Genomic DNA, 115,343 nt, shown 5'->3' with positions numbered 1-115,343 from the left:
ATGCGCCACATCGCCCGCCTGTCCGGCTAGGACGGCCAGAGCAGGTTCTCCAGCTCGGCGTCGATGTCGATGAACTCGGTCTCTTCCCCCGCCGGCACCGCCTGGTACGTCCGGTGGAGGAAATCCGCCAGCGGCGACAACGGCACCTCGAACAACGCGTCGCCGAACGGCGACGACAGCGCGATGTTGAGCGAACCCTCGTCATCGGCCGGCCAGACCTCGACGTCCCCGTCCCCGACCTTGCGCACGATGCCGACCGTGAGGAGCTCCCGGGCGAAGATCCACTCCACCGGCTCGTCGTCGCCCACGTAGAAGGCCATGCGGATCGCGTACGGGTCGTCGGCCGCGTACTCCAGCCCCGCGAGCAGAGGAACGGTCGTGCGGTCGGGGACGACGAGACGAAGGCCCAGCTCTGCTGAGACGGTCGTACTGCTGTTCATGGCCATTCCCTCTTACGTCGGTCCCGCGGACTCGCGGGTACGCCGATGAGTGGTTCTCCCTCTCACGGACATCCCCGCGATCTATGACGCCTAACTGCCTGATCTCAGCCGAACATTCCGGCGTCCCCGGCGTTTGTGATCCATCTCACCGTAGCAAAACCCGCGTCTGACCTGGGCAAAAGCGGATCTTTCGCACACGCCCCCCGCCCCCCGACGCCCGTCCCGCACGCGCTTTGGGGCTCCCCACGCCCCCTTCGGCTCCCGTAAGGTAAAGCCGTGGCAATAGATCATGAAATGGAGGCCCCGCCGGAGGAGCCGGGCCTGTTCCACCGCTTCCGGGAGCGCGTCCGGCGCAACCCGCTCCTGAACACCGCCTGGCGCGCCGGCGTCTTCGCCGTCGGCGCCGCCGTCCTCGCCGGCGGCCTGGTGATGATGGTCACCCCCGGCCCCGGCCTCCTCGGCATCGTCATCGGCCTCGCCATCCTCGCCACCGAGTTCGCGTGGGCCCAGCGCGCCCTCCACCGCGCCAAGACCGCCGCGGACCGCGCCAAGGAAAAGGCCCTCGACCCCCGCACCCGCCGCCGCAACACCATCCTCGGCGCCCTGGGCGCCGCCCTGGCCGCCGGCGCCCTGGCCGCCTACCTGGTCGTCTACGGCCTGACCCTCCCCTGGAACATCGAAGACCCCACCTTCTGGACCTGACCCCCCACCAAACCGATGCGCATCCGCTCCCCAACATGCGCTAGAGTTTTCGACGTCGGCCCGCCGCGGCCGCCAGGGCGATTAGCTCAGTGGGAGAGCGCTTCGTTCACACCGAAGAGGCCACTGGTTCGAACCCAGTATCGCCCACCCTTCCTACACAGGCCCTCCCGCACATCAGCGGCAGGGCCTGAGTGATCAACTGGCAGGACTGTGGGAGATCAGCACCCTCCCACACAAACGGGACCACAAGAACGCCCCACTCTTGCTCACTCTTCGTAGTCATGCAGCGGGGGCGGGACGCCGCCTCATCCCACCCCCCTGACATGACGGGCCGCCAGGCGCTCAAGATCGAGACCGGGACTGAACCCGCCTCTGAGCGCCCTCCAGGAGTCCATTGAGTATGGGAACCGGCGAGTTCCCACTGAGTCGGAGCCGTTCCTGCAGCGAGGTTTCCCAGCGCTTCTGGAGTTTGGCCTTGAGTTCGTCTCGCATGGTGTCCGAGACGTGGGAGTACACGCCGCGGATGCCGGGCACGGTGTGCCCCAGCCGTTCGGCCTGGAGCACCTCCGGAATGGCATCCTCCAGCATCCAGGTCTTGTGACTATGCCGCAGCCCGTGCGGAGTGAGCCCCTCGATGAGCGGCAACCACACCGTCTTCAGTCACCACCCGGATCCCCCCAGGCAGCTGGAACGGCTGCCCGGGGACGGCATCGGGCCATGGTGGAAACGGCATCCCCGGCCATACCGTCGTGTCCGCTGGACGCGCTTTCCGGTTTGCCGAGTGCTTTTGGGTATCGGCCGTCGGCTGCCGGTTGGAAGACCCGCCGGGCGTAGTGGGAACGGCGGTGATGCGCGCCCTCCGAGCTGAGGAACAGGTACTGTCCGCGCCCACCGCACGCAGGCGTCCGTCCTGGGCAGGCGCACCGGCCGCGCGTGGTCGGGCGTCGGCGTCAGCGCGTTGAAGCGTTGAGTGTTGCCGCGACGGCCTCGTTAAAGGTCGAGGAGCCCACGAGCCCCTGCCCGCCGTCCACGACGACGTGGGCGCCGGTGACGAAGCCGCCGAGCGGTGACGCGAGCACCGAGGCCATCACGCCGATCTCCTCGGCACCGTAGCGGCCGAGGGGGATCATCTTGAGCCAGGTGTCCTTGTCGGCGGCCTGTTCGAGGCGGCGCATCCCCTCGGTGCCAGCGATCGGCCCAGGGGCGATGGAGTTGCAGCGGATGCCGTAGCGGCTCCACTCGAGGGCGAGGTTTCGCATCAGGTGGTCGACACCGGCCTTCGCGGCGCCGACATGCGCCTGGTACGCGAAGGGCACGGACGCCTGCGCTTCGAGTACTCGCCGACATTGGTCTTGGGGATTTCTTCGACGAAGACGATGCGGTCCGGGATCTTCCATCTGGGCAGCGACGCGCCGAGGAAATTGCTCAGCTCGGCGGCGTCCGCGGTGGCCCCGGGCTTGAGCACGACACACGCCAGCGGCCGCTCCGACCATTTGGCCGACGCCACGCCGATCACTGCGGCCTCCGAGATCTGCGGATGCGTGAGGAGCTCGTTCTCGATCTCCGCCGAGCCGATCCACTCGCCGCCGGACTTGATCATGTCCTTGGCGCGGTCGACGAGCCAGAGCCGCCCGTCCGGGTCGATCTTGGCCACGTCGCCCGTGCGAAGCCAGCCGTCGGGGGTGAACCCGTCGCGGCCCCGGGGGTCGTTGTAGTACCCGGCCGTCACCCAGGGGCCCCGGCACTGCAGCTCGCCGGTGCTCTCCCCGTCCCAGGGGAGCACTTTCCCGGCGTCGTCGGCGACGCGCACCTCGATGCCGAACATCGTGCGCCCCGCCGACGTGCGCAGCTGCGCCCGCTCCTCCTCGGAGCGAGTCCGCTCTTCGCGGCGCAGTGTGCTCACTGGCCCGCTCGCGGAGGTCTCGGTCCTCACCGATCCCGATCGAGTCCCTCGCCATCGGGGACATCTGCTGGAGGAAGATCGACCGGTGGCTGTACACCACGGCCTTCGGGTTTCCGGTGGTTCCGCTGGTGTAGCAGACCGCCGCCGCGTGCCTTTCGTCCACTATGGACAATTCTCCGGCAGATGCCGCGTCCAGCAACGAGTCGTACGCGTGGACGTCGATCCAGCCCAGGTCACCGATACCCGGGTCGCCCGGCTGGGGCCCGTCCCCGTCGAAGAGCACGAGGTGCTTGACGCTGGAAGCCAACGCCAGCGCCGGGAGCAGGCGAGACAGCAGGGCACGGTCGGCGAAGACGGGACCGGACTCGTCGCCCCACAGCACCTTCTCGCCAGGGTCGTACCAATCCGGGGCCCACTCCCGGGCCTCATGCAGCGCTCCCGCTCGGGCAGCGCACGTACCTCGGTCGAACCGCGCCTCCCAGGGCCGTTCGTCATGCTCGTCCGTCGACGTCAGGGACCCGGGGCGCCCGTCAGAGCGTGGCCCGCCAGTCGGCGCTCAGGGTAGCCAGCTCCCGCTCGTACGCCTCCGCGCTGCGGAGCTTGACGTCCTCGTAGCCGCGCAGTTGGTCGGGCAGAGCCGCGATCCGCGTGGCGAGGCTGTAGTTCGTGCTCGACAGTCCGTCGGTGAGCCGGCCGACCAGCTCGACGTAGTCGGCGAGGACACGGCGCTCGAGACGTCGTACGGCGGTATGGGCGAACGGGTCATACCAGTGACCGCGTAGGAACTTCAGACTCGCGAGGGCGCGCAGGACCGGCCGCGAGGACGGCCCGAGCTGCAGCTTCCTGCCCATCCCGAGCGCACGGAGCGTGGGCGGGTGGAGATTGAACGCTGCTCGCCCGGACCCGCCCTCCGCGCGGACCGACGCGAGGAACTCCGGCGCAGTGAGCAGCCGGGCCACCTCGTACTCGTCTTTGTAAGCGGTCAGCTTGTAGAGGTGGCGTGCCACCTGCTCGCTGAGGGCACTGCCGTCGCCGAGCTTTCGCTCCTTGGCCCAGACGGTCGAGACGCGGCCGACGTACTCGACGGCGAGCTTCGGGCCCTGGTAGGCCTCCAGGCGCGCGGCCCGGTCCACGACGATCCGGCGGGTCTCGCCTGTGAACCCGGACGCGTCGATGTGCTGCGCCACCCGAGCGCTCGGTGTCCGGGGCACGCCGGGCGACGGGACAGGGGCGTTGGTGGGGTCGGCCGCGATGGCGCGTCCCCAGCGGAAGGCGCTGATGTTCGCCGCGACCGCGACGCCGTTGAGCGTGATCGCATCCTCGATGGCCTGCGCCGGGATCGGGAGCCGGCCGGTCTGGCAGGCGGCACCGACCAGCAGCAGATTCGCGGACTGGATGGACCCGAAGAGGGTCTCGCAGATCTTGAGGGCGTCCACACCCACCAGGTCGGTGTCGGGTCCTGCGAGCCTGTCGAGGAGAGTGTCGGTGCCGGGGTAGGCGACCGATGCGTCCGCCACCATGTCGCCCGTCGGGGTGATGCTGGTGGAGGCGACGATCGTTGTGCGGCCCGGCGCCACCCGACTTGCGTTCTTCTCCTCGGCCGCGACCAGGAGATCGAAGGCGAGGAACAGGTCAGCGGCGCCCTCGCCGACCCGGTTCGACGCCGCGTCGCCTCGTTGCACGAGACGCAGGTGGGAGACGACGGGTCCCGCCTTCTGGCTGAGTCCGGTCTGGTCGAGCCCCACGACCTCGTAACCGGCGGTCAGTGCGGCGGTCGCGATGATCTGGTTGACCGTGACGATGCCGGTTCCGCCGATCCCGGCCATGAAGACGTCGGTGCCGGCCCGCTCGATGCTCACATCGGGGGCCGCGGGTGGCTTTGGCAGCTTCCGCTTGGTGCGCGGACTCTTCCGCCGACCCGAGTCCGTGACGGTGACGAAGCTCGGGCAGTCTCCCGCGAGGCAGCTGTAATCGGTGTTGCAGCTGGTCTGGTCGATGCGGGTCTTGCGCCCGAGGTCCGTGTCGATCGGCTGTACCGAGAGGCAGTTGCTCTTGACCCCGCAGTCGCCGCAGCCCTCGCAGACCTCCTGGTTGATGACGACCCTGCTCGGACGGGGCGGGAGCTTCCCACGCTTACGGAGCCGCCGGGCGTTCGCCGCGCACTGCTGGTCGTAGACGAGGACGGTGACGCCGTCGACCTCCCGCAGAATGCGCTGCGCCTCGTCGAGCCGCTCGCGCGGCCAGACCACCGCGTTCCTCGGCATCTTGATCCGTCGATACCGCTCGGGCTCGTCGGCGCAGACGATGATCCGGACCACCCCCTCGGCCAGGAGCTTGCGGGCGAGGGCGGGGACCGGCAGGCCGGCCTGGGGGTCCTGTGCCCCGGTCATGGCGACCGCAGAGTTGTAGAGCACCTTGTAGGTGATGTTGACGCCGGCCGCGACCGCGGCCTGGACGGCGAGCTGGCCGGAGTGGAAGAAGGTGCCGTCGCCGACGTTCTGGAAGATGTGGCGGTGTGAGCTCCAGGCCGCCTGCCCGATCCACTGGGCTCCTTCGCCGCCCATCTGGGTCCATCCGGTGATCGCCGAGTCCTGGCGGGCCGAGACCGAGGCCAGCGTATGGCAGCCGATGCCACCGCCCGCGATCGATCCGTCGGGCACCACCGTCGACGAGTTGTGCGGGCAGCCAGAGCAGAAGTACGGCGTGCGCTGGACCGGCAGCAGCCCGAGCCGGCGGCGCTGGTAGGGAGGCCGCCGGAGCGCGATGCCGCCGCCGAAGGCCCGTCTGATCGGGTCGTGCAGCCGCTCGGGCAGCAGCTCGCCGTCGCCCGGCACGAGGGCGGCGCCCTGGGCGTCCCGCTTCCCTAGCACGGTCGGGCGGTGCTCCAGCGAGTACAGGATGTCCTTGACCTGGCGCTCGATGACCGGAGCCTTCTCCTCGACCACCAAAATGGTGTCGAGTCCCTCGGCGAAGGCCCGGATCCGACCACGGTCGAGGGGGTACGGTGCGGCGACCCCGGCAATGCTGATCCCCGCGGTGGCGACGGCGCCGGGGTCGAGGCCGAGGTCCTGGAAAGCCTGGACGGCGGCGTCCACGGCGACTCCGCTCCCGATGACGCCGAACCGAGGACGTGGGGTCGCCGACCGCACCCGGTCGAGATCGTTGGCGGCCAGGAAGGCCTCCACGGCCGCCCACCGGGGTCCGGTGAGCTCGGCCTCGACACGCAGGCTCTCGCCCGGAGTGTGCACGGGCTGCTGCGCATACACCCAGGGGCGCCCTCTCCACATGACCTCGGGGTGATTGAACTCGACGGCCTGGAAGCCGTGGGCGACGGTCCACACTCCGTCCGCGACGTCGCTCAGGACCTTCACACCGACCCAACATCCGGTGAATCGGGAGAGCTCGACGGCAGCCAGCGTGTGGAGGACGACCTCCGTGCCGTTGCGTGGCGTGAAGAACGGCATGTTGAGCGCGGCTAGGGTCGCGTCACTGGCGTACGGCAGGGTCGACGACTTCGATGACGGATCGTCGCCCACGAACGCGACGACCCCTCCGCGCGGGTCGGTGCCGTACATGGTGGCATGTCGGATGGCGTCCGTTGCCCGGTCGAGGCCGGGGCCCTTCCCGTACCAGACGCCGACCACCCCGTCCACGGTGCGCTCGTCGTCCGGGAGTTGCATCTGAGTGCCCCAGACGGCGGTGGCGGCGAGTTCCTCGTTGACCCCCGGGCTCAGGTGCACCTGGTGGTCCTCGCGCAGGCCCGGGATCGATGCGAGCAGGCTGTCGAGCCCGCCGAGGGGAGACCCTTGATAGCCCGACACGAAGACCGAGGTGTTCCGGCCACGTGCGACGTCGCGTGCGTGCTGCTCGATCAAAGCCCGCGCGATCGCCTGGACCCCCGTGAGGAGGACGCGCTCGTCGCCGACCTCGTACTTCGCCTCCAGCCGGTAGTCGCCGGTCGTCTCGGCGGTCTCGCTCAGCGCGCCTGCGGTCATGGGGCCGTCCTCCGGTCGCGTCAGGAGGATCCGGGGGGACGGATCCTGTCGATTTCACCAATTGTCAGGAGTGGAGTGGTGGAGATCTACGGGTGAGCGACGAAATCGCTTACCATCCGAGGATGCTCGATCGTGAAATCCACGAAGGCGGAGAGGTCGAGATCCACGATCTGTGCCGACGCGTGCTCGGGACCATGGACCAGCTCGTGAACCGGGCCGTCGACCGGATCCGCGAGGAGCTCCCCGACTACGAGTCCGTCCCCGAGTCGGAGCACTGGGCCGATGTGCACGAACAGCTCACGCGGCGTGTGCGGGCGCTGGACGAGGACCTCGTTCCAGGGGAACGCGATCTCGCGTCGGCGGCGGATCTGGCCCGCAGCCGGGCGCGTCAGCGGGTACCGATCTCGACGCTCATCGACGCCTTCCACATCGGGGACAGCGAGGTCTGGCGGGCGCTGGTCGCCGCCTCGACCGCGCGCGACGCTCCGTACTTGCCGCACCTGGCGAGCCGGATGATGGACTCGATCCACGCGCTCTCTGCCGCGCTGGCCTCAGCCCACTCGGAGGTCACGCAGACGATGCAGGGCCACCACATCACCTTGGCGCATCGCCTGGTGGAGTTGCTCGCCCTCGGCGGCCACGAACGTGAGCTTCACGCCGTGGCGCAGGCACTCGGTCTGTCCCCGACCAGCAGCTGGCAGGTGTTCCTCTGGGCGCCGCCGCGACCCGCGGACGACCTCAGCTTCGGGCTCCAGCAACGCATCGGCCGCCTCGGTGCCCACGTCATCTGCGCGGCGCGGGAGCAGCAGCTGGTGATCGTCGCAGACCGTGCCTCCGCGGAGGCCGTCCGCCGCTTCGTCGACGAGGAACTCCAGGGCGGACGGATCGGTATCGGCGTCCTGCGGCCGGGTCTGGCGGGTGCGTCCGAGAGCCTCGAGGATGCTCGGCTGGTTCTGAACGCGACCGCCCCCGGACGGACGACGCGGGAGTTCGCGGAGGGGTGGGTCGAGGCCTGCGTCCTGGCGCACAGCCGTCGACTCGGGCCGCTCCTGGATGGGGCGATCCAGGTGGCGCGCGAGCAACCGCATCTCGCCGACGCCGTCGAGGCGAGCTACCTGAGCTCGATGTCGCTGACCGACGCGGCCGCGCGGCTGCACCTGCACGCCAACAGCGTGACCTACCGACTCGCCCGGTGGCGCGAACTCACCGGGCTCGATCCGCGCAGCGTTCCAACACTCGTCCAGTCCTGGTTGGCCGTTCATGAAGCGAGACGATTCGGCACGAACGGCTAAGCCAGCGCGCATCGACCGTGGTCGAACATCGCTCGAACTTGCTGACACATTCGGCCGAGCGCGTGATGGCGGTCATGGCCTGGCCGGCCCCAAACGACCACCGGCTGCGAGAGAGCAGTCAACTTGGTACTTCTATCGTCGGCGGTCAAAGCAGTGTCACCACTTGACAGGTGCTGGGAAAACTGAAACCGGCGGTGTTGCGGCCCACCGTGCAGTGGAGACGTTAGACGATGCAGAGGGTCGCTTCTGGTGGTGATCTGATGGTAGAGCGTGACACGTCGGCCGGGCGGGACCGGCATCGCACGGCCGGCAGGGATGAGACACAGGCCGTTGCCGCTCGACTGTTCGGTGAGTTGGGCTATGACGAAGTGTCCATCCACATGGTCGCCGACGCTGTCGGCGTCGCCCCGGAAACGCTTGTTGATCTATACGGAGGTAAGCAGGGCCTGTATTTCGGGGTCATGGAGGCGTCGGCGCTGGAGTGGCGAGAGCAGTTGGACCTGCTGCTGGTGAAAGATTACACGCCTGACGCCGATGGCCTGATCCGGGTCGGGGATCTGTATCTAGATTACTGTCTCGAGCATCCGGAAATATCCAGGATACTAATTCATCGCTGGATGTCCGATGCTAGCGACTTCACCGATGTGGAGCATGACATAGTCGTCCCCTTGATTGAGAAGTCGATCGATCTGGTTCGCGGTGCAGCCGAGCCAGGCGTCGACGCAGAGGCGGCGACATGGACGTTTCTCTGGATGATACACGGCTATCTACAATCAGGTTACCTGGACAGAAACGGCCGAAAGATTCCCCCGACCAATCCCAAGGCGCTGGGCCGGTTTCGTGATCATATGCATTGGCTTACGAGGAAGATTACTGGCGCCGAATAACGGTGGTGCCTTCGAGGAGCACGATGTCAAAATCGGTCGCTGATCGTTGAACGTGATGTTCTATGATCAACGGGACGACGTGCAGGTTGCGGTCGATCGCGTGCACCTGGTCCGACAGCACCGCCCTGTACGAGTCGAAAACCTCCGTCGACGGCGGCCGCGCGCTCACCTACGTGCAGGTCGGCGGCAACCCCGGCCTGTGGAAACTGGACCTCAAGACCGGCCGACGCACACGGCTGACCCACAACGCCGACTGGCAGGAGGACCACGGCGACTCACCGGACGGCCGGTGGTCGGTGACGACCATCGACTCGCGCGGGTCGCATTACCTGGACTACCTGTCGCTTATGCCCTACCGCAGCTTCTTCGACGCCTGGGAGATCAGCCCGGTCGCCACATCGCCGTGGGCGGAGCCCAGCGGCGCGTATGCGCGCCGTTCTCTCCGCCGGCGGGGGGGACGTTGATGGGCCAGGATCTGCACCCCTACGACGGCGGCGACGTCCGTCCGGGAACTACCAGGGCTGGTCGATGTGGACGTCAGCACCCATCCACGAGCGATACCAGGCGCCCTCAGCGCCAAGCAGGACATCACCCTCAAGGGCCTGCACTTGGGCACGGTCACTCTGCACTACGACCAGAATTCCCTGACCAAGACCGCCCGAAGACGGTCGACAGCCCGCCGACCACTGCGCCGCCGCCACGACGGCGCCAACGGCATCGCCGTCCTGCACGTCAGCCGGAATCGGGTGACTCCTTGCGCTCGCTCGCCGCGTTCCTCCCCAGGGCCGGGCTCGGCTTGCGCCTGGCTTTGAACCTGGACGGCGGACCGGTCGCCTGCCAGAAGGTGACGGCACGCGGATACACGCGGGACTTTTGCGGGCGCTACGAAACGGCCGTGCACCACGGTCAACTCCAGTTGCTGCGGCCACTGGTCGACTTCCGGCGCTCGCCCCTGCCAATGGCATTGGTAGCCGTTCTGCGCTGACTATGGGCGACCAGTTTCTGTGTCATTTCGTGCACGAGCTAATGTGTGGGGCATTAAAGTATATGGCGCCTATCGTCGGACGACGATTAAACGAGGATGCGGTGGCAGCGGTGATGCGGCTTGATCCTTGCGCACTCGACGTTGTCTCCCTTGGGCGATGCGCACGGGGCCTCTGGGGGTAGGTCGGGCATGGTGGGTGGCGTCGATGGCCAGGAATAGGTCGGCCTTGACGAGGTAGACGCCGTCGGCGCCGAGGTCGATGCGGCCTTGTGCGGCGGCCACGACATCGATTCGCGGCCGATCGGGGAATTGCCGCTGGGTGGACCCGCACGTAAGCGGCGCGGCCGTGGTGGGGCGCCCCGACGCGCACTCCGACGGGATGCCCGTCGCCTACGTGACCATTTCCGGGCAGCGATGAAGGTTGTGCTTGAGGAGGTCGGTCGACGCGGTTGGTGGATGAGGGGGCGATCGCTGGTCTCCTGGCGGCGCCGGGACGGTGGAGGTCGTTGATCGATCCGGAGCCGCCGCCAGTGCCGGGAGGGGCGCGCGGCGTCGTCTCCGTCTGATCGATCTGATCTTCCATGGCATGGGGAAAGTGATCATCATGATCATAATTCAGTGCATGAAGTCAGACTAAAAGATCGCGGCGATGTCGGTAGGTCGATGGCGGTGAACGCGGCCTTGTCGTGCAGGATCCGGGCGAGGTGGGGGGCGCCTCGATGGTCGGGGCGTGCGTCGCGGCGGCGTGAGACTCTGGGCGACAGTGTGCGCGCCGGCGCCGTGTCCTGCGGTTCGACCCCAAAATCATGCATAACAATCGCAGGAATCTCTTGACCTGGGCGGTGTGCTCGGTATTGCATGACCTCACGTCAGGGAGCGACCCCCCGTCCCACCCCTCAGCTGGAGGTTCGTATGCGGAGAAGCGTGACACTGGCGGTTGCGGCCGGGCTGGCGGGCCTGTCGCTGACCGCCTGCGGGGACGGCTCGTCCACCGAGGACCGGGGCACGGTCACTCTCGCCGTCGCCGCGGCGCCGAAGAAGTGGGATCCGTACACCTTCGACTGGGGGCCGATGTCGCAGGCCGAGCAGGCCGTGTACGACACCCTGATACACACCCGGCCGGATGGGAGCCCGGCGCCGGGTCTCGCCACGTCGTGGAAGTACACCGACCCGACGCATTTCGAGTTGACGCTCCGGCGGGGCGTGCGGTTCAGCGATGGCGAGCCCCTTGACGCGGCGGCCGTGAAGAAGAATCTGGATCGTGCCAAGAAGGTCGTCGGGCCGAAGACGGACCAGCTCGCCGCCGTCGAGAGCGTCCAGGCGCCCGACGCGGACACGGTGAAGATCACCCTCAACGAGCCCTATCCCTCGTTGCCCGCCGCCTTCCAGCAGGTCATGGGCATGGTCGCCAGCCCGAAGGCGCTGGACGCCCCGGAGTCCCTGAACCAGAACCCGGTCGGCGCCGGGCCCTACACGCTGGACGGGTCCAAGACCGTTCCCGGCGACCACTACACCTTCAAGAAGAACCCGCAGTACTGGGACGCCAAGTCGGTCGGCGTCGAGACGCTCGTGCTCAAGGTGATCCCGGACATGACCGCGGCGCTCAGTGCGCTGCGCTCCGGTCAGGTCGACGCGACGCTGGGGAGCGTCAACCAGCTGGACACCGCCAAGACCCTGTCGGACGTCAAGGTCCTGTCGCAGCCGAGCTTCTTCGCCTCGCTCAACCTGCAGGACCGCAACGGCACCCAGGTCAAGGCGCTGAAGGACGTGCGGGTCCGGCAGGCGATCCAGTACGCCGTCGACCGTGCCGCCCTGCAGAAGGTGCTGGGGCCCGGATCACCGTCCACGCAGCTGTTCCTGCCGGGAACGCCGGGCTTCGACGAGTCCCTGACCAACGCCTACCCGCATGACCCGGCCAAGGCCAAGCAGCTCCTGGCGGCCGCCGGTTACCCGAACGGCTTCGACCTGCCGCTCGTCAACACCGACTACAGCAACTGGAACGACTACGTGCAGGCGGTGTCGAGCCAGCTGAAGGAGGTCGGCATCAACGTGAAGATCAACAACCTGCCGCTCAGCACGTACCTGGAGGCCAAGTTCAAGACCGACAACCCGGCCTACGCCTGGTTCTACAACGCGTCCGACAACTACTTCGACGTCCAGTACGCGCTGCTCAAGAACGCCAAGTACAACCCGTACAAGGTCGAGTCGCCCGAGATCGAGAAGCTTGCCGCGACGGCGGCGACGCAGCAGGGCGGGGAGCAGGCGGCCACGCTGAAGCAGCTGTCGAGGCGGTTCGTGACCGAGTCCCCGATGATCGTCACGAACGTGGTCGACGTCTTCTACTTCTACGACACCAAGAAGATCAAGAAGATGGAGATGACGGCGCTGCAGCCGATGCCCTCGATCAACGCCCTGCAGCCGGCCGGCTGACGGGGTCCGGGACAGCGGTCGCCATGCTCAGAATCGTCGGCAAGCGGCTCCTCGCGGTCGTCCCCATGCTGTGGGCGATCGCGACGATCGCCTTCTATCTCGTCAACCTGATCCCCGGGTCGCCTGGACGCACCATCCTCGGCGACGCGGCGTCGCAGGAGCAGGTCGACGCGCTCAACCACCGGCTCGGCCACGACCGCCCCCTGCTGGTCCAGTACGGTGACTGGCTCGCGGGCGCGGTCCGCGGCGACTTCGGGGATTCGCTGCAATCCGGCCGGTCCGCGGTGGGCGACGTGGCCACCAGGCTTCCGATCACCCTGTCGATCGCCATCGCCGCGACCGTCATCAGCGTGGTGATCGGCGTGCTCGTCGGCGTGGCCGCGGCCAACGGCGGCCGGTGGCTCGACCGGGTCCTGCAGGGCGGGTCGAGCGTGGCCATGGCGGTCCCCAGCTTCTGGCTGGGCGTGCTCCTGGTGTTCGTCTTCGCGCTCGGCCTGGAGTGGCTCCCGGCGGTCGGGTATGTGCCGTTCACGGAGGACCCCGGGGAGTGGCTGAAGTCGATCGTCCTGCCCAGCGTGTCGGTCGCGATGATCGGGACGGCCACGGTCGGCCGGCAGACCCGCGCCGCGCTCATCCACGAACTGGGCCAGGACTACATCCGCACGCTGTACGCGACCGGCGTCCCGGCGCGCTCGATCGTCCTCAAGCACGCGCTCCGGAACGCCTCGACCCCGATCGCGACCACGGTCGGGTTCCAGTTCATCGGCCTGCTGGGCAGCACGGTCATCGTCGAGCAGGTGTTCGGCATCAACGGGCTCGGCCAGCTCGTCCTCGGCGCCGTCACGAGCAAGGACCTGCCCCTGCTCCTCACGGTCATCATCTTCACGACGGCCATGGTCATCGCGGTGAACCTGATCGTGGACCTGCTGACCGTCTGGCTCAATCCCAAGGCGAGGCGCGCATGAACACCGACCGTCGCCCGCGCGGCTACCCGCACCGCGTCCTCGGCTCGCTCCGCGGCATGCTCAGCCTCGGGTGGCTCGCGCTCGTCGTGATCGGCAGCTTCCTCGCACCGTGGCTGGCGCCGCACGACCCGCTCAAGCAGGACATCGACCGGGCCTATGCGCTTCCGTCGGGCACCTACTGGGCCGGTACCGACTCGCTCGGGCGCGACATACTCAGCCGGATCATGCACGGTGGCTCGGTGAGCCTGCTCGGCGCCGGCGAGGCCCTGCTGGTCGCCGTGGTGATCGGGGTGCCGCTGGGCATGCTGGCGGGCTACCGGGGCGGTGTCGTCGACGCCGTCCTCAGCCGGATCGCCGAGGTCGTGATGTCGCTGCCCGTCATCGTGATCCTGCTCGCGGTGGTGGCGGTGTACGGCAGGGCCTTCACCATCACGATGGGCGCCCTCGGCGTGATCCTCTCCGCGTCCTTCATCCGGCTGGCGCGCGCCACCACCGAAGGAAAGCGCAACGAGCTGTACGTGGACGCCGCCCGAGTCTCGGGTCTCGGTCATCTGCGCATCGCCGTCCGGCACATCCTCCCCAACATCACGGCTCCGCTGCTGATCCAGAGCACGCTGGCGCTCAGCTCCGCCCTGCTCATCCAGGCCGGCCTGGGCTTTCTCGGCCTCGGCCCGGAACCGCCCGCCCCGAGCTGGGGGTCGGGCATCGCCGACGCCGCCAAGTACGTCAACCGCGACGGCTGGCTGATGGTGCCGACCGGCGCCGTCCTCATCTTCACCGTGCTGGCGTTCAACAGCCTCGGGGACGCCCTGCGGGACGCGACCGGTCACGCGGCGCGCTCGGTGGAGCGGCGCCGCCGGATCACCTCCTCCGGCGTGACCCGCAGTTCCGGACGCCTCCTCGAAGTGGACGGCCTGCGCGTCGAGTACCCGGGCCGGCGGGTCATCGACGACGTGACCCTGCACGTGGACGCCGGTGAGGTCCTGGCGCTCGTCGGGGAGTCCGGCTCGGGCAAGACGCAGACGGCCTTCTCCGTCCTCGGGCTGCTGGCCCCCGGAGGCCGGATCACCGGGGGCGGTATCCACCTGGACGGCAGCGACCTGCTCGCCCTGGCCGACAGGAAGCTCGCGGCGCTGCGCGGCACCCGGATGGCGTACATCCCGCAGGAGCCGATGAGCAACCTCGATCCCTGCTTCACCGTCGGGTCCCAGATGGTCGAGCCCCTCGTCGCCAACCTGCGCATCGGACGTGCCGAGGCCGGGAAGCGCGCGCTCGCGCTGCTCGCCCGGGTCGGCATCGGCGAGCCGGAACGGGTGTACCGCAGCTATCCGCACGAGATCTCCGGGGGGATGGCGCAGCGCGTCCTCATAGCGCGAGCGGTCTCCTGCGAGCCGTCCCTGCTCATCGCGGACGAGCCGACCACGGCGCTGGACGTGACGGTCCAGGCCGAGGTCCTGGACCTGCTGCGCGATCTGCAGCGCGAGAGGCGGATGGGCATCGTGCTGGTGACGCACGACTTCGGCGTCGTCGCCGACATCGCCGACCGGGTGGCCGTGATGCAGAACGGCCGGCTCGTCGAGGAGGGACCGGTCGACGAGCTCTTCGCCGCGCCCTCCCACCCCTACACGAAGATGCTGCTCGACTCCTCCCTGGAGGGGCGCGAGCCGCGCAAGGAGCTCCGGCATGTCTGAGGTACTACAGGTCAGCGACCTGCGCGTCGAGTTCGGCGGGCGCGGGCTGTTCGGCAAGCCGGTCGAGGTGCTGCACGGCGTCTCCTTCGAGATCGCCGAGGGCGAGACGTTCGGCCTGGTCGGCGAGTCGGGGTCGGGCAAGACCACGATCGGGCGCGCCGTGCTCGGGCTGGTCGCCCCCTCCGCCGGGACGATCGTCCTGAGCGGCCGGCCCATCGGCGACCTGCGCCGCCGGCGGCGACTCGCACACGAGGTCCAGGTCGTCTTCCAGGACCCCTACACGTCGCTCAATCCGGCGATGACCATCGAGAGCATCCTGAGCGAGCCGCTGCGCGTGCACGGCATGGAGCGCGCCGCCGCCGCCAAGCGCGTCGCCGACCTGCTCGACAAGGTCGCGCTGCCCGCCGACGCGGGCAGACGCTACCCGCGCGAGTTCTCCGGGGGCCAGCGCCAGCGCATCGCCATCGCACGCGCCCTGTCCCTGGAGCCGCGGCTCATCGTCTGCGACGAGCCGGTGTCCGCGCTGGACCTGTCCACGCAGGCGAGGATCCTCGATCTGCTGATCGAGATCCAGGACGCCCTCGGGATCGCGTACCTGTTCATCTCCCACGACCTCGCCGTCGTCCGCCACATCAGCCACCGTGTGGCCGTCATCAACCGTGGTGCGTTCGTGGAGACCGGGTCCGCCGCGCAGGTCACCGAGAACCCGGTGGACCCCTACACCCGCCGGCTCCTGCTGTCCGCCCCGGTCCCCGACCCGGCCCGGCAGCGCGAGCGCCGGGCCGAGCGGCACCGGCTCGCCGGTGAGCCCGCGTAGCGCCCGGACGGCCGCGAAGCACGGCCCGGCGGCCGTTGATGTGGTCCTGCCGCCGCGGCTAGACCATACTGATGGTTGTCATTGATGCGAGGAGGACACAGGGTGGCGCAGCCGCATGTCAGGCGGGGGGTGAAGGTCGGCGAGGCGATCGCGCAGGACATCGTCCGCAAGATCGGCGCGGAGAACCTGCAGCCGGGGACGCCGCTTCCCTCCGAGGCGCAGATGATCGAGGAGTACGGGGTCGGACGTGGCTCGCTCCGGGAGGCGCTGCGCATCCTGGAAGTGCACGGGCTGATCTCCATCAAGCCCGGCCCGCGCGGAGGGCCCATCGTGGCCCAGGTCAGCGCGGACACCTTCGGCCGGATGTCGACGCTGTACTTCCAGGCGGGCCGGATGACGTTCAGCGAGCTGATGGAGGCGCGGCTCGTGATGGAGCCGGTCATGGCGAGGCTCGCGGCCGAGCGCCGTGACGCCGGCATGGCGAAGACGCTCGGCGCCATCGCCGAGGACACGCCGCTGGACGACGACGGCGGCTATCTGAGCCACAGCGGCGACTTCCACCGGTTCGTGGCCTCGATGTCGGGCAACGGCATGCTCGATCTCTTCAGCGGGTCGCTGGGATACATCTTCCACGAACGCGTCAGCGGGCTGTTCTTCCCCAAGGCGCGCCGCGCCAAGGTCAGGCAAGCGCACGCCGAGATCGCCGAGGCGATCGAGGCGGGCGACGCCGACCGGGCCGAGGCACTGATGCGCGAGCACATGCAGGAGTACGCCACCTACGTCAAGCGCCGCCAGCCCGCCCTGATGAACGAGGTCGTCGGCTGGCGCTGACCCGGTGCCGATCCGGTGCCGATCCGGCCCGGTGGCGGCTCAGGCGCCGGTCCACCGGGGAGCGCGCTTCTCCACGAACGCCAGTGCGCCCTCCCTGGCATCGGCCGATCTTCTGACCGGGTCGAGAACCCGCTCCTGCCGGTCGAACTGTTCATCCAGCGGCCAGTCGGCGGAGCGGACCAGCACGTGCTTGGACGCCGCCAGCGCGAGCGGCGCGTTCGCCGCGACCTCGGCGGCCAGGTCCAGCGCCCCGGCGAGCGCCTCGCCCGGGGCGGTGAGCCGGTTGACGAGGTGGACGTCCGCGGCGTCGGCGGCGGGCCACAGCCGCCCGGTGAGGACGAGCTCCATGGCCAGGTGGTAGGGGATGCGCCGCTGGAGCCGGAGCAGTCCGCCGGCCGCGGCGGTGAGGCCCCGCCTGGTCTCGGGCAGCCCGAACCTCGCCTCCCGGGAGGCGACCACGAGGTCGCAGGCCAGGACGATCTCGAAGCCGCCGGCCAGCGCGTACCCCTCGACGGCGGCGATCAGCGGTTTGCGCGGCGGGCGGCGGACGAGGCCGGCGAAGCCGCGTCCCTCCACGATCGGGATCTCGCCGCGGGCGAAGCCCTTCAGGTCCATGCCGGCGCAGAACGTGCCGCCCGCACCGGTGATCACTCCGGCGGCGAGGTCGGGACGGGCGTCGAGCGCGTCGAGCGCGTCCGCGATCCGGTGCGCGAGCTCCAGTGACATGGCGTTGCGTGCGGCGGGACGGTTCATCGTGAGGACCAGGATCCGGCCGTGCTCCTGGATGACGAGCTCGGGCTCGCTCATGATCGGCTCTCCTCGGGGGGTCAGCGGGCGGCCATGCGCATGGCGCCGTCCAGGCGGATCGTCTCGCCGTTCAGCATCGGGTTCTCGATGATCTGCAGGGCGAGCGAGGCGTACTCGGCGGGCAGCCCGAGCCGGTTCGGGTGCGGGACCGTCCGGCCGAGCGAGGCGCGCACCTCTTCGGACAGCCGGGCGAGGATAGGGGTGTCGAACAGTCCGGGGGCGATGGTCGTCACCCTGATCAGCTTCGTCGCGAGGTCGCGCGCGGCGACGAGCGTCATCCCGACGACACCCGCCTTGGCGGAGGCATAGGGGATCTGGCCGATCTGCCCCTCGTAGGCGGCGACCGAGGCGGTGAGGACGCACACACCGCGCTCACCGCCGGTGGGCTCGTTGCGCGCCATCCGCGCGGCGGCCAGCCGCAGCGTGTTGAAGGTGCCGATCAGGTTGATCCGGACGATCCGCTCGTAGGTCTCCAGCGAGCCCGGCCGTCCGTCCCGGTCGACCAGGCGGACCGGGCCGCCGCGCCCGGCGCAGTGCACCAGCGTCCGCAGCGGGGCGACGGACTCGGCGACGTCCAGCGCGGCCTCCACCGCGTCGGGGTCGGTGACGTCCGCCGCCGCGAACGTGCCGCCGATGTCGGCGGCGACGCTCGTGCCCGCGGACTCGGGCAGGTCGAGCACCACCACATGCGCGCCGCGCTCGGCGAGCCGTGCCGCGGTGGCGGCGCCGAGCCCCGACGCGCCGCCGGTGACGACCGCCGAGGTTCCGTTGACGTCCATGTCCTGCCTTCCGTCGTGGTCAGAGGCGTTCGATGATGGTCGCGTTGGCCATTCCGCCGGCCTCGCACATCAGCTGGAGGCCGTAGCGGCCACCACCGTCTTCCAGGGCGTGCAGCATCGTCGTCGCGAGCCGGGCGCCGGAGGCGCCGAGCGGGTGACCGAGCGCGATCGCGCCGCCGCGGGGGTTGACCCGGGCGGGGTCGGCGTCCGGGAACTCGGCGAGCCAGGCCAGCGGGACGGACGCGAACGCTTCGTTGATCTCGATGTGGTCGATCCGGCCGAGGGGGAGCCCCGAGCGTTCGAGGATCCGGTGCGTGGCGGGGACGGGGGCGGTCAGCATCAGCAGCGGGTCGTCTCCGCACACGGCCATCGCGTGCACGCGCGCCCGCGGCGTCAGGCCGAGCTCCGTGCACCGGGCGGCGCTCATGAGCAGGACCGCGGCGGCTCCGTCCGTGATCTGGGACGAGTTCCCCGCCGTGACGTGCCATCCGATCTCCGGGAAGCGCGCCGCGACGTCGTCGCGCCGGAAGGCCGGCTTCAGCGTGCCGAGACCCTCCGCGGTGCTGTCGGGACGGATCGTCTCGTCGCGGCGGAACGGGCCCGCCGGCGTCTCGACCGGGACGGTCTCGCGGTCGAACGCGCCGGAGTCCCGCGTCGCCGCGGCGAGCCGGTGCGAGCGGGCCGCGTACCCGTCGAGGGCGGCCCGTCCGAGTTTCCAGCGGGCGGCGACCAGTTCCGCCGCGACGCCCTGCGACACGAGTCCGGGCGCGTACCGCTCCGCCACCCGGGAGCCGTAGGGGTCGGCGTCCATCCGGGCCGACCCCATCCGAACCCTGCTCATGGATTCGACGCCGGCGGCGATCACCACGTCCTGGCAGCCCGCCCTGATCGCCTGCGCGGCGAAGTGCAGGGCCTGCTGCCCCGACCCGCACTTGCGGTCGATGGTGGCGGCCGGCACGTGCGCCGGCAGCCCGGCGCCGAGCCAGGCCATCCGCCCCGGGGTCGCCGACTGCTCGCCCACCTGCGAGACGCAGCCGACCAGCACGTCGTCGACGAGGCCGGGATCGAAGTCGTGCCGGTCGAGCAGCCCGCGCAGGGTCCGCGCCAGCAGATCGACCGGGTGCACCCCGGCGAGCGCGCCACCGGCCCGGCCCCGGGCGGACGCCGTGCGCACCGCGTCCACGATCACGACATCGCCGGCCCACTGTTCTGAAGGCATGGCTATTGATTATCATGATATGCATAGTAAGTCCACGGTCGGCGCTCCTTGGGGGAGCGCGCGCGAGCAGAGGAGACGGGTGCCATGACTGCCCTGGCCGACCACCACGAGATCCGCGGACTGGCGGCCGAGGTCGCGGCCGAGATGTTCGAGCCCCTGGCCGCCCGGATGGATCTGGACCGGACCCCGGTGCCGCCCGACCGGCGAGCCGCCCTGGGAGACCTCGGCTTCCTCGGCATCGCGCTGCCGGAGCGCTACGGCGGGTCCGGCGCGCCGCTCCCGCAGGCCCTGGCGGTGATCGAGGAGTTCGCCAAGGTGTGCCGGCCGGCCGCGTTCCAGATCTTCGAGGCCAACACCGGACCCGCGCAGGTCGTCAACCATCTCGGCACGGAGGAGCAGCGGGCCCGCTGGCTGCCGGCCATCGTCGCCGGCGAGAAGACCATGGCGGTCGCGATCTCCGAGCCGGACGCGGGCTCGGCCGCCACCGACATGCGCACCCGCGCCGAGCGCGTCCGCGGCGGCTACGTCGTCGACGGCGTCAAGCGCTGGATCTCCAACGGGGGCGAGGCCGACCAGTACCTCCTGTACTGCCGGCTGAGCGACGCCCCGGGGGCCAAGGGCATCGGCGCCGTCGTCGTGGAGAAGGGCATGCCCGGCTTGAGCTTCGGCGCACCCGAGCGGCTGATGGGCTTCCGCGGCATCCCGTCGGCGGACGTGATCCTGGACGGCGTCCGGGTGCCCGACGAGAACGTCGTGGTGCCCGCCGGCGACTTCGGGAGGCTCTTCGGGGTCTTCTCCATCGAGCGGCTCGGCAACTCCACCATGAGCCTGGCGATCGGCCAGGCCGCACTGGACGCCACCCGCGAGTACGTCCAGGAGCGGGAGCAGTTCGGCAGGCCGCTGGTGGAGTTCCAGACCGTCCAGGTGACGCTCGCCGACATGCTGCTGCAGGTCGAGTCGGCGCGGCTGCTGGTCGAACGGGCGGCGGCGGGGGCCGGGACGGGCCTGCCCGACCCGCTGCACACCTCGCTCGCGAAGTGCGCGGCCAACGAGATGGCCAAGCGCGTCACCGACCTCGCCATGCAGTTGCACGGCGGCAACGGCTACACCGAGGAGTACGGGATCGAGCGCCTGCATCGCGACGCGCACGGCTGGGCCATCGCCGGCGGGACGCCCACCATGCAGCGCATCCGCATCGTCTCCGAGTCGCTCGGCCGCCGGTTCGACCAGCGCCGATGACCGCCGGTCCGTCCCCCGAGGAGTTTCGCGCCGTGGAAGGAGCACAGATGTTCGACCTGGGTGTGCGTCACCGCGAGGTGCAGGAGGCCGCGCGGGCCGTCGCCGCCGCGGTGGAGGAGTTCGCGGCCGAGGCCGACGAGTCCACGTCCGTGCACGCGGGGGTGTTGGAAGCACTGCGCGCCGGCGGCCTGGCCCGCCATGTCGTGCCCGCCGCGTTCGGCGGCGAGAGCGAGACCCTCGACCCGCTGACGATCGCCGTCATCCGCGAGGCGCTGATGTACTCCTCGGCACATCTGGACTCACTGTTCGGCATGCAGGGCGTCGGCAGCTACCCGCTGGCCGCCGGCGGCTCCGACGAGCTGCGCCGCGCATGGCTGCCCCGGGTGGCGGCCCTGGAGGCGATCGCGGGACTCGCGCTCACCGAGCCCGACGTCGGTTCCGATCTGCGCGCCGTCGCGACGGTGATCGAGAGCGTCCCGGGCGGCCTGCGCGTCACCGGGCGCAAGTCGTTCATCACCAACGGCGGCGCCGCCGGCTTCTACTGCGTCCTGGGCCGTGAGGGGGACGGCCATTCGATGGTGCTCGTCCCGGCCGATGCGCCGGGGCTGGGGATCACCCGCGGGCGTGACCTCATCGCGCCGCACATCCTGGGGGAGCTGGAGTTCGACGGGGTCGTCGTCCCGGAGGGCAACCGGCTCGGTGCGCCGCGCGAGGCGTTCTCGCTGATGCTCGCCACGCTCGCCGTGTTCCGCGTGTCGGTGGCCGGGTCCGCGGTCGGCCTCGCGCAGGCGGCGCTGGACGAGGCACTGCGGCACGCCACCGTCCGCGAGCAGTTCGGTGCGCCGCTCATCGCCTTGGGGGCGGTGTCGCAGAACGTGGCCCTGTCCTGGACGGAGATCGAGTCGGCGCGCGCACTCACCTACCGGGCCGCCGCGCTCGCCGGGTCCGATCCGCTCGGGCGGCTCGACCTCTCCTCGATCGCCAAGGTGGGCGCCACCGAGGCCGCGGGCCGGGTCGTCGACCGCTCCGTGCAGATCATGGGCCGTTTCGGGCTGGTGCGCGGCTCGAAGATCGAACGTCTCTACCGCAACGCCCGTCCGCTGCGCGTCTACGAGGGGGCAACCGAGGTGCTCTTGGACTCGCTGGCGCGGCGGCTGGCGAAGGGAGCCTCCTGATGGACATGGAACTGCGGGACGCCGTCGTCCTCGTCACCGGCGCGAGCCGGGGCCTCGGCGCCGCGATCGCGCTGCGGCTCGCGGGCGAGGGCGCCCGGGTCGTCGCCGTCGCCCGCTCGAAGGGCGGACTGGACGAGGTGGCGCGGCGCGGCGGTGGCCGGATCTCGGTGGTCGAGACCGACATGCGCGACGAGGAGGCCGTGGCCGGGCTCGCCGACGGCGTCGTCGACCGGCACGGCCGCATCGACGGCTTGATCAACAACGCCGGGATCGCCCCCGCGGGCAGTTTCGCGGACCAGGACCCCGCCGTGTGGCGGGAGACGATGGCGGTCAACGTCATCGCGCCGATGCTGCTCGCGCAGGCCGCCGGGCGGCACATGATCGCGCAGGGCGGCGGCCGCATCGTGAACGTCGCCTCGACCACCGGTGTCCGCGGCAAGCCGCACCTGGTCGGCTACTCCGCCTCCAAGGGGGCGGTGGTCCGGCTGACCGAGGCCCTCGCCGCGGAATGGGCGGCCAGGAACGTCCAGGTCAACTGCCTGGCGCCGGGTGCGTTCCGGACGGACGCTCAGCGCGCGGTCCTCGACTCGCCCGACCTGCTGAAGCGGCGTGTCGCCAGGATCCCCGCCGGCCGGATCGCCGAACCGGCCGAGCTGGTCCCGCTGGCCTGCCTGCTGGTGTCCCCGCTGTCCTCGTTCACCACGGGCGCGACCTTCGTGGTGGACGGCGGCGAGGCCGGAAAGCTGTGAGCCGGCCGTGATCATTGATGCGCACAGCCATGTCTGGCCCGACAGGATCGCCGCCGCGGCGCTCGGCGGCAACAGGGTGCCCGGCCTCACCGCGCGCGGCGACGGCACCGTCGGCGGCCTCACCGCCACGATGGACCGGGCCGGGGTCGCCGTCAGCTGCTGCCTCGGCATCGCGAACGAGGCCAGGCACGTCGACCGGGTCAACGCCTTCGTCGCCGGGCTCGCCACCGAACGGCGCATCGGCTTCGGCACCGTCCACGTCGGCCTGCCCGTCGCGGAGAACCTGGCGAGCCTGCGGCGCCACGGCGTCACGGCGGTCAAGGTCCACCCGCTGTTCCAGAACTTCGCGCTGGACGACCGCCGGCTGTGGGAGATCTTCGACGCGTTCGGCGACGAGATCGCCGTCATCACCCATGTCGGAGCGGGCGGTGACGCCCGGACGAACGCGCTGTCCAATCCCGGGATGATCGCCGGCATCGCGCGGACCTTCCCGGCGTTGCGGCTGGTGGCCTGCCATTTCGGCGGCTACCGGGTACTGGACGAGGCGGAGGAGACGCTGCGCGGCACGGACGTCGTGCTGGAGACGTCCTGGCCGCCGAGCCTGCGGCTGCTGCGTCCGAACCGTGTTCGCCGCCTCATCCGGAACCACGGGGCCGAGCGGATCGTGTTCGGCTCGGACTGGCCGATGACCGACCCGGGGGAGGAGATCGCCGCCATCGAGGCGCTCGGCCTGACCGACGACGAGACCAAGTCCGTCCTCGGCGGGACGATGGCCCGGCTCCTTCGCATCGAGTCGCCCTGGACCCGGTGAGCGCGCCGTCCTCCCGGGCTCCGCGGGGAGCACGGGAGGACGAGGGTGCAGCCGGTGTCCGGGGCCAGGTGCCGGCACAGCGCATCGCCCTGGCGGACACGTTCCCGCGCCTGCGCGGGCGTCAGCGTCTGCGGCGGCGCTGCGAAGGATCCGGTGCCCGCGGCCGGCCGGGAGGTCTCGCCTAGGCTCCCCGCCGTGCGCTGATCACGCCGGCGCCGGCCAGCTCGGCGAGCCGGTCCGCGGCCATCCCCAGTTCTCCGGCCAGCACGTCCTCGGTGTGCTCGCCGACGGCGGGCACACCGTCGTACACCGGGCCCGCGTAGTCCTTCACGCGCAGGACGGGTCCGGGCATCATCGCCTTGCCGAACACGGTCCCGGCCAGCCTGACGAGCGTGCGCTCCAGGAAATGCGGGTCGCGGGCGATGTCGCGCGCGTCGTTGACCGGCGCGGCGACGACCTCGTGCTCGTCCAGGACGGCGAGGATCTCGGCGCGCGGCCTGGACCGCACCCAGTCCGCCACGATCTTCTGCAGCGTCTCGTTGTTGGCCATGCGGGCCCGGTTCGTGGCGTACCGCTCGTCCGCGCACAGGTCCGGACGGCCCATGGCACGGAACAGCCGCAGGGCGATCGTCTGGTTCGAGGCGGCGATCGACAGCCAGCCGCCGTCGCCCGACTCGTAGATGCCGCGGGGTGAGGCGGCGCCCGACGCGTTCCCGTGCCGCTGCATGACCTCCCCGGACGCGGTGTAGTTCAGCACCGCGTCGCCCAGGATGAACATCAGCGGCTCGTACAGCGAGACGTCGATCTCTCCGCCGTCCCCGTGGACGGCGCGCCGGTACAGCGCCATCGCGGTCCCGAAGGCGGCGGAGATCCCGGCGATGGAGTCGGCGAACCCGAACGGCGGCGCGGTCGGGGGAGTGTGCGGCCATCCGTTGAGGAAGGCGTACCCGCTCGCGGTCTCGGCGACGGTGCCGAAGCCCGGACGCTCCCGGTACGGGCCGGTCTGGCCGAATCCGCTCACGCGCGTCATCACCAGGCCGGAGTTGTCCCTGGACAGTTCCTTGTATCCCAGGCCCCACGCCTCCAGCCGTCCGGGCCGGAAGTTCTCGATGAGGACGTCGGCGTCCCGCGCCAGCAGCCTGACGAGCTCGCGCCCCTCCCGGTGGCGCAGATCGATGCCCACCGACCGCTTTCCCGCGTTCAGCCGCGAGAAGCCGATGGCGAGGCCCTCGTGCGCGGGCTGCCATTGCCGGGCGAAGTCGCCCGCGGCCGGGTCCTCGACCTTGACCACGTCCGCGCCGAAGTCGCGCAGCATGCGCCCCGCCGTCGGGGCGGCGTACATCGACCCCAGTTCGATGACGCGGACGCCGGCGAGCGGGCCGGCGCCTGGGGGAGAACACTCGTCGCTCACGCGCCGAACCTCCAGTTGACGTTCATGGACACAGGACCTCACGGCTCTCGCGCCGGCGCGATCAGCGCGTGTCGAAGCCGTCGTACTGGCGCGCCGCGACGTCGGCACAGATCTGCCGGTAGCGGCCGACGCCGCCGACGTAGGGCATGAACACGCGCGGCTTCCCCGGGACGTTGGCGCCCAGGTACCAGGAGTTGCCGAGGGGGTAGAGGGTGGCGTTCGCGACCTCGTTGACGTGGTCGACCCAGGCGTCCTCCTTCTCCAGGACGGCCTCCGAACGTGTGAGCCCGTTCTTGCGCAGGTACTCCAGATGGTCGGTGACCCACTCGACGTGCTGCTCAATGGAGACCAGCACATTGCTGATCACCGAGGGGCTGCCCGGCCCGGCCATGAAGAACAGGTTGGGGAAGCCGTGCGTGGACAGCCCGAGGTAGGTGCGGGGACCCGCCGCCCACTTGTCGCGGAGCGGGGTCCCGCCCCGTCCCGTGATGTCGATCCTCAGGACGGCGCCGGTCAGCGCGTCGAACCCCGTCGCGAAGACCAGCACGTCGAGCCGGTGCAGCTCCGGCCGCTCCCCGCCCGTGCGGACGCCCTCGGCCTCGATGCGCTCGATGGGCGCCGTGCGGGTGTCGACCAGGCGGACGTCGTCCCGGTTGAACGCGTCGTAGTACCCGATCTCCAGCACCAGGCGCTTGCTGCCGAACGGGTAGCCGCGCGGGGTGAGCCGCTCCGCCACCTCCGGGTCGCGCACCAGTTCGCGGATCTTGGCACGGACGAACTCGGCGGCCCTGTCGTTGGCGGCCAGGTCGGTGGCGAGGTCGCGGTAGGCGGCCTGGATGTCGGGGCCGCCGCGGCGCCAGTACTCCTCGAACCTCTCCCGCAGCTCTCCGGGATCGGCCTCGACCGCCAGGTCCGGGCGCAGGACGCGGTGGGTGCCGCCCGGGTGGTTGCGGGCCTGTTCGCGGTACTCCTCGAAGCGGGTCTTGAGCTCGGCGGCGTACTCCCGGTCGAGCGGCCGGTTCATCGCGGGCACCACGAAATGCGGGGTGCGCTGGAAGACGGTGAGGTGACCGGCGCGCTCGGCGATCCGGGGGATCACCTGCACGCCGGACGATCCGGTGCCGATCACGCCGACCCGCCGGCCGTCGAGGTCGATCCCGCCGTGCGGCCAGTCGCCGGTGTGGTGGCATTCGCCCGCGAAGTCCGCGATCCCGGCGATCTCGGGCGGCTTGGCGACCGACAGCTGGCCCGTCGCCATGATCACGTGGCGGGCGGTCACGCGGTCACCGTGCTCGGTCTCGGCGGTCCAGGCGTCCGCGTCCTCGTCGAAGGACAGGGCGGTGACGCGGGTGTCGAACGTGATCGCCTCGCGGAGGCCGAAGCGGTCGGCCACGTGGTCGATGTAGCGGAGGATCTCCGGTTGGGACGGGTAGCGCTCCGTCCAGTCCCATTCCCGGATCAGCTCGGGAGAGAAGGAGTAGCAGTAGTCGACGCTCTCGATGTCGCAGCGCGCCCCCGGGTAGCGGTTCCAGTACCAGACGCCGCCCACGCCGCCCGCCGCCTCGACGGCGTGGACGCGGTGGCCGAGCTCGCGCAGGCGGTGCAGCGCGTAGAGGCCGGCGAAGCCCGCGCCCACGACGAGGACGTCCAGCTCGGCGGGTGGTGGCCCGGGACGTGCGCGTGATGCGGTATGGCTGGTCACGGTCGGCGGCTCCCCGCTTAAATTCTGATAATGAACCGAATGTATTGGCGTGAGACGCCGCCCGTCAAGCGATGCCCCTCCAGGGTGGAGGTGGTCGGCCCGCGCTTGACGTCGCTGCAATCTAGTCGCATGATACGCCTCAATAGTTGGCGTGCTCATGGTGGGCGGCTCGTGCGGGCGGCTCGTGCTCGCCCGCGCGCGCGACCGCATGGGACCGCGGTCCATATCCGAGAACGCCCGGTGCGCGCCGGGCCCGTGGAGGTGCCGAGGTGCTGAAGTTCGGACTGGCCGTCATGAACGACTTTCCGCCGGGAGTCGTGCCTGCGGACCGCGTCGCGCTCCTGCGCGAGCAGGTTCGGGCGGCCCGGGAGTCGGGGATCTCCTCGATCTGGGTCCTGCAGCACTACCTCGGTGGCATGCCGACGCTGCAGCCCGTTCCGCTGCTGGCGGCGCTGGCGGCGGACGCGGGCGGCATGCGCCTCGGCACGAACATGTTCATCCTTCCGCTGCGCCATCCGGTGGAGGTGGCCGAGGAGTTCTCCACTCTCGACCATCTGACCGGCGGGCGTGCGGTCGCGGGATTCGGCATGGGCTACCGCGAGAACGAGTTCGCCTCGTTCGGCGTGTCCATGCAGGACAGGCTCGGCCGCTACGTGGAGGCGGTCGAGCTGATCCGGCGTCTGTGGAGCGGTGAGCGGACCACCTTCGACGGCGAGCACTTCAGGATCGACGGCGAGCGCATCAGCCTGCCGCCCGTCCAGCCGGGCGGGCCGCCGATCTGGGTCGGTGCGGGCCCGCACCGGACCGGTGCGCAGCGCGCCGCCCGGCTCGGGGACGCCTGGATCGTTCCACCGCACGTCGGCCCCGAGGAACTGCGCACTGTTCTCGGTCACTACCGGGACGAACGGGACCGGCTCGGCCGCGGCCCTTCCGATCTAGTGGTCCGCCGCGAGCTGGTGCTCGATCGCGACAGGGAGCGCGCACGAGCTATCGGCATCTCGGCGCGCGGAGCCCTCACCCGCAAGTACGCCGAGTACAACGCCCCGCAGAAGGGCGATGCCTACCGGCACCTGCGGACGGAGAAGGCGGCCGAAGAGGTCGCCGACGCGTCCTACCTCTTCACCGACCCTGAGGGGGCGATCGCCGCGCTCAAGGCCCTGGAGGCCGACGGGCTGACGTACGTCATCCTGCGCGCGCAGTGGTACGACCTCGGCCAGGAGCAGGTCCTCCGCACCCTGGAGATCCTCAAGAACGAGGTCCTGCCGGCGTTCCGCTGAGCCTTCGCGACGTCGCTCGTGCCGGTCTGCCGCGTCGGTGCGATTCGCGGCGGCGTTCCCGCTCACGGTCGTGCCCAGCCCTTCGCGAGGTCGGTGCCCATGTGGATCTCGATGGTCTTGTCGGTGAACAGCGCGGCCTCCCCTCGGACCCGTAGCCGGTCGAGGTAGGTGCCCCAGCCGAGCACCGAGGTGCCGGCGCGTGCGGTGAAGAGGAAGTACGAGGCGATCTCCACGATCCCCGGTCCCGTCCAGGTCGTCCGGGGGCTGACGATGAAGTGGCGCTTCTCGGACGGGTCGGCGGCCAGCCGGTCCCGGTAGAACCCGGCGATGGCCTCGCGCCCGGTGAACTCGCCCAGCCGCGTCCGGAGCACGCCGTCCTCGGTGAACAGCGCCGCGATCGACTCGGCCGTGGGCGCGTCGAGCGTGGCGGCGTACCGGTGGAGGTGGTTGCGCGCCGCCTCCATGTCCTCCAGCCGCCGCAGCCGCCCCAGCAGTCCGCTCAGGTCCGGTTCGTTCTCCATGATCGTTCTCCTGTTCGTCAGGGCCGTCCGGTCCGGCCGCGATCCCACGGGGCCTCGTCCAGCAGTTCGTTCAGCGCGGTGCGGGAGGCGACCGCGGCCCGGCAGCGGGCCAGGGCGGCCGGCATGCCCATCGCCACGGCCCCGGCCACCCTGCCCTCGCGCGAGTACAGGCCGAGGAGCCGGTGCGAGTCCGGTGCACCGGCGGTGACCATGAGGTCGTCGTCAGCACGGGGGAGGCCGAGGCACTGGATCTTCAGGTCGTACTGGTCGCTCCAGAAGTAGGGCGTCTCCGTCGCCTCCCGGGCCTCGCCGGGTGCGGCCAGCAGGTTCGCGGCCACCAGCGCCGCGCCGTCCGCGGCGTTCGTCCAGTGCTCCAGGCGGACCGTTCCGGCGCCGTGCGGGTGCGGCGTCCGGGCGATGTCTCCGACCGCCCAGACGTCCTCGGCCGAGGTCCGGCCGGTGCCGTCGCACACCACGCCGTCACCGAGCTCCAGGCCCGATCCTTCCAGCCATCCGGTCTCGGGGACGGCGCCGACCGCGGCCACTACCAGGTCGGTGGGCAGGACGGAGCCGTCCTCCAGCACGACCCGCTCCACCCGGTCCCGGCCTTCGAGACCGCGGATCCGCGTGGAGCAGAGCACCCGGACGCCCCGGGCCCGGTGCAGCGCCGCCACGAACTCGCCGACCCGGGCGCCGAGCGCCCCCAGCATGGGCTGCTCCAGCGCCTCCACCAGCGTGACCTCGGCTCCCCGGGCCCGCGCCGCCGCCGCGATCTCGCAGCCGAGGACGCCGGCGCCGGCCACCGTGACGCGGCGGGCCCCGCGCAGCCCGGCGCGCAGCGACAGCAGATCGTCGAAGGAGCGCAGGGTGTGCACGCCCGCCGGTCCGGCGGTGAGCGCCGCGAGCACCCGCGGCCGGAGCCCGGTCGCGATCACGAGCCGCCCGTAGTGGAGCTCCTCGCCGCCGGCCAGCACGAGCCGGTTCCCGGAGGTGTCCAGCGCCGTGGCGCGCACGCCCAGCCGCAGGTCAATGCCCAGATCGGCGTAGGGTGCGGTACGCAGGGGCACCGCCGCGGCCGGCTCGTCCGCCTGCGTCAGCAGCCCCTTGGACAGGGGCGGCCGGTCGTAGGGCGGGTGCGGCTCGTCGCCCACGAGCGTGACCGGCCCGTCATGCCCCAGCCGCCGGAGCCGCTCGGCCGTGCGCAGCCCGCTCAGCCCCGCGCCGACGATGACGATCGTCCCGGTTCCGGTGCTTCCCATCCTTGACCCTTCCGCCGCGAATACCCTATGTTTCATTATCATAGATATGTTCGGCGATGTGGCGCCTGAGCAGGATCGGAGTGCGGATGATGACGGTGCCGGTGCGCGAATACCCGGAACTGTTCGTCGGGGGGCGCCGTGTCCCGCCGCGGGACGGCCGCACGGTCCGGGTGCGCAACCCGGCGACCGGAGCATACGTCGGCAGCGCGGCGCTGGCCTCGCCCGCCGACATCGACGGCGCGGTCGCGGCGGCCCGCTCCTCCTTCGACGCCGGGATCTGGGCCGGTGAGGCGCCGGAGCGACGCGCCGGAGTCCTGCGGGCCGCCGCCGACCTGCTGGAGAAGCGGGCTCCCGAACTGGCCCGGAGCATCACGGCCGAGCTGGGCTGCCCGATCTGGTTCAGCGAGCGCGCGCACGTCCCCAACCCGATCCGGCACCTGCGCTACTACGCGGACCTGGCGGAGCGGTTCGGCTACGACGAGCGCCGCTCCGACGGCGCCAACACCAGCCTCGTCACCCAGGAGCCGGTCGGCGTCGTCGCCGCGATCACGCCCTGGAACGGTCCGCTCAGCACCCCGGCGCTGAAGGTCGCGCCCGCGCTGGCCGCCGGCTGCTCCGTCGTCCTGAAGCCGCCTCCAGAGACCCCGCTCACGGTCCAGGCGCTCGCCGACGCGTTCGCCGAGGCCGGGCTTCCCGAAGGGGTGCTCAGCGTCGTCCCCGGGGACCGCGACGCCGGGGCGCACCTGGTCGCCCACCCCGGCGTGGACAAGATCGCCTTCACCGGCAGCAGCGCCGCCGGGAAGAAGATCATGGCGGTGGCGGCGGATCGGATCGCGCGCGTCACCCTGGAACTCGGCGGCAAGTCCGCCGCGATCATCTGCGACGACGCCGACATGGACGCCGTCGTGCCCGCGCTGCTGCCGATGGCCCTCATGGTCAACGGCCAGGCGTGCATCGCCCAGACCCGGGTACTGGTGCCGCGGCATCGCCGCGCCGAGATCGTCGACGCGCTCGCCGAGGCGCTGCGCGGCCTGCGGGTCGGCGACCCGGCGGAGCCCGAGACGACGATCGGCCCGCTGGTGAGCGAGCGCCAGCGCGACCGGGTCGCCGGGTACATCGCGGCCGGGCGGTCCGAAGGCGCCCGCGTCGTCGCCGGCGGGGAGCGGCTCGATCTCCCCGGCGACCTCGCGGGCGGGTGGTTCGTGCCGCCGACGCTGCTCGCCGGCGTCCGCAACGCCATGCGGGTCGCCCAGGAGGAGATCTTCGGCCCGGTGATCGCGGTCATCGAGTACGACGGCGACGACGAGGCGGTGGCCGTCGCGAACGAATCCCGGTACGGGCTCTCCGGGTCGGTCTGGAGCCGCGACGACGGACGGGCCCTCGCCATCGCCCGGCGGATCCGCACCGGCATGGTCAGCTTGAACGGGCGTCCGCAGGCGTTCGGCAGCCCGTTCGGAGGCTACAAGGAGTCCGGCGTGGGCCGGGAGATGGGTCCCGAGGGGTTCCGCGCGTACCTGGAGACCAAGTCCATCGCCGTCGGGGCCTGACGGCCCGGGCATCGGGAGCACGAGGAGGGGCATGTCCGGACGGCTGGCGGGGAGGGTCGCGGTCATCACCGGCGGCGCGAGCGGGATCGGCGCGGGCACGGCGCGCCGCTTCCACGCCGAGGGCGCCCGCGTGGTCATCGCGGACCTGCAGGACGGGCCCGGTGCGGCGCTCGCCGGGGAGCTGGGGGACGGCGCGCTGTTCCGGCGCGCCGACGTCACGCGCGAGGAGGACGTGGCCGCGCTGGTCGACGCGGCCGTCGAGCGGTTCGGCGCGCTCGACATCATGTTCAACAACGCGGGCGTGATGGGCGCGCTCGGCCCGATCGACCGGACGAGGCTCGCCGACGCCGATCTCACCATCGCGATCAACCTGCGCGGCGTGCTGTGCGGGATGAAGCACGCCGCGCGGGTGATGAAGCCGCGGCGCAGCGGAGTGATCATCTCGACGTCGAGCCCGGCCGGCGTCCTCGGCGGGGTGGGCCCGCACGTCTACAGCGCGGTCAAGGCCGGGATCATCGGGCTGTCCCGCTCCGTCGCCGCCGAACTGCGCCGCTTCGGCGTGCGGTGCAACGTGCTCGTGCCGGGCGCCGTGGTGTCCCCGATGACCGCCGAGCTGGTGGCCGGTGGCGCGGCCGACCTCGGCGGGGCGGGGGCCGCGCTGAGCGGCACCGCCTACATGGACCGGCCGCTGCACCCGGAAGACGTCGCGGCCGGCGCGCTCTACCTCGCGAGCGACGACGCGTCGTTCGTCACCGGGATCGTCCTGCCGGTCGACGCGGGGATGACCGGCGCGGGGGGCCCGTCGCCGTTCACCACCGGCCGCTACGAGGAGCCGGTCGGGCTGCTCGAAGCGGGCCGCCGGACGGAGGGGCGGGATTGAGCGCCGCGAGCCCGGGACGGCCCGGGACCACCACGGGATACGGAGCGTGACGTGCTGATCGGCAAGCGGATGCTGGTGACCGGTGCCGGCGCGGGCATGGGACGGGAGATCGCCGTGGAGGCCGCCCGGCAGGGCGCCGCGTTCGTCGGCGTCGCCGACATCGACGCGGCCGCCGCCGAGGAGACCGCCGCGGCCGTCCGGGAGGAGGGCGCGGCGGCGCGGGCGATCGCGGTCGACCTCGCCGACGCGGCGCGGATCCCGGGCATGGTGGAGGCGGCCGCCTCGGCGGCCGGCGGGCTCGACACGCTGGTCAACAACGCCGGTGTGCTGGACGGGGCGGTCGCCCCGGGCGCCACGTTCCTGACGCTGCCCGAGGACGCCTGGGATCGGGTGTACGCGATCAACGTCAAGGCGGTCTGGGTGGCGACGAAGGCCGCCGCTCCGCATCTGCTGGCGTCCGGCCGCGGGCCCTCGATCGTGAACACGGCGTCGGTCGCCGGGATGACGGGCTATCCGTCCGCGGCCTATCCGTCGAGCAAGGGCGCCGTCGTCCAGCTCACCCGGTCGACGGCCATCGAGCTGGCGCCCGGGGTCCGGTGCAACGCCTTCTGCCCCGGGTCCATCGAGACGCCGATGAGCCGTGCCCATCTCGCCGCCGCGGCGGATCCGGAGGCTCAGCTCAGGGCGATGACCGGGACGCATCTGATTCCGCGCTTCGGAAAGGCGGGCGAGGTGGCGAAGGTGGCGTGCTTCCTCGCCTCCGACGACGCCTCCTTCCTGACCGGCGCCATCCTCCCGGTGGACGGCGGCACCACCGCCTGGCGCGGTGTGCGCTCCGAATGAACGTGTGCTCCGAATGGAGAGGGAGTTTGCTGCGATGACCGAAATGATGCGGGGTTGTCCCGTCAGCCACACCGAGTACGGCGACGACTCCGCCCTCTACGAGCACTACGCGCTGCTCGACGCCGAACGCGAGGCCGCCCGCTTCCATTACAACGACACGCGTCCGCGCGGATTCTGGATGGTGCAGCGCTATGAGGACGTGCTCGAAGGCTTCCAGAAGCACGACGCGTGGACGACCCACGCACGCAGCGCACTCAATCCGGAGGCCGGGATAGCGCTGCTTCCGCAGGACCTGAACGGGCAGGAGCACGCCAAGCTGCGCCGCGTCCTCAACCCGTTCTTCTCCCCGGCGGCCGTCAGGCGGATGGAGGAACTGGCGCACGAGCGGTGCGTCGAACTTATCGAGGAGGTCAGGCCCAAGGGCGGTTGCGACTTCGTCGCCGAGTTCGCGATCCGGTATCCGACGGACCTGTTCCTGGCCCTGCTCGGCCTGCCGGTGAGCGACGGGGAGTTCTTCCTGCCCTGGTCGGAGACGCTGTTCGCCGGCTTCTTCGGCGGCGACCCCGACGCCGCGGCCGCCGCCAAGGGGAAGATACTCGAGTACTTCGACGACGCGGTGAACGCGCGTCGCGCCGCCCCCGGGGACCCGAAGCTGGACATGGTCTCCCGGCTGGTCGAGGCCCGCATCGATGGAGAACCTCTCGCTCAGGACGACATCCTCACGATCTGCATGACGCTCATGCTCGCCGGCCTCGACACGACCCGCAGCGCGCTCGGCTTCATCATCACCCACCTCGCGCGCCACGAGGAGGACCGGCAGCGGATCATCGCCGAGCCCGAGGTGGTCCCGGCGGCCGTCGAGGAGTTCCTCCGGCTCTACCCGCTGGTGTTCCAGGCGGGCCGCGAGGTGCGGGAACCCGGTGAGTTCCACGGGCTGGACCTGGAGAAGGGCGACGTCGTCTGGCTCGGGATCGCCTCCGCCAACCGCGATCCCCGCAAGTATCCCGAGCCCGACAGGTTCGTCATCGGGCGCAGGGGCGTCAACCAGAACCTGGCGTTCGGCGCCGGCCCGCACCGCTGCCTCGGCATGCACCTCGCCCGCCTGGAGCTGGCGGTGGTGCTGCGCGAATGGCACGCGCGCATCCCGGACTACCGGATCGCGCCGGGCGCGCGCCTGACGGAGCGCGGCGGCCAGCTGACCATGCCGAACCTCCCCCTCGAATGGACGGTGTGAACGATGTTCCTGTCGATCAACGCGGGCGCGTGCATGGGGCACGGCCGCTGCTACGCGGCGGCGGCCGGCCTGCTGTCCGACGACGAGGAGGGCTTCGTCGCGCAGCGCGGGCAGACGTTCGAGGTGCCGGACGGGATGCTGGACGAGGCGCGGGACGCCGCGGACGCCTGTCCCGAGGGGGCGATCTCGCTCCGGGCCGCCGTCGACGCCGATGCTTGAGCACCTGCGCGTCCTCGACCTGACCGATGAGCGGGGCCTGCTGTGCGGGCGGCTGCTCGCCGACCTCGGGGCCGACGTGGTGCAGGTCGAGCCGCCCGGCGGATCACCGGCGCGGTCGGCGCCGCCGGTGGCGGGCGGGGACGGGCGCCCCTCGATGTTCTGGGAGACCTACGCGGCGGGCAAGCGCGGCCTCACGGCGGATCCGGAGGTGGAATCCGGCCGGGCGCTGGTCCGCGGGCTGGCGGCGGCCGCGGACGTGTTCGTCACGTCCTACCCGGTGGACTGGCTGCGGGAGCGCGGGCTCGATCCGGAAACGCTGACGGCCGGGCACCCGTCTCTGGTCTACACGGTGATCAGTGCCTTCGGGACGTCCGGCCCGAAGGCCGACTACGCCGACTGCGACCTGGTCGTGTGGGCGGCGGGCGGCCCGCTCGACCCGCACCGCGACGGCGACCGCCCACCGCTGCGGATCAGCGCACCGCAGGCGTACCTGCAGGCCGGCGCCGACGCGGCGGCGGGCACGCTGCTCGCCGTCCTCGCCCGGACGCGCACGGGCGCGGGGCAGATCGTGGACGTCTCGGCTCAGGCGAGCCTGGGAGTGGCGACGCTCGCCCGCGTGCTCGCCGCCGCGGTGGGCGACGGGAACCCCGAGTGGCACCGGCAGCCCGCCGGGCGGTCCGACCAGAGCGGCAGCGGAGCGGCGACCCCCAACGCCATGAAGAAATGGCACGTCAAGGACGGGATGGTCGAGCTCCATCTGTCGATGGGGCCGGCGGCCGGCGCGTTCACCAACAACCTGTTCGGCTGGCTCAGGTCCGAGGGCGCGGTGGACGAGCGCATCGCGTCCTGGGATTGGCGGACGGTGCCCGACCGCATCGCCGAGGGCGCCCTGACCTCCGCCGACCTGGACGACGCGCGTGCCGCCGTCCGGGCGTTCCTGCGGACCAGGACCAAGGCCGACGTGCTCGACGCGGCGATGGAGCACCGCCTGCTGTGCGTGCCGATCTTCGACATGGCGGACGTGGCGGCCTGCGACCAGCTCGCCGCCCGCGGCTTCTGGGACGAGGTGGACATCGACGGCCGCCGGGTCGCGATCCCCGGCCGGATGGCGCGGGTCACGGGCGCCGGCGGGCCGCGCGTCCGGCGCCGCGCACCCCGGATCGGCGAGCACACCGAGGAGATCCTCGCCGAGTGGGCAGCCGGGGGAGACCCCGTGGCCGTCCGGGCGCGCGAGGCCGTCCCGCGCTCTTCCGGGCCGGTGTCCGCGCTGGACGGGCTGAAGGTCCTCGACCTGTCCTGGGTCGTGGCCGGTCCGCTCATCGGACGCGCACTCGCCGACTTCGGGGCGCTCGTCGTCCGGGCCGAGTCCGGCACGCGCGTCGAGACGGCGCGGCTCATGCAGCCCTTCTACGGGGGCGTCCAGGGCACGGAGAACTCGGCGCTCTACGGCAACTGCAACGCCGGCAAGCTCGGCCTGACGGTCGATCTGAAGAGTGAGGCAGGGCGCGCCGTCGTTCGCGACCTCGCCCGGTGGGCCGACGTGGTCGTCGAGTCGTTCTCCCCGGGCCAGATGGCGAAGTGGGGCCTCGACCACCCGGCGCTCGCCGCGGAGAACCCGTCCCTGATCATGCTGAGCACCAGCATCGCGGGCCAGACCGGGCCTTGGGCGCGGCTCGCCGGGTACGGCAACGTCGGTTCGTCTCTCAGCGGCTTCCAGGGCCTGGTCGGCTGGGAGGACCGCCTCCCCTTGGGGCCGTTCGGCCCCTACACCGACTATGTCGGGCCGCGGCTGGCGCTCGTCGCCCTGCTCGCGGCGGTCGAGGACCGCCGCCGGACGGGCCGGGGCCGGCACATCGACGTCGCGCAGATCGAGGCGGGCGTGTTCTTCCTGTCGCCCCAGGTGGCGCACTACGGCTTCGACGGCACGATCGCGCGCCGGACCGGCAACCGCGACGAGCTGCTCTCCCCGCACGGCGTCCACGCCTGCCTGCCGGAGGGCGGCCGCGAACGGTTCGCGGCGGTCGCCGTCCGGACGGAGGCGGAGTGGCGGCGGCTGGCGGAGGCCATCGGCCGCGCCGATCTGGCCGGCCGGCCGGACCTCGCCACCGCCGCCGGCCGCGCGGCGTGCGCGGTGGAGATCGACGCGGCCATCGCGGCCTGGACGGCGGAACACCGCGCTCTCGACGTCGAGCGGATCCTGCAGGCGACGGGCGTCCCCGCGCATCTGTCCCAGTCGAGCGCGGACTTCGTCGCCGACCCGCAGCTCGCGCACCGCGGCCACATCGTGACCCTCGACCATCCGCTGCACGGCGAGGCCCATGTCGAGGGCCCGCGTTACCTGCTGTCAGAGACGCCCGGCGTCGTGAAGCGTCCGGCCCCGACCTTGGGCCAGGACAACGAGACCGTCCTGCGAGACGTGCTCGGCTACCCCGGCGCGCGGGTCCGTGAACTGCTAGAGGGAGGAGCGCTTCGGTGACCGCGGAGGCAACCGGGACCGGCTGGAAGGCGGACTGGCAGCCGGTGGTCGACGCCGTCGGCCAGGACTTCTCGGACGGAGAGACGACGTGGGGCGCCGACCCGGTGGAGCACGGAGCGATTCGCCGCTACCTGGAGCCGCTGGAGTTCGACTGCCCGCTGCACACCGATCGGGACGTGGCGCTGCGGGCCGGGTTCGACGACGTGACGATGCCGTACACCGGCCTGATGTCGTGGACCCTGCCGCCGATGTGGCGGCCGGGGGAGACGCTGTTCGACGGCGACGACCGGGACGCCCAGCCGGTGCGCAGCGCCATCAACAACCAGGACATGCCGCTCGGCCCCAGGACGACCGGCTTCTTCGGCACGGACATCGAGGTGGAGTTCCTGCGTCCGGTGGTGGCGGGCGAGCGCATCGGCCGCCGCGGCCGGCGGCTCGTGTCGTGCGCGCCGAAGGAGACGGCGGTCGGCCGGGGCGCGTTCCTGACGTGGGAGAGCGAGATCGTGACCGAGCCGGGCGAGGTCGTCGCGCGGATCCGCATCGGCACCTATGCCTACGTGCCCAAGGGCACGGCCGGCGAGGGCGAGGAGGGGACATGACCGAGACGGTTCCGGCGCTGGAGGGGCGCCGGTTCGAGGACGTCGCGGTGGGGGAGGCGCTGCCCGGCGTGGCGTACCCGCTGACCGTGTACCGGCTGGTGATGGCAGCGGGCGCGAACCGCGACTTCAACTCGATCCACCACAACAGCGAGTACGCCCGGAAGACCGGTGCGCCTGAGATGTACGCCAACACCCAGTTCCTGCTGGGGGCCTGGGAGCGCTGCGTCCGTGACTGGATGGGCGTGGCCGGGACGATCCGGGCCATCCGCGGCTTCCGGATGCGGTCGTTCAACGTCGTCGGCGACACCATGCACGTCCACGCCGAGGTCAAGGACGCCCGGGTCGAGGACGGACGCGGCGTCGTGGAGATCGCGATCCGTTGCGAGAACTCCACCGGCGTCACGGTCGGGCCGGGCGTCGTCGAGGTCGTCCTGCCGCGCCGCGAGGGGGGAGGCGGATGAGCGCGGATCGCACGGCGGTCATCGCCGGCCTCGGCCTGACCGAGTTCGGGCGGATCTACGGGCGCACACCCGCCGACTTCGCGATCGAGGCGATCGCGGGGGCCGCCGAGGACGCGGGCCTCGCGCTGCCGGACATCGACGGGCTGCTGGTCAACCCCGGCGTCGGCAACGACATCGACCTCCGGCTCCAGTCCGCCCTGCAGATGCGCGACACCCGCGTCCTGGCGACCATCCAGGGTTTCGGGTCCTCGGCCGGGCAGATGGTGCAGTACGCCTCGATGGCGATCGCGTCGGGCATGGCCGACGTCGTGGCCTGCGTTTATGCCGACGCTCCACTGAAGGAGGGGAAGAGCGCAGGTGCCTCATACGCCGGCCGGCAGCGCGCGATGCGGGGTGTCGGCGCGCTGCCGGCCGCGGCGGGGCTCAAGGCGGCGCCGGAGCGGTACGCGGTCGCGGCCCGCCGCCACATGAACGCCTTCGGCACGACCAGCGAGCAGTTCGGCGCCGTCGCGGTCGCCGCGCGCCAGTGGGCGGCGATGAACCCGCGCGCACAGAAGCGCGACCCGATCACTCTGGCCGACCACCAGGATTCGCGAATGATCGCCGACCCGCTGCGGTTGCTGGACTGCTGCCTGGTCAGCAACGGTGCCGTAGCGGTCATCCTGACGAGCGCGGACAGGGCCGCGGCACTGCGCCGCCCGCCGGTGCACGTGTGGGGCTGGGGGCAGGCGCACCCGGGTTACGCCAACCGGCGCGGCAGCGAGTTCGGCCTCGTCACGGGCGCCGCCCGCTCGGGGGCGGATGCACTGAAGATGGCGGGCGTCGGCGTGGGGGACATCGACGTCCGGGAGATCTACGACTGCTTCACCTACACCACGCTGGTCACGCTGGAGGATTACGGCTTCTGCGCGAAGGGCGAGGGCGGCGATTTCGTGGCCAGCGGTGCGATCGCCCCCGGCGGAAGCCATCCCACCAACACCGGCGGCGGGGAACTGTCCTCGTACTACATGTGGGGCATGACGCCGCTGTCCGAAGCGATCATCCAGGCCCGGGGGGACGGCGGGGAACGCCAGGTCCCGAAACACGACCTGATCATGGTCAGCGGCAACGGCGGCGTCCTGGACTTCCACTCCACGCTCGTCCTGAGCCCGCACCCGAAGTCCGCGTAGGCCGTGGAGTCCGCAAGGAGAGGAGGCGCAGGGATGACGTTGATCCCCATCGTCCGGGACGAGCACTCGGCCCCGTTCTTCGACGGCGCGGCCGAGGGCCGGCTGATGCTCCGCTACTCGCCGAGCAGCGGCGAATGGTCCGAGCCGGCCGCCCTGGTGTGTTCGGTCACGCAGGCGCGCGACCTTGAATGGCGCCCCGCCGCCGGTGTGGGCGAGCTGGTGAGCTGGACGGTCAGGCCGGGGCGGCGAGGCGAGGACGGACGCCGCGCTCCGGACCAGGTCATCGGCATCGTCGAGACGGCTGAAGGGCCGTGGCTGACCCTGCGTCTGGTCGACGCGGCGGGCCGGGGGCTGGCGGCCGGCATGGCCGTCCGGGTGGACTTCGTCCGTCCCGAGGGCGGCGAGGCGATGCCCGTCGGCCGCGTCTCGGGCTAGGCGGGGCCGCGCATGGCACCCTTGCCGCCGCGGCGGCAAGGGTGCCTCGGCCTGCCCGCGAACCTGCCACCGGCTGCCGAAACGGGGGTTGATTTATGATTATGAAATGCATAGATTCGACCAATGGCGGGTCGACGCCCGCCGGCGGGACGAGGAGGTGCCTGTGGCGGCCGTTGACGTGGAACGCCGTGGACCGGTCGTCTGGATCCGGATCGACCGGCCGGACCGGCGCAACGCCTACGACCTCGGCATGGCCCGGACGATGACCGCGGCCGTGGAGGACGCCGCCGAGGCCGACGCCGTCGTGCTGACCGGGTCCGGCGGCTCCTTCTGCGCCGGCGGGGCGCTCGACCGTCTCGGCGACGCCGATCCGGCGGAGCTGCGAGCCCTGTTCACCGCGTCGCTCCGCCTCGTGAACGCGATCCGGTCCTGCCCGCGCCCGGTGATCGCGGCGGTCGACGGCGCCGCGGCGGGCGGCGGCAACGAACTGGTGGTCGCCTGCGATTTCGCGATCGCGACGCGGCGCTCGACGTTCGGCCAGACCGGGCCGAAGGTGGGCTCGGCCGGGGTGCTCGGCGCGACCAACCTCCTCGCCGTCCAGATCGGGGAGAAGCGGGCCAAGGAGATGGCGATGCTGTGCCGCCGCTACACGGCCGAGCAGGCGCTCGCCCTCGGCCTGGTGAACGAGGTCGTGGAGGACGGTGCGCTGGACGAGGCCGTCGGCCGCTGGCTCGCCGACATCCACCGGCTGAGCCCCCGCTACCTGGAGATCGCCAAGATCAGCTCCAACCAGTGGTGGCATCAGTCCGGCGACAACATGAGCTCCGGCCTCGGCATGCTCCTGCAGGCCATCGGGAGCGAGGACATGCGCGAGGGCGCGCGGGCGTTCCTGGAGAAGCGCGCACCGCGATTCCGCGGAGGCCGCGGCGCCTCCGCGCCGCACGAAGGGGCCGAGCAGTGAGCTTCCGCTACTACCGCGACCTGCGTCCGGTGTTCGAGGACCGCGGGGACTGGGCGCTGCCGGCCGTCCTGCGGCACCACGCCGCGCGGCGCCCGGACGCCGTCTGGCTGGACGCACCCGAGGAGGGCGAGACCTGGACCTACGCGCGGATGCTGGCGGAGGCCGAGGCCGTCGGCGCCGCCATGCTCGCGGCGGGCGCCCGTCCGGGCGACCGGGTCGTGATCGTCGCGGCGAACTCCTCGCGGTTCGTCCGGACCTGGCTCGGCACGGCCGTCGCGGGCCTGGCCGAGGTGCCGATCAACACCGCCTACGAACGCGACTTCCTGGCCCACCAGGTGCGCACGGTCGAGGCGACGGCGGCCGTCATCGACGACGTGTACGCCGAGCGTTTCGTCGCCGTCGCCGGAGCCGCCGCAGGCATCCGCAGGTTCTGGGTGATCGACACCGGGCGGCAGGCAGAGGCCATCGCGACGCTCCGCGCCGCGGGCTGGGACGCGGCGCCGTGGGACGAGCTGCTGGCGGGCGGCGAGGCGGAGCTGCCGGACGTCCGGCCGCAGGATCCGGCGTCGGTGTTCTTCACCTCGGGGACGACCGGGCCGTCCAAGGGCGTGGCGATGCCGCACGCGCAGATGTACTTCTTCGCACAGGAATGCGTGTGCCTCACCCGGCTGACGGCCGGGGACGCCTGGATGGCCGTCACACCGCTGTTCCATGGGAACGCCCAGTTCATGGCGGCCTACCCGGCCCTGGTGGCGGGCGCCCGGTTCGTGCTGCGCAGCCGTTTCAGCGCCAGCCGATGGATCGACCAGATCCGGGAGAGCCGCGTGACGGTCACCAACTTCATCGGCGTCATGATGGACTTCGTCTGGAAGCAGGAGCGGCGCCCGGACGACGCCGACAACCGCCTGCGGTGCGTGTTCGCCGCGCCCACCGCGTCCTCGATCCTCGAACCGATGAAGGCACGGTTCGGCATCGAGGCGTTCGTCGAGGTGTTCGGGCTGACCGAGACCTCCGCGCCGATCCTTTCCCCGTACGGGGAAGAGCGGCCCGCGGGAGCCGCGGGCCTCGCCGCCGACGAGTGGTTCGACGTGGCGCTGGTGGACCCCGAGACCGACGAGGAGGTCCCGGCCGGCACGGTCGGGGAGCTGGTCGTCCGGCCGAAGGCCCCGTTCATCTCCAGCAACGGGTACTTCAACATGCCGGAGCGGACCGTCGAGGCATGGCGCAACCTGTGGTTCCACACCGGCGACGCGTTGCGCCGGGACGAGGACGGCTGGTTCTACTTCGTCGACCGCTACAAGGACGCCCTGCGCAGGCGCGGCGAGAACATCAGCTCCTACGAGGTCGAGACCGCCCTGCTCAGCCACCCCGCCGTGGTCGAATGCGCCGTCGTCGCCGTCCCCGCCGACACCGAGGCGGGCGAGGACGAGGTCATGGCCCACCTGGTCACCCGTGAGGAGACCACGCCCGGCAGCGTGTGGGAGTGGTGCGAGAACCGGATCCCCGCCTTCGCCGTCCCCCGCTACCTGCGCTTCGCCGACTCCCTGCCCAAGACACCGTCCCAGCGGGTGCAGAAGGCGAGGCTCCGGGCGGTGGGCGTCACACCGGACACCCACGACCGCCGCTGAGAGGTTCCCATGCATCCCTACCGCTCGGTCCTCTTCGTCCCCGGCCACAAGCCCGGATGGGCGCGCAAGGCGCTCGCCTCCGGCGCCGACGCCGTCGTCCTCGACCTGGAGGACTCGGTGCCGGACGGGCTCAAGACGCAGAGCCGCGCGACCGTCCGGACGACCCTCGCCGAACTGCGGGCCGAATCCCCGTTCACGGGCCTGTTCGTCCGGCCGAACCCGCTGGACACGGGCCTGGCCGGCGGGGACCTGGAAGAAGTGGTCTGTCCAGAACTGACCGGCCTGTTCACCCCCAAGATCCGGGACGCGGTCGACGTGCTGCGCTGGGAGACGCTCATCGACTGGTTCGAGTCGCGCAACCGCGCCTCCGGGCTGGAGATGATCGTCCCGGTCGAGACGGTGGAGGCCATCGCCAACTGCGCGGAGATCGCCGGCACGTCACCGCGGGTGGGAGCGATGATCGGCCCCACGTCCCGGCATGCGGACATCGCACGCGCCGTCGGCTTCCGCTGGTCCGCCGAAGGCACCGAGACGCTGTATCTGCGCAGCCGCATCCTGCTGGCCTGCAGGCAGCACGACCTGCACCCGTTGACCGCGCTCTGGGAGGACCTCTCCGACCTGGACGGGCTGCGAGCGTTCGCCGACCACGGGCTCCAACTCGGCTTCCGCGGGCAGATCGTCATACATCCATCCCACGTCCCGGTCGTCAACGAGGTCTTCACGCCCAGCGACGAAGAGGTCGCCTACCACGAGCAACTGGTCGCGGCCGTGGAGGCGGCCGCCGCGGCCGGCCACGGCGCGGTCCGCTTCCGCGGCGGCCACGTCGACCTGGCCCACGCGGACAAGGCCCGCGACTGGCTCGCCCACGCCCACCTAATCCGCCGCACTCGAAATCCATAAAGCGCCCACCGCCAGCCCCCGCGCCATCGCCTGACCTGCTCACCATCCCAGCCCCCCGGCCACGCGGTACCCGCCGACCCCCACGACCCCGCCTGTACCTAGGCGGCGGCGCAGAGCACCAGGGAATCAGAGGGCGGACGGCTACGCGGACGCGTCTGTGCGGTCTTTCGAAGATCGGGATCCCGGACTGCGTCAGTGCGTCAGCATCCGTGCAGGATTTGGGCGACCAGCACGGTCAGCTGCCCCTGCTCGGCCGGGGACAGGTGTGACAGCAGCGCGTTGATGCGGTCATTGACCTGGGCTTCGGCTTCGTGGGTGACCCTGCGGCCTTCGGGAGTGAGGGTGACGATGACAGCGCGGCGGTCCCGGGGGGACGCCATCCGCTGGACGAGGCCACGCTTCTCAGCCCGGCTGACCAGGCCGGTCACGCTGGACTTGTCCAAGCCCAGGCGGATGGCGAGGTGGAGCATTTCGGGGTCCCGATCTCGCAGGATGCCCAGCAGCCGAAGCTGAGTGACCGACAGATCCAGCGGGGCGCCGACGTCGGCCAGCAGCTTCTGGATGTGGAATGACAGCTGCGCGAGCCCGTCGACGAGGTTGGGCCCGGCTGACTCCGCTGTGGACCCATCGGTCCCGGACGAGGGCTGAGAGGACATGAGATTCAGCCTATTTGACGTAGTTTGTGGCGCCAACTAATTTGATTTGTGACACCAACTATGTGTCTCTCCTCTGTCCACGCGGGGGTCATCCCATGGAGGATGCCATGTCCGGCACGCGCGCGGCCGTCGTACGTTCGTTCGGCACCCCACCGCGCTGCGAGGAGATCGCTCTCCCGGAGCCGTCAGGAGACCACGAGATCGTCGTCGAGGTAATGGCGGCGGGCCTGCATTCGCGTGTCCGCTCGTCGGCGGACGGATCCCATTACAGGTACCGACCCGATCGTGACCGCGGCCGCGATGAATCCGGCCCCCCGATCCCGCTCGTTCGTCCCGACACTCCCGGAAGCGGGGGAGCCGGATCAACGACGCTCCGCGGCTCGCGTCACCGTCAAGGAACCCTCAAGTCGCTGGCGGGGGAGACGTCAACTCGGTTCTCGAAGCTCGGTCATGTCAATCTTCCACTCCTGCGAAGGACACGGGCATGGCAACGCTCCTCTACAAACTGGGCGACTTCAGTGCAAGACGATGGCCGACGATGCTGGTCGGGTGGCTGCTCCTCCTCGGCGTGGTGGCCGGTCTGGGCGTCTCGTTCGGAGGCACGCTCCAGGACAGTGACTCCATCCCCGGCTCACCGGCCGAAGCGGCCCTGACCAAGATGGAACGGCACTGGCCGGAGCCTGCCGGCACGCCTGGGCAGATCGTCTTCCAGGCGCCGTCCGGCCGCACACTGGCCGAGAGCGGACTGCGGAAGTCCCTCGAAACGACCCTCGAAGCGACCGGTCACGTGGACGGCGTGGTCGGGGTCGGCAATCCGCTCGAGGACGGTGAGGTCTCCAAGGACGGGCGCACCGCGGTCGCCGACGTCCTCTTCGACGCCAAGCTGGAAGGCGACGCGGCCAACACGACGCTGCTGGCCGTCAAGGACGCGGGCGGCGAAGCGCGAGCGGCGGGCCTCACGACCGTGTACGGCGGTGACGCCTACGCCACGGAGCCCTCGCTCCTCGGCCCGACCGAGCTGGTCGGCCTCGGTGTGGCGCTGGCCGTCCTGGTGATCACGTTCGGCTCGCTGCTCGCCGCCGGCCTCCCGCTGATCACCGCCATTGTCGGCGTCGTCACCACCATGCTCGGCATCGGGGGCCTGGCGTCGGTGTTCACCATCTCCGACAACGCCCCGACCTTGGCGGTCATGCTGGGACTGGCCGTCGGAATCGACTACACCCTGCTCATCGTCTCCCGCCACCGCGCCCAGCTCGCCAACGGCATCCCCGTCCGGGAGTCCGTCGCCCGGGCCACCGCGACCGCGGGCAGCGCCGTCGTCTTCGCCGGCGCCACCGTCATCATCGCCCTGGCGGGCCTGTCCGTCGCGGGCGTCCCGATGCTGACCTCCATGGGTCTCGCCTCCGCCGGAGCCGTCGCGGTCGCCGTCCTGGTGGCGCTGACTCTGGTGCCCGCCCTGCTGCGCGTGTCCGGCCGCCGGCTCATCCCCAAGCCGGGTTCACGCGCCGCCCGCCGAGCCGTCCGCGACGGTGGCAAGTCCACCCTGGGCGTGCGCTGGACGCGGGGAGTGCTGCGCCGCCCACTGCTCACCATGATCCTGGGCACCGCGGCCCTCGTCGTCATGGCGATTCCCGCGGCGGAGCTCAAGCTCGCCCTCACCGACGAGGGCTCCAGCCCCACCACCGCGTCCAGCCGCCAGGCGTACGACATGGTCAGCGATGCCTTCGGGCCGGGCGCGAACGGACCCCTGGTCGTCCTTGTCGAGGACGACGATCCGGCCACCGTCCAGTCCACGGCCACCGCCGTCGCGAAGAAGTTGAAGGGCATCGACGGCATCGCGGATGTGAGCGGCATCGACACGGCCGAAGGGAAGAAGGCCGCCCGCATCCAGATCATTCCCACCACCGGACCGCGCACGCAGGCGACCAGCGACCTGGTCTCCGAGCTGCGCGACCAAATGCGGTCCATCGCGGGTTCGCAGGGCGGCTACGTGGCCGTGACCGGGCTGACCGCCGTCAGCATCGACGTTTCCGCCAAGCTCAGCAGCGCGCTGCTGCCCTTTGCCGTCGTCGTGATCGGTCTCTCGCTCCTGCTCCTCATGGTCGCGTTCCGATCCATCGCCGTCCCCATCAAGGCGACCGTGGGGTTCCTGATGTCCGTCGGCGCGTCCTTCGGCGCCGTCGTCGCGGTCTTCCAGTGGGGCTGGCTGGCCGACCCGCTCGGGGTGCCCAGCCTGGGGCCCGTGGCCAGCTTCGTGCCCATCATCATCATGGCCGTGCTCTTCGGTCTCGCCATGGACTACGAGGTCTTCCTTGTGTCCGCCATGCGTGATGACTACGCCCGCCGCCGCGACGCCCGGGACGCGATCATCGTCGGCGCGGGCAACGCGTCCCGGGTGGTGACCTCGGCCGCGATCATCATGGTCTCGGTGTTCGTCGGATTCTTCTTCTCCCACGACATCGACATCATGCCGATCGCGTTCGCGCTGGGCTTCGGTGTCCTGATCGATGCCTTCCTCGTCCGCATGACCCTCGTGCCCGCGGCGCTGGCCCTCCTCGGCGCCCGCGCCTGGTGGCTGCCTCGCCGGCTGGACCGGATCCTGCCCCACGTCGACGTCGAGGGCGAGAACGTCAAGGCCCCCGCCGGCCCCGTGCAGGAAGTCCACGGAAGGGAGCCCGCGACACGATGAACGGTCACGCCGCTACCGGGACATGGTCAGCACCGGTCTCATCTCTGTGTGAGGAGTGCACATGAACGCCGTCGAGGCGCAGGCTGCCGCAGACCGCGTGCTCGTCATCGACGACGATCCCGGTATCCGGCGGCTGCTCATCTCGGCACTCGGGTTCGCCGGATTCGAGGTGGACGCGGCGGGCGACCTGAGCGAGGCTCTCGACCAGGTCGCCCGCCGGGCCCCGGACGTCATCGTCCTGGACGTCATGCTCCCGGGGGCCGACGGCTTCGAGGTCCTCCAACTGCTGCGATCCCGTGCCGTCGACGTGCCGGTCCTCTTCCTCACCGCGCGCGACGCGGTCGAGGACCGGGTCCGGGGGCTGCGGCTGGGCGGCGACGACTACGTCACCAAGCCCTTCAGCGTCGTCGAGGTCGGCGCACGCCTGGCGGCGCTGCTCCGCAGAGCCCGCGGCGGCGTCCTCGCCGCCGAGGACGCCCCGTTGCGCTGCGCCGACCTCGAGATCGACGACCCCCGCCACGAGGTCCGCCGCGCGGGCCGGCTCCTCGAACTCTCGCCCACCGAGTACCGGCTGCTCCACTACCTGATGGACCACCAGGGCCAGGTCCTCTCCCGCTCGCAGATCCTCGAAGCCGTATGGCAGTACGACTTCGGCAGGGACTCCGTCGTCGTCGAACGCTTCATCTCCAACCTGCGCCGAAAGATCGACCACGGCCGCACACCGTTGCTGCACACCGTCCGCGGCGTCGGCTACACGCTTCGAGAACAGGCCCACCAGTGAAGCTCCGCAGCCGTCTTCCATGGTCGCTCTCCAGCGTGCGCCTCCGGCTGCTGACCGGGCTCGCCCTTCTCCTCACCATCGGCCTGATCGCCAGCGCGGTCAGCAGCACCCTCCTTCTGAAGGACTTCCTGCGCGAACGCGACGAGGTCACACTCAAAGCCGCCGCCGACGGGCTCAGGGACGTCATCTCCGGCGGCCCGCAGACCGTCAACGTCAACCACCTCGGCGCGCTTCTCGGGCCGCCGCACGGCATCGTCGCCGTTGACGCCGACGACCGCATCCTGACCGCGACCGGGGGAGCCTCCTCGGCCGCCGCCACACTCGTCGCCGCGACCAGCGGCATGCCACCCGGTGAGGTCGTCACCTATGACAAACCCGACGGCCTGCGCAACTTCAAGGCCACCCGAGTCCTCAGCCCGGGCTGACGCTCTACCGGGGACCGGACGAACGCGCCGTCAAGCCGGCGGCCTTCGTCCTGGGCATCGACATATCCGTGGACGACGCGACCACCGACCTGCTCATCCAGCGTCAAGTCACCCTTGTCGGCGTCGCACTGGTGCTCCTTCTGGGGCTTTCCACGGCCGTCCTCCGCCTGGGTATGCGGCCCTTGGCGCAGATGGCCCATACCGCCGACGCGATCGCCCAGGGCTCCCGCACCGAGCGCCTGCCCACCCGCGGCGACAACAGCGAAACCGATCTGCTGGCGGAAGCCGTCAACCGGGCCTTCGACGCCCAGGCGCGCGCGGAGGCGTCCGTCCGCTCGATGGCCGCCGATACCTCCCACGAACTGCGCACGCCACTGTCCACCATCTCGGGCTGGCTCGACCTGTACCGCCAGGGCGGCGTGTGGGGGCAGGGCTTGGAGAAGGCGCTCGACCATATCGAGCACGAGGTCGGACGCATGCGCCTGCTCGTCGAGGACCTTACGCTGCTCGCCCGCCTGGACGCCGGACGCCCCATCGACCAGGGCGACGTCGACCTCACCGCCCTGGCGGCCGGCGTCGTCGAGGACGCCCAGATCATCAACCCCGAGCGCGGCATCACCCTGGACCCGGCCCGGTCATCGCACGTCCGCGGCGACGCCGCCCGGCTGCAGCAAGTCCTGCGCAACCTGGTCGGCAACGCCGTCCAGCACACCCCGGCCCAGACGTCCGTCCGGGTAGAGATCAGCGATGTCGACGGGGCCGTCCAGGTCGACGTCGTCGACAACGGACCGGGCATCTCCCGCGAGGACCTTCCTCGCGTCTTCGAACGCTTCTGGCGCGCCGAGGCCAGCCGCAGCCGCGCCTACGGTGGCTCCGGCCTCGGCCTCGCCATCGTCGAGGCCATCGTTCATGCTCACCACGGGTGGGTGGCCGTCCGGTCCGAAGCCGGCGTGGGTACCACCGTCACCATCCGGCTCCCGCGCGCCGGCCAGGAGGACGCCGCCCGTGACCGGTGACCCCGCCGTGACCTCGGCCGGGCCGCTCAAGTCTTGATCATTCATGATGGACGCGGCGTTCGAGGCCTCCGACGAGGAGTTCCAGGCCGAAATGGAACTCCTCTGCCAAAGGGACCGAGGTAAGGGCGTCGGCGGTCTGGGCGATGGGCGGGTACGTGCTGGGGTCCAGGCGGCGGTAGAAGGTGGCGCGTTCGCGGCCGGCGTCGGGAGACGCGGCCGCAGGACGCCGGATCAAGCCGAATGGGTTCTGTCGATGCCAACGACAGCGGGAGTGCGCCAGTAGGCCGTCGGACGGTGCGCAATGTGTCGGCGCCGCGCAACGGGTCCCATCAATCAGCACATCCCGTTTCGAGCCTCGCCGCCCGCCGGGGTGCGCCGTGAGTGCCGTGCCATGGAGCGCGGATTGTCTCCCTTCTTCATAAAGGCTTCATCCGGGAGGCCGCACGAGCCGCATGTGACCCCAGTTGACTGCAGGACGAGTCAGAGAAAGCCGGCAAACAGGGTCGGCGGATATGGGAGGAAGGCATGCGACATCACGTTCGGCTGTCGGTGGCAGCCTCGGTGACTGCCATGACGTTGGCCGTCGCGGGGTGCGGAGGGACCGAGACGCCTGCCACGGAAGGCGGGGCGGATCCCTCGGCCAGGGCCTCCGGCTCGGCCGCCCCCGCCGAATCGATCAAGATCAATGAGGAGGAGTGGTTCCGCGAGATCCGTCTGGAGGACTGGGCTGAGAATGGCGGCGAGACCGCCGCGATGCAGGGGGTGCTGCAGCGTATTCAGAAGGCGACGGGCAAGAAGGAGAATCCGCAGAGGTTCGACACCGTGGTCGAGCCCGGTCCCGGCAATTGGCTCACGGAGTGGAGCACCATCGGAAAGAAGGCGATGACCAAGGCCGATGCCGCCCGTTCCAGCGGCGATGCCGATGTTGCGCTCAACCAGTACCACGCGGCATCGACCTACTTCACGGCGGCCGCCTATCCCCAGCACCGGGAGTCGGAACAGGAGGAGAAGGCGTATGAGATGGCGAAGGCCGCATATGAAAAGGCGGCCCGTCTCAAGGGCTGGCGATTCGAGCGGCTGCGGGTGCCCTTGGAAGGCGGAACGTTCGAGGCGTTCCTCCATCTCCCCAAGGGAGTTGGCCCGTTTCCCGTTGTCCTCTCTACAGGCGGCATCGACCGCGCCAAGACCGTGCACTGGCCGCTGTTCGAGAAGTATCTCGCTCCCGCCGGTGTCGCCATGGTCTCGTTCGACAACGCGGGATTCGGTGACAGCAAGGACTACCCCGCCGACCGCCCCGACATGGACCGCCTTTACAGCGCCGTTGTCGACACGCTGCTCGAGAACAAGCACATCGACGCGAAGCGTGTAGCAGCCGTAGCCACGTCCTACGGAGCGAACGCGGTGGCACGTTCAGCATTCACCGACGACCGGATCAGGGCTGTGGTGGCCATCTGCAGCCCGGTGCACGAGGCACTCAACGCCGGAGCCGAGTTCATCGACAACCTCACGCCGCAGCCGCGGGCGGCGCTGGCCGCCCGCTTCAACGTCCCGGTCGAGAACACGAAGCGAATGGGGCAAATCATCAAAAAGACGTCCCTGGTCAATCAGGGTCTGGTGGGCAAGAAGCGAACCGATACCCCGATCCTGGCGATGACCACACCGGACGACCCCTTCGCGCCGATCGAGGACCTCAAGCGACTCGCCGCCGCATCCACCGATGGCGAGGTCAAGATCACCGGGGGTCATGGACACTGCCCGACGGTCAAGGAGCGCGACCGGTGGACCTGGGGCTGGTTGAAACGACACCTGTGACACGGCACGCACGCCCCCGTCCCCTGTCGGACCGGGGCGTGCGCTCGTCCCCTCGATCGCTGGTCAACGCCGGAGATCGGGTTGATCGCGATCATCCTGGATCGAGGCGTGGTCACAACCCCGGCCCGGTCATGCTGGGAAAGGGGAGGCGACCAGTCGGTAGCCGACGTTGCGAACCGTGCCGATGAAGCGCGGTTGTGCCGCGTCATCGCCCAGTTCACGTCGGAGGGTGCGGATGTGCACGTCCACCACGCGCTCGTCACCGAAGAAGTCGTGTCCCCATACACGCTCAAGCAATCGACGGCGTGTGAAGACATGACCCGGCACCTCGGCGAGAGCGTGCAGGATGTCGAAGTCAAGCGCGGTGAGCTCGACGACGTGTTCGTCCCCGACGACGACCGTGCGACGGGCGGGGTCGATCAGCAGTCCCTCGAAACGGAGGATGACGTCCTCCGTGGCGGCCGCATCGCCGGACACGGTGGAACGGCGCAGGATCGCACGGACGCGCAAGGCGAGCTCCCGGGCACTGAACGGCTTGCTCACGTAGTCGTCGCCACCCGCGGTGAATCCGACGACCCGGTCGACCTCCTCGTCTCGGGCGGTCAGCAGGATCACCGGGACATCGCTCCTTCTACGGAGGCGCCTCAGCACCTCGAAGCCGTCCAGTCCGGGCATCATCACGTCGAGGATCACCAGATCGGGCTTCTCATCGAGCGCTGCCCGCAGCCCGCCAGTGCCGTCCGCGGCCTCCTTCACGGCGAATCCGTCGGCTTCGAGGTAGGCGCGGACCAGCATTCGGATCTTCGCGTCGTCGTCGACGACGAGGATTCGTCTCGCCCCCATGCCGACCACTATCCCAGCGGGGAGGCCGCCGCGGTCCGGGGTTCCTGCAGTCTGGGGAGCGCCCTGGCCGTCCGCCGAAACGACGACGCAACCCAGGTGGGGGCGGGAGGGGTGTCGTCACGGCCGCAGCGGAAAACTGCCGGACGAAGCCCAGCGCAGGCACGGTGTGAATCCGCGAGCCCGCTGAGTCAGCGTGACCGGGCCTGAACCCGCCCTGGTTGTGCGGGGAGCCGGACGCGGAACGCCGCCCCCTTGCCGGGGCCCGGAGAACTGACGGTGATCTCGCCGCCGTGCGCCGAGACGATGCCGCGGGCGATGGTGAGGCCGATCCCGCTGCCCGTGGCCGGTGCCGGCCGGTCGGCGTGTTCCACCCGTTCGAATCGGTGGAAGATCCGCTCCAGGTCCTCCTCCGCGATGCCGATCCCTGTGTCGACGACGTCGATCACAGCGCTGCCGCCCTCCTGCCGCACCGTCACGTCGACCCTGCCGCCCGCATCCGTGGCGGCAAGTGCGTTGCCCAGCAGATTGGTGACGACCTGCACGATGCGCTCGCGATCGACCTCAGCGTGGACAGGTGCAGACGCCACGACCTGGAGTCCGACCCCCTGGTCCTCGAACTGCGGCCGTAGCCGTTCAGCTGTCCGCAGTGCCGTGTCGGCCAGATCTGTTTCACCGCTGACGAGCTGGAACGCGCCCTCTTCCACCCGGGAGAGGCTGGACAGGTCCGAGGCGAGCCGCTGGAGACGCGCGATATCGTCCCCTAGCGAGGCGAATAGCTCGGGCGACGGCGCGAACACCCCGTCGATGAGGCCTTCGACCTGTCCGTGCAACATCGACAGCGGGGTCCGCATCTCGTGGGCGACCTCGGAGACCAGCCTCGCCCGCCGCCGTTCGACATCGGCCAGCTCGGCGGAGAGCCTGTTGACATCGGCCGCCAGTCGCCCCAGCTCCGGCTCACGGGGCACGGGAATCCGCTCACCGTAGTGACCTGCGGCCATGCTGCGCGTGGCGGCACGAATGCGGTCCAGCGAACGCAGCAGCAGCCGGGAGGTCACCGTCGCGCCCACCACCGCGACGGCGATCCCCACCAGCAGGGCGATCCCCACCGCTCTGTCGAACGCCGACTCGATCTCGTGGGAGAGGACAACGCCGGTCTCCTCCTCGGGTTGGAACTCGTCCGGCACCAGAAGTGCCGCCGCGGTGAACATCGCCGCGAGCGCGACGACAACGACCGCCACGTAGGAGATGAACAGCCTGGTGCGCAGGCGCACGGCGCGCCACCACCGACGGTCGGGCAAAGGATCCACGCTGTGCTTCCTCTCCCGTCCTGCGAGGCTCACCACGATTGACTCCCCGTCAGCGTCTCACCCGTCGCTGCCCGTGCGGGGGGGTGCCGAACCGCTGGCACCACACCGAACGACGCCCCCACCCAGCCGCCTTCACATGGCTGCGACCAGCTAAGCCATCACCTGCAGTAGTTGCGACGCAACGCGGCCCCGCGTGACGGCCGGCTGCGTAGCGGCATGCCGTTGAGGGGCCTCACCCGCCGGTGGCGCGGGTGGCGATGCCGTCCAGGAGGAGGTCGAGTTTGCGGCCGAACCACACTTCGGGCGGGTCGTGCAGCGCGGCTCTCATCATGGGGGCGACGGCCGGGCCGGCGGCGGACGCCCAGTCCCCGCCGGGATCGGCCGTGGTCAGTGCCCGGCGCGTCCGGGCGACCTGCCGGGCCTGGGTGAACTGGGCGACGGTCAGGTCGAAGACGGCGTCCACGGCCAGAAAGGCGTCGGCGGCGGTGAAACGCGCGCCGGTGAGCCGGTCGACGGCGCGGCCGAACCGCTCGGTCATCCGGGCGGGGTAGCCGGTCAGGGCCGCGACCTCGCGCTCGATGCCGGGATGCGCCTCGAGGAGCCGCCACAGCGTCCACGCCTGCGCCGACAGGTCGGCCCGCCAGTCGCCCGTCTCCGGGGGCCACGGTGCGCGCTCGATCGCCCGGTCGAGCATCGCCACCACCAGGCCCTCCCGGTCGGTGACGTGCCGGTAGAGCGCCGAGTGGCTGACCCCGAGCCGGTCGGCGACGGTGGTCAGCGTCAGCCGCTCGAACCCGAGGCCGAGGGCGGCGTCGGCGATCGCCTCGCGGGTCAACCGGGGCGGCCGGCCGCGCCGCGGGCCGCGGGCCGGTCTGGAGACGTCACTGGTACCGGCCACGCCCCCATTCTGCCGGACGGGCGCCACCGTGACCCGGGCGAATTAGTGACAATCTGTCTCTATTAAGTTAGGGTCGCCTAATATTACGCCCCGGGCAGGTTGGAGGCCGCCATGGAGAACCGCTACCGGCCCGGATGGGCGCTGGCCCTGGTGACCGGCGCCTGCGTCCTGATGACCCTCGACATCACGATCGTGAACGTGGCGCTGCCCGAGATCCGCGACGCGCTCGGCTCCGACCTCGCCGGCCTGCAGTGGATCATCACCGGCTACACGCTGGCCTTCGCCTCGCTGCTGCTCACCGCCGGTTCGCTGGCCGACGCGACCGGCCGCCGCCGGGTGTTCACCTTCGGCGTCGCGCTGTTCACCCTCGCGTCGCTCGGCTGCGGACTGTCCACCGGCGTCGTCATGCTCGACGTGATGCGCGCCGTGCAGGGCGTCGGCGGCGCCTTCGCCTTCGCCCCCGCCATGGCGATCATCGCCGCGCACTACACCGGCCCCGCCCGCACCAAGGCGATCGCGGTCTTCGGCGCGGTCTCGATGGCGGCGGGCGCCCTCGGCCCGCTGATCGGCGGCGCGCTCGTGCAGGGGATCGGCTGGCGCTCGCTGTTCCTCGTCAACGTCCCGCTGGGCGCCGCCGTGGTCTGGCTGACCCTGCGCCGCATGGCACCCGACGGCCGGCGCGGCGGGTTCCGTCCCGACATCCCCGGCGCGCTCACGCTCGCGGCCGGCATGTCCGCGATCGTCCTGGCCCTCCTGCGCGGCGAGCAGCAGGGCTGGACGTCCGTCGCGACCCTCGCCCAAGCGGGGACGGGCGCCCTGGCGATGGGCGTGTTCGCCGTCCTTCAGCGGTTCGGCCGCCACCCGCTGCTCGACCTGTCCCTTTTCCGCATCCGGTCCTTCACCGGAACCTCCATCGTCGCGCTCCTCGCCCGCGTCGTGAGCTTCGGCCTGCTCGCCTACCTGGTGCTGTTCCTGGAGGCGGTGTACCGGCTTGACGCGCTGCAGATCGGCGTCCGTCTGCTGGCGCTGAGCCTGCTGTTCGTGGTCGGCGGCCTGGCCGCGGCGCGCCTCGCCGACGCCGTCCCGCCCGGCGCGATCGTCTGCGCCGGTTTCCTGATCAGCGCCACCGGCCTGGCGGCACTGCGATTCGCGGACGCCGGCGGATCCTGGGCCCGGATCCTGCCCTCCCTCGTCCTGCTCGGCCTCGGCATGGGACTGGTCGCCACCCCGTCGATGACCATCGCGATGGGCGTCGTGCACCCGTCCCGCACCGGAACCGCCTCCGGCGTCATCAACTCCTTCCTACCCCTGGGCACGGCGCTCGGCACGGCCGCCTTCGGCGCCCTCTACAGCGCCCGCCTGGACGGAGGGCAGCGCGGCCCGGACGACATCACCGGTGCTCTCGCCCTCATCGGCACCGTCGCCGCGCTGATCGCCCTCGCCGGAGCTGTCGCCGGCGCGCTCCTCATCCGCCCCTCGGACCTGCACACCGAGACGTCTGGAGCCGACGCGCCGCCCTCCCTCGCGACCGCGCCCGGAGCTGACGAACAACCGAAAGGCAATTAGTCGGCCTTACCTGTTTTGACGAAGGAGTGATCGTGGCCCGTACGAACCTGAACGCGGTACGCGTCAAGCCGGAGACTTCCGAGCTGATCACTTTGCGTGTCCTGCGGACCGAGCGGATCTCACCGCATTTCGCGCGAGTCACACTCGGGGACGGCGACATCGACCGGTTCTCGCCTATGGGCTTCGACCAATGGTTCCGGCTGTTCATTCCCGTCGACGGCAGAACACTGGCCCGCGTCCCGCGGAAGCTGACGACGACGTCCTACCTGCGGTACCTGACGGTCTCCAAGACGCAGCGCCCCGTGCTGCGCAACTACACCGTCCGCGCCTACCGCCCGGACGGCATGGACGGGCCCGAACTCGACGTCGACTTCGTCCTGCACGGCTCCGCCGACGACCAGACCGCGGGCCCCGCCGCCATCTGGGCCACGACCTGCACCAAGGGCGACATCGTCGGCATCCTAGACGAAGGCATCGGCTTCAACCCGGCACCGTCGATCGACCGCGTGCTGCTCGTCGCCGACGAGTCGGGCCTGCCCGCCGTCGCGGGAATCCTCTCCGCACTGCCTCCGGGCACCAAGGGCCGCGTCCTGGTCGAGCTCCCGTCCGAGGACGACCGGCAGGACCTCACCACCCCCGACGGCGTCGACGTCGAATGGATCGTCCGGGAGAACGGCGTGCCCGGACGGACCGTCCTCAAGGCCGCGGAGTCCCTCGACCTGCCGACCAAACCGTTCTTCGCCTGGACGGTCGGCGAGCAGACACTGCCCACCCAGTTGCGCCGCCACTGGGTGAAAGCGGGCGTGCCCAAGAACAACATCATGTTCTGCGGCTACTGGCGCAACACCCACAACCACTGAGCCATAAAAGCGCCCCCGTATTGGCCGCCTGCCTGGCGCAGCCAATACGTCGCGGTCGCGAGTCCGTCCTCGCCCGTCGTCCCTGGACGGCGGTCAGGCGGCCCCGGGAATCACCTGCTCACCGAATGAGGCCTTGGTGATCGGTGCCCACTCCCGCCAGACGCGGAGTCGTTCGGCGTAGATCTCCTCGATCTCGGGAAGTGTGTGCCCGAGGAGGAGCCGCCGGGGAGGATTCTCGGCGTCGGCGATCGTCAGTATCGCGTCCGCGGTCGCTTTCGGGTCCCCGAGAATCCACTCCTTGGCCGTCGCCTCGCGGACCTCGTCATAGTCAGGGTGCTGGTCGGTGGTCCGCATGCTCCTGCTACCGGCGAACTCCGTGGCATATGGACCGGGCTCGACCGCGATCACGTGGATCCCGAACGAGGCGACCTCCTGGGCGAGTGACTCGGACAGGCCCTCCACCGCCCACTTGGAAGCGTGATAGGCGCCGATGCCGGGATACGCGCGGACGCCGCCCTCGCTGGTCACCTGCAAGATGCGGCCGGACCGCTGGGCCCGCAGCACGGGAAGTACCGCTTGGGTCACCCAGACGGTGCCGAAGAAGTTGGTCTCCATCTGCCGGCGCAGCTCATCCTCAGTAAGTTCCTCGACCATGCCGAAGAGCCCGTAGCCGGCATTGTTGACGACAACATCGATGCGACCGAACCGCTCGGCGGCGTGCTCGACCGCGCCGGCTACGGCAGGACGGTCGGTGACGTCGAGGCGTAGCGGCAGGATTGCGTCCCCGAACTGCTCCGCGAGCGGCTCAAGCGTGGTGACGTCACGGGCCGTCGCCGCGACTCGGTCGCCGCGCTTCAGCGCGGCTTCCGTCCAGAGACGGCCGAAGCCCCGGGAGGCGCCTGTGACGAACCAGATCTTTTCGAGAGCGGACAACTGACTTTCCTTCCGTGAAGGTGTCTTCGCTCTTCGAGCATCGAGGTACCTCAGGCATTCCACAAGCGACGATGAATCATAGGAAGGATGCGTAACACGCATATGTAACGTGGAGCCCATGGCCGAGTTCACCATCCCCGCGCTGCGCGTCGTGCACGCCGTCGTCGGAAGCGGGTCTTTCACCGCGGCGGCCGAGCTCCTCGGGTACACCCAATCGGCGATCTCGCGGCAGGTGGCGGCGGCGGAGTCGGCCGCGGGAATGCCCTTGTTCGTGCGCAAGGCCCGTGGGGTGGAGGCGACCCGTGCCGGCGAGGCGGTCGCGCGCCGGGCGGCTCTGGTGCTGGCCGAGCTCGACGCGACAGACCGCGAGCTGGCCATGCTCTCCGACACGCTCGCCGAGCAGGTGACCGTGGGGGCATTCCCGACCGCGACCTGGTCGCTCGTCCCGAGGATGGTGGCGGCGCTCAGAAGCGAGCACCCTGCTCTGGCCGTCGAACTGCACGAGGCATCCACGCCCGCTCTGGTGCGCCAGGTGCGTGCCGGAGGGGTCGACGTCGCTGTGATGGCCGTCGGTCAGGACCTGCCCGACTACGACCTGCGCGGCCTGAGAGCCGAGCGCCTGACGACCGGCGGCAAGGGTGTCGTCGCTGTGCCGCGAGGCCACCGCTTGGCCGGCCGGTCGCGGGTCACCGTCGACGACCTGGCCGGCGAGTCCTGGATCGCCGGGGCGGGCCTGCGAGGTGACCCGCAGTTCGGTCCCTGGCCGACGTTGCCGCAGCCCCGGATCGCCCATCGCATCCGCGACTGGAACGCCAGGCTCGGCTTCGTAGCCGCCGGACTGGGCATCACCACGGTTCCCCAGCTCGCTGTTCCGGGCTTGCCCGCCGAGGTCGTCACCGTCGAGGTCGAGGACCCCGCGTGGTCCGGACGGTCCACCCTGGCCGTGACCAAGCCTGAGCCGACCGGAGGACAACGCGCCGTCGTGGCCGCACTCCGCGACGCGGCCACAGGTGACGCCTGACCTCTGCGGGCCCAGCCAGCCAACAACGTTCCGCTCCTCCTCACTGTGTGTAGGCATGCGGCGGAGGCATGGTCAGCGGCTCAGAGTGGCAGGAGCTGCGATTTCAGGAAGGTGACCACGGTAGGCAGGACGGCTGTGCCGTCGTGGCCCACGCCCTCGACGACGTCCATCTGGACCTGCGCGCCCAGGTCCTTCAGGGCCGTGGCGAGAGCGTGTGCGCGTGAGAGGCGGTCGGGGCCGCCGTCGGCCGGGGGTGAGGCGCTGGTCGACGGGATGTTGTCCAGCGATCCGGCTAGGACCTGGATCGGTACCCGCGCCACGGCGTCGGGATCGAAGGCGTGGCCGAACCGGTCCTGGAGGTCGTCGATGCCGCGCGGCCAGGAGGCCGCGGTGGGCAGGGTGATGCGGCCGGGCGCCCCGATCGAGACGGCGGTGAGCCGCTCGGGATGCACGTAGAGGAAGCGGTGGCTGAACTGGCCACCGCCGGAGAAGCCGTGCAGGAAGAACGGCGACGCCTCGACGTTCCACCGGTGCGCCACGTCGTCGATCATGCCCAGCAGCACGCTGTCGAAGCGGATGCCGGCGTAGGCGAGGTCGTGGTAGTTGTCGATCGCGTCGGCACCGCCGATTCCGGCCGGGAAGTGCGGCGTCATCACGACGGCGCGTTCGGTCCGGGCCAGGTCGGCGAGCTTGTCGAGATAGAGCTCCGTCCGCCGGCCCGTGCCGTGGACGAACACCCACAGCCGCAGCGGCGGTTCGTCGTCCTGGATGTCCTCGGGCACGAACAGGGCGTAGGAGAACCGCGGGTCGAGGCGTGCGGCGAAGAACGGTGTGCGGCCGGTGAGAATCGTCCGGCCGAGATGGTCGGACGGCAGGTCACGCAAGCGGGTGGGGGAGGACGACATGGGGAAACCGTACTTGACAGATTTGCTATTGCATATAACATCTGCCAGGTGTGACGGCGCCCACATCGGGTCCGCGATCGTGTGAGGAGCACTGGGTGATGAAGATCAGGATCGCGGCCGCGGCGACCGCGGCCGCCGGAGTCCTCGCGCTGACGGGATGCGGCGGGAGCGGGGACGGCTCCGCCTCCCCGACGTCGACTCCCTTGGCCGATGTCGGCACCGCCTCTCCGGTGACCCCTCCCGCCGCGGACGTGCTGGCCGCCGCCGAGAAGGAGGGGTCGGTCCTGCTCTACACCGACGCCGACGACCAGATCATGGACCCGATCCGCAAGGCGTTCGAGAAGAAGTACCCGAAGATCAAGGTCAAGGTCCTCAGCCTGAACAGCGACCAGATCTTCCAGCGCTACCAGACCGAGAACGCGACCCGTACGCGCACGGCCGACGTGGTGATGCCGATGAACCTGGCGGCGATGCAGGAGTTCGCGAAGCGCGGCGACTTCGTCGACTACGAGGATCCCAACCTGCCGAACCTGCCCGACTACGCCAAGCTGGCCCCCGGCATCACGGCCGTCTCCCTCGACCCGGTGATCGCCGTCTACAACAAGGCCCTGCTGCCCAAGGACAAGCAGCCGAAGACGCTCGCCGATCTCGCCAAGCTCTCCGCGACCATGAAGGGCAAGATCGGCACCGTCGACATCGGGAACCCGGTCGGGCTGGAGGCCACGCAGGCCTACGTCGCCAAGGGCGGGGACGCGTCCTGGGCCACCCTCGAGGAGCTGGGGAAGAACACCACGATCGAGTCCAACGTCGGTCCTCTGGTCCAGAAGGTGCTCCAAGGCCAGTACGCCGCGTCGTACTTCGTCAGCGGCGCCGTCCGCGCGCTGATCACGCCCGACGCGGCGAAGGTGCTCGACTGGACCTACCTCAGCGACGCCACTCCGGTGCTCCCGCGCACGATCGCGGTGACCAAGGCCGGGCAGTCGCCCGCCGCGGGGAAGGTCTTCGTCAACTACATCCTCTCGGTGGAGGGCCAGGAGGCCGCGTGCAGGGGTGGTTTCAGCCCCTACCGCGACGGTGTGAAGTGCGCGTTCGGCGTGCCCTCGATCAAGAAGGTCACCGGTACCGAGGACCTCGACATCATGAACTTCGAGAAGGCCGCCGGCGGCCGCGCCGCCATCGAGCCGCGGTGGAAGGCGGCGTACGGCCGGTGACCGCGTCCCTTCCGCCGGAGCGCCGGCTGGACCCGGTCGTCCTGGAGATCTGGTGGAGCCGCCTCGCCGCCTTCGCGGACGAGGCGGCCACCACCCTCCTGCGCACGGCGTTCTCCACGATCACCCGCGAGTCCAACGACTACACGGTCGTGATCATGAACAGGGCCGGGGAGACGGTGGCCGAGTGCCGGGCCGGTATCCCGGCCTTCGCCGCGCTGATGACGCCCCTGACCCAGGAACTGCTCCGCCGCTATCCGGCCGAGGACTGGCAGGAGGGCGACCGGGTCATCACCAACGACCCGTGGATCGGCATCGGGCACCTGCCCGACCTGGCCATGGCGGCGCCGGCACCCACCGCGGCGGGCTCGGCCAGGTGATCTCGGTGCGGAACACCACCGGCCGCCCCTGGCAGGCGGGAGCACCATCCGCCGCAGGGGCTCCTGGGCGGATCACCCGCCCTCGGAACGGCGGCCGCGATCGACGGCGAGCCCGTCTCGCCGGTCAAGCCGGTCACACCGCTCGCGCCCGACGTCACGGTGGACCTCCTGTTCGCCGGCGGCGCGGGCTTCGGGTTCGCCGATCAACGCGACCCGGCCGCCGTCACCGCCGACGTCCGCCTCGGGTACCTCACCCCCGAGGCCGCCGCGCGTGACTACCCCGGCCACGACCCGCAAAGGAACACCCAGTGAGGCCAGCGAGGACCGCGCGCGTCGGCGTCGACATCGGGGGGACGTTCACCGATCTCGTCCTCCACGACGAGTCACGCCAGATCACCCGCACCGGCAAACTGCTCACCACCCCGACGACCCCGGGCGCGGGGTCCTGGCGGGCATTCAACGCCTCCTGCAGGAGTCGGCGATCGGATGGGACGACGTCGCGACGATCGTCCACGGCACCACCCTGATCACCAACACCGTCCTGGAGAGGACCGGCGCCGAGATCGGACTTATCACCACCGAGGGGTTCCGCGATGTGCTCGAGATGGGGGGCGAGGTCCGGTTCGACACCGAGAACCTCTTCGCTCGTCCGGCGCCCGTCCTCGTGCCCCGGAACCGGCGCTCGGACATCCCCGAACGGGTCTTGGCCGACGGCACCGAGCACCTCGCCCTCGATGAGGAGGCCCTCCTCGGTGCGGTGCGCACGCTGCTGGAGGAGCATCACGTCGAGGCCCTCGCCGTCGCCTTCCTCCACTCCTATCGCAACCCGGCCCACGAGCGGCGGGCTCACCACCGTGGACGAGGCCAAGGCGTTCCCGGTGAAGCTCCTGGAGTCCGGGCCCGCCGCCGGCGCGATCGCCGCGGCCTACGTCGCCCGCACGATCGGCGAAGACAAGATCATCGCCTTCGACGTCGCGGCACCACCGCCAAGATGAGCGTCGTCGAGGACGGCACGCCGACCCTCACGCACCGGTTCGAGGCCGGACGGCTGGACAAGTTCAAGCCCGGGTCGGGGCTCCCGCTCCGGCTCACCGTGGTCGACATGATCGAGATCGGCGCGGGCGGCGGCTCGATCGCCGGCCTCGACGACCTCGGCCTGCTCAAGGTCGGGCCCCGCAGCGCGGGATCGGACCCGGGCCCCTCGTCACCGGACGCCTCGACCCGGACCACTTCCCGGGCGGCGAGATGAGCCTGGTCGGCACCGACGTGCGGGCGGCCCTGAAGTCCCATGTGGCGGAACCACTCGGCATCGACGTGACCGAGGCCGCCGTCGGCATCCAGAGCATCGCGGCCGACAGCATGGCCGCCGCACGTGGGCGGGCTCTTCGCCGACATGGAGGAACGCGCCAGGGCGCTCCTGGCCGGCGCCGACGAGTTCGGCGACAAGATCGTCATCAGCCGTTCGGCCGATATGCGGTACGTCGGCCAGGGCTACGAGATCGAGGTCCCGCTGCCCGACGTGGCGTTCGGACCCGGTGCCGTCGAGGCGATCCGCGACCGGTTCCTGGCGGCCTACGCCTCCACCTTCGGCAGGACGATCGCCGACGGGCGCCCGAGGTGATCAGCTGGCGGATGACCGCGACGCTGCCCGGCTCGCACATCGACCTGGCCTACCGGCCCGCCTCGGGCGAGGCGGTGCGCGGCACCCGGCGGGTCCATTTCGAGAGGCACGGCGACCTGGAGACCACGTTGACGACCGCAACGCGCTACCCCCGGAACGGTGATCGAGGGTCCCGCCGTCGTCGAGGAGCGGGAGACGTCCTGCGGCTTCGGACCGGAGGCGCGCATCACCGTAGACGCGCGATGACACCTGGTCGTCAAGCTCGTTTGACTGACCGGCGCATGGCTCTCGGATATGATCAACCGATATACCATGTGCCATAGCAGAGAGGTCGATCATGGGGGAGCTTGAGCGGCTGGCGCCGACGCCGACGATCGGCGACCGCGCCTACGCGGCGGTCCGGGAGGCGATCGTCTCGGGCAACCTCAAGCGTGGCGCGAAGGTCACCGAGCGGGGCCTGGCGGACATGCTCAACATCAGCCCGACCCCGGTGCGCGAGGCCCTGCGGCGCCTCGAACAGGACCGCCTGGTCGAGCGGGTGGGCCCGCGCTCGGTCCGGATCGCACAGTTCGACGCCGGCGAGCTGCGCAAGATCACCGTCATCGAGGACACCTTGCGAGCGCTGGCCGCACGCTTCGCCGCGGAGAACGCCACCGACGGCCAGATCTCCGAACTGCTCGGCCTGCTCGAACGGGCCGAGCGGCTGGCCGAGCAGGCGGATGCCGGTGACCGCGCCGCGGTCGAAGGGGTCCGGCAGGTGATGCGCGAGTTCCACGCCCTCATCGACCGGGCCAGCGGGAGCACCACTCTGATCCACATGCTCCATATGGTCGACGCCTTCAACTACGAGGAGCGTCGCGCCGCCCTCTTCGACCAGATCGAGCAAGAGCCGGGCGTGGTCGCTGAGCGCTTCAAGCAGCACCGCGCCATCTACGAGGCGATCGCGGCCCATGACGCCGACCGCGCCGAACAACTCATGCGCGACCACAGCCACGCCGGCAACGAGCCGAGACTGGCCCACCGCAAGCGGTAAGCCGCCGCCGACACTCCCAACAAGCCGAGCACGCCGATAACGACTGCCTCAAGCTGGTGCTGGATCACGCGGCCGACCGGCTTGCCGTTCGCCCAGGTGCTGGGCGCGCTCTCAGCGCCTACCTGGGCCATTGCAAAGGCCTGCTTCGAGTGCTCGTGCCCCGTTCTGGGCACACCACCGAAGATCGCGCGAAGACCCGGCGCCATCGGTTCCGGCGAACAGTTGCGTCGGGTCGAGGCGGACGCCGCCGAGCTGGGCCGCCGTCGGGCCGCGCGGCGACTCCAACGCGCCGTGACCTGGTGCGTCCGCCCGTCTCGGCGTGGACGGCGGGACGGCGAGGAGAAGTGAAGTGGGTCTCAGATCAGCCTTGACGAATTCACTATAGCAAGTAGCATCTGACGAGATCGACGCCGGCCTGGCTGGAGGAGAGGTCTATGGAGAGGTACACCGGGTGAGCGCGCTCACCGCTCATGGCGGAGCCGTACGGCGGCGTCTGGTGTCCACGGGGGTGTCGCACTACCTGCTGTGGGCCGCGGCGCTCGTGCTGCTCGTCGGTCCCATCGTTCCGGTCGTCGTCGCCTCGCTTTGGTCGACGCCGCTCTATCAGGGCGGCGGCCACCTCACCATCGCCAACTACCGTGACCTCCTCTCCGATCCGGCGTGGTGGACGGCGGTCCGCAACAGCGTGGTCTTCGGGGCGCTGAACACGGTCGGCTCCGTCGCGATCGGCGTGGCCTGCGCGGTGCTGTTCACTCGCACCGACGTCCCGGGGCGCCGTGTCTTCGGCATGCTGCTGCTCCTACCTGTGATGCTGCCCGGCATCGTGCTGATTCTCGGGTGGAGCCTGATGTGGGCGCCCAGCGGGTTCGCCTCGTCCTGGCTGGACCTGCACACCTTCCTGAAGATGCCGATCGACCTCTACAGCGTCCCCGGCATGGCGCTGGTCGGCATCAGCGTGGCCGCGCCGGTGGTCTTCCTGTTCTGCCGCAGCGCGATCGAGGGCATCGACCCGTCGTTCGAGGACGCCGCGCGCACCACCGGCGCGTCGCCGGTCCGGGCGGTGCTCTCGATCAGCGTTCCTCTCCTGCGACCCGCGATCCTCAACTCCTCGCTGCTGGTCTTCGCGCTCTCCATCGAGGTTCTCGGCCTGCCGCTGGTGCTCGGGTTCTCCAAGAACATCGACATGATCTCGACCTACCTCTACGACAACTGGAGCGCGTCGTCGACACCGCGCCAGGGCCTGGTGTCGGCCGGCGCCGTCGTCCTGCTCGCCCTGGTGTCGCTGCTGCTCGTCGCCCGCAACCGGCTCGCCGGCGACCTGAGCCGCTTCACCACCGTCACCGGCAAGCCGACCGAGGGACGCACCGTCAAGCTCGGACCGGCGCGCTGGGCGGTCAGCGCGGTGATCGCCGTCGGCCTCGTCGCCATGGTCCTGGTGCCGCTCTTCGGCGTCGTGCTGTGCGCCTTCACCACGATCTTCACGCCGCTGGTCAACCCCTGGAGCGTGCTCACCACGGCCAACTTCTCGGCGGTCTTCGACAACGAGATCTACACCCGTGCGCTGACCAACAGCCTTCTGATCGCGACCGTCGGCGGCGCTCTCACCACGCTCGTGATCGCCGCGCTCTCGATGGTCGCGCACCGCTCGGAGTTCCGCTTCCGCGGCTCGCTGCAGCGAGGCATGGTCTGGCCCCGCATGATGCCCGGCCTGATCACGGGCATGGCCTTCTTCTGGTCCTTCGTGGTGCTCGACCCGTCCGGCTGGGTCCGCTCGAGCCTGTGGGGCATGGGCATCGCCTTCGCGGTGCGCAGCCTGGCGCTCGGCTACAGCGCCTTCTACCCGGCGCTCGCCGCCATCGGCCGCGACCTGGACAACGCGGCCCGGACGTCGGGCGCGACCTGGTGGCAGGCGATGCGCACCGTTGTGCTCCGGCTCGTGCTCCCGGCGATGGCGGCCTCCTTCGTGCTGCTGTTCGTCTCCATGCTCAACGACGCCGAGCCGGCCGTCTTCCTCGTCACCGACAAGACCCCGGTCCTGGGGCTCACGATGCTGCAGCTCGCAGCGACCAGCACGGGCGGGACCGTCGCCGCCTTTGGAGTGATTCAAATGATCATCACGCTCGTCGTCCTCGGGGCCGGACGCGCCCTCTTCGAGGTGAAGCCCCGTGGCTGAACTCGTCCTCGACGGGCTGACCAAGAGGTTCGGCGACAACGTGGTCCTCAAGGACCTGAGCCTGACCGTCATCGAGGGTGAGATTCTCACCCTCCTCGGCCCCAGCGGTTGCGGGAAGTCCACCACGCTCTGGTCGATCGCCGGCCTCCACCGTCCCGACTCGGGCACCATCCGCTTCGGCGACCAGGTGCTCTTCGACGGCCGCGGCGTTCATCTGGAACCCGAGCAGCGCAACTTCGGCGTCGTCTTCCAGTCCTACGCGATCTGGCCGCACATGTCCGTCGCCGACAACGTCGGCTACCCCCTCAAGCTCCGCAAGGTCGGCAGGAAACAGCGACGCGAGCGGGTGATGGAGGTGCTCGAACTCGTCGAGCTCGATCGCTTGGCCGACCGCTATCCCCACCAGTTGTCGGGCGGTCAGCAGCAGCGGGTGGCGCTGGCCCGCGCGCTCGCGCATCCGCCGCACCTGCTGCTGCTCGACGAGCCGTTCTCCAACCTGGACGCCAAGCTGCGCGACCGCGCACGCGAGTGGCTCAAGGCACTGCAGCGGCAGATCGGCGTCACGACGATCTTCGTCACCCACGACCAGCACGAGGCGCTCTCGATGAGCGACCGGATCGTGGTGATGGAGTCGGGCGTCATCCACCAGATCGGGACGCCGACCGAGGTCTACGAGCACCCGGCGGACCCGTTCGTCGCCGACTTCGTCGGGGCCACCAACCTGCTCGCCGGAGACGTCCTCCAGTTCGGCGCCGGCGGCCGGACCCTGGTGCGGACGGCCGGGATCGCCCAGCCGCTCCAGGTCGCCGCCCCGAGCGCGCCGCCCGGCCCGGTGGCGCTTTCGATCCGGCCCGAGTCCATCCAGATGATGGACGGCGACCGCTCCGGCAGCGGCGTCAACGAAGTGACCGGGAAGGTCGAGTCGGTCTCCTACCTCGGCGACCACTACCGCTACACGCTGCGCGTCGACGGCCTCGCGCTCACGGTCGCGACGCTTCGCCGGGTGGACGCGACCGAGTTGACGGTGGAACTCCCACCCGACGCCCTACGCCTTCTGCCGGCGCCGGAGGCCGGCGACCAGCCCACCGACAACGCGAAACAGGTGCCCGTCCAGGTGCCGACCGAGCGCGGCGAGAGCTAGGAGACGACAGTTGAGTGAAGACGCGCAGACCCCCTCCAAGGTGACGGTCATGTCGCCCACGGGGATGCTCGGAGCCGGGTTCGACCCGGCCGCCGTCGCCCGGGGGCTGGCCCTGGGAGCCGACGTGATCTCGGTCGACGGCGGGTCGACCGACTCCGGGCCCTACTACCTGGGCAAGGGCGTCGCCAAGACGGCCGAGGCCGCGATAGCGCGGGACCTGCGGATCCTGCTCAAGGCCGTGGCCGAGGCGAGGATCCCGCTGCTGGTGGGCTCCTGCGGTACGTCCGGCACCGACTCCGGGGTCGACTGGGTCGCCGGGATCGCCGAGAAGATCCTGCTCGACGAGGGGCTCGATCTGAAGATCGCCCGGATCTACACCGAGCAGACCGCCGAGGACCTCAAGCGCAAACTCGCCGCGGGCGCGATCCATCCGCTCGCGCCGATGGGCCCGCTCGACGCGGCGGTGCTCGGCGAGTGCACGCACATCGTCGGCGTGATGGGCCACGAGCCGTTCGTCGAGGCGATCCGGGCCGGTGCCGACGTCGTCTTCGCCGGCCGGGCCACCGACACGGCGGCCGCGGCGGCGGTCCCCCTGATGCGCGGCATGCCCGCCGCGCCCGCGTGGCATGCCGCGAAGATCGTCGAGTGCGGCGGCCAGTGCACGACCAACCCCCGCAGCAGCGGGGTGATCGCCACCATCGACGTGAACGGGTTCGAGATCGAGCCGCTCGACCCCGGCACCGCCTGCACGCCGATCTCGGTGGCCGCGCACATGCTCTACGAGACCGCCGACCCGTTCTCGATGCGCGAGCCCGCCGGAACCCTCGACGTCACCGACGCCGCCTACGCCGCCCTCGACGACCGGCGCGTGCGGGTCGAGGGCTCGCGGTTCCTGGAGGCCGACCAGCTCACCGTCAAGCTCGAGGGCGCCAGGATCTGCGGCTACGAGACGATGTCCTTCGTCGGCATCCGCGACCCCGAGATCGTGGCGCGCATCGACGAGTGGTCGGCGTTCATGGACCGGGCCCTGACCGATCGCGTCCAGCAGACCATCGGTCTCACGCGCGAGCAGTTCGACTACGACCTGCGCCTCTACGGCCACGACGCGGTCCTCGGCGCCATCGACCCCGACCGGCGCCCGGTTCGCGAGGTCGGCGTGATGCTCCTGGTCAACGCCGCCGACCAGGCCACCGCCACCGCGGTCGCCAAGGTCGCCAACCCCTTGATGCTCCACCTGCCGCTGCCGGACATGGCCTACCTCCCGAGCTTCGCCTTCCCGACGTCGCCGGCCGAGGTCGAGCGGGGAGCGAAGTACGAGTTCGTGCTCAACCATGTCGTCGACGTCGACACCGAGTCCGAACTGTTCCGCATGCACCTTGAAGAGGACGTCCATGCCTGAGACCCCGCGCCCCCGCCTGGCCGACTACGCGTTGGAGGTGAGGTCGAAGAACGCCGGCCCATTCTGGGTGACCCTCGAGGCCTTCATGCGCGACGAGGCGGGCTACCGCATCGCCTCCGACGCCGTCTTCCTCAACGAGGAGGTGGTCGGCCGGCTCTACGGCATTCCGGCTCGCGACATCCGGATCTTCCGGATCGCCTCGCTCAACGTCGTCAAGATCTCCTTCCCGCGGCCGGTGTCCCAGGCGAGCCTGCACGACCGGGACGTCCACGCCGGCCAGCACCACGTGCCCCTCGCCATGCTCGAGGTGCCCGACCGGCTGCTGGCGGAGAGCGCCCGGCCCTGAGCAGGTCCGGAATGATCCACGCGGACCGGCACGGGACCGTCGTGATCCCCTTCGCCCTCGTCGACAGCGGGCCTGCCCCCTGTGGGGGACAGGCCCGCTTTCGCGTTCCCGGGCGTCTACTTCTTGATGTTCAGCGGGACCCCGTGAACCAGGTTCAGCGCGTCGGAATCGAGGTAGTCGACGTAATGGACGATCACCGCCTCCCATGTCTGCGGGAGATACCGCGAGGTGGTCGTGTGGACGATCACGTTGTGCACCATCTCCAGCGGCAGGCCCTTCTCCCACATCTTGTGCGCCCCGAAGAAGCCGTGCTGGATCAGATGCCCGAAGCGTGAGGCCTGCCCACCGCTCTCCGACGGCTCGAACTCCAGGAGCTTGCTGACATCGTGCAGGTTGGCGGCCGCGATCAGCAGGTCACGGTCGAACGCGATGCCCTGGACCCGCTCCGCCACCTCGGCCACCGCCACGGCCATCTGCGTCACCGACCGGGTGTGGTCGACCAGAGTCACGCTGGCCGGAACCTTGTAGGGATGCTTGGGCACCTGCGAGACCGCGTCCCAGCCGCTTTCCTCCAGCACCTCCAGCCAGATCTCCACGACCGACTCCCGCAGCGCCTCGTCGCCGATGTCCCGCAGCTCGGGGAAGGTCTCAAGGACCCCCTCGGCGCTGGCCTTGGGTGCGTCAGGCATACAAGCCCCCTCCAGATGATTGCGATATGCAATAGCATAGAGCAGGGCGCGGCTTGCGTCACAGAGGCGCCGAGAGAAGCAGAAGCGGTGGAGCCCGTCACGCGCTGGTGGTGGGTCACACCAGTGCGTGCGGCACGTAATTCGGGGGCCTCGTGACCGGGAGTCCCGCGAAGGCTCGTTCAGGCGGATCGGATGGTGGTCCAGAGCAAGCCGTCGAAACGAGGCATGCAGCGGCCCTTGGAGCTTTAGCCCGTCATGCATCTCCTTCTCTGTGTCGGCGGTGTTGCTCATTGACGATGCGGTGGCGCTCCGTCGTCGCGTGGCCTGCCTTATGCACTACCTGGTCCGGCACGCGGGGGCAGGTATACCCGGCTTCCCGGATGGTCAGGTAGAAATCGGGTTCCGGAGCGATTCCATAGATCTCCAGGTAGTACTCGGTTCCGTCACTCCACACCCAACGGCCGTCGGTACGCGTGCTCATGGGTACCGCCTGCCGCCTCGCCGGGTCGAGGAGATCGGCTGTGAAGCCGGGTACGAGCATGACCGGCGTGCCCCCGCGCAGGTAGTCCAGAATCCTTTGCCGTTCCTGCGGATCGTCGATCCTGCTGCGCTCCGGGGCAAGGACCCCTTGTCCGTCCTCGCCGATGTCATCCACCAGCCGCGCGAACCGGAATCCGTCGATCTCCGAGGGTGCGTCGCCCCGGAAGACACGAGAGGGGCCGGTTCTGCTTTCCTCCGACTGGGCCGTGCGGGCATCTGCGGTTTGGCTCGCGGTTCCAGGGAGGATCTTCTCCATGATCTCGCGTACCCGCCCGAACAGACTCACTGGAATCTGGAACTCTGATGCACTGTCCGGATTGATCACCAGCCCGATGTCGGGATGACGCCAGCCCCCCACCAGATTCCAGAAGCGGCGCTTCACAGCGGCTGTGGGATCGATGTCCGGACCGGCCATTACGGCAGCGCGCTCGGCTGAGGTGTACGCGCGTACAAGACCGTTGTTTCCGCGGTGTGTGACGATGAAGTCGCGCTGCGGTCCCTTGACCGGGAGCCAGACCTTCATGCCCAGCAGTTCTCTGACGCATTGCACGTAGTTCTCGTCCTGACGTGCTCGTATATAACGGGTCTCTTGCGGGTCCTCGCTGTCGGTGTGCAGGGCTATGCGGCCTGAAGGCCTTATGTCAGGAAGCAGTTCAGCGGTCCACCACGTCGTATCGGTGAAGACGTGCAGTGTGTTGCGGTGCTCGTGCCAGGAGTACGCACCGAGTTCAGCGTCGTCGGGCAGGCTCAGCCGGTATTGGGGGCCCGGCCGCGGCGGCGCATCGGCGAGGTCAACGACCGTGAGCAGGTCATGCTCCCCATGCTGTCCGCCTACCAGCACCACCGCCGGGCCCACCGGCACCGCCGTGCCACCTGACGTGTCTTCCAGGGCCCATCCCTCAAGACGGCCGGCCTCCTCGAATTGGACGACCAGGTCCTCGCGTCCGTTGTGGTAAGTCACCCAGGCGGTCGTTCCCACCAGGGTGAATCCGCAGGCCTCGACTGGAAGAGGCCACGCGGTTCCCACGGGAAACCTCCGATCGATTGCCAGACCGTCGGTGAATCGGGCTAGGCCCCGCTGCCCGATCGGCTCCGGCCCTTCTGGACCGCCCCAGCCGAAGTTCCCGTAAATTCCCTCGTCGCCGTAGCCGACCCAGATGCCATCGCCGACATCCGTGCGGATGCGCTCGATGCCGTCGCCGAGTGTTCCTGTCGCCCGCAGGTGCCCCTGCTTGTCGTAGATGGCGGCATTGTGCTCCGGCCCTTCACCGCCGCGATGTCGGCAGCGTGCGCCGACCACGAGGACCCGGTCGCCGGAGAGCACCTGCACCAGTGGCACAGCCAGGTCCGTCTGCAGCGGGACGACGATCGGCTTCCGTCCGTACCGGACGAAACGTGCGGTGACCGGCCGGGGCAGTTTGGTCCGCGGTGCGCGCACGCCGTTCGCCCAGACGTCCTTGGCGAACAGTTCCTCGTGTTCCGCAGGCTGCGCCCACAACGCCACCGCGTCGCCCAGCGGCGAAACGGAGACGTCGATGAGCACGTCACCGTCCATGGGCGGCTCGAGTTTCCCGCGATGTTGCAACTCCGCAGTCGGCAGTTCGAGGATTTCTTCACGACGCGCTCGTATCTCCGCTGCCCGCCGGGTCTCCCTGTCGTCCATGATGGTGTCCCTAACCTTGCATTCTCGATTATTCCAGGTCACCGTGGGTGAACGCCCGGCGTGCCTCCAAGCCGGCCACCGCCGCCGGAACGGGGATCTCCTGCACAGCGTCCGGGTCCTGAACGAGCACACCACCGCCGAATTCAAATAACGCCGGCATGTCTCTGTAGCACAGCGCCCTCAACGGGATCCAGAAGTGATCATTAGTGGGAAAACCTCCGCTAAAGCCAACCGGCGAAGATTGCGAAGGCGCCGGCGGCCAATGCAATGAGCACGAGCTCGGCGATGAAGACGCGTCCGGGGATCGTAGAATCAGCCGTCTCCGACGTGTCCGCTTCGCGCGGGCGCCGGAAAGACAGTGCGGCGGCCACAACACATCCGAACAGGACGAGTACGCCGGTCCCGGCGGCGGTGACCAGGGTCAGATCGAGGACGATCACACTGGTTCCCGGGCGGCCGTACACCCGGCTGCCAAATGCTTTCGCCTCACCGACGAACTTCGGGTCTCCAGCCGAAGTACGGTCGATTTCATCTGAGCTCGCGTACAGCGTGCCACTGCGCGTCCGCCCGTCGACCGTCCAGGTCGCACCATCACACTTGCCGGTGCTCCTGCCCACGCTCCCGCCTCTGACGAGGGTCTCGATCTCGCAGGAGCTGTGGATTTCGACAGCGGTGGATGCCCCGAACGCATAGGCGGCCCCCCACCCCAATGGTCTGTTCGCGCCGGGGAGGAGGAAGAAGAAGACTGCGAACGCCACCCCGACGACAGCCAGATTGCGCCCGGCCAAATCGAACAAGCCATCCCAGCCCCGCCCTCGTCGCATCGCGTCTCCTCGTGCGTGTCCGGCACGGGCCGTCCAAGCCCTGTTTCAGCGGGCGGCCCGGCGGATGGTGAGTTCGTTCCGTGACCCATCGCCGGGCCGGCCAGGAACTCTCAAGGTCGGCGTGCTGCACAAGCCCCTGATTCCGCCGTTGCCCGGTGAGATGTGGCCTCAGTCTGCTTATGAGGTAGCACGGCCGCGAGCGATTTCGGTCCAGACCGAAATCGTCAGTCCCACTGGGGAGCCGGCGGAATTTCGCCCAGCAGCAGCGCGGTGCCAAGTGGTGTGAGCGTATGGACCACGTACCCGCCGACCCGCTGGCTGTGCGCCAGGTCGGCGTCCCTGAGTACTCCGATGTGCTCGCTGGCCGACGCCGGCGAGATGCCCAGCCGCCGGGCCAGTTCGCCGGTTGTCGCCGTGGTCTCCAGCGCAGCCAGCACACGGGCACGCGTGCGGCCGAGTAGCGCGGCAAGAGCCTCCGGAGTGCGGGCTCGGGTGACGGCGGGGGCCCATGACGTCGGGTGTTCGACCGGGTAGACCAAGGTCGGTGGCAACTCCGGGTCTGCCAACGACACGGGGATGCGCCAGCAGAAATGCGAAGGGATCAGGCGCAGACCCCGGCCGTTCAGGTGGATTTCCAGGGGCATCGGATAGCGCACATGCAGGACGGGTGGTCGCCAGTCCATCATCGGCCGGAAGGAGTGGAGCAGCCCGTGGACGCCCCTGTCGCGCAGTGCGCGGGTACGTATGGCTCGATCGGTCTCGGTGGTCATCGCCGGCTCGGCCCAGCCGGGCGCGATGATCGTGCGATACACCACCCGGAACGCCTCCGCGACGTCCTCCAGTCGCTGCTTGTCAGTGGCCAACTGCTCGCACCAGGTGGGCAGTCGGCGCCTCTGCGCGGCTCGAGCCAGTTCATGTTTCATCCTTCGCTGCGGCGTCGACCGCAGGGCCTCCAGGCCTGCTTCAAGCCCGTCGGCCGACTCGGAGGGGGTGAGGAGGTCCGGCCAGTAACTCGCTCGTGCCGGGGCGAGAGCGGACAGCATCTGCGCTGCACCGAGCACGCCCTGTTCCCCCAACGCCTCCCGGGCACGGCGCCGCCAGGGCGTGAAGACCGGTAGACCAGGACCTGGCGCGCTCAGTTGATGCAGCCCGAGCAACGTTTCCCACAAGGGGTCCAACGTCGTGGCCACGTGAACTCGCGCAAGATCCCGATCCGTGAAATGAACACGCAGCACTTCGACCTCCGAATGCCCAGCTGCGATGACCACGCTAGTGAACGAGGTCGCGTCCTGGTATGGGCCACGGCACCTGGAGTCTTCACGGAGGTGAACGGGTGAAAGTGGTTTCGGCGGCCTCGGCGTCAGAGATCCATCGTCCGGCTCCGGCGCCGCCGCCCAGGCCGGCCTTCCGGAACGGCCGCCGTGCTGCTGCCCATCGGCCTCCGGCCCCGGCTGCTCAGACCAGTCCGGCCGCGCATTCCTCATCGAAGACGGCGTTCTGAAGTGGAGTTCGCCAGGTTCGGTGAAGTTCGTGCTGTACCCCGGCTTTCGCGATGATGCCGAGGGCGGGAACGCCGTGTTGCTGCCGTGGCGGGCGAGGCCATGGAGGCGGCGGCGCTGGTCCTGGTGGGCAATATATGGGGTGGCCCCATTGTTGGGCTGCTGCTTTGGCGGGGGGCATGGGGTGACGGCGGGGACCTGGACCGTTTACCGGAGCACAGCGTCTCAGGTCAATTGGTCAGCTCCCGTTTCACCTGCGTCTGGGGCGTCTGGTCGGTGGGGCGAGGGTGGTTGCTAGGGCTGTTGTGAGGATCGCTGCGGCGGTGTAGTCGTCCGCTGGTTCGATGCTCTGCCAGGCGCCGATCTGGTCGATGTACCGGCTGCCGCGTCCGTCGTACTGGGCGAAACCGGGGACCGCGCAGGGCCGCATGTCGTCGAGTACGTCCGTGTTCCGGAAGGCCGCGGCGGCGTTGGGGCCGTTGACGACGGCTCCTTCGAGGACGGCGCCCTCGGTCAGGTTGGCGACCTGGTGCTGGGGGCAGCGCGGATAGCTGGTCCCGGCGCCGATGACGAACGACGATCCCCACGCGTTCGCGCCGAGGGCCCAGCCGCGCTGCCCGGTGCCGATCGCGTCGTAGGATGTGTCGCCGCTCACCCGGCGGTAGAGCAGGGCGGTGCTGGCCAGGCCGAAGCTGGTCGCGGCCGAGTCGGAGACGGTTGGATCCGCGGCCGCCCCGAACGGATCGCGGGTGGCCTTCGCGGTGGCGGCGTCGAGCCGTTGCTTCAGGGCCGCCACCAGTTCGTCCCGGCCGATGCCGAGGTTCGAGGCGCTCTGGTCGAGGGCTTCGATTAAGTCGGTGTGGGCCAGCACGCTGACATCGCTGATGCCCAAAGGCCCTTGCTCGACCGATCCGAGGACGGTGGCGGCCCAGTGCGCCGCCTGGCGGAGCCAGCCGTCGGCCCGGCGATCCCCGAGGGCCCGTGCCGCCCGTGCCAGTTCCACCGCCCCGAATTCCAGGTCGTCTGCCCAGGACGTCTCTGGGTAGAACTCGTGCGGGAAGGTGGTGACGAGGCCCCCGCCGGGAGCGGTGTCCGCGCGGGCATAGATGCTCGCCGCCCGTTCCAGTGCGCGGCGGGCGGCCCCGGGATCGTCCCGGGCGCGGATCTGCGCCGCGAGCGCGAACGCGGCGGCGACGCGGCCGGCGAGGTTCGGGCTGATCCGCGCGCCCGGGGCGGCCGCGCGGAAGACGGGGCGGTACCGCAGCAGGTATCCGGGGTCGCCGCGTCCGACCCGCCGCATGTCGTCGCTTTCCGGCAGCCGCCAGACATCGTGGTCGGCGAGGTACCCGGTACCGCCGATGCCGATGCCGACCTGCGCGTACAGGGTGCCGGTCCGCTCGTCCCACATCTTGTCCAGCCACTTCAGGCCGTGGTCGGCCTCGGCCGCCAGCGCCGGCTCGGACGGCACCGCGCGGTAGGCGTAGTAGAGGACGGCGGTGGAGTAGGACGCGGTGGTGGTGAACTTCAGGAAATCGCCCGCGTCCGCCCAGCCGCCGGACACATCGACGGTCGCGGCGCCGGGCACCGGGACGAGCCCGCCCACCAGTTCACCGTTGCGATGGCGCGGCGGCCGGTACACGGTGGCCGCGCGGTCCGCCAGATGGGACGGCCGGCGGCCGAGCACCGACGGAACGACGTCGGGGCCGTCCCGCTGGGCCTGGAAGAACCGCAGCAGCCGGGGCAGCAGCGGCCCGAGCACCTCCGCGGCCGGGCCGACCCGGAACCAGGGGGAGTGCGCCCGCACGCCGGGGCCGCTGACCGCCACGCGGTAGGTGCCCCGATCCGTCAGCCGGGTGAGATCCAGGACGCGCACGGACGGGAAGGCCGCGTTCCACGAGCCGGTGCGTCGTCCGGGGGTCCCGGTGAGGACGGTCCGACCCCTGGCGTTCTCGACCTTGAAGCGGATCCGCCCGGTCGGCGCCGTCATCAGATATGCCCGCTTGGAGTCGTCCGGAAGGTAGCCGACCTGGTCGAGGCGTATTCGGGCGCCCCGGTCCGGCCCCGCCGGCCCGGGCGGGGCCGGCGAGGCCGAGTACGGCGGGCGCGGGCCCGGCGGGCCCGCGCCGCCCGAGGTGTGGCAACACGGTACGGCGAGCAGGGCGGCGCCGCCCAGGATGAGCGGAACGGACCTGCTGCGGTTCCCCATCGGAGGCGTCACGAACGGTTCTGGCTGACGAGGGCGTCCAGGCCGCCGGTGCGCTGCAGCTTGTGCCAGCCGAGCCGGATGCCGCCGGCCGCTGTGATGATCGACTGGATGAGGACCGCGTACATGAGCTGCCGGTAGACGATCTGCTGGACGGGCAGCGCCCACAGTACGCGCGCCTTCTCGCGGTCCAGGCGGAAGGCGTAGGAAGCGCCCGCCAGCTGGACGCCGAGGACGGCACACCAGGCGGCGATCGTCTTGACCGGGTCGAGGAACAGGATGCCGTAGACGAGCAGGACGTCCACGAGCGGCGCGAGCAGCGGCAGCGTCACCTGGAACAGGGCGAGATGCGCCAGGCCCCAGCGCCCGAACCGCCCGGACGAACCGCGTTCGAACACCGCGCGCCGATGCTTCCACATCGCCTGCATCGTCCCGTACGACCAGCGGTACCGCTGCCGCCACAGCTGGCCGATCGTGGAGGGCGCCTCGGTATAGGCGACCGCGGACGGCTCGCACACCACCCGCCATCCGGCGCGGATGAGCTCGATGGTCAGGTCGGTGTCCTCGGCGAGGGTGGCGTCGCTGACCCCGCCGACCCTGCGCAGGGCCGACCGGCGGAACGCCCCGACCGCGCCCGGAACGGTCGGCATGCAGCGCAGCAGGTCGTACACGCGGCGGTCGATGTTCGTACCGATGACGTACTCGATGTGCTGCCACCGGCCGAGCATCGAGTTCCTGTTGGCGATCTTGGCGTTGCCGGCCACCGCGCCGACCCGCCGGTCGGCGAACGGCTGGACGAGCCGGCGCACGGTGTCGCGGGTGAACACGGTGTCGCCGTCCATCATCACGACCAGGTCGCAGCGGGCCGCGGCGATCCCGGCGTTGAGGGCGGAGGGCTTGCCGCCGTTCGGTTTCCGGATCACCCGCACGCCCGGCAGGGCGAGCGACTCGGCGACGTCGGCGGTGCCGTCCGTGGAGCCGTCGTCCACGACGATCACCTCGACCGGATGGGTGCCGCGGACCAGGGACCGGATCGTGTCGGCGATGCACTCCTTCTCGTTGTAGGCGGGGACGACCACGGACACGGGTTCGGTCACGGGCGGCCCCCAGGACCATCGCCCCGGGCGCCGGATGCGTGCGTGCCGGCGGGCCACCACCACCATGAGCAGCAGCCGCACGACCATCAGCGCCCCCACCATCAGCAGGATCAGGGCCAGGACGGAGACGACGGCGCCCGCGACCCCGACGATGCCGACCAGGAGGACGCCGCGCCAGTGCTGGCCGCGCGCGGCGGGCGGGTTCGCCTGCGACTCGCCGATGACCTCCGCGGTGGTCGCGAAGCGGTAGCCCTGCGCGCGCAGCCGCGGGATCAGCCGTTCCAGCGCGGCGACGGTGCGGGACCGGTCGCCGCCCGCGTCGTGCATCAGGATGACCTCGCCGCGGTGGCCGGCCGGGGTGGAGTTGGCGACGATCCGGCTCACCGGGGGACGCTGCCAGTCCTTGGAGTCCAGCGTGGTGAGGACCGTGGTGTAACCGTCGTCGCTGAGGCCCCGCAGCACCCTCCACTGGTTGTCGTCGACCGCGTCCGCCGTGGAGGAGTAGGGCGGCCGCGCGAGCGCGCTGGTCACGCCCGTCGCTCCGGCGAGCGCGAGCTGGCTCTGCGACAGCTCCATGCCGAACCGCCAGCCGGGCACCGTGGAGAGGTCGGAATGCGTGAACGTGTGCAGTCCGATCTCGTGGCCCGACCTGTGCATGCGCTCGACGATGCCGGCGTGCTCGGTCACCTTGGAGCCGACGACGAAGAACGAGGCGTGCACCTTGTGCCGGTCGAGTACATCGAGGATCTTCGGCGTCCACTCCGGGTCGGGACCGTCGTCGAAGGTGAGGATGACCGTCCGGTCCGGTACGCGGAACTGCCATCGCTTCGCGCCGGCGCCGATGATGGGCCCGCCCGCCCGGACGTTCTGCGGGACCGTCGCCGAGTTGCCGGGCGGGGCCGCGTTCCCGTCCGCGCCGAATTCCGCGTTCACCAGGCCGTGGGCGAACAGCACGCAGGCGAAGGCCAGGGACGCCATGACCGTCAGCAGCCATCGTGGACGCAGGGGCGTGAGGACGGCCGCCTTCACCCCTGGGCTCCGGCCGCGGGCGCGGTCGGGTCGCTTCCGGCGACGGAGGGCGTGGCGGCCGCCGCCTGCGGTTCGGCCTCGACGGTGTCGCGCCGCTCGTCCACGCCGGCCGGGTCGCCGGTCTCCGGAGGACTCGCGGGCGGGCTCGGCGAGTCCGTCGGCGGCGTCGCCGGCGGAGTGCCGCCCGACCGGCTCGGCGGTGTGGCCGGCGAGCTGGTCGGGGCCTGCGGCCCGGTGCGCCGCCCATCGGGTTTCGACGGGGACGGCACGGCCCCGGAGGGCGTGCTCCCGGACGCCCGGGGCGCCGTCGGCGGAGCTCCGGGCGTCCGGGCGGGCCAGGAGGGCCGGGGCGGCGGAAGCGCCCCGGGGCCGTCGTCGGGCGGCGGCCGGTGCTTCGAGCTCGGCGTGACCTTGGTCTCGCCGCCCCCGACCATTTTCGGCAGCAGCGTCTGCGGGCTGACCGGTCCGCCCATCAGGCTGATGCCGATCATGATCGAGTAACCCCCGCACACGGCCGCGGCCGCATAGCCGAGCCGGCGCAGGCGCCTGCGGCGGCGCCCCGTCACATCCACGAAGACCGGCGAAGCGGAACGGTCCCTCGAATCGATCATTTCTTGCTTGTCGGGCATTTTGCTACTCCCCAGGAAACAGTTCCCCCTGTGCGGAAACCTAGCAGCAGAACACCATTCGAATTGCCATTGGCGGCCGCATCTCCGGGTTTTCCACGTGTGCCTGGGATGCATTTGATCCACGGCCACTTCTGGACGGTCACTACCTGTATCCGCCGTCCTGGCCTGGGGATCTTCCCAGGTCAGCGTCCTATTGCGGTGACACTCCGGACATAGCCGAACTTGAGGACGTTCTTCGTTCAGAGTAATAAAGAGGGGATTTTCGAAGATCCATTAGCGGCATTCCTCGTTCCGCCTCCTCCAGGTGCGGTGGCCGGAACGGGCCAAGGGTCCGCGAACATTTAGAAGCGGATTCCAATAAAGTGCCGCATCATCGTGGGCATCGGGTCGGTCGCCCCGGGCTCTCGAACCGCCCGCTGAGGAACTCGGGCCGCGGCCAGGGCCGGACCCGAAGCTGAAGAACGCTCAGAACCGGAAGGTCCTGACCACGGTTAGCACCCTGGTCGATACCTAAATCGACACCCTGTTGCATGACGCCTCGGCGTCTGGTTCTGCCTGGTGCGCGCGGACACATAGGCGGACGGGATGCGCGGTCTGGGGGCTCGCGTCCGCCGAGCCGCGGGCGGTGAGGGAACTGCGGGCGAGCGTCCGGGCTCTCTACCAGCCTTCGACCCGAAGTGCGATACCAGCACATTGACGCCCTGCTCGCAGATCAGGACGGCCGGCGGCAGGTGATCGAGTGGAAGCTGATCACCATTATGTGGTCGGACCCGATGCGGGTGGAGATCTCCATCCGGTAGGGCCGGACCGGGGCGAGAGTCGATGGAACCGGGGGAGTGATCTCCCGGTCTGATCATGACGGGGTCGCCGGTAGGCACGCTGCGGGATGCTGACCTCGCCAAGGATGAGTCTTGACCCCGAGGCTGTGGACGGGCAGTAGTTCTCGATGGAGAAACAAGAGAGTCTCGAGTACGACCTCTCGGATGAGAGCGCCGACACCGGTCCGGAGGACAGAGCGCCCGAGCTCAGGGCGCCGCAATTTGAGGCCGTGGTGGTGTTGCTGAGGCGGCACCTGCTGGCGAACCTTGCCTCACTGCTGGTGCCGACAGTACTGGTCAACGTTGCTCTGGTGATTCTGGTCGGAACGGTCTCCCTGCTGGTTCTAAACGACCGGTTCCTGATCATCGATGGCCGGCTTGAGACGTACGAGGCCACGAGAGGCCTTATGGTCGCGGCCTTCGTGGCGGCCTTGGTATTCGCAACGGCTCACCTGGCCTTGGTAGCGATGGCCGTGGCCGTGACGGCGGGTTCGCTGCTGGGCCGCCCCCTTCGTCCAGGGCGGGCGGCGAGTCTGGTGTTGCGGCGGTCCGGCTCCCTGCTGGTGCTCTTCACCGTGTTGGTGGTCATCGCAGCGCTGTCGCTCATGCTGGCCGGCTTTGTCGCCGCCAAGACGGGACATTCGTGGACCGGCCTGATCGTTCTGGGCCTGGTCATGGTGGTTCTGTGGAGGCTGCCGCTGACCGTCGCGACCGTGGTCCTTGAAGGGACGGGGCCGTTCAAGGCGTTCCCCCGGACCCTGGAGATCGTCGAGGGCAGGCGAGGGCGCATGTTCGTGCGCTTGATGGCGGTCGTGGTCGCCCTGCCACTGCTTCCCGGAGCCTGTGCGTCGTGGCTCGTTGCACGGGTCAGTGGAGACGAGCTCAACTTGGTCCAGATCACCGTGACCATCACCTGTGGTGCCGTGGGCGCAATCCTGCAGGGGACGGCTCTGACGGTGGTCGCCCTGGACCAGTGGTGGCCGGACGAACCTTCCTCTGCTGCTTTCAAGGGTGGGGGATCGCGCGTCGTCCCGTCCGCGATACCTCTCAGACTGGTCACCTCACAGTTCCCCGAGGGCGCCTCGGTACCGCCGCGGCGCCGTGCGCGCACACTGCTCCTGGCGGCGCTGACACTTCCGGCGCTGGTCGCACCCGGATTTCTCTCTGAGAAGTATCCGCAGGTCAATCCGCAAGGGATTGCAGATCTTCAAGAGCAGCCCGTTCGCTCCGATGCCGTTTCCCACCAGATCCTGCCCGGTCCCTTGCTGGGAGGCGGTGGCGCGCTGATGTGGCCGACGTCCGGCGGCCGAGCTCGGCTCTGTGCTGATCTGGACTGCACGCGGAGCACGTCCGTGTCCACATTCCCCGGCGATGTCGGTGTTGTTCCGACGTATGCGGTCCTACCGGACGGGAGCTGGGTCTTCGTCCAGCGGTGGGATAAGGGGAGCAGGGGAGATCAGCTCAAGCTCAGGCGGTGCACGGCCCAGGGATGCATCGATCCGGATGAGGCTCCGGTCCTGTTGAGCGGAGACTTCGAAGCCGTGACCGTCGGTATCACCTCCTCTCAGCAGGGCGCGCTGGTCGCGGTTTTCGACAAAACGGAGCGGCGGGATCGGCAAGGGACGTTGCATCTGCTGCGCTGTGCCGACCTCGCCTGTGCCGAGTCCCGGACTCTGACGGAGGTCGCGGTCCCGGAACATGATTACCCCGACCACGAACAGGTCGTGGTCGCCGTCGGCGCGGGAGGCCGTCCGGTCGTCGCCTACCAGGACTACTGGTCGGGCGCCGTCACCCTTCTCAGTTGTAGTGACCCCGACTGCCGGAACACGGTCGTGCGACACCCGGTCGCCCCGAGTTCGCCACGATGGCGTCAAGGAGAGACATCGCGGCCGAACCGCTTCTATTGGATGGGCGGCGTCGAGATGGCGGTCCCGCAGGACGGCCGGCCGGTCTTCGTCTACCGGGACGCGAAAACCGGAAGCGCGCGTTTCGCGCGTTGCCGTACTCCCGACTGCGCCACGGTCGACGCCCGCACGCTCACCGGCCGGCTCCCCTCCGACGCGCCGGATCTGGTTCTGGGACCGGACGGGCTGCCGTTGATCGCCACCTTCGATACGTCCCGCAGGAGGGCCGTCCTGATCGCCTGCAAAGTGGCCGACTGTTCTGCTCGGGATACCGTCGACCTCGGTGCGTTCTCGGCCGGTTTCCTACCAGGCACCCTTGATGTGACCGTGGGGCGGGACGGCCGCCCGCGGGTGCTCTGGCACGGCAGGCCAGCTGACGGGAAGCGGGCCGATTTCCGTACTTTCCTACTGACATGCCGCGAGGCCCGCTGCGGCGCGTAGTGCCCGAGCCCTGCTCACCACGAGAACGAGCGCAAAAGGACACGGGGCATGTGTCGATGTGTGCCACCCGTCGGTTCCAAGACCACCGGCCCGAACAACTCCGGCGAGGATTGCAGACGGGGCCATGTCGGCCACGCAGTCTCCGCCCAGTGTGTGCGCCACCCCCAGATCCGCCGCGACCTTCCTAGAGATCGTGCAATGCCCGCGACACACGCCACCGCGAAAGCCCTGCTCAAGGCCCACCACCTGCCGCGCCTCGATCAGCAGCAAGCCACACGCCGGGAGGCAAACCCCGTTGACGTCCTCAGACTTCACGATCTCGGCTTTGTGGTGGGTAGTCAGCTCCTCAATCTGCCCGAGTCGCTTAACAGCAGCGATGGTAGATGCCCGTTCGTGGGCGGGACCCAAGGGCCGAAAGTCCTTCGCATCAGCGACCCACGCCTCTGAAAGACACGTTCCCTGGCGGCAAGGCTCGGAGGCGAGGAGGTGACGATGATGGTCGTACGAGATGTCCTGGTCGGGTTCGACGCTTCACCGGCCGCTGAACGTGCGCTGTGCTGGGCGGCGGCCGAGGCCTCTCTGCGCGGTGTGCCTCTGAGGGTCTGCCACGCCTGGAGCTGGCACTATCCGGCGCGCCCAGAGGATGAGGACGCTCTGAAGAGCGTCCGGACCATGGGTGCTGCGACGCTGCAGGAAGGTGTCCGGATAGCGCGGGAGACGGTCCCCGGCCTGGACGTGCGGCCCCTGTTGGTCAAGGGCAGTCCGTCTGGAGCGCTTCTTGAAGCATCGGTGGACGCCTCGCTGGTCGTGATCGGCGCGCGGGGGGCCGGCGGCTTCGGCAGCCTCCCGCTCGGATCCACTGCCGTGCATGTCCCGGCGCATGCCGACCGTCCCGTGGTCGTCATTCCCGCTGCTGGGCGCGCGGAAGGCCCGCGGCGGATCGTCGTGGGCGTCGATGGTTCCCCGGCCAGTGTGGCGGCACTGCGGTTCGCCTTGAAGGAGGCGCGGTTGCGGGACGCCTCGGTGATGCTGGTGTGCGCGTGGTGGGATCCTTCCGCGCTGCCCGGACCTGAGCGGCTGCCGTTCACCGACCCCCAGGTGGTCAAGAAGCAGGCGAAGGAACGCTTTGCCGCCGCGGTCGCACCGTCCCTGGCCCATTTTCCCGATGTGGCCGTGGAGCAGAGGTTCGTTGTGGAACGGGCCCAGCGTGTCCTCGCCGACAACGCCCGGGACGCGATCCTCCTCGTGGTCGGCGACCGCGGGATCGGATCGTCCCCCCGAACCCTGCTCGGAGCAGTCACCCGGGCCGTGCTGCACGAGGCACCGCGCCCGGTCGCGGTCGTCCCTGAACACGACCCGGATGTGAAGGAGTCGTCATGACGCGAGTGCTGGTGGCGTACGCCTCCGAACGCGGAGGAACCGCCGAGATCGCCAACTGGATCGGCGGTGCCCTGCGCCAAGCGGGTGTGGAGGCTGATGTACGTGCGGCCGGGGAGATCACGAGCCTGGACGGGTACGACGCCGTCGTCGTCGGCGGCGCCCTGTACGCGGGGCGCTGGCACCGCGAGGCGCGGCGCTTCGTCCGGCACCACGCCGATGCGCTGGCGGACCGGCCGGTGTGGCTGTTCAGCAGCGGCCCGCTGGACCATACCGCCGAAGAACGGGAAATCCCTCCCGCGCCTGGAGTCGCCAAGTTCGCCCGCCGGCTGGACGCCCGCGGCCACACCACCTTCGGTGGACGCCTGACGTCCGATGCCACGGGCTTCCTGGCCTCGAAGATCGCTAAGCGGACCAGCGGCGACTACCGGGACCGCGACCGCGTCGATGCGTGGGCTGCGGACATAGCCCGCGAGCTGCGGGGAGCAGCCGTATGAACGAGATCGTGGTCGGTTACGACGGTTCGGAGCCCGGCCGTCTCGCGATCGACTGGGCCGCCGACGAGGCCGCCCGCCGGGGCGCGTCGCTGCACGTGGTGTACGTCGTCACGCCGTGGCTGTTCGACGTCCCGACGGACCCGGGCGCCGCACGGGTCCGGGAACAGTTGCTGGACGGTGGCCGCGACATCGTCGAGCTGGGCGTGTCCCGCGCTCGGGAGCGTGTACCTGGACTCAAGGTGACGGGTGAGCAGACCGGCGGACAGCCCGCCAAGGTCTTGATCGAGCGGGCCCGGGACGCCCGCATGGTGGTGACCGGCTCGCGCGGGGCCGGCGGGCTCACCGGGCTGGTGCTGGGGTCGGTGGCGATGCAGGTCGCCTCCCACTCCCATTGCCCGGCCGTGGTCGTCCGCGCCTCCAAGCCTTCCGTGCACCGGGAGGTCGTGGTGGGTGTGGACGGTTCCCCGGGCTCGTCCGACGCGGTCGCTTTCGCCTTCGAGGAGGCGTCGCTGCGCGGGGTGCGGCTGCGTGCCCTGCTGGCTTGGTCGTCGCCGGTCTCCACCGGGCCGGGGGACATGCGACCACTCGTCTACGACCGTGACGTCGTCGCGGTGGAGGAGGAGCGCGTCCTCGGCGAGGCGCTCGCGGGATGGCGGGCCAAGTACCCCGATGTCGTCGTGATGCCGGAGGCCGTCCACGGCAGGGCAGTAAAGATTTTGGCCGAGGCCTCGGTACACGCCGACCTGCTGGTCCTCGGTTCCCGAGGGCGCGGCGGCTTCACCGGGCTCCTCCTGGGCTCGGTCAGCCAGGCAATGCTGCTCCGCGCACACTGCCCGGTCACCGTCATCCGCGCACACCCCTAACAAGATCCGTTGGGAGGCCGATCTCAGAGCCAGCGTGTGTCCAACGCACGTCTCTTCTTTCGACTGGCACTGTGCAACATGGCCTGGCACGCCCACGCGCCCGAGACCGACCTTCACCCTGGCCAAGGACGGTGCCGCCCTGGTGCCCCTGTTCATCCCCTCTCCGACGCCGACCGAGCAGATCGGTCAGGTACGCGCGGCGACCGCACCTGACGGCGCCGAGCTTCGGGTGGCCGTCGTGGGTGAGGAACGGGACGAGGCGGCGCGGACGCAGACGACATTGCTGCGCTATGAACGCCGTCGGCGGGGACGACGTCGTCGACGAACGTCCGTGGAAGCTGCACTGGTATACGCGTGCCGCGTTCCAGACCCTGGTCACAGCCGCCGGCCTGACCGTGACCGCAGTCACCGACCCTCACGGCAATCCGGCCACTGCTGACGCCACCGACGTGCACTTTCATCTCGGGGTGAGGCGGGGCATAGCGCCGTACGCAGGCGAGCCGGTGGCTCACAGCGAGACTGGTCGACCTCGATCTGACCGCCTCCGGCCGTCTGGCCGCAGGCACCATCCGGCAGGCCCTGGCCGAACTGGAGGAGCAGGCCCTGGGCGGTCTGCCCCCGGAATCGATCGCGGGCTTCCATACCGTCCTGCGCGCCTTGGCGGAGGTGTCCGCATGACCCCGACCAGCTCCGCAACACCCGAGCCCGCATTGCTCTTCGACGAGTTGATGGCCGAGGTGGCCGCCGCCACCGAGCGCTTCGGTCACCGCGCCCACCTGCTACTGACCTGGTTGGCGGTCCGCAGGGCCGGCATGCCGGCTGCGATCGGCTTGGTCAGCGACGGCATCCAGCGCACCGCCCGCTATGCCGGACTACCGCAGAAGTACAACGCCACCGTCAGCCGGGCGTGGGTGGAATGGTGGCCCACCACGTCGCCGAGCACGCCACCCCGGACTTCGCCGTCTTCATCGACCGGCATCCCGCACTGCTCGACAAGCGCCTCCTCATCCGCTTCTACCGCCCAACGACACTGGCCAGCACGCAAGCTCGCACCGGCTGGGTCGAACCCGACCTGGCTCCCTTCCCCTGGCAAGGCATCGATCAAGAGCAGTCCGAAACCGGCGATCGGACCAGCACATCACGGAGGCAGCAGGGGGACGAACCGCAAGTTCAGGCAGGGCCCTTGGCTCGTACCGTCCTGTCCGGCACCTCTCAGGTCCACTTGCGGAGTTGATCGAACTCGCACCGAACTGGGAGGACGCACGCGAATCGGTCCTGCATCGGCGACGCGGTGGCAACCGGAGCAAGACCGCTGGCGCCAGCTCCAGGTATCGGCTGGCAATTGACGATCGGGTTTCGACCGCTCCGCTATCTCCGCAGCGATCCGCGAGGTCTGGTCCTCTTCGCCGCCAGCGGCGCCATCCCTGGCGTCCTGGCCTGAGCTTTCACATCCTGTAGGACTCGTTCGTCTATGCCGACGCCTAGGGGTCCGTTTGCGGATCGGTGGCACCGAGACCCAGGTCTGCCGCTCCAGTTTCACCGCCCGGGACGACGTGCTATCGCCTCCGGCAAGCGGTAGCAGACGCCTTCAAGACCGCTGGCGCCGATCGCCGAGGGCGCCTGCCGTCCTTCTCGGTGATCTGGTCGGCCGGATGTGCGATCAGATCTGCGTGCGCCTGCCACTCAGGGGTTGGGGGAGTGATTCCGGCATGTGGAATCAGGAGCGTGAACAGGGGGCGACATAGCCGGGGGAATTTACATTGGGCTGACCCAAGACCCCGGCTGGGTGGCGCGGACTGGGTCAGGTCGGCGCGCCCAACTCTGCCCGAAGGAAGCGAGGCGATTTTATGCCCGCAAACGCCGATCATCCCACGTCAGGCGGACAGCCTTCCTCTCCCGATGAGATTCGTAAGGTGGTTTTGTCGTCGTTTCTCGGCAACACCATCGAGTTTTACGATTTCATCTTGTTCGCGTCAGCGGCGGCCCTCATCTTCGACCGATTGTTCTTCAGCAATCTGGACCATTCGGTCGCCATCATCGTCTCCTTCGCGGTCCTGGCGACCGGGTACGTCGCCCGGCCGCTCGGCGGGGTCGTGCTCGGGTACTTCGGGGACCGGCTGGGCCGGAAATCGGTGCTCCTCACGACCATGATCATGATGGGGGCGGCGAGCGGTCTGATCGGCCTGCTGCCCACCTACGAGCAGATCGGGGTCGCGGCGCCGTTGCTGCTGGTCCTCCTGCGCCTGGTGCAGGGGTTCGCGGTGGGCGGTGAATGGGGCGGCGCCGCCCTGCTGGCCGCCGAGCACGCTCCGCCCGAGCGGCGCGGCTGGATCACCGCACTGGGGCAGGCCGGACTGCCCGCCGGTGGACTGCTGTCCACGATCGCCATGGCGCTGGTGGCGCTGCTGCCCAGCCGGCATCTGTTCTCGTGGGGCTGGCGGATCCCGTTCCTGATCAGCTTCGCCCTGCTCGGCCTCGGGCTCTATGTGCGCATGCGGGTGGCCGAAAGCCCGCTGTTCGAGCAGTTGGTCGCCGAGCAGCGCAGCCGGCTGCGTCCCTTCCGTGACATCGCCCGCCGGCCGCTCACTCTGCTGCGGGGCGTGGTCGCCGGCATTCCACCGATCATGGTGTCGTCGCTGTTCGGTAGTTTCGCGGTCTCCTACGCGGTCGGGATCGGGTACAGCCGGTCCACGGTGCTCTGGGCGCTTGGCGTGGGCTGGGCCGGAGCGATCATCATGACCCCGGTCTACGGAAAGCTCTCCGACCGCGTCGGACGCAGGCCGGTGTACTTGGGCGGTGCCGTAGGTTTCGCGGTTCTGGCCTTCCCGCTCTTCTGGATGATCAACTCGGGTTCCACCGCGCTGCTGTTCCTCGCTCTGGTCGCGGTCTTCACCCTGATCTCCGTCGCGATGTCCTCGGCGCTGGCGGCGCTGCTGAGCGAGATGTTCCGTACCGAGTCCCGCTACACCGGCGTGTCGGTGTCGTACCAGGCGTCCGGCGTGGCCGCGGGGTTCGTGCCATTGATCGCGGGTGGCCTGCTGGCCGCGGCCGGGGGCGGGCGCAACATCGAGCTGGTGGCGGGCTTCGTGATCGTGGTCGCGCTGTCGGCGGCAGTGATCGTGGGCTCGGGCCGGGAGTCTCGGGGCACCGATCTGCGGACGCTCACCGTGTCCTCTCCGGAGCCCGCACCCAAGGTGAGCAAGTCTCCGGCTGACGTGTAGTGGCAGCTTCAGGGCGGGTCTCCGGTGCCGAACACTGGAGTCCCGCCCTGACTAGTCGAAACCGCCGTCCGGACCGGGCGAACTCGGCTAATCGCCCCATGAGCGGCTGTTCGCGCAAAGCCCACCTGACCTGGGCCGCGATTACTGGCTGACGCGCGGGCTCAAGCTGTGTGCGTCCGAGAGGCCTGACTGCCAGCCTCGGAGCGGCTGAGACACCTTGCGCATCGCATCGCCTTCCACCTTTGCGCCACGGAACCCGCAGCTCACCGGGAGGCCCGCATACCCTCATGCTCAGACGACTCCTGCCGCTGGCTCTGGCGACGTTCGCCGTCGGCACCGACGGCTATGTCATCGCTGGCCTGCTGCCCGCCATCGCCGCTGACCTGAACGTCTCCACCCCCGGCCGCCGGGCGGCTCGTCACGGTCTTCGCCCTGGTGCCGGCGCTGTCAGCGCCGATCATGGGCGCCCTTACCAGCGGTCTCGATCGGCGCTCGGCGCTGCTGACCGCGTTGACTGTCCTCATCATCGGCAGCGCCGTCACCGTGCTGGCGACCGGCCACGCCGTCGTGATGGCGGCCCGCGTTGTCGCCGCGACCGCCCTGGGCCTGCTGCCCGGCACTCTGATCGGACGCGCCGACTGGCACATCACTCTCTGGGGCGTCGCCGGGACCGGGCTGATCGCGACCCGGGTATCACCGACCGTCTGCCCCAGGGGCCCTGCCCGTCGATTCGCTGCCCGACCGCCTGTGCCACATCAAGCAGGCCCGCGTGCTCGCGCCGGCGGCGGTCACCGACTTGGTCTTCCTGGGGGTCTACACCCGGCGTGGGTGGGTGGTACGACCGTATGGCCACCTGCGGCGGCCAGTGGTCCTTGACCCTGCGGATGCGTTCCTTGAGTAAGGGGCGCCGCGTCCGCAACCTCTGTAGTCACGACAGCCAGGCTGCGGTGTGTTCAGGGGGTGGCGCTCAGGGCTTCGTGGGAGTAGCCGGCGGCGTGGCGGTAGTGCTGGAGCATCGCCTCGAGTTCCTCGATGCTGATCACGTCTTCGATGCGGGCGAACGGCTGGTCGCCGGTGCGTTCGTAGACCTCGCGCAGGATGGCGTCGGGGGGATTGGTGCGGTTGAGGCGGACGACCTGTGCGGTGGCCGTGCGTCGTCGCTGCTCGTACTCTCGTAGCGCGGAAACGGGATCGGCGTGGTCGCTCAGCGCGTCGGTCAGCGCCCGGGTGTCCAGGATGGCTTGCCCGCCGCCGTTGGAGCCGCGGGGGACCATGGGGTGAGCGGCGTCGCCGAGCAGGGTCACGCGCCCGAAGCTCCAACGGTCCAGGGGGTCCTGGTCCACCATCGGGTATTCGAGGATCTGTTCCGCGGAGCGGATGAGTTCGGGGACGTCCAGCCAGTCGAATCGCCACTCGGCGAAGGGGGCGATGACGTCCTCGATGCGGCCGTCGCGGTTCCAGTCCCGGTCGCCGCGCTGCGGGGTCTTCAGCTCCGCCACCCAGTTGATCAGCTGGCGTCCCTGGCCGTCGATGTCGTCCCGGATCGGGTAGACGACCATCTTGCCGGTGGCCAGCCAGCCGGCGCGGATCATGCTGGCGCCGGTGAGGATGGGCGTGTAGCGGGTCGCGCCGCGCCACATGGTGTAGCCCGAGTACAGCAGGCCTTCCTCGCCGGGGTGGAGTTGGCGGCGGACGGCCGAGTGGACACCGTCGCAGCCGACCAGTACGTCCGCTCGTATCTCCAACTCGCTCCCGGAGTGCCCGACCACAGCGGTGACGCCGTCCGGGTCTTGGGTGAAGCGGCGGAAGGTGTGGTCGAGCGAGATCGCGTCCTCACCGAGCCGCTGCCGCACCGCGTCCACGAGGATCATTTGCAGGTCCCCGCGGTGGATCGAGTACTGGGGCCAGGTGTAGCCGGCCGCGGCGCCCAGGGGTTCGGCGTAGATGAACTGGCCGAAGCGGTTGTAGAACACCGATTCCCGCGGCCGGACGGCCGTCCGCGCCAGGTCGTCGGCCAGTCCGAGCCGGTGGAGCTCCCGGGAGGCATGCGGGAGGATGTTGATCCCCACGCCGAGCGGACGCAGCCGCGTGGCGGTCTCCAGCAGGCGCGCCGGAACGCCGGCCGCGTGCAGTTGCAGGGCGAGGGTGAGCCCACCGATCCCGGCGCCCACGATGAGCACCTGGGCAGGTTTGTTGGTCACGCGGTCATCCGTCCTCAGGCAGGAGTGATCGTTACGGGAAGGGTGTCCCAGCCGCGCAGGAAGTTGTTGAGCATGGGCCGTGGGGTGTCGGCGAACTCGACGGACTTCACGCGGCGGGCGAAGGTGGACAGCAGCACGTCGGCCTCCATGCGGGCTATCGGTGCTCCCACGCACTGATGGATGCCGCGGCCCAGTGAGACGTGGCCGCCGGCGTCCCGGGTGATGTCGAAGCGGTCGACGGTCGGGCCCCAGTGGTCGGGGTCCCGGTTGGCGGCGCCCAGCACGAGCATGATCTTCTGGCCTTCGCGCACCGGGACGCCTCCGATGTCGGTGTCGGCCGCCGGGGTGCGGAAGATCTGCCGGACCGTGGAGGTGTGCCGGAACGCCTCGTCATAGGCGAACTTGCCGCGTGTGGGGAGTTCGCGCAGGAGGGCCCACTGGTCCTGGTGCTCAACCAGGAGGTGGAGTGTGTTGGCGAGGCTGTGGATGGTGGTGTCGATGCCCGCGCCGATCAGCGATCGCACGAGGTTCGGGGCCTGCTGGTCGGTGAGCTCCCCGCGGTCGACGGCCTCCCAGATCATGGCGCCGAAGCTGCCCTCGTGGACGTTCTCGCGCATGCAGGATTCGCGCACCCAGGCGATCGCGGTCTGCACGTCGCCCATCTCGGCCAGGGCCTGCTTGGCGCGCGGGGTCAGCGGGCCCATGTTCTCGAAGAGGAACTTGCTGTAGCGCAGCAGGTTCTCCCGGCCCTCTTCGCGCACCCCCATGATCGCGTCGGGGATGACCTTCAGCGGGTAGGCCTCGGCGAAGTCCGTCTGGGCGTCGAAGGTCTTCTTCTGGAGGAGACGGTCGACGAGTTCGTCGGCGGCGACCTGGAACTGCCGTCGCATCCTGCGCAGGTTCCGCGGGGAGATCACCGAGGTCATGACGGCCTTGATGGCCGTATGGCCGGGTGGGTCGTTCTCCTGGAGCAGGCCGGGCTCGCGGAAGTTCTCGTCGTGCTTGAGGTCCAGGATCCCGCCGCCCCGGCTGTTGAGGAACATGCCCGGGTCGTCGAAGATCGCCCGCACGGTCGCATAGCGCCCGACCGCCACCAGGTCGAATCCTTCGCTCTGCTGTACCCGCACCACCGGGGCGGCCTCGCGGACCGCGCGGTGGTAGTCGCCGGGATCGCGCAGTACTTCGTCGGAGAACGGATCGAGATCCAGTTCAGGCAGGGTGGCGGTCATGGCAGTGGTCCCTTCGCGGATGCCTGGCTTGCTTAGATGTCGAGTACCAGGCGGGGGCAGCGGGCGCGGGACACGCAGATCATCATGACCTCGCCCTCGTCGCGCTCCTCCTCGCTCAGTACGGAGTCGCGGTGGTCGATCTCCCCGGAGAGGACGTAGGTCTCGCAGGTGCCGCAGGTGCCTTCCTGGCAGGAGGACAGGACCTGAACCCCGGCTTCGCGCACCACGTCGATGATCGGACGGTCGGCCGGGATGGTCAGGACCTTGCCCGAGGCGGCCAGCTCCACTTCGAACTCGGTGTTGCCGGCGGCTTCCTGCTCGATCGGAGTGAAGCGTTCGAAATGGACGCTGCCTTTCGGCCACCCGGCGCGGAGCCGTTCGATGGCGTCCAGCATTCCCGACGGTCCGCACGCGTACAGCAGTTCGCCGGGTTGAGGACTGCTCATCAGCGCCTCCAGGCCCGGCATTCCCTGCTCGGCGTCGATGTGCAGTTGCACTCGGGCCCCGTACCTGGAGGTCAGCTCGTCCACCTGAGCCAGACCTTCCCGTGTGCGCCCGCAGTAGGCCAGCGACCAGTCCGCACCGGACGTTTCGACGGCCCGCAGCATCGACAGGATCGGGGTGATGCCGATCCCTCCGGCGATGAAGCGGTAGCGCGGTGCCTGTTCCAGGGCGAAATGGTTGCGTGGTCCACGCGCTACGAGCTGTTGACCTGCTCGCAGTTCGTCGTGCACATAGGCCGAGCCGCCCCGCCCGTGCTGCTCTCGCAGCACCATGATCGTCCACTCGGTCTCGTCCGGCTCACCGCACAGGCTGTACTGACGCACGAGCCCGTCCGGGAGCAGCAGATCGATGTGGGCCCCTGGGTTCCAGGGAGGGAGTGCTCCGCCGGCGGGGGCAAGGCGCAACTGCACGACCCCGGCCGCGACCCGCCTGCGGTCGGCGACCACGACCGGGATCTCGGCATCCGTGGTCAACGCTGTCTTGGGCCTGGTGTCCGCCACCGTCATGAATGCTCCGTTGAGGTCGACGTTGCGACAAAAGGCTAGGTACGCGGCCCGCGGATGCTCCCCGGTCGAGCGGGCGATTCCGTGATGCGGAATCAGCAGCCCGGTGGCCTGCGGATTCTTCTCCACGGAATCCGTTCGTGGCACCATGCGAGGCATGAGCGCCGAAGCGAATGGTGGGCTGACCTCGGTGGATCGTGCCCTGCAGATCCTTGAGCTCCTGGGCGACCGGCCTGCCGTGCGGGTCATGGACGTCGCCGATCACCTCGGTGTGGCACGTTCCACGGCACACCGCCTGCTGCAGGCCCTGATGTACCGGGGGTTCGTGGCCCAGGACGCCGACAAGCTCTACCACCGCGGCCAGGTCTTCGGCTCGGCGAACCTGCGGCCCGGGTCGACCCCCGCTCTGCGGGCCGTGGTCCGGCCCCATCTGGAGCGGCTTTCCGCCGCAGTGGCGGAGACCTGCCATCTCGCGGTGCTGGAAGGTAACGGGGCGCGCTTCATCGACGGAGTGGAGAGCCCCCAGATCCTCCGGGTGGGAATGCGCATCGGGATGTTGCTGCCCGCACACGTCACCGCGGTGGGCAAGGCGCTGCTTGCGGAGTTGTCCGACGCGGAGTTCTTCGCTCTGTATCCGCGGGGGCTGCCAGGAAATCCGGCTGAAGTGGCGAAAAGGGTGACCCTGCGCCAGGAACTGACCGCTGCCCGCAAGCGCGGTTACGCCACCAATGTCGACGAAAGCGCCAAGGGAGTGACGGCGGTCGGGGTGGCGTTCAAGAATCCCGGCGGCCTGGCGATCGCCTCCATCGCGGTGGCCTGCCCGTCCGCACGCTGTCCCCGCTCCGGGGTGGAGCAGCTCGCGGAGCAGGTGAGGGAGACGGCCGAGGCCATCGAGCAGTCGCTCGGCGAGGTCGAACCCGCCGATTCCGCTGCGCGGAACTTGGGCGTCGGCGGCTGACGGGTACGTCGGTGGTCCTCCTAGGCTCACGAGGGAGTTTGCAGCCCGACGATGGGAGCGCGCGGTGATCGATGGCATTCCGGTAATTGACGCGGTGGTTCATCCGTACAACCTCACCGAGGAGAACTTCCGCACCGAACATGCTCGGGCGATCACCGCCATCGTTTCCGGGGGGAATCGGGCAGTGGCGCCTCCGGGATACCGGCTGCCGAAGGACGGCTACGAGAGGAACTGGTCGATCGAAGAGGTCGCCAATATGTCCTTCGTGGAAAGCTATGCCGACCTCGCCGTCTACCACGTCGTGCCCATCCGGGCCTTCCATGACGGGATCTGCTCCGTCGAGAAGGGCCTTGAGGCCCAGGAACGCTGGCCGGACAGGTTCCTGTTCTACGTCGGCGTGGACCCCATGGAGGGGACGAAGGCCATCGAGGATCTGGAACGCCAGGTGGAACTGTTCGACCGTCCGATCGGCCTGAAGCTGTATCCGAACAGCTGGGTGGCCTCAGAGGTCACCGGATGGCTGATGGACGATCCCGAAGTGGCGTTTCCGTTGTTCGAACGCGCCCGGCAACTCGGCATCAAGACCGTGGCCGTGCACAAGGCGATTCCGCTCGGCCCCGTGGAGCTCAAGCACTACCGGGTGGACGACATCGACCGCGCGGCCATGGCGTTCCCGGATCTGAACTTCGAGATCGTCCACGGGGGCATGGCCTTCCTTGAGGAGACCGCCTGGCAGCTGGCGCGCTTCCGCAACGTCTGGGTGAACCTGGAATCCACGGCGACGATGCTGACCAACCGGCCGAGCGCCTTCGAACGGGCCTTCGCCGCGCTGGTCGCCCACGGCGGGCCGCGGGCGCTGAGCCAGATCGTGTGGGGTACGGGCTGCATGGTCGCCCACCCGCGGCCCCACCTGGAGAACTTCGCCCGGAATTTCGCCTTTTCACCGGAGACGGTGGAGCGGTTCGGGCTTCCGGAGATCACCGATGAGGTGCGGCGCGACGTCCTGGCGCGGAACTATGCCCGGCTGCACGGCATCGACCTCGCCGAACGGCTGAACCGGATCAAGGGCGACGCGTTCGACCTGCACCGTCCGGACGGCACCGAACCGCCGGCTCCCTACTCGACCACCGCGGTCGCCGATGTCGCCTACTGAGATCCGCAGCCGATTCGTTGACGTCGGCGGTATCCGCACCCACTACCTTGAGGCGGGCGACGCCCAAAGGACGGTGGTGCTGCTGCATTCCGGCGAGTTCGGGGCGAGCGCGGAACTGTGCTGGGAACGCAACATCCCCGCGTTCGCCGAGCATTTCCGAGTCGTCGCGCCGGACTGGCTGGGCTTCGGGGAGACCGACAAGCTCCACGATTTCGTGTCCAAATCCGACCGGATGATGCGGCACATGGCGGCATTCCTGAGAGTGCTGGCCATCGACGAAGCCCATTTCGCGGGCGCCTCGATGGGCGCCACGAGGCTGGTGGCCGAGGCGGCACGGCCCTCGCCGCGGCTGCCGATCGCGGCGATGGTGCTGGTGTCCGGTGGCGGCTTCGTCCCCGACAATCCCGACCGGCGAGTGCTGCTCGACTACGACGGCACTCCCGAGGGCATGCGGGCGATCCTGCGCGCGTGCCTGAACGATCCCCGATGGGCCGAGGACGAGGGTTACGTGGCCCGGCGCGTTCAGGCCAGCCTGCGCCCGGGGGCGTGGGAGGCCGTGGCCGCGACGCGGCTCAAAGCGCCGAACCTGCCACCCCGCTCGGACTTCGGCCAGGCCGACACCATCCCCTACGAGGACGTGACCGTGCCCACGCTGGCCTTCGCGGGTGCGAAGGACCGGCTGCGGGAGCCCGGCTACCACCAGGCACTGGGACGCATTCCGGGTGCGCGCGTCGAGGTGTTCGACGAGGCCGGGCACCTGCTCAACATCGAACGGGCCGAACGGTTCAACCGGCTGGCCGTGGACTTCCTGCTGGGATTGGAGCGGCGATGATCACGATCGACGAGGTCCGCGCGGCCTTGCGCGGGGTCGCCGACCCCTGCGCGATCGCCACCGGCGCCCCGGTGGACATCGTGGACATGGGGCTGATCCAGGCCATCGACGTCACCGCCGGCGCGGTCACCGTGACCCTGCGGCTGACCAGCCCCTTCTGCATGCAGATCGGCCTGATGAGCGAGCAGATCGGCAAGGCGCTGCGGCGTCTCCCCGACGTCGCGGATGTGCGGGTGGAGGTCGATCACCTCGCCGAGTGGATGCCGGAGATGATGGACCCGCAAGCCCAGGAGCGGCTCAGGCGGATCCGCCCCCTGGGCTTGGTGGCGCGATGAGCTTCGATCCCGACATCGTTCCCGACTACGCGAGCCTCCTGCGGCTGGACGGCCGGACCGTGGTCGTCCTCGGCGCGGGCGCCGGCATGGGACGCCAGTCGGCCCATGCCCTGGCGCAACTCGGCGGCAGGGTGGCCTGCGTGGACCGGGATGAGGAGCTCGCCCGGCAGGTCGCCTCCGAGATCGGCGGGATGCCGATCGCCGCGGACGTCACCGACCGCGGCGAGATGGAGCGCGTGTTCGAGCGAGCGGGCACCCTCGGCTCCGTTACCGGCCTGGTGGACGTGGTCGGGATCGCCACCATCAAACCCGTCCGGGAGTTCTCGGACGCCGACTGGGAGCGGCAGTTCGATCTCACCGTGCGCCACGCGTTCCTGGCCGTGCAGGTGGGCGGCCGCGCGATCGCCGAGGCCGGGGGCGGCAGCATGGTGTTCGTCGGCTCGACCTCCGGGCACACCCACGCGCACGGCCAGGCCGTGTACGGCGCGGCCAAGGCCGCGTTGCACAGGCTGGTGTCGTCGGCCGCCCACGAATACGGCCCGCAGCGGGTCCGTGCCAACGTGCTCGCCCCCGGGTTCACCCGCACGCCTCGGCTGAACCGGCTGCTCACCGAGTCCCAGTGGGAGGAGGTCGGCGCCGGCATCCCGCGCGGCAGGGCAGGCACCCCCGCCGAGATCGCCGCCGCCGTCCTCTTCCTGATCTCCGACCTGTCGAGCTACGTCAACGGGCAGGTCGTCACCGCGGACGGCGGCATGACCGGCGCCATCAGGGTGCCGTTCTGAGCACCACCCCGGCTATCCCGGGGCGATCTCCCGGTCCCGGACGCCGTCGAGGAACGCTCGGCTGTCTCCGTCGTACTGATCGTGTTCCACGTAGTGGCCGAGCCCCGGCAGCTTCAGATAGGTGAACGACATCCCCGTCGGCAGATGCGCCTCGATCGCCGGGGTCATGCCCAGCGCGGCCGCCGACCTCTTCACCGCGGCGAGGTCGTCGACGATGACCGCCACGTGGTGGAACACGAGCTGGAAGTCCTCGCCGCCGGTCAGGAACTCGGTGAAGACGTCCACGAGGCCGTCGACCGGTTGCAGGACTTCGAGGAAGAGCTCGCGGCCCGCGGAGAACGCGCAGCGCAAACTCGCTGGGCCGGTCCTGCCGTCGGCGGTGGTGACCGTGAAGGACGGTTCGAACGGGACGAATTCCTCGACGCCCAGCTGCTCGGTCAGGACGTCGATCGCCTGCTCCCGGTCGTTGGTGACGTAGCCAAGCTTGTAGAAGCCCGGGTGGAGCAGGGACGCGGCGAAGGAGGCCTCACTCATGGGCCGGCCTTCGCTCGCTGCTCGAGAATGCCGAGAGCCTGCTCGTAGCACTCTTCGAATGCCTGCTTGGATTGTGCGAGGAATTCCTGGTGCGGCATTTTCCAGTACGAGTCGGGGAAGTCGTTGCCGTAGGTGCCGTCGTCGGAGAACACCTCCAGCTCCCAGAGCCCGTCGTACCCGGCGTCCAGCAGACTGGCGATGATCTCGGCCGCGACGCCGCGACCGCGTCCGGGCAGCTCGCGGTCGAAGCCGCTCCGCTCCTCCAGGCGGACGTCGCACACCTGCACGCTGTTGATGAGGTGGCCGTACTCGGCGATCCGGGAGTGCAGGTCGGGCTCGCACCAGCTGTGGAAGACGTCGAACATGATCCCGACGTTGTCGCGGCCCGCCTCCTCGATGACCCCGGCCATCGCGGGGAGCGTGTGAATGGGCGACCCCCGGCGCTCGGCCAGGAGCTCCAGCCCGACCCGCAGGCCGTGTTCGGCGGCCGCGTCCGCGATCGCCGGGAGGTTCTCCGCCACCGCCTCGGCCGGACCGACCGGGTTCGCCGGATCCCCGCTGGTACCGGGCGCGATGGCGATCACCGCGGGGGAGAACCGGGCCAGGCGGTGGATGCTCTGGCAGATCAGCTCGGTGCGCTCGCGCGGATCCTGCGGGGTCCCCGGCTTGTCGAAGGGGATCCCCAAGATCGAATGCATCCGCGGGACGCAGAAGGCCGCTTCCAGCCCGTGCTCCTTCATGGACCGTGCGATCCGCTCGTCGTCGCCGTCGGCGAACTTGCCCTCCCACAGGCCGACGGCGGCGCCGCCGATCGCCGCGACCTGCTCGACGTCCTGGTAGATCGTGTTGTGGGGCGTCGAGTAGGAATTCACCGCGAAGCGCGGAGCTTTCACCGCCGACTGCATGGTGCGCATCTCCTTCAACAGGCTGGTTCGGGGCCAGCGTAAAACCGGTGCGCCGGACCGAGCCGGGCCGCGTGCCCCGATTCCGCACCGCGGAACCGGCCGCGCCGTCCCAGGTCACCGGGTCGATTCCCCTATGAGGAATCGACGGCCGGACCGGGAGGTATGGCGTGGACCCCGCCCTAGCATCGGCGCAACCGGTCCATGGGCACCTGCCAGCGGAGTATCACCATGACCACTGAGACCCACCCCCCGACGTGTCCGGTCGCGCACGGCCAGGCCTTCAACCCCCTCGACCCCGGTCAGTCCGGGGACCCGTACCCCTGGCTGCGCGCCGCCCAGGCGGAATGCCCCGTGTTCTACATGCCGGAACAGAACATGTGGTGCGTGACGCGCTATGCGGACGTGGTCCAGGTGTTGCGGGACACCGAGACCTATTCCTCACGCAAGGTCATCCGCCTCGCTCAGCTGGATGCCGACCTCCTCGACGCCTTCCCCGACGGCCCGCCCGACGAGGTGCTGGTGTCGACGGACCCGCCCAAGCACACGCGGCTGCGGGCGCTGGCCCAGACCGCCTTCACGCCGAAGCTGGTCAACGAGCGGGAGGACGAGATCCGGGCGCTGTGCCACCGGTTGATCGACGGTTTCGCCGATCGGGGACGCTGCGACCTGGCCGCCGAATTCGCGGAGAGGCTGCCCGTCCAGGCGATCACACGGCTCGTCGGTGCGCCCCTGGAGAAGTCGGAGGACTTCTACCAATGGGGCATCGACCGGGTGACCCTGCTGCTCGGTGCCCCTCGGCTGGACGAGCGCCAGCGTGCCGAGCTGTCCCGCCGTGTGGTGGCGATGAGCACATGGCTGCGAGAGTTCGTGGAGGAGCGCAGGGAGAACCCGCGCGATGATCTGGCCTCCGCGCTGGTGCATGCCACGACCGACGAGGGCTTCCCGGTGCTGAGCACCCCGGAGACCGTGACGATGATCGGCACGATCCTGTCGGCAGGGTCGAGCACCACCTCGCATTTCCTGCCGCTCATGGTCCGGGAGTTGCTGTCGCATCCCGACCAGTGGGCTCAGGTCGCGGCCGACAGGGGCGTGCTCAAACGGGCGGTGGAGGAGGTGCTGCGGTATCGCACGTCGGTGCACGGTGTGACGCGCACGACCACCCGTCCGGTGACGCTCGGGGGAGTGGACCTGCCCGAGGGCGCCGACCTCTACGTCCACTACGCGGCGGCGCAACGCGACCCCGAGATCTTCGACGACCCCGACACCTTGGACGTGCATCGCCCGAACGTCAAGCGGCACTTCGCGTTCGGCCGGGGCGTCCACACCTGCCTCGGCGCGCCCCTGGCGAGGCTGGAGGCGCGAGTGGCGCTGGAATGCCTCATCGACCGGCTGCCGAACCTGCGCCTGGCGCCCGACGCGCCGCCCGAACGCTGGATCCCGAGCATGCTCACCCCCGGGCTGGAACGGCTTGACCTGGAATGGGACCCGATCCGCGCCTAGGGCGTGTTTCGAAGTAGGCGAAGGGAAGTCACGATGACCACCACGATGCCGGCCTTGGACATCGACCCGTTCACCGACGACGTCCTGGCCGACCCCACGGACTTCCACCGCCGGTTGCGCGCCGCCGGCCCGGCGGTGAAGGTCCGGCAGAGCGAAGGCCTGGACCTGGTCGCCGTGGGGCGCGACCGCGATGTGCGCGAGATCTACGCCGATCACGAGAACTTCCTGAACAGCCGGGGCTCGGGCGTCCTGGACCTGCAACGGGACGAGCCGTTCCGCGAACCGGGCCTGCTGCTGGAGCATGACCCGCCCGCGCACACGGCGGTGCGGACGGTGATGGCGGACGTGATCTCGCCGCGGCACGTCCGCGGGCTGCGGGCGAGCTTCCAAGCCGCGGCCGACGATCTCGTGGACCGGCTGCTGGACCTGAAGACCTTCGACGCGCAGAAGGAGTTCGCCGAGGCCTTCCCGCTCAGAGTCGTTCCGGACGCGGTCATGGGAGCGCCCGAGGAAGGACGGGAGAACCTGCTGCGCTACAGCGTCTTCCTGTTCGAGTCGATGGGGCCGCGCACCCCGCGCGCCCGCCGCGTCCTGGAGCAACTGCCCGATGTGGAGGGAGCGATCGCCTGGGTGCGGGATTCCTGCCGGCGCGAGAACGTCAGACCCGGCAGCTTCGGCGCACTGATCTGGGAAGCGGTCGACCGCGGGGAACTGACCGAGGAGCAGGCCCCGAACCTCGTCCGCTCCCTGCTCGGCGCCGGTATCGACACCACCATCCACAGCCTCGCCGTCACGCTGCACCTGCTGGTGTCGCACCAGGACCAGTGGGCGCTCCTGCGCGATCAACCGGGCCGCGGAAGGTTCGCCTTCGACGAGGCGCTGCGCCACCGGACCACGGTGCGGCAGAACTTCCGGACCCCGGCGCGCGATCTGGAGATCGACGGCGTGCCGGTCCGCGAGGGGCAGAAGATCATGCTGGTGCCCGGCGCGGCCAACCGGGATCCGGAGCGCTGGGGCGAGAGCGCGGACGCCTTCGACATCACGCGCGACACCGGCGGGCATCTCGCCCTCGGCCGCGGCGTCCACCAGTGTGCGGGAGCGCCGGTGGCGCGGCTGGAGGCGGACACGCTGCTGTCCACGTTCGCCCGCCGGGTCAAGGGCATCGAGTTCGCCGGCACGCCGGTGCCTCTGCTGAACAACACCCTGCGCGGCTGGTCCAGCCTGCCCGTCACGATCACGGCGGCCTGAGACCGTGAGCAACTGGACGTGCGGGCGGGACGGGCGAGTGGCGTGGCTGTCCTTCGACCGTCCACCCGATGACCAGGTCCGCTTCGACGATCTCGTCGACCTGCGCGGTGCGCTGACCGCGCTCGCACCCGACGAGGACGTCTCGGTCGTGGTGCTCGGCAGCGCCAGGCCCGGCGGCTTCATCGGGCACGCCGATCGCGGCGAGATCAAGGCGATGCGGGAGGGCGGGCCCGGACGGCTGGAGGAATGGCTGACCACCCTGCTGGCCATCGAGGACCTGCCGCAACCGGTGGTCGCCGCGGTGCGGGGGCCGGCCCGCGGCGGCGGCTGCGAGATCGCGCTCGCCTGCACCTTCCGGATCGCCGGGCCGCAGGCATCCTTCTGCCAGCTGGAGATCGACCGCGGAGCCATGCCCGGCGCCGGCGCCACCCAGCGCCTGCCCCGGCTGATCGGCGCGGGCCGCGCGGCACACATGATCATGACGGGACGTGCGGTCGGCGCCGCGGAGGCGCAGGCCATGGGCCTGGTCGACGCGGTGATCGAGGGCCCCGACGTGGCCGCGGGCATGGCGCGCTGGGCCGGTGAACTCGCCTCGAAACCGCGCGCGTCCCTGGTGGGCGTCAAGCGCGCGCTGCTGGCTGCTCAACGCCTCCCGATGGCGGAGGGGCTTCGCCTGGAGCAGCGGCTGTTCCATGAAGTACTGACGGCAAAGGGAGAACGAGCCTGATGCGAGGTCTGCAGGACAAGGTGATCGTCGTCGCCGGCGGAGCCACGGGAATCGGCGCCGCCACCGCGCGTCGGCTCGCGGAGGAGGGCGCGAAGGTCGTCATCGGCGACATCAACCCGACCGGGGCGAAGGACACCGTCGAGGAGATCCGGGCTCACGGCGGTCACGCCGTGGCCCACGAGTTCGACATCGCCGGCGAGGAGTCCTGCGCCGCGCTCATGGCGGCGGCGGTGGAGGCCTTCGGGGGGATCGACGGGCTGTTCAACGCGGCCGCCGACCTGTCCGCCGATACCCTGGGCCGCGATGCGGACCTCCTCTCCGTACCGGTGGAGGTGTGGCACCGCAGCCTCGCGGTCAACCTGACGGGGTACTTCTACACCGCCCGGCACGCCGTACCGCGCCTCCTGGAACGCGGCGGCGGTGCGATCGTCAACACGATCTCCGGCCTCGTCCTCAACGGCGACCGGGGACGGGTCTCCTACGGCGCCTCCAAGTCCGGGCTGCTCGCGATGAGCAAGCACATCGCGACCCGCTGGGGCAAGGAGGGCATCCGCTGCAACGTGGTCGCGCCGGGCATGGTGCTCACCGACAACTCGATGGCGATGATCGGCGAACAGGAGCGAGCCGCCGTGCTGGAGATGCTGCGATCCCCGCGCTTCGGCGAACCCGAGGACATCGCCGCCGCCGTCACGTTCCTGCTCTCCGAGGACGGATCCTGGATCAACGGGCAGGTGCTGCCGGTCAACGGCGGCACGGGCCTGCGATGAGTGAGATGTCGGCGGTCGTCGTGCGCGAGCTGGGCGGCCCCGAGGCGCTGCGGCCCGAGCGGACGGCGATCCCCGAACCGGGGGCGGGTGCGGTCCTCATCCGCGTCTCCCGCAGCGTGGTGAACTTCGCCGACGATCGGATGTGCCGTACTGGAGTGAACCACTTCACCGGCCGAGTGGATCCGCCGCCATTCGTACCGGGCGGGGAAATCGTCGGAACGCGCCGCGACACCGGCGAACGCGTCGTCGCGCTATGCCGCACAGGAGGCTACGCGCAATTCGCCGTCGCCTCGGAGGACGCCGTCTTCCCCGTCCCCGAACAGATCGAGGACGAGGCGGCGCTGGCCGTATTCGTGCCCGGACTCACCGCCGCGTTCCTGCTCGACGTCGCGGGGTTGCCTGCCGCGGATACGTCGGTGGTGATCCATGGCGCGTCGGGGGCCGTCGGCAGGGTCTTGCTGCGCCTGCTGCGCGGAGGTCCCTGCCGGGTGATCGCCTCGGCGTCCACTCCGCGATCCCGTGAGGGGATCGCCCGCGACGGCACAACGGTGATCGACGCCGAGCCGGACGGCCTGACCGAGCGCATCCGCGCCGCGTGCGGCGGCCGGCCCGTCGACGTGGTGCTCGATCCCATCGGAGGGCCCGTGCTGGAGGCCTCGCTCGGCGCCCTGGCGCCCCGCGGCAGGCTCGTGACCTTCGGCAATGCCTCCGGTGCAGCGGCCACCGTCGACCCGCGTTCCCTCATCGTCGGTTCTCGCACCGTCACCGGGTTCTGGTTGATGGATCACACCCACGACCGCGCGGCCTGTGAGGCCCACCTCGCTCGGCTGTTCGCCTTGGCGGACGATCTGGCGACGACTCCAGCCCGGACCTTTCCGCTGGACGAGGCCGCCAAGGCCATGACGACCACCCGCGAACGTGCGCACACGAGCCGAGTACTCCTCGACCCCTGGGCCTGAACGAACCGTCAGGCGCCGGGGAAGTGCGTCAGGGTGTGCTCGATCTTGTTGACGGTGCGGTGCAGTTCTCTGGCGAGGTGGCCCATCTGCTCGGGGCCGAACCGGGCCAGCGGTACGGCGATCGACAGGGCGCCGACGGTGGTGCCGCTCCCGTCGTGCACGGCGGCGCCGATGGCGGCGACACCGCGCTCGGTGCCCTCGATGTTGAGCGCGTGGCCGTGCGTGCGGACGTTGGCGAGTTCGCGCGTCAGCTTCGTCCACTCCGGGCCGGTCAGGTCGGGATACAACTCCCGCAGTTGTTCGGTCGGCAGCTCGGCCAGCATGGCCTTGCCGCCCGAGGCCAGATGCGCGGGCAGGATCGTGCCGCGGCGGTCCCCGACTTGAAGGACTTGCGATGACTCCACGCTCGAAAGGAAACGCACCTCCGTGCCGGTCCGCACGACGAGGTTGACGGTTTCCTGTACGCGTCCGCACAGCGTCTCCATGTGCGGGGTGGCCAGCCTCCGCAGCTCCCGTAGTGTCGAGCCGTCCATGCCGGCCGGGGTAGAGGACAGGAACGGCCCCGGGAGGTAGGAGTGCCTCTCGTCCTGAATGGCGAAGTCGCGGTAGACGAGCATGGCGAGGAGCCGGTGCGCGGTGGAACGAGCGATGTTCAGCTCGCGGGCCACGTCACTGACCTTCAGGCTGCCCTGGTCGCGCAGCATGTGAAGGATCAGCAGGGCGTTGTCGACGGACCCCAGCGCATAGGTCGGCTTCTCCTTCATGTTCTTCACAGAAGAATGCTAATCCATACTGCGGAACGGGCGGTCGGGCCCGGTTCACAACCAGGGGCCGAGGCTCGGGGCCTCGCGGGTGCGTCCGGTCAGCCACGCGGCCAGGTCGGCGGCCTGTCCCGATGCCGCGTGTCTGGCCGCGGCCTCCGAGGCCAGGCGGGTGTTGAAGGCCTCCGGCAGGTCGGCGAAGGACACACCGTGCTGGAGGTCGACCGCGTGCACCGCCATCTCCCTCGCCCGCATCCATGGGATCTCCGTGGCGGGGACGGTCCGTCCTTGGGCGGTCACCACGGACCGGTGCCATGCCTCCTCCGGCAGACCGTCAACGTCCTCCGCCAAGCGGCGCGCCGACCCATGGACGAGCGCGCGCAGATCGTCCGCGGGCAGCGACGCCGCGGCCTCGATCTCGGCCGCCCGCTGCCGCGCATTGGCGTACATCCGGTTCTCGACACCGGTGGCGGCCCAGCTCAGCAGGCGGCGCAGCGCCTCGGCGTTGCCGTGGACGTGGGCGATGACGTGGCGGCGCGTCCAGCCGTCCAGGGCGGTCGGCGCGGACAGTTCGTCGTCGGTGAGCCGGTCGACGACGCCGAGGAACAGCCTGGTGCCCTCGTCCATCCAGGAGCGGGCGCTCACGGCGTCCTCGCCGCGTTCTCCAGACGGCCGATGCCTCCGATCTCGGTCACCACGGTCACGCCGTCCGCGAGGTAGCGGGGCGGCTTGCGGGCGTGGCCGACTCCGCCGGGCGTGCCGGTCGCGATGACGTCGCCCGGCCGCAGCGTGACGATGGTGGAGGCGTACCGCACCAGGGCCACCGGGTCGAAGACCAGGTCGGACGTGTCGGCCTTCTGCATCACCTCCCCGTCGACGCGGCAGGTCAGCGGCAGGACGGGGCGGACACCGCCGGGCAGTTCGTCCGGGGTGACGAGAACGGGGCCGAGCGGCGTCGTGCCCTCGAACGTCTTGCCCTGCAGCCACTCCTTGGTACGGAACTGCCAGTCCCGCATGGAGACGTCGTTCATGGCCGTGAACCCGGCGATCGCCTGAGCCGCCTCGTCCTCGGACGCCCGCCGGACGGGGCGTCCGATCACCAGGGCCAGCTCGGCCTCCCAGTCGACGGCCGACGACTCGGGGGCGAGCTGGATTTGGTCCCGGGCGCCGATGAGGGCCTCGGGGAACTTGGCGAACAGCGTGGGGTACTCGGGCAGGTCGCGTCCCATCTCCAGGATGTGGGGGCGGTAGTTGAGCCCGACGCACAGCACCTTCCCCGGACGTGGCACGACGGGCGCGAACGCGGCGTCGTCCACGGGGCGCGGCTTCTCGGTCGCGGACGCGGCGACGCCGGCCCAGTCGTCCCGCGCCAGCAACGCGCCGACATCGGGAGCGTCGAGGAGGACGCATCCGTCAGCGGAAACCCGTGCGGCGCGGGTTCCCTCGTTCGTCCGGACGGTCGCGAGCCTCACTGCGCGTTCCCCTCTGCCGTGTCGTGCTGGACGCGGTGCTGGTGCAGCCGCTCGAAGATCGGAGTGTCGCTGAACCGGAACAGGTCCAGGCCCTGCTCGGTGGCGAGTGTCAACGGCTGCCATGACGGCACGACGAACAGGTCGCCGCGCTCGACCGTCCAGCCGTGTTCCCCCACCGTGACCTGCCCGGCGCCGTCGAACACCTGGTAGACCGAGGAGCCGACCTCGCGGGTCGCCGCGGTCTCCGTGCCGGGCGTCAGCCGGTGGAACTCGGCGCGCAGGGTGGGCATGACGTCGCCGCCCGTCGTGGGGTTGGCGTAGCGGACGGCGGCATGCCCGGGTTCGACCGTGGCGCGGTGGCCCTCCGCCTCCAGCGCCAGCTGGTCCGCCAGCGCGCGGTCGGTGTACTCCCACCGGTAGGCCAGAAGCGGCGTCGACGGCGCCGGACTCAGGTGGGTGAGCGGCCGAAGGCCGGGATGACCCCACAGCCGCTCCGACCGCGACCGCTCCGGGGCCTCCCGCGATTCGATCTCGTCAGGCCCGGGTTCGAAGAACGTCGACTCGGCGAGGTACTGGAACGGGATGTCCAGCCCGTCGATCCACGCCATGGGCCGGTCGGTGACGTTGTGGTGGCCGTGCCAGTGCCACCCGGCCTGCGGGAGGAAGTCGCCGCGGCGCATGGCGACGGGATCGCCGTTCACCACCGTCCACACGCCCTCCCCTTCGACGACGAACCGGAAGGCGTTCTGGGTGTGCCTGTGCACGGGGGCGTCCTCACCCGGGTTGAGGTACTGGATCGCGGCCCACAGCGTCGGCGTGGCGAACGGCCTGCCGCCAAGGCCGGGATTGGCGAGTGCTATCGCCCGGCGCTCGCCCCCGCGCCCGACCGGCACCAGTTCCCCGGCCCGCTCTGCCATGGGCAGCAACGCGTCCCATCGCCACCGGTGCGGAGCCGCCTTCGATCTTGGGGACGGCGGCATGAGGTCGCCGATCTCGGTCCAGAGCGGGACGAGCGACTCGGCCTCGAAGCCCCGGTACAGCGCCTCAAGCTGCGGAGTGCGTACCGGCTGGTTCTCGGCGTCGGTCGCGACGATGGTCACCGGCGACCCCTCGGCGACGGTCATGGTAGAAGCCCTTCCGTACGCGCTACCAGGTGACCCCACCATGCCGATGATTCTGCACTACGGCCAACAAGATTCTGGCATGAGGAACAACCGTGCGTCGCAGGGGCGGCGAGTGCGGAAGGGGATGACCAAGCTTCGCGCATGACGGATCCGGAAGATTCCAGCGAGCCGTGCGATCATCACCCAGATCGCGAACAAGTGGTCGATCCTCGCGGGTCTTCTCGGGGGACCTCGTGGCTGCCCGTGGTCAGGGCGGGGTGGTTTGGTACAGGTGGAGCAGGCCTCGGGTCACGGCGGCCGGCCATATGGTTGCGTGCTGCTCGTCGGGGATGACCTCGCTGCGGACGTCGATCTTCTCCTGGGCGCGCAGTCGCTCGGTGAAGGCCGACAGATCGGCGACCATGTCGAGTCCGGACAGGGATCGGCGCATCGTGGCGGGCATGACGGGCCAGCTCCGGTCGGGGCTGTCCTCCCGCTCGCCCACGGCGAGGTAGACGTCGCTCGCTTCCCGGTCGGCGAAGCGTGCTCGGTGAGGGTCCAGGAGCAGTCGGTCGTCCCACCACAGTGACGGGCTGACCGCCAGGAACCTGCGGAAGCCCTCCGGGCGGCACACGAGCGTCCAGCAGGTGAACAGCCCGCCCAGGGAGAAGCCCGCGATGCCCCGGTCGGACGGGTCGAGCCGGTGCGCCGCCTCCACGTGGGGTGCGATCACCTCGTGAATCAGGTCGAGCATCGCGCCGGCGCGTCCCGTCCCGTGCGGGGTCTCTCCGCGGTGGTAGCCCGGTGCCGCGACCGTGGGCGTCAGGTCGCGTGGGCGCCGGGTGAACAGGTGGGTGCGGTCGTCGGTGGCCGGTGAGATGCCGACGACGGCCACGGGACGCAGCTGCCCCAGCGAGAACGCCAGCGTGTTCCGCGCGATCTGGGCGGTGGTCAGGAAGGTCAGGAAACCGTCGAGCACGTACAGCACCGGGATGGGGTCCTGTCGCGACGTGGCCGGCGGGACGGCCACGTCGACGCGCCACCGGTCGGTGGGTTCGTCGCCGGCGGTGAGCGTGTACCGCACCGCGCCCGGTAGCTCCACCGGCCCGGCCGACCAGTGCACGGTCATGCGACCACCTCCGGTACTCGTCATCGGGATCCCCGCGGGCCCGGGTGTTCAGGCGACCGAGACCTTGGTCTCGTCGTACCTGAAGCGGAGCAGGAAGATCGCGGTGAAGGCGGCGGCGAAGGCGGCGAGGACGGCGATCGGCAGTGCCACCGCGCCGATCCCGCCGTCGTCGAGCAGCACCGACCGGAAGCCGCGCATCGCCCAGTAGGCCGGGCTGGCCGGGGCGACCGCCCGGACCCAGTCGGGGAGCAGCGTGACCGGTGTCAGCGCGCCGCCGAGGCCGCCGAGGACCAGTGCTCCGACGTTGGCGGACGCGTTGACCTGCTGGAACGTGTGGACGACGGCGGTGAGCATCAGGCCGAGCGTGGTCAGGCAGCACGCCAGGGCGATGATCAGCAGTCCCAGCGCGACGGGGGAGCCGCGCGTCCTCATGCCGAACAGGGCCGCGCCCAGGGCGAACAGCAGCGCCTGCTGGACGAGTGAGATGGCGAGTACCGGTGCCAGCTTCCCCGCCACGATCTCGGCGGGCCGGGCCGGGCTGGCCCTGAGCCGGTCCCAGGTGCCCCAGCCGTGCTCGCGGAAGAAGGCGAACGGGACGAACGAGACGAGGAAGAAGGCGAACAGCACGGTCATCCCGGGGACGGCCTCCTCGGCGCCGTTGGCGCCGGAGTAGCCCTGGTTGACCAGGACGAAGCCCCGCTCCGGCCGGAGGAAGGCCATCAGCACGAGCGGCATCAGCACCAGGCTGAGGACGGGCAGCGGGTCCCGGCGCAGGATGCGCATCTCCTGGCGGAAGATCACCATGATCCGTCGTGCGGACACCTCACACCTCGTTCCCGGTGGCTCCGTACCGCCGTCCGGTCAGCGCCAGGAACGCGGTCTCCAGGCTGGGGCGGACGACGTCGATCGAGCGGAGCCGTCCCGCGTCGGCGGTGTCCAGCGCGTTCAGCACCCGGCCGATGGTGAACTCCGGATCGGGGTCGGTGATCGCCAGCCTGGAGCCGGTGCGGGTGACGTCCAGAGATCCGAAGGCGGTCGGGTCCGGGGCGGGACCGTCGAAGACCGCCTCGATCACCGTCGTGCCGTGCGCCTCGATGATCTTCTGTGGCGGGTCGCAGGCGATGAGCCGGCCGCGGTCGAGGATGGCGACCGTGGTGTCGAGGGACTCGACCTCGTCCAGGTAGTGCGTGGAGTAGAGCACGGCGGTGCCGTCGGCGGCGGCCTGCCGGACCAGGTCGAGGATCCGCCGCCGCGTCCGCACGTCCGCGGCGGCGGTCGGCTCGTCCAGCAGCAGCAGCCGGGGACGGTGCAGCAGCGCGAGCGCGGTGTGCAGCCGGCGCATCTCGCCGCCGGACAGGTCGCGTCCCAACCGGTCGAGCAGCGGGGTGAGGAGCATTTGCCCGGCCACCTCGTCGATCCGCGCCGCCAGGGCGCGGCCGCGCAGGCCGTGGAGTTCTCCGCTGAAGCGGAGGTTCTCCCGTACGGTGACGACCGGGACGATGCCCAATTCCTGCGGGGCGAGGCCGAGGTACTCGCGGGCCTTCTCGGGATGGTCCGCGACGTTGAATCCGCAAATGTGGACTGAGCCTTCGTCCGCTCGTCTGAGGCCCGCGATAATGGAGACCAGCGTCGTCTTTCCCGCCCCGTTGGGGCCGATCAGCGAGACGATCTCGCCGGCCGACACGGTCAGGCCGACGCCGCGGAGAGCGGGGACGTCACCATACGATTTGCTCACATCGACGATCGCGATAACCGGGTGCTGCGAGAGCATCATCACCAGCCAATGTGAAAGTCCTCGTCCTGCTCACCGGATCGTTGATTATCGCAGCTTTCTCACCTGGGGCTCAGTCTTACATGATTCTCGGCTCCGGCCAAGAGCCGGTCCCGACCATGCCGCGGAGTGCCGGGTCCGGAGCCGGTCACGGCGCCGCCGCCCCACTGGCCAGGTGAAATACCGGTCAGGACGAGCAGCGTTTACGGCCCTTCCGCAGCGGCGCGCGGGCGCCCATTGGCCGCGGGCCCGGGCTTTGGCGAACGGCGATGTGACGATCATCTGACCTGCGGCGGAACACATTTCGCGACCTCGTCTCACACTTTGTGGCGAAGGCGCGCGGATGACCGTTGTCGTCGATCGGAGTTCGGCCCCATGTCGAGATCGCCTCTTGACAGCGCCGCGGGGAGCGTGCCTATCTTCATGATGTGATCCCGGAGTCCGGAAAGTGGACACCGGGTTCACTACTCGTGGTTCTGTGAAAGCCGTGGGTAGTTCCATAAAGTCGGTCCGTAAATAGCTTCAGCGTTTCGTTCGCGTCCTCGTCGTGAGCGCGAATATCGGCGCGGCCGTCAAGTCAGATCCGACGTCGAAGGGGAAGACGTGAGCGATGTCGTCGCTTCGTACGGCCAACTGCTGGACCGGCTCAACCGGAGCTCGGCGAAGAAGCAGTACCAGGCGTTCAAGGACATCGCCTGGGACGACCCCGAGATGGCGGTCGAGGTGTCCGATCCGGGGTGGGAGCTCACCGCGGAGGACCCGCTCGGCGCGGACGACTGGTACCGGCGGCGGCCGCCCGACGAGCGCCGGCGCATCGGCCTGAGCAAGACCGCCGACATGATCAAGATGGCGATCGAGTTCGAGAACGTCCTGCAGCGCGGTCTCCTGCAGTACGCCGCGACGCTGCCGAACCGGTCGGCCGAGCTGACGTACCTGTACCACGAGATCGCCGAGGAGACGCAGCACACGCTGATGTTCCAGGAGTTCATCAACCGGACGGGGATCGATCCCGAGGCGTTCCCCGGGCGGCTGGACCGGTCGCGTCAGCGCTTCATCAGGGCGTCCAGCTCGTTCCCGCACATCGTGTTCACCGAGGCCCTGGTCGGGGAGGAGATCTTCGACCACATCCAGCGGCGGCGCCTCAAGATCGAGCCGATCCCGCCGATCCTCCGGGTGCTGTTCACGATCCATGTCACGGAGGAGGCCCGGCACAAGTCGTTCGCGCGGGCGTGGCTCCGCACTCACATGGATGTGCTCACGGACGCCGACAGACGGCTGCTGGGCCGATACTTGAACGTCCTCACCGGCGCACTCGGCGCTCGTATTCTCCTGCCGGGAAACCGCCTGAAGGAAGAGTTCGGCATTCCCGACGCCGTCATGGCCCGCGTCACCGAAGGGCCGGTTCTCGTCGACGTGCTGACCCGCGCCCTGGCGCAGGTGATCGCGTTCGGTCGCAAGCACCGCCTGCTCTCCGAAACGGCGGCGATTCTCCCCACCATCAGGCGGCCCGAGGCCGCAGAGTCCCATTGACACGACCGGATCGTCATCCGAAGCGCGCCCGGCCATTCGGCACAGTCATCCGGCACGATGCGGCATCGTGCCGCCTCCACGCGAAGGCGGGTTGATCGGTCATGGAACGCGAGGTGCGGCGTCTGCCGCTGCTGGCGGCCCAGTCCGCCGTGTGGTACGCGCAGCAACTGGACGTCGGCGACCCGATGTTCAACATCAGCGAGTACATCGAAATCCGAGGTCCGGTCGACGCCGGGTTGATGGCGGCCGCGATAAGGCGTGCGGGCATGGAGGCCGAGTCCTTTCACGCCCGCTTCGTGGAAGACGAGGACGGCGTCCATCAGATCATCGACGTGTCGGACGACTGGCCGGTGCCCTATCTCGACCTCACCGGGGAACCGGACCCGGGACGTGCGGCGGACGCCTGGATGCGGGAAGACCAGCGCCGGCCTTTCGACCTCACCCGCGGAGTCCCTTTCCGAACCGCGCTGATCAGGGTGGCCCCCGACCTTTTCCTCCTCTACTTCACGGCACATCACATCGTCATCGACGGCTACAGCGCCGCATTGTTCGTCGCCCGGGCCGCCGAGGTGTACACGGCTCTGAAAAAGGGGGACGACCCCCCGCCCGCCGCATTCGGGTCCGTACGCGACCTCGTAGAGGAAGAGACGGCGTATCTCGCGTCGGAGCAGTTCCAGCGCGACCGCGAGTTCTGGGCGGCCTGCGTGGGGGAGGACGAGGCCGCGCCCGCCTCGCTGACGGGCCGCGCGAGCGTCCCGGGCGGCGCGTCCAGCGGGTTCACCCGTCACACGACCTACCTGTCCGACGCGGACATCACGCGGCTGCGCGACGCCGCCCGCGAGGTCGGCACGGGCTGGCCCGCCCTGATGGTGGCGGCGTTCGCCGCGTACGTCCACCGGATGTCCGGAGAGGACGACGTGGTCCTCGGGCTGCCGGTCACCGGACGCAAGACCCGCACGTCGCGTGCCACACCGTCGATGACGGCGCACGTCCTGCCGCTGCGCCTGCGGGTCACCGGCGCCACGACGTTCGCCGATCTCACCCACCAGGTGTCGCGCGAGATCAGGCAGATCCTGCGGCACCAGCGTTACCGGGCCGAGGACATCCGCCGCGACCGCGGTATGCCCGTCCACGGCCGGCGGCTGTGGGGCAGCGAGATCAACATCCTGCCGTTCGAGTACGACGTCGAGTTCGACGGCAACGCCACCACCGCGCACGATCTGGTGACGGGGCCGATCACCGACACGATGGTGGCCGTCCACTACGGCGCGGACCTCAAAGGGATGCGGATCGACGCCAACGCCAACCTCGCGGCCTGCGCCGACCGGGAGCTGGCCGATCATCTGAACCGGTTCCGGCGTCTCCTGGAGTCGGCGATCGCGAACCCCGGACAGCGGATCGAGGACGTGGACGTCCTCGGCACCGCCGACCGCCGCAGGGTCCTGCTGGAATGGAACGACACCGCGCACGACGTGCCGGCCGCCACGGTCCCCGGGCTGTTCGAGGAGCAGGCGTCCCGCACCCCCGACGCGACGGCCGTGGTGTTCGAGGGCCGGTCCGTTTCCTACGCCGAGCTCGCGAACCGCACCGACCGGCTGGCGCGGCACCTCGCCGCCCAGGGGGTGGGGCCGGAGACGGTGGTCGCGGTGCCCCTGCCCCGCTCGGTGGAGATGGTGGTCGCGCTGCTGGCGGTCCTGAAGGCCGGCGGTGCGTATCTGCCGATCGACCCCGCCCATCCCGCCGACCGGATCGCGTTCGTCCACGACGACGCCCGCCCGTTGCTGACCCTCACCACGCCGGACGTGGCCGGCCCGGACGGCGCCGCCGTCCGCGCGACGCCCCCGGCGCCCGGGAACACGGCGTACGTCATTTACACGTCGGGGTCGACGGGACGTCCGAAGGGCGTCGCGGTCGAGCACGCCGCGATCGTGAACCGGCTGCTGTGGATGCGGGACCACTACCGGGTGACCCCCGCCGACCGGATCCTGCAGAAGACCCCGCTCGACTTCGACGTGTCGGTCTGGGAACTGTTCCTGCCGCTCATCAGTGGCGCTGCACTGGTCCTGGCCCGGCCGGACGGGCACCGGGACCCGGCCTACCTCGCCGGGCTGATCCAGGACGCCCGGGTCACGATGGCGCACTTCGTGCCGTCCATGCTCGAGGCGTTCGTCCTGGAACCGGCGGCGACCGGCTGCACGAGCCTGCGCGAGGTCGTCTGCAGCGGCGAGGCACTGCCCGACCACCTACGCGACCGGTACTACGCGGTCCTCGGCGCCCGGCTGAACAACCTCTACGGCCCCACCGAGGCGGCGGTCGACGTCACCGCCGCACCGTGCCCGCCCGGCGGCGGGCCGGTTACCATCGGCCGTCCGGTGTGGAACACCCGCGTCTACGTCCTGGACGCGCGGCTGGCGCCGGTACCACCGGGTGTCGCGGGCGAGCTGTATCTCGCCGGTGACCAGCTCGCCCGCGGCTATGTGAACCGGGCCGGGCTGACCGCGGAGAGGTTCGTGGCCGACCCGTTCGGCCCGCCCGGCAGCCGCATGTACCGGACCGGGGACGTGGCCCGCTGGAACCTCGACGGCCGGATCGAGTACCTCGGCCGGAGCGACCACCAGGTAAAGATCCGCGGGCTGCGCGTCGAGCCGGGCGAGATCGAAAGCGTGCTGGCCGATCATCCGGGCGTCGGACGCGCCGTGGTGGCGGACCGCGAGGTCGCCGCGGGCGGACGGCGGCTGGTGGGGTACGTCGTCCCGGAAAGCGGCACGGCCGCGGCCGTGGCGAACCTGTGCCGCCTGCGGCGCGAGGGCCGGCTCGATGGGCACGAACTCCACGAACTGCCGAACGGCATGACGGTGTGCGCCCGGAACCGGTCGAACACGGCCTTCCTCTATGACGAGATCTTCGTTCGGAACGAGTACTTCAGGGCCGGGGTGACGCTGCCCGAGGACGCGTGCGTGGTCGACGTCGGCGGCCACGTCGGCCTGTTCTCGCTCTTCGTCGGGACACGGCAGCCGGGCTGCCGCGTCCACGCGTTCGAGCCGATCCCCGCACTGGCCGGGATGTTCCGGATCAACGCGGAACTGCACGGCCTCGACGCGGCCGTCACCACCTGCGGCCTCGGGCGGGAGGCGGGCACCGCACGGTTCACCTACTACCCGGACATGTCGCTGCTGTCCGGGCGGTTCGCCGACGAGCGCGAGGAACGCCGCGTGCTGGAGCGGTACCTGCGCGACGAGCCGGCCGAGGGACTCGCCGAACTGCTGACCGAGCGGTTGCGCGGGGAGGACGTCGAGGTCGAGGTCCGGACGCTCTCCCAGATGATCCGGGAGCACGGCATCACCCGGATCGACCTGCTCAAGATCGACGCGGAGAAGAGCGAGCTGGACGTCCTGCTCGGCATCGAGCCCGCGCACTGGCCGATCGTCCGCCAGGTCGTCGCCGAGGTGCACGACATCGGCGGGCGGCTCGGCATCGTCACCGGGCTGTTGCGCGACCACGGCTTCCGGACGACGGTCGAGACCGCCCCCCACTTCGCGGGCACCGGCGTGTACTGCGTCTACGCCGTGCGTCCCGACGCCCCTGTGCGTCCGGGACCCGAACCGGACGACGGGGGCCGGCGGTGGTACAGCCCCGACCGGCTCACCGAGGACCTGCGGGCGCACGCCCGGACCCGCCTGCCGGACTACATGGTCCCGGCGGCGTTCGTGATCCTGGACGAACCGCCGACGACGTCGAACGGGAAGCTGGACCGCAAGGCGCTCCCGGCGCCCGACTTCTCCGCCGCGGTGACGGGGCGGGCGCCGCGGACGCCCCGCGAGGAGATCCTGTGCCATCTCTTCGCCGACATCCTGCATCTGGACAGGGTCGGGATCGATGACGGCTTCTTCGACCTGGGCGGGCATTCGCTGCTGGGGACCCGCCTGATCGGCCGCATTCGGTCCGTGCTGGAGGTCGAGGTGTCGATCCGGGACCTGTTCGAGGCTCCGACCGTGGCGGAGCTGGCGGACAGGCTCGGCGGCGCGGGCCAGGCGCGGCCGGTGCTGGAGCCATGGCGTCGTCCGGACAGGGTGCCGCTGTCGTTCGCGCAGCGGCGTCTGTGGTTCCTCAACCGGTTGGAGGGGCCTGGCCCGACCTACAACATCCCACTCGCGGTGCGTTTGCGCGGTCCGCTCGATCGCGCGGCGCTCGCCGCTGCCCTCGCCGACGTCGTGGACCGGCACGAGAGCCTCCGGACGATATTCCCGGAAAGCGACGGGGAGCCGTATCAGCTGGTGCTGGATCCGGAGCCGTTCGTGCTGGAAACGGTGGACGCCGAGGTGGGAGACCTTTCCCGGATGGTGGCGGCGGCCGCGGGGCGGGGCTTCGACCTTATGGCGGATCGGCCTTTCCGGGCCGAGTTGTTCCGCCTTGGCCCGGACGATCACGTGTTGTTGGTGGTGGTGCACCACATCGCCGGTGATGCGTGGTCGATGGGTCCGCTGGGGCGTGATCTGGCGGTGGCGTATTCGGTTCGCTGTCGGGGGGCTTCGGTTCCGCAGTGGTCATCACTTCCGGTGCAGTATGCGGATTATGCGTTGTGGCATCGGGAGTGGCTGGGGGATGAGGGCGATTCGGGGAGTGTGGTCGGTGCGCAGGTGGCGTATTGGCGTGAGGCGTTGACGGGGTTGCCTGATCAGCTTGATCTGCCGGTGGATCGGCCGCGTCCGGCGGTGGCGACGTATCGGGGTGGTTCGGTCGGGTTCGCGTTGGACGGTGATCTGCATCGGTCGCTGGTGGCGTTGGCGCGGGACAACGACGTCACGTTGTTCATGGTGGTGCAGGCTGGTTTGGTCGGTCTGTTGACGCGGCTGGGGTGTGGGACGGATGTCCCGATCGGTAGTCCGGTGGCGGG

101 protein-coding genes, 1 tRNA gene and 4 pseudogenes (1 of these 106 running past the window's edge) are annotated in these 115,343 nt (G+C 70.1%); 70 read left to right on the top strand and 36 right to left on the bottom strand.

Features of this window, described 5'->3' with window-relative positions; translation table 11 throughout:
* Window positions 1-30, top strand: the end of a protein-coding gene (gene sthA, locus BM339_RS20795) for a Si-specific NAD(P)(+) transhydrogenase (RefSeq protein WP_075021919.1). It extends 1,374 nt beyond the left edge of the window; 30 of the gene's 1,404 nt are visible here — the last part of the coding sequence; its start codon lies beyond the left edge, outside the window; its stop codon occupies window positions 28-30.
* On the opposite strand, the gene BM339_RS20790 is transcribed toward sthA, so the two are convergent.
* Window positions 27-440, bottom strand: a complete 414-nt coding sequence (locus BM339_RS20790) for an SsgA family sporulation/cell division regulator (protein ID WP_024934859.1) — start codon at window positions 438-440, stop codon at window positions 27-29. The genes sthA and BM339_RS20790 overlap by 4 nt on opposite strands.
* Before the next feature lie 276 nt (window positions 441-716).
* On the opposite strand from BM339_RS20790, the gene BM339_RS20785 reads away from it, so the two are divergent.
* Both BM339_RS20785 and BM339_RS20780 read left to right on the top strand, forming a co-directional pair.
* Window positions 717-1,142, top strand: a complete 426-nt coding sequence (locus BM339_RS20785) for a TIGR02611 family protein (protein ID WP_033331048.1) — start codon at window positions 717-719, stop codon at window positions 1,140-1,142.
* A gap of 75 nt (window positions 1,143-1,217) precedes the next feature.
* Window positions 1,218-1,289: transfer RNA gene (locus BM339_RS20780), tRNA-Val, on the top strand.
* Between the two features lie 803 nt (window positions 1,290-2,092).
* Here the strand turns inward: BM339_RS20780 and BM339_RS20770 are convergent.
* The 4 genes and pseudogenes from BM339_RS20770 to BM339_RS20755 form a co-directional block, all read right to left on the bottom strand.
* Window positions 2,093-2,458 (bottom strand): SDR family oxidoreductase, encoded by a 366-nt coding sequence (locus BM339_RS20770; RefSeq protein ID WP_177287734.1) that lies wholly within the window; start codon window positions 2,456-2,458, stop codon window positions 2,093-2,095.
* Entirely contained in the window at window positions 2,401-3,075 is a 675-nt protein-coding gene (locus BM339_RS20765) for an AMP-binding enzyme (protein ID WP_083597792.1), read from the bottom strand. The genes BM339_RS20770 and BM339_RS20765 overlap by 58 nt, the downstream gene beginning before the upstream one ends.
* Before the next feature lie 52 nt (window positions 3,076-3,127).
* Window positions 3,128-3,427, bottom strand: a pseudogene (locus BM339_RS52655) (AMP-binding protein); the annotation flags it as partial.
* 148 nt (window positions 3,428-3,575) lie between these two features.
* A complete protein-coding gene (locus BM339_RS20755; RefSeq protein ID WP_075021917.1) occupies window positions 3,576-7,040 on the bottom strand; it encodes an indolepyruvate ferredoxin oxidoreductase family protein in 3,465 nt (1,154 codons plus the stop codon).
* A 92-nt stretch (window positions 7,041-7,132) separates the two neighbouring features.
* Here BM339_RS20755 and BM339_RS20750 point away from each other — a divergent pair, with 92 nt between their 5' ends.
* The 8 genes from BM339_RS20750 (at window position 7,133) to BM339_RS20710 (ending at window position 16,938) form a co-directional block, all read left to right on the top strand.
* On the top strand, window positions 7,133-8,332 hold the full coding sequence (locus BM339_RS20750; protein ID WP_075021916.1) for a helix-turn-helix domain-containing protein: 1,200 nt from the start codon (window positions 7,133-7,135) through the stop codon (window positions 8,330-8,332).
* Between the two features lie 230 nt (window positions 8,333-8,562).
* Window positions 8,563-9,219 carry a TetR/AcrR family transcriptional regulator gene (locus BM339_RS20745; RefSeq protein ID WP_083597791.1) on the top strand — a complete coding sequence of 219 codons (657 nt, stop codon included), beginning with the start codon at window positions 8,563-8,565 and terminating at the stop codon, window positions 9,217-9,219.
* A 62-nt stretch (window positions 9,220-9,281) separates the two neighbouring features.
* The gene (locus BM339_RS20740) at window positions 9,282-9,683 is read left to right on the top strand and encodes a TolB-like translocation protein (RefSeq protein ID WP_075021915.1); all 402 of its coding nucleotides are present in this window, start codon (window positions 9,282-9,284) and stop codon (window positions 9,681-9,683) included.
* Window positions 9,684-11,128: 1,445 nt separating this feature from the next.
* Window positions 11,129-12,634, top strand: a complete 1,506-nt coding sequence (locus BM339_RS20730) for an ABC transporter substrate-binding protein (protein ID WP_177287741.1) — start codon at window positions 11,129-11,131, stop codon at window positions 12,632-12,634.
* A gap of 23 nt (window positions 12,635-12,657) precedes the next feature.
* A complete protein-coding gene (locus BM339_RS20725; RefSeq protein WP_075021912.1) occupies window positions 12,658-13,599 on the top strand; it encodes an ABC transporter permease in 942 nt (313 codons plus the stop codon).
* Window positions 13,596-15,290, top strand: coding sequence for a dipeptide/oligopeptide/nickel ABC transporter permease/ATP-binding protein (locus BM339_RS20720; RefSeq protein WP_021592109.1), 1,695 nt, complete (start codon window positions 13,596-13,598; stop codon window positions 15,288-15,290). Before BM339_RS20725 ends, BM339_RS20720 begins: the two co-directional genes overlap by 4 nt.
* Window positions 15,283-16,107 carry an ATP-binding cassette domain-containing protein gene (locus BM339_RS20715; RefSeq protein ID WP_075021911.1) on the top strand — a complete coding sequence of 275 codons (825 nt, stop codon included), beginning with the start codon at window positions 15,283-15,285 and terminating at the stop codon, window positions 16,105-16,107. The genes BM339_RS20720 and BM339_RS20715 overlap by 8 nt, the downstream gene beginning before the upstream one ends.
* A gap of 102 nt (window positions 16,108-16,209) precedes the next feature.
* Window positions 16,210-16,938 (top strand): FadR/GntR family transcriptional regulator, encoded by a 729-nt coding sequence (locus BM339_RS20710; protein ID WP_033331051.1) that lies wholly within the window; start codon window positions 16,210-16,212, stop codon window positions 16,936-16,938.
* 39 nt (window positions 16,939-16,977) lie between these two features.
* Here the strand turns inward: BM339_RS20710 and BM339_RS20705 are convergent, their stop codons facing one another.
* Genes BM339_RS20705 through BM339_RS20695 form a run of 3 tightly spaced genes read right to left on the bottom strand, consistent with a single transcriptional unit; the run spans window position 16,978 to window position 19,743 of the window.
* On the bottom strand, window positions 16,978-17,745 hold the full coding sequence (locus tag BM339_RS20705; protein WP_021592106.1) for a crotonase/enoyl-CoA hydratase family protein: 768 nt from the start codon (window positions 17,743-17,745) through the stop codon (window positions 16,978-16,980).
* Between the two features lie 20 nt (window positions 17,746-17,765).
* Window positions 17,766-18,524, bottom strand: a complete 759-nt coding sequence (locus BM339_RS20700) for an SDR family NAD(P)-dependent oxidoreductase (RefSeq protein WP_075021910.1) — start codon at window positions 18,522-18,524, stop codon at window positions 17,766-17,768.
* Between the two features lie 19 nt (window positions 18,525-18,543).
* Window positions 18,544-19,743: a thiolase family protein gene (locus BM339_RS20695; protein ID WP_024934864.1), complete on the bottom strand. Its 1,200-nt coding sequence runs from the start codon at window positions 19,741-19,743 to the stop codon at window positions 18,544-18,546.
* Between the two features lie 84 nt (window positions 19,744-19,827).
* On the opposite strand from BM339_RS20695, the gene BM339_RS20690 reads away from it, so the two are divergent.
* Genes BM339_RS20690 through BM339_RS20675 form a run of 4 tightly spaced genes read left to right on the top strand, consistent with a single transcriptional unit; the run spans window position 19,828 to window position 23,717 of the window.
* Entirely contained in the window at window positions 19,828-20,982 is a 1,155-nt protein-coding gene (locus tag BM339_RS20690; RefSeq protein WP_021592103.1) for an acyl-CoA dehydrogenase family protein, read from the top strand.
* Between the two features lie 47 nt (window positions 20,983-21,029).
* On the top strand, window positions 21,030-22,157 hold the full coding sequence (locus BM339_RS20685; RefSeq protein ID WP_021592102.1) for an acyl-CoA dehydrogenase family protein: 1,128 nt from the start codon (window positions 21,030-21,032) through the stop codon (window positions 22,155-22,157).
* Window positions 22,157-22,906 carry an SDR family NAD(P)-dependent oxidoreductase gene (locus tag BM339_RS20680; protein WP_075021909.1) on the top strand — a complete coding sequence of 250 codons (750 nt, stop codon included), beginning with the start codon at window positions 22,157-22,159 and terminating at the stop codon, window positions 22,904-22,906. The genes BM339_RS20685 and BM339_RS20680 overlap by 1 nt, the downstream gene beginning before the upstream one ends.
* A gap of 7 nt (window positions 22,907-22,913) precedes the next feature.
* Window positions 22,914-23,717 carry an amidohydrolase family protein gene (locus BM339_RS20675; RefSeq protein ID WP_075021908.1) on the top strand — a complete coding sequence of 268 codons (804 nt, stop codon included), beginning with the start codon at window positions 22,914-22,916 and terminating at the stop codon, window positions 23,715-23,717.
* Window positions 23,718-23,898: 181 nt separating this feature from the next.
* Here the strand turns inward: BM339_RS20675 and BM339_RS20670 are convergent, their stop codons facing one another.
* Both BM339_RS20670 and BM339_RS20665 read right to left on the bottom strand, forming a co-directional pair.
* Complete coding sequence (locus BM339_RS20670) at window positions 23,899-25,128, bottom strand: CaiB/BaiF CoA transferase family protein (RefSeq protein WP_021592099.1); 1,230 nt, start codon at window positions 25,126-25,128, stop codon at window positions 23,899-23,901.
* 61 nt (window positions 25,129-25,189) lie between these two features.
* Entirely contained in the window at window positions 25,190-26,830 is a 1,641-nt protein-coding gene (locus BM339_RS20665) for a flavin-containing monooxygenase (RefSeq protein WP_075021907.1), read from the bottom strand.
* Window positions 26,831-27,099: 269 nt separating this feature from the next.
* On the opposite strand from BM339_RS20665, the gene BM339_RS20660 reads away from it, so the two are divergent.
* Entirely contained in the window at window positions 27,100-28,107 is a 1,008-nt protein-coding gene (locus BM339_RS20660) for an LLM class flavin-dependent oxidoreductase (protein WP_256255404.1), read from the top strand.
* Between the two features lie 62 nt (window positions 28,108-28,169).
* Here BM339_RS20660 and BM339_RS20655 read toward each other — a convergent pair whose 3' ends face one another.
* Both BM339_RS20655 and BM339_RS20650 read right to left on the bottom strand, forming a co-directional pair.
* Window positions 28,170-28,628 carry a nuclear transport factor 2 family protein gene (locus BM339_RS20655; protein WP_075022054.1) on the bottom strand — a complete coding sequence of 153 codons (459 nt, stop codon included), beginning with the start codon at window positions 28,626-28,628 and terminating at the stop codon, window positions 28,170-28,172.
* Between the two features lie 17 nt (window positions 28,629-28,645).
* The gene (locus tag BM339_RS20650; protein ID WP_075021906.1) at window positions 28,646-29,887 is read right to left on the bottom strand and encodes an NAD(P)/FAD-dependent oxidoreductase; all 1,242 of its coding nucleotides are present in this window, start codon (window positions 29,885-29,887) and stop codon (window positions 28,646-28,648) included.
* Window positions 29,888-29,973: 86 nt separating this feature from the next.
* On the opposite strand from BM339_RS20650, the gene BM339_RS20645 reads away from it, so the two are divergent.
* From BM339_RS20645 to BM339_RS20585, 13 genes are all read left to right on the top strand, one after another.
* The gene (locus BM339_RS20645) at window positions 29,974-31,434 is read left to right on the top strand and encodes an aldehyde dehydrogenase (RefSeq protein WP_083597789.1); all 1,461 of its coding nucleotides are present in this window, start codon (window positions 29,974-29,976) and stop codon (window positions 31,432-31,434) included.
* A 31-nt stretch (window positions 31,435-31,465) separates the two neighbouring features.
* Entirely contained in the window at window positions 31,466-32,314 is an 849-nt protein-coding gene (locus BM339_RS20640) for an SDR family oxidoreductase (RefSeq protein ID WP_075021905.1), read from the top strand.
* 51 nt (window positions 32,315-32,365) lie between these two features.
* Window positions 32,366-33,157, top strand: a complete 792-nt coding sequence (locus tag BM339_RS20635; protein WP_021592092.1) for an SDR family NAD(P)-dependent oxidoreductase — start codon at window positions 32,366-32,368, stop codon at window positions 33,155-33,157.
* 34 nt (window positions 33,158-33,191) lie between these two features.
* A complete protein-coding gene (locus BM339_RS20630; RefSeq protein WP_021592091.1) occupies window positions 33,192-34,391 on the top strand; it encodes a cytochrome P450 in 1,200 nt (399 codons plus the stop codon).
* Window positions 34,392-34,394: 3 nt separating this feature from the next.
* Window positions 34,395-34,610, top strand: coding sequence for a ferredoxin (locus BM339_RS20625; RefSeq protein WP_075021904.1), 216 nt, complete (start codon window positions 34,395-34,397; stop codon window positions 34,608-34,610).
* A complete protein-coding gene (locus BM339_RS51530) occupies window positions 34,603-37,086 on the top strand; it encodes a CaiB/BaiF CoA transferase family protein (protein WP_075021903.1) in 2,484 nt (827 codons plus the stop codon). The genes BM339_RS20625 and BM339_RS51530 overlap by 8 nt, the downstream gene beginning before the upstream one ends.
* The gene (locus tag BM339_RS20615) at window positions 37,083-37,685 is read left to right on the top strand and encodes an FAS1-like dehydratase domain-containing protein (RefSeq protein WP_075021902.1); all 603 of its coding nucleotides are present in this window, start codon (window positions 37,083-37,085) and stop codon (window positions 37,683-37,685) included. The genes BM339_RS51530 and BM339_RS20615 overlap by 4 nt, the downstream gene beginning before the upstream one ends.
* Window positions 37,682-38,146: a hotdog family protein gene (locus BM339_RS20610; protein ID WP_075021901.1), complete on the top strand. Its 465-nt coding sequence runs from the start codon at window positions 37,682-37,684 to the stop codon at window positions 38,144-38,146. Before BM339_RS20615 ends, BM339_RS20610 begins: the two co-directional genes overlap by 4 nt.
* The gene (locus BM339_RS20605) at window positions 38,143-39,315 is read left to right on the top strand and encodes a thiolase family protein (protein WP_075021900.1); all 1,173 of its coding nucleotides are present in this window, start codon (window positions 38,143-38,145) and stop codon (window positions 39,313-39,315) included. Before BM339_RS20610 ends, BM339_RS20605 begins: the two co-directional genes overlap by 4 nt.
* Window positions 39,316-39,348: 33 nt before the next feature.
* Entirely contained in the window at window positions 39,349-39,750 is a 402-nt protein-coding gene (locus BM339_RS20600) for a Zn-ribbon domain-containing OB-fold protein (protein WP_021592085.1), read from the top strand.
* A 106-nt stretch (window positions 39,751-39,856) separates the two neighbouring features.
* Window positions 39,857-40,711 carry an enoyl-CoA hydratase/isomerase family protein gene (locus BM339_RS20595; protein WP_081842470.1) on the top strand — a complete coding sequence of 285 codons (855 nt, stop codon included), beginning with the start codon at window positions 39,857-39,859 and terminating at the stop codon, window positions 40,709-40,711.
* Window positions 40,708-42,339 carry an AMP-binding protein gene (locus tag BM339_RS20590; RefSeq protein WP_075021899.1) on the top strand — a complete coding sequence of 544 codons (1,632 nt, stop codon included), beginning with the start codon at window positions 40,708-40,710 and terminating at the stop codon, window positions 42,337-42,339. The genes BM339_RS20595 and BM339_RS20590 overlap by 4 nt, the downstream gene beginning before the upstream one ends.
* A gap of 9 nt (window positions 42,340-42,348) precedes the next feature.
* On the top strand, window positions 42,349-43,239 hold the full coding sequence (locus BM339_RS20585; protein WP_075021898.1) for an HpcH/HpaI aldolase/citrate lyase family protein: 891 nt from the start codon (window positions 42,349-42,351) through the stop codon (window positions 43,237-43,239).
* Between the two features lie 200 nt (window positions 43,240-43,439).
* Here BM339_RS20585 and BM339_RS20580 read toward each other — a convergent pair whose 3' ends face one another.
* The gene (locus BM339_RS20580; protein ID WP_021592081.1) at window positions 43,440-43,895 is read right to left on the bottom strand and encodes a MarR family winged helix-turn-helix transcriptional regulator; all 456 of its coding nucleotides are present in this window, start codon (window positions 43,893-43,895) and stop codon (window positions 43,440-43,442) included.
* Window positions 43,896-44,379: 484 nt separating this feature from the next.
* On the opposite strand from BM339_RS20580, the gene BM339_RS20575 reads away from it, so the two are divergent.
* The 5 genes from BM339_RS20575 to BM339_RS20550 all read left to right on the top strand — a co-directional run bounded on the left by BM339_RS20575 (window position 44,380) and on the right by BM339_RS20550 (window position 50,618).
* A complete protein-coding gene (locus BM339_RS20575; protein WP_075021897.1) occupies window positions 44,380-46,584 on the top strand; it encodes an MMPL family transporter in 2,205 nt (734 codons plus the stop codon).
* A 61-nt stretch (window positions 46,585-46,645) separates the two neighbouring features.
* Entirely contained in the window at window positions 46,646-47,365 is a 720-nt protein-coding gene (locus tag BM339_RS20570; protein ID WP_075021896.1) for a response regulator transcription factor, read from the top strand.
* Window positions 47,366-47,400: 35 nt separating this feature from the next.
* On the top strand, window positions 47,401-47,790 hold the full coding sequence (locus tag BM339_RS20565; RefSeq protein WP_075021895.1) for a hypothetical protein: 390 nt from the start codon (window positions 47,401-47,403) through the stop codon (window positions 47,788-47,790).
* A gap of 68 nt (window positions 47,791-47,858) precedes the next feature.
* Window positions 47,859-48,806 carry a sensor histidine kinase gene (locus BM339_RS20560; protein ID WP_075021894.1) on the top strand — a complete coding sequence of 316 codons (948 nt, stop codon included), beginning with the start codon at window positions 47,859-47,861 and terminating at the stop codon, window positions 48,804-48,806.
* Window positions 48,807-49,331: 525 nt separating this feature from the next.
* The gene (locus BM339_RS20550) at window positions 49,332-50,618 is read left to right on the top strand and encodes an alpha/beta fold hydrolase (protein ID WP_083597787.1); all 1,287 of its coding nucleotides are present in this window, start codon (window positions 49,332-49,334) and stop codon (window positions 50,616-50,618) included.
* A gap of 129 nt (window positions 50,619-50,747) precedes the next feature.
* Here BM339_RS20550 and BM339_RS20545 read toward each other — a convergent pair whose 3' ends face one another.
* From BM339_RS20545 to BM339_RS20535, 3 genes are all read right to left on the bottom strand, one after another.
* Entirely contained in the window at window positions 50,748-51,461 is a 714-nt protein-coding gene (locus BM339_RS20545) for a response regulator transcription factor (protein ID WP_075022052.1), read from the bottom strand.
* Window positions 51,462-51,649: 188 nt separating this feature from the next.
* On the bottom strand, window positions 51,650-52,732 hold the full coding sequence (locus BM339_RS20540; RefSeq protein WP_218163713.1) for a sensor histidine kinase: 1,083 nt from the start codon (window positions 52,730-52,732) through the stop codon (window positions 51,650-51,652).
* Between the two features lie 268 nt (window positions 52,733-53,000).
* Window positions 53,001-53,666, bottom strand: a complete 666-nt coding sequence (locus BM339_RS20535) for a TetR/AcrR family transcriptional regulator (protein WP_024934873.1) — start codon at window positions 53,664-53,666, stop codon at window positions 53,001-53,003.
* Between the two features lie 111 nt (window positions 53,667-53,777).
* Between BM339_RS20535 and BM339_RS20530 the strand changes: the two genes are divergently transcribed.
* Complete coding sequence (locus BM339_RS20530; RefSeq protein WP_075021891.1) at window positions 53,778-55,232, top strand: MFS transporter; 1,455 nt, start codon at window positions 53,778-53,780, stop codon at window positions 55,230-55,232.
* A 32-nt stretch (window positions 55,233-55,264) separates the two neighbouring features.
* On the top strand, window positions 55,265-56,092 hold the full coding sequence (locus tag BM339_RS20525; RefSeq protein ID WP_177287740.1) for a siderophore-interacting protein: 828 nt from the start codon (window positions 55,265-55,267) through the stop codon (window positions 56,090-56,092).
* Window positions 56,093-56,185: 93 nt separating this feature from the next.
* Here the strand turns inward: BM339_RS20525 and BM339_RS20520 are convergent, their stop codons facing one another.
* Window positions 56,186-57,145, bottom strand: coding sequence for an SDR family NAD(P)-dependent oxidoreductase (locus tag BM339_RS20520; RefSeq protein ID WP_256255403.1), 960 nt, complete (start codon window positions 57,143-57,145; stop codon window positions 56,186-56,188).
* Here BM339_RS20520 and BM339_RS20515 point away from each other — a divergent pair.
* Window positions 57,144-58,046, top strand: coding sequence for a LysR family transcriptional regulator (locus BM339_RS20515; RefSeq protein WP_075021889.1), 903 nt, complete (start codon window positions 57,144-57,146; stop codon window positions 58,044-58,046). The two genes, BM339_RS20520 and BM339_RS20515, sit on opposite strands and share 2 nt — an antisense overlap.
* Window positions 58,047-58,126: 80 nt before the next feature.
* Here the strand turns inward: BM339_RS20515 and BM339_RS20510 are convergent, their stop codons facing one another.
* Window positions 58,127-58,951, bottom strand: a complete 825-nt coding sequence (locus BM339_RS20510; RefSeq protein WP_075021888.1) for a hypothetical protein — start codon at window positions 58,949-58,951, stop codon at window positions 58,127-58,129.
* Between the two features lie 98 nt (window positions 58,952-59,049).
* Between BM339_RS20510 and BM339_RS20505 the strand changes: the two genes are divergently transcribed.
* The 12 genes and pseudogenes from BM339_RS20505 to BM339_RS20450 all read left to right on the top strand — a co-directional run bounded on the left by BM339_RS20505 (window position 59,050) and on the right by BM339_RS20450 (window position 68,252).
* A complete protein-coding gene (locus BM339_RS20505; protein ID WP_021592067.1) occupies window positions 59,050-60,162 on the top strand; it encodes an ABC transporter substrate-binding protein in 1,113 nt (370 codons plus the stop codon).
* Window positions 60,159-60,539 carry a hydantoinase B/oxoprolinase family protein gene (locus BM339_RS48770; protein WP_218163712.1) on the top strand — a complete coding sequence of 127 codons (381 nt, stop codon included), beginning with the start codon at window positions 60,159-60,161 and terminating at the stop codon, window positions 60,537-60,539. Before BM339_RS20505 ends, BM339_RS48770 begins: the two co-directional genes overlap by 4 nt.
* A gap of 159 nt (window positions 60,540-60,698) precedes the next feature.
* The gene (locus BM339_RS49955; RefSeq protein WP_177287739.1) at window positions 60,699-60,851 is read left to right on the top strand and encodes a hypothetical protein; all 153 of its coding nucleotides are present in this window, start codon (window positions 60,699-60,701) and stop codon (window positions 60,849-60,851) included.
* A pseudogene (locus BM339_RS52650) lies at window positions 60,848-61,377 on the top strand (hydantoinase/oxoprolinase N-terminal domain-containing protein); the annotation flags it as partial. The gene BM339_RS49955 and the pseudogene BM339_RS52650, both read left to right, overlap by 4 nt.
* Window positions 61,274-61,534: a hydantoinase/oxoprolinase family protein gene (locus BM339_RS52645; RefSeq protein WP_256255402.1), complete on the top strand. Its 261-nt coding sequence runs from the start codon at window positions 61,274-61,276 to the stop codon at window positions 61,532-61,534. The pseudogene BM339_RS52650 and the gene BM339_RS52645, both read left to right, overlap by 104 nt.
* A pseudogene (locus BM339_RS50735) lies at window positions 61,531-61,850 on the top strand (hydantoinase/oxoprolinase family protein); the annotation flags it as partial. The gene BM339_RS52645 and the pseudogene BM339_RS50735, both read left to right, overlap by 4 nt.
* A 61-nt stretch (window positions 61,851-61,911) precedes the next feature.
* Entirely contained in the window at window positions 61,912-62,160 is a 249-nt protein-coding gene (locus tag BM339_RS50730; protein WP_075021885.1) for a hypothetical protein, read from the top strand.
* Window positions 62,161-62,497: 337 nt separating this feature from the next.
* Complete coding sequence (locus BM339_RS20470) at window positions 62,498-63,193, top strand: GntR family transcriptional regulator (RefSeq protein ID WP_021592060.1); 696 nt, start codon at window positions 62,498-62,500, stop codon at window positions 63,191-63,193.
* Between the two features lie 496 nt (window positions 63,194-63,689).
* Window positions 63,690-65,366, top strand: a complete 1,677-nt coding sequence (locus tag BM339_RS20465) for an ABC transporter permease (RefSeq protein ID WP_143118530.1) — start codon at window positions 63,690-63,692, stop codon at window positions 65,364-65,366.
* Window positions 65,359-66,507, top strand: coding sequence for an ABC transporter ATP-binding protein (locus BM339_RS20460; RefSeq protein ID WP_075021883.1), 1,149 nt, complete (start codon window positions 65,359-65,361; stop codon window positions 66,505-66,507). The genes BM339_RS20465 and BM339_RS20460 overlap by 8 nt, the downstream gene beginning before the upstream one ends.
* 10 nt (window positions 66,508-66,517) lie before the next feature.
* On the top strand, window positions 66,518-67,906 hold the full coding sequence (locus BM339_RS20455) for an acyclic terpene utilization AtuA family protein (protein WP_218163709.1): 1,389 nt from the start codon (window positions 66,518-66,520) through the stop codon (window positions 67,904-67,906).
* Complete coding sequence (locus tag BM339_RS20450; RefSeq protein WP_075021882.1) at window positions 67,899-68,252, top strand: DUF4387 domain-containing protein; 354 nt, start codon at window positions 67,899-67,901, stop codon at window positions 68,250-68,252. Before BM339_RS20455 ends, BM339_RS20450 begins: the two co-directional genes overlap by 8 nt.
* A 116-nt stretch (window positions 68,253-68,368) precedes the next feature.
* Here the strand turns inward: BM339_RS20450 and BM339_RS20445 are convergent, their stop codons facing one another.
* The 6 genes from BM339_RS20445 to BM339_RS20420 all read right to left on the bottom strand — a co-directional run bounded on the left by BM339_RS20445 (window position 68,369) and on the right by BM339_RS20420 (window position 77,796).
* Complete coding sequence (locus BM339_RS20445; RefSeq protein ID WP_021592054.1) at window positions 68,369-68,941, bottom strand: HD domain-containing protein; 573 nt, start codon at window positions 68,939-68,941, stop codon at window positions 68,369-68,371.
* Between the two features lie 253 nt (window positions 68,942-69,194).
* Window positions 69,195-71,144: an SseB family protein gene (locus tag BM339_RS20440; protein ID WP_143118528.1), complete on the bottom strand. Its 1,950-nt coding sequence runs from the start codon at window positions 71,142-71,144 to the stop codon at window positions 69,195-69,197.
* Between the two features lie 221 nt (window positions 71,145-71,365).
* Entirely contained in the window at window positions 71,366-71,968 is a 603-nt protein-coding gene (locus BM339_RS20435) for a hypothetical protein (RefSeq protein WP_075021880.1), read from the bottom strand.
* A gap of 224 nt (window positions 71,969-72,192) precedes the next feature.
* Window positions 72,193-73,236, bottom strand: a complete 1,044-nt coding sequence (locus BM339_RS20430; protein ID WP_218163708.1) for an ArsR/SmtB family transcription factor — start codon at window positions 73,234-73,236, stop codon at window positions 72,193-72,195.
* Between the two features lie 481 nt (window positions 73,237-73,717).
* A complete protein-coding gene (locus tag BM339_RS20425; protein ID WP_143118526.1) occupies window positions 73,718-75,685 on the bottom strand; it encodes a glycoside hydrolase family 9 protein in 1,968 nt (655 codons plus the stop codon).
* A complete protein-coding gene (locus BM339_RS20420; protein WP_075021877.1) occupies window positions 75,682-77,796 on the bottom strand; it encodes a bifunctional polysaccharide deacetylase/glycosyltransferase family 2 protein in 2,115 nt (704 codons plus the stop codon). Before BM339_RS20420 ends, BM339_RS20425 begins: the two co-directional genes overlap by 4 nt.
* A 51-nt stretch (window positions 77,797-77,847) precedes the next feature.
* Here BM339_RS20420 and BM339_RS49950 point away from each other — a divergent pair, with 51 nt between their 5' ends.
* The 9 genes and pseudogenes from BM339_RS49950 to BM339_RS52640 all read left to right on the top strand — a co-directional run.
* Window positions 77,848-78,297: a phage tail tape measure protein gene (locus BM339_RS49950; RefSeq protein WP_177287738.1), complete on the top strand. Its 450-nt coding sequence runs from the start codon at window positions 77,848-77,850 to the stop codon at window positions 78,295-78,297.
* An 805-nt stretch (window positions 78,298-79,102) separates the two neighbouring features.
* A complete protein-coding gene (locus BM339_RS51520) occupies window positions 79,103-79,225 on the top strand; it encodes a hypothetical protein (RefSeq protein ID WP_021593765.1) in 123 nt (40 codons plus the stop codon).
* A 146-nt stretch (window positions 79,226-79,371) separates the two neighbouring features.
* Window positions 79,372-81,588, top strand: coding sequence for a hypothetical protein (locus BM339_RS20410; RefSeq protein WP_075021875.1), 2,217 nt, complete (start codon window positions 79,372-79,374; stop codon window positions 81,586-81,588).
* 492 nt (window positions 81,589-82,080) lie between these two features.
* On the top strand, window positions 82,081-82,968 hold the full coding sequence (locus BM339_RS20405) for a universal stress protein (RefSeq protein ID WP_083597783.1): 888 nt from the start codon (window positions 82,081-82,083) through the stop codon (window positions 82,966-82,968).
* On the top strand, window positions 82,965-83,462 hold the full coding sequence (locus BM339_RS20400) for a flavodoxin domain-containing protein (RefSeq protein WP_075021874.1): 498 nt from the start codon (window positions 82,965-82,967) through the stop codon (window positions 83,460-83,462). The genes BM339_RS20405 and BM339_RS20400 overlap by 4 nt, the downstream gene beginning before the upstream one ends.
* The gene (locus BM339_RS20395) at window positions 83,459-84,325 is read left to right on the top strand and encodes a universal stress protein (protein ID WP_075021873.1); all 867 of its coding nucleotides are present in this window, start codon (window positions 83,459-83,461) and stop codon (window positions 84,323-84,325) included. Before BM339_RS20400 ends, BM339_RS20395 begins: the two co-directional genes overlap by 4 nt.
* 907 nt (window positions 84,326-85,232) lie before the next feature.
* The gene (locus BM339_RS50725) at window positions 85,233-85,559 is read left to right on the top strand and encodes a hypothetical protein (protein WP_218163707.1); all 327 of its coding nucleotides are present in this window, start codon (window positions 85,233-85,235) and stop codon (window positions 85,557-85,559) included.
* Between the two features lie 613 nt (window positions 85,560-86,172).
* Window positions 86,173-87,546 (top strand): MFS transporter, encoded by a 1,374-nt coding sequence (locus BM339_RS20380; protein ID WP_024934882.1) that lies wholly within the window; start codon window positions 86,173-86,175, stop codon window positions 87,544-87,546.
* A 420-nt stretch (window positions 87,547-87,966) separates the two neighbouring features.
* Window positions 87,967-88,422: pseudogene (locus BM339_RS52640) on the top strand (hypothetical protein); the annotation flags it as partial.
* A 77-nt stretch (window positions 88,423-88,499) separates the two neighbouring features.
* Here BM339_RS52640 and BM339_RS20370 read toward each other — a convergent pair.
* Genes BM339_RS20370 through BM339_RS20360 form a run of 3 tightly spaced genes read right to left on the bottom strand, consistent with a single transcriptional unit; the run spans window position 88,500 to window position 92,112 of the window.
* Window positions 88,500-89,747 carry a flavin-dependent oxidoreductase gene (locus BM339_RS20370; RefSeq protein ID WP_075021871.1) on the bottom strand — a complete coding sequence of 416 codons (1,248 nt, stop codon included), beginning with the start codon at window positions 89,745-89,747 and terminating at the stop codon, window positions 88,500-88,502.
* Window positions 89,748-89,761: 14 nt separating this feature from the next.
* Window positions 89,762-90,976, bottom strand: a complete 1,215-nt coding sequence (locus BM339_RS20365; protein ID WP_075021870.1) for a cytochrome P450 — start codon at window positions 90,974-90,976, stop codon at window positions 89,762-89,764.
* A gap of 32 nt (window positions 90,977-91,008) precedes the next feature.
* Window positions 91,009-92,112, bottom strand: coding sequence for a PDR/VanB family oxidoreductase (locus BM339_RS20360; protein WP_218163705.1), 1,104 nt, complete (start codon window positions 92,110-92,112; stop codon window positions 91,009-91,011).
* A gap of 28 nt (window positions 92,113-92,140) precedes the next feature.
* On the opposite strand from BM339_RS20360, the gene BM339_RS20355 reads away from it, so the two are divergent.
* The 5 genes from BM339_RS20355 to BM339_RS20335 all read left to right on the top strand — a co-directional run bounded on the left by BM339_RS20355 (window position 92,141) and on the right by BM339_RS20335 (window position 96,043).
* On the top strand, window positions 92,141-92,941 hold the full coding sequence (locus BM339_RS20355; RefSeq protein WP_024934886.1) for an IclR family transcriptional regulator: 801 nt from the start codon (window positions 92,141-92,143) through the stop codon (window positions 92,939-92,941).
* Between the two features lie 184 nt (window positions 92,942-93,125).
* The gene (locus tag BM339_RS20350; protein ID WP_083597782.1) at window positions 93,126-94,094 is read left to right on the top strand and encodes an amidohydrolase family protein; all 969 of its coding nucleotides are present in this window, start codon (window positions 93,126-93,128) and stop codon (window positions 94,092-94,094) included.
* Window positions 94,081-94,926 (top strand): alpha/beta fold hydrolase, encoded by an 846-nt coding sequence (locus tag BM339_RS20345; RefSeq protein WP_075021867.1) that lies wholly within the window; start codon window positions 94,081-94,083, stop codon window positions 94,924-94,926. Before BM339_RS20350 ends, BM339_RS20345 begins: the two co-directional genes overlap by 14 nt.
* Window positions 94,923-95,261 (top strand): metal-sulfur cluster assembly factor, encoded by a 339-nt coding sequence (locus BM339_RS20340; RefSeq protein ID WP_075021866.1) that lies wholly within the window; start codon window positions 94,923-94,925, stop codon window positions 95,259-95,261. Before BM339_RS20345 ends, BM339_RS20340 begins: the two co-directional genes overlap by 4 nt.
* Window positions 95,258-96,043, top strand: a complete 786-nt coding sequence (locus BM339_RS20335; protein ID WP_075021865.1) for an SDR family NAD(P)-dependent oxidoreductase — start codon at window positions 95,258-95,260, stop codon at window positions 96,041-96,043. Before BM339_RS20340 ends, BM339_RS20335 begins: the two co-directional genes overlap by 4 nt.
* 12 nt (window positions 96,044-96,055) lie before the next feature.
* On the opposite strand, the gene BM339_RS20330 is transcribed toward BM339_RS20335, so the two are convergent.
* Window positions 96,056-96,577: a VOC family protein gene (locus BM339_RS20330; RefSeq protein WP_075021864.1), complete on the bottom strand. Its 522-nt coding sequence runs from the start codon at window positions 96,575-96,577 to the stop codon at window positions 96,056-96,058.
* The gene (locus BM339_RS20325) at window positions 96,574-97,482 is read right to left on the bottom strand and encodes a sugar phosphate isomerase/epimerase family protein (protein WP_177287737.1); all 909 of its coding nucleotides are present in this window, start codon (window positions 97,480-97,482) and stop codon (window positions 96,574-96,576) included. The genes BM339_RS20330 and BM339_RS20325 overlap by 4 nt, the downstream gene beginning before the upstream one ends.
* A gap of 228 nt (window positions 97,483-97,710) precedes the next feature.
* On the opposite strand from BM339_RS20325, the gene BM339_RS20320 reads away from it, so the two are divergent.
* The 5 genes from BM339_RS20320 to BM339_RS20300 are packed head-to-tail and all read left to right on the top strand — an operon-like array spanning window position 97,711 to window position 102,683.
* Complete coding sequence (locus tag BM339_RS20320; protein ID WP_143118524.1) at window positions 97,711-98,982, top strand: cytochrome P450; 1,272 nt, start codon at window positions 97,711-97,713, stop codon at window positions 98,980-98,982.
* Window positions 98,983-99,015: 33 nt separating this feature from the next.
* Window positions 99,016-100,230, top strand: a complete 1,215-nt coding sequence (locus BM339_RS20315; RefSeq protein WP_083597780.1) for a cytochrome P450 — start codon at window positions 99,016-99,018, stop codon at window positions 100,228-100,230.
* A gap of 4 nt (window positions 100,231-100,234) precedes the next feature.
* On the top strand, window positions 100,235-100,957 hold the full coding sequence (locus BM339_RS20310) for an enoyl-CoA hydratase/isomerase family protein (RefSeq protein ID WP_075021862.1): 723 nt from the start codon (window positions 100,235-100,237) through the stop codon (window positions 100,955-100,957).
* Entirely contained in the window at window positions 100,957-101,724 is a 768-nt protein-coding gene (locus BM339_RS20305) for an SDR family NAD(P)-dependent oxidoreductase (RefSeq protein WP_075021861.1), read from the top strand. The genes BM339_RS20310 and BM339_RS20305 overlap by 1 nt, the downstream gene beginning before the upstream one ends.
* Before the next feature lie 5 nt (window positions 101,725-101,729).
* Window positions 101,730-102,683 carry a quinone oxidoreductase family protein gene (locus tag BM339_RS20300; protein ID WP_075021860.1) on the top strand — a complete coding sequence of 318 codons (954 nt, stop codon included), beginning with the start codon at window positions 101,730-101,732 and terminating at the stop codon, window positions 102,681-102,683.
* An 8-nt stretch (window positions 102,684-102,691) separates the two neighbouring features.
* Here the strand turns inward: BM339_RS20300 and BM339_RS20295 are convergent, their stop codons facing one another.
* The 7 genes from BM339_RS20295 to BM339_RS20265 form a co-directional block, all read right to left on the bottom strand.
* Window positions 102,692-103,447 (bottom strand): IclR family transcriptional regulator, encoded by a 756-nt coding sequence (locus tag BM339_RS20295; protein ID WP_075022045.1) that lies wholly within the window; start codon window positions 103,445-103,447, stop codon window positions 102,692-102,694.
* 54 nt (window positions 103,448-103,501) lie between these two features.
* Complete coding sequence (locus BM339_RS20290; RefSeq protein WP_218163703.1) at window positions 103,502-104,089, bottom strand: maleylpyruvate isomerase family mycothiol-dependent enzyme; 588 nt, start codon at window positions 104,087-104,089, stop codon at window positions 103,502-103,504.
* Window positions 104,086-104,916 carry a fumarylacetoacetate hydrolase family protein gene (locus BM339_RS20285; RefSeq protein ID WP_075021859.1) on the bottom strand — a complete coding sequence of 277 codons (831 nt, stop codon included), beginning with the start codon at window positions 104,914-104,916 and terminating at the stop codon, window positions 104,086-104,088. The genes BM339_RS20290 and BM339_RS20285 overlap by 4 nt, the downstream gene beginning before the upstream one ends.
* Window positions 104,913-106,040: a cupin domain-containing protein gene (locus tag BM339_RS20280; RefSeq protein ID WP_143118522.1), complete on the bottom strand. Its 1,128-nt coding sequence runs from the start codon at window positions 106,038-106,040 to the stop codon at window positions 104,913-104,915. Before BM339_RS20280 ends, BM339_RS20285 begins: the two co-directional genes overlap by 4 nt.
* A 247-nt stretch (window positions 106,041-106,287) precedes the next feature.
* Window positions 106,288-107,148 (bottom strand): alpha/beta hydrolase, encoded by an 861-nt coding sequence (locus BM339_RS20275; protein ID WP_075021857.1) that lies wholly within the window; start codon window positions 107,146-107,148, stop codon window positions 106,288-106,290.
* 48 nt (window positions 107,149-107,196) lie between these two features.
* Window positions 107,197-107,970, bottom strand: coding sequence for an ABC transporter permease (locus BM339_RS20270; RefSeq protein WP_083597777.1), 774 nt, complete (start codon window positions 107,968-107,970; stop codon window positions 107,197-107,199).
* Between the two features lies 1 nt (window position 107,971).
* On the bottom strand, window positions 107,972-108,883 hold the full coding sequence (locus BM339_RS20265; RefSeq protein ID WP_177287736.1) for an ABC transporter ATP-binding protein: 912 nt from the start codon (window positions 108,881-108,883) through the stop codon (window positions 107,972-107,974).
* Between the two features lie 639 nt (window positions 108,884-109,522).
* On the opposite strand from BM339_RS20265, the gene BM339_RS20260 reads away from it, so the two are divergent.
* Together BM339_RS20260 and BM339_RS20255 are read left to right on the top strand one after the other, a co-directional pair.
* Complete coding sequence (locus BM339_RS20260) at window positions 109,523-110,449, top strand: AurF N-oxygenase family protein (protein WP_021593734.1); 927 nt, start codon at window positions 109,523-109,525, stop codon at window positions 110,447-110,449.
* Between the two features lie 101 nt (window positions 110,450-110,550).
* Window positions 110,551-115,343 (top strand): non-ribosomal peptide synthetase (locus BM339_RS20255; RefSeq protein WP_143118518.1); only part of this gene is annotated, 4,793 nt, incomplete at its 3' end.

This window comes from Actinomadura madurae, assembly GCF_900115095.1.
Taxonomy (GTDB): Bacteria; Actinomycetota; Actinomycetes; order Streptosporangiales; family Streptosporangiaceae; genus Spirillospora; species Spirillospora madurae.
Note: the sequence above shows the minus strand (reverse complement) of the source record. Positions and strands in the feature narration are given on the sequence as shown.

Excerpts from the sequence above, each read along its gene's own strand:
- BM339_RS20335 (WP_075021865.1), top strand. The coding sequence starts at position 95,258 with ATGAGCTTCGATCCCGACATCGTTCCCGACTACGCGAGCCTCCTGCGG.
- BM339_RS20405 (WP_083597783.1), top strand. The coding sequence starts at position 82,081 with ATGATGGTCGTACGAGATGTCCTGGTCGGGTTCGACGCTTCACCGGCC.
- BM339_RS20725 (WP_075021912.1), top strand. The coding sequence starts at position 12,658 with ATGCTCAGAATCGTCGGCAAGCGGCTCCTCGCGGTCGTCCCCATGCTG.
- BM339_RS20640 (WP_075021905.1), top strand. The coding sequence starts at position 31,466 with ATGTCCGGACGGCTGGCGGGGAGGGTCGCGGTCATCACCGGCGGCGCG.
- BM339_RS20325 (WP_177287737.1), bottom strand. The coding sequence starts at position 97,482 with ATGCAGTCGGCGGTGAAAGCTCCGCGCTTCGCGGTGAATTCCTACTCG.
- BM339_RS20440 (WP_143118528.1), bottom strand. The coding sequence starts at position 71,144 with ATGGACGACAGGGAGACCCGGCGGGCAGCGGAGATACGAGCGCGTCGT.
- BM339_RS20690 (WP_021592103.1), top strand. The coding sequence starts at position 19,828 with ATGACTGCCCTGGCCGACCACCACGAGATCCGCGGACTGGCGGCCGAG.
- BM339_RS20395 (WP_075021873.1), top strand. The coding sequence starts at position 83,459 with ATGAACGAGATCGTGGTCGGTTACGACGGTTCGGAGCCCGGCCGTCTC.
- BM339_RS20300 (WP_075021860.1), top strand. The coding sequence starts at position 101,730 with ATGTCGGCGGTCGTCGTGCGCGAGCTGGGCGGCCCCGAGGCGCTGCGG.
- BM339_RS20605 (WP_075021900.1), top strand. The coding sequence starts at position 38,143 with ATGAGCGCGGATCGCACGGCGGTCATCGCCGGCCTCGGCCTGACCGAG.
- BM339_RS20700 (WP_075021910.1), bottom strand. The coding sequence starts at position 18,524 with ATGGACGTCAACGGAACCTCGGCGGTCGTCACCGGCGGCGCGTCGGGG.
- BM339_RS20340 (WP_075021866.1), top strand. The coding sequence starts at position 94,923 with ATGATCACGATCGACGAGGTCCGCGCGGCCTTGCGCGGGGTCGCCGAC.
- BM339_RS20450 (WP_075021882.1), top strand. The coding sequence starts at position 67,899 with ATGCCTGAGACCCCGCGCCCCCGCCTGGCCGACTACGCGTTGGAGGTG.
- BM339_RS20755 (WP_075021917.1), bottom strand. The coding sequence starts at position 7,040 with ATGACCGCAGGCGCGCTGAGCGAGACCGCCGAGACGACCGGCGACTAC.
- BM339_RS20655 (WP_075022054.1), bottom strand. The coding sequence starts at position 28,628 with ATGGAGAACGAACCGGACCTGAGCGGACTGCTGGGGCGGCTGCGGCGG.
- BM339_RS20295 (WP_075022045.1), bottom strand. The coding sequence starts at position 103,447 with ATGAAGGAGAAGCCGACCTATGCGCTGGGGTCCGTCGACAACGCCCTG.
- BM339_RS20625 (WP_075021904.1), top strand. The coding sequence starts at position 34,395 with ATGTTCCTGTCGATCAACGCGGGCGCGTGCATGGGGCACGGCCGCTGC.
- BM339_RS20570 (WP_075021896.1), top strand. The coding sequence starts at position 46,646 with ATGAACGCCGTCGAGGCGCAGGCTGCCGCAGACCGCGTGCTCGTCATC.
- BM339_RS20410 (WP_075021875.1), top strand. The coding sequence starts at position 79,372 with ATGGAGAAACAAGAGAGTCTCGAGTACGACCTCTCGGATGAGAGCGCC.
- BM339_RS20630 (WP_021592091.1), top strand. The coding sequence starts at position 33,192 with ATGACCGAAATGATGCGGGGTTGTCCCGTCAGCCACACCGAGTACGGC.
- BM339_RS20600 (WP_021592085.1), top strand. The coding sequence starts at position 39,349 with ATGACGTTGATCCCCATCGTCCGGGACGAGCACTCGGCCCCGTTCTTC.
- BM339_RS20305 (WP_075021861.1), top strand. The coding sequence starts at position 100,957 with ATGCGAGGTCTGCAGGACAAGGTGATCGTCGTCGCCGGCGGAGCCACG.
- BM339_RS20610 (WP_075021901.1), top strand. The coding sequence starts at position 37,682 with ATGACCGAGACGGTTCCGGCGCTGGAGGGGCGCCGGTTCGAGGACGTC.
- BM339_RS20435 (WP_075021880.1), bottom strand. The coding sequence starts at position 71,968 with ATGCGACGAGGGCGGGGCTGGGATGGCTTGTTCGATTTGGCCGGGCGC.
- BM339_RS20720 (WP_021592109.1), top strand. The coding sequence starts at position 13,596 with ATGAACACCGACCGTCGCCCGCGCGGCTACCCGCACCGCGTCCTCGGC.
- BM339_RS20580 (WP_021592081.1), bottom strand. The coding sequence starts at position 43,895 with ATGTCCTCTCAGCCCTCGTCCGGGACCGATGGGTCCACAGCGGAGTCA.
- BM339_RS20685 (WP_021592102.1), top strand. The coding sequence starts at position 21,030 with ATGTTCGACCTGGGTGTGCGTCACCGCGAGGTGCAGGAGGCCGCGCGG.
- BM339_RS52645 (WP_256255402.1), top strand. The coding sequence starts at position 61,274 with ATGAGGAGGCCCTCCTCGGTGCGGTGCGCACGCTGCTGGAGGAGCATC.
- BM339_RS20520 (WP_256255403.1), bottom strand. The coding sequence starts at position 57,145 with ATGGGCTCCACGTTACATATGCGTGTTACGCATCCTTCCTATGATTCA.
- BM339_RS20315 (WP_083597780.1), top strand. The coding sequence starts at position 99,016 with ATGACCACCACGATGCCGGCCTTGGACATCGACCCGTTCACCGACGAC.
- BM339_RS20585 (WP_075021898.1), top strand. The coding sequence starts at position 42,349 with ATGCATCCCTACCGCTCGGTCCTCTTCGTCCCCGGCCACAAGCCCGGA.
- BM339_RS20345 (WP_075021867.1), top strand. The coding sequence starts at position 94,081 with ATGTCGCCTACTGAGATCCGCAGCCGATTCGTTGACGTCGGCGGTATC.
- BM339_RS20320 (WP_143118524.1), top strand. The coding sequence starts at position 97,711 with ATGACCACTGAGACCCACCCCCCGACGTGTCCGGTCGCGCACGGCCAG.
- BM339_RS20530 (WP_075021891.1), top strand. The coding sequence starts at position 53,778 with ATGGAGAACCGCTACCGGCCCGGATGGGCGCTGGCCCTGGTGACCGGC.
- BM339_RS20365 (WP_075021870.1), bottom strand. The coding sequence starts at position 90,976 with ATGACCGCCACCCTGCCTGAACTGGATCTCGATCCGTTCTCCGACGAA.
- BM339_RS20510 (WP_075021888.1), bottom strand. The coding sequence starts at position 58,951 with ATGTCGTCCTCCCCCACCCGCTTGCGTGACCTGCCGTCCGACCATCTC.
- BM339_RS20545 (WP_075022052.1), bottom strand. The coding sequence starts at position 51,461 with ATGGGGGCGAGACGAATCCTCGTCGTCGACGACGACGCGAAGATCCGA.
- BM339_RS20745 (WP_083597791.1), top strand. The coding sequence starts at position 8,563 with ATGCAGAGGGTCGCTTCTGGTGGTGATCTGATGGTAGAGCGTGACACG.
- BM339_RS20575 (WP_075021897.1), top strand. The coding sequence starts at position 44,380 with ATGGCAACGCTCCTCTACAAACTGGGCGACTTCAGTGCAAGACGATGG.
- BM339_RS20695 (WP_024934864.1), bottom strand. The coding sequence starts at position 19,743 with ATGCCTTCAGAACAGTGGGCCGGCGATGTCGTGATCGTGGACGCGGTG.
- BM339_RS20470 (WP_021592060.1), top strand. The coding sequence starts at position 62,498 with ATGGGGGAGCTTGAGCGGCTGGCGCCGACGCCGACGATCGGCGACCGC.
- BM339_RS20595 (WP_081842470.1), top strand. The coding sequence starts at position 39,857 with ATGCATAGATTCGACCAATGGCGGGTCGACGCCCGCCGGCGGGACGAG.
- BM339_RS20680 (WP_075021909.1), top strand. The coding sequence starts at position 22,157 with ATGGACATGGAACTGCGGGACGCCGTCGTCCTCGTCACCGGCGCGAGC.
- BM339_RS51530 (WP_075021903.1), top strand. The coding sequence starts at position 34,603 with ATGCTTGAGCACCTGCGCGTCCTCGACCTGACCGATGAGCGGGGCCTG.
- BM339_RS20645 (WP_083597789.1), top strand. The coding sequence starts at position 29,974 with ATGATGACGGTGCCGGTGCGCGAATACCCGGAACTGTTCGTCGGGGGG.
- BM339_RS20740 (WP_075021915.1), top strand. The coding sequence starts at position 9,282 with ATGATCAACGGGACGACGTGCAGGTTGCGGTCGATCGCGTGCACCTGG.
- BM339_RS20400 (WP_075021874.1), top strand. The coding sequence starts at position 82,965 with ATGACGCGAGTGCTGGTGGCGTACGCCTCCGAACGCGGAGGAACCGCC.
- BM339_RS20705 (WP_021592106.1), bottom strand. The coding sequence starts at position 17,745 with ATGAGCGAGCCCGAGCTCGTCATCCAGGAGCACGGCCGGATCCTGGTC.
- BM339_RS20445 (WP_021592054.1), bottom strand. The coding sequence starts at position 68,941 with ATGCCTGACGCACCCAAGGCCAGCGCCGAGGGGGTCCTTGAGACCTTC.
- BM339_RS20505 (WP_021592067.1), top strand. The coding sequence starts at position 59,050 with ATGAAGATCAGGATCGCGGCCGCGGCGACCGCGGCCGCCGGAGTCCTC.
- BM339_RS20550 (WP_083597787.1), top strand. The coding sequence starts at position 49,332 with ATGCGACATCACGTTCGGCTGTCGGTGGCAGCCTCGGTGACTGCCATG.
- BM339_RS20715 (WP_075021911.1), top strand. The coding sequence starts at position 15,283 with ATGTCTGAGGTACTACAGGTCAGCGACCTGCGCGTCGAGTTCGGCGGG.
- BM339_RS20275 (WP_075021857.1), bottom strand. The coding sequence starts at position 107,148 with ATGACCGTGCACTGGTCGGCCGGGCCGGTGGAGCTACCGGGCGCGGTG.
- BM339_RS20650 (WP_075021906.1), bottom strand. The coding sequence starts at position 29,887 with ATGGGAAGCACCGGAACCGGGACGATCGTCATCGTCGGCGCGGGGCTG.
- BM339_RS20790 (WP_024934859.1), bottom strand. The coding sequence starts at position 440 with ATGAACAGCAGTACGACCGTCTCAGCAGAGCTGGGCCTTCGTCTCGTC.
- BM339_RS20515 (WP_075021889.1), top strand. The coding sequence starts at position 57,144 with ATGGCCGAGTTCACCATCCCCGCGCTGCGCGTCGTGCACGCCGTCGTC.
- BM339_RS20330 (WP_075021864.1), bottom strand. The coding sequence starts at position 96,577 with ATGAGTGAGGCCTCCTTCGCCGCGTCCCTGCTCCACCCGGGCTTCTAC.
- BM339_RS20280 (WP_143118522.1), bottom strand. The coding sequence starts at position 106,040 with ATGACCGTCGCCGAGGGGTCGCCGGTGACCATCGTCGCGACCGACGCC.
- BM339_RS20355 (WP_024934886.1), top strand. The coding sequence starts at position 92,141 with ATGAGCGCCGAAGCGAATGGTGGGCTGACCTCGGTGGATCGTGCCCTG.
- BM339_RS20380 (WP_024934882.1), top strand. The coding sequence starts at position 86,173 with ATGCCCGCAAACGCCGATCATCCCACGTCAGGCGGACAGCCTTCCTCT.